This is a genomic window from Butyricimonas sp. Marseille-P2440 (assembly GCF_900091675.1).
Taxonomy (GTDB): Bacteria; Bacteroidota; Bacteroidia; order Bacteroidales; family Marinifilaceae; genus Butyricimonas; species Butyricimonas synergistica.
Genome location: NZ_LT594609.1, coordinates 115,344 through 230,686, shown reverse-complemented (window position 1 = coordinate 230,686; position 115,343 = coordinate 115,344). Strand labels below are relative to the sequence as shown.

Genomic DNA, 115,343 nt, shown 5'->3' with positions numbered 1-115,343 from the left:
TTACTTTTTGGTTGTTGTCGTTTTGTTTCTGACTTTTACTGTAATCAGGTTGACCGTGATACGTAAGAAAAAAAGTTGGTTCGTTAGTACTTCTTGGTATTTCTCGGCGATATTGATTGCTGTGTCGATTGGGTATTTGAGTTCTCGACCTACATTCATGTGTTATTATGATGCTACGCGGACTAAAGTAAATACCTTGACTCCGAATAGTCAGGAAATCGTGTCCAAGATGAAAGGGAATTTGACAATTACCACTTATGCCAACGTGTTGGATGAAGATCGATTTTTGTGGTATGGCTTCCCGAAAAGTGAGTTGAGCGATATCAAACGTTTCAAGCAATATACTCGTTTTAAGCCGGATATCAAGATGAAATATGTCCGTTATTATGCCAAAGGAAATAACGAGGAGGAGTTGAATAAGCGTTATCCTACTTTGAATGATCGCGAGAGGATGGTGAAAATCACCCAGAATTATGGTGTAGACTCTTCTATTTATCTTGATGTGAATGAAGTGAGCAAATTGGAAGATTTGTCGGGTGAAAATTATCGTTTCGTGCGAGTATTGGAAAGAGAGAATGGGCAGAAGGCATTTTTGCGTATTTATGATGATATGTATGTGTTCCCGTTCGAGACGGAAATTACCGCGGCTTTTAAACGATTGCTGATGGATTTGCCGCAAGTGGGATTCGTGGAAGGACACGGAGAACGTGATTGTATCAAACAAGGCGATAGAGATTATAATCGTTTTGCACAAGATAAGCCTTTCCGCTATTCTTTGATTAATCAAGGTTTTGATTTCAGACAAGTTACTTTAGACGAAGAAATTCCTGAAGATATCAATATTTTGGTTATCGCGGATGTGAGGGAGGTTTTGCCGGAAGCACATCGGAAGAATTTGGATGCTTATATTGCCCGGGGAGGGAATCTTTTGATAGCGGGAGAACCTAAGCGTCAGAAGTACATGAATCCTCTTGTGGAGCAATTCGGGGTTCGTTTTATGTCGGGACGTTTGGTGAGTCCAAGTGAGAATTTTCAGTCGGATTTTATCATGTCCAAGGTAACAAAAGAGGCAGCCGAGTTTTCTTACGAACTAAAAGACATGTATAGATATGGAAACGTGGCAACGATGCCTTCTACCGTGGGCTTGGATTTATCCGGAATACCGAATAGCGGTTTCAAGGTAACAGTATTGTTAGTTACTGATTCACTGAAAACCGTTTGGAATGAGGTTGAAAGTACGGACTTTGTAGATGAAATACCTGTGATGAATCCGGATAAGGGGGAGGTCGAATTGAATCAGGTTCCAACTATGGTTGCTCTTTCTCGCGCCGTGGGGAACAGGGAACAGAAAATTATTATCTTGGGAGATGCGGATTGCTTGAGTAACGGAGAGATCAGTATTTCTCGTAATGGGGTAGGAGCATCCAATTATTCTTTAATTACTTCCTCATTCTTTTGGATGTCAGATGGAGAAGTGCCTATTGATGTTCGTCGTCCGAAACTTCCAGATAATAAAGTCTATGTTACTAAGGGTGGAATGACTGTAACAAAAATTGTGTTGATAGGAGTAATTCCATTGATGTTGATTTTGTTTGCAAGCGTAATATGGATAAGAAGGAGAGGACGTTAATGTCTGGTTATAAAAAAAACCGCCTTGCTGAAAGGCGGTTTTTTTTTATAACTAAATCAATTTTTTAGCAATGTCCTTGAGCGCACATAGCTTCAGCAACTTTGATAAAACCACCGATGTTTGCACCCTTAACGTAGTTGATCTTGTTACCTTCTTTGCCGTATTTAACGCAAGTATCGTGGATGTCTTTCATGATCTGAAATAGTTTTGCGTCTACTTCTTCTGCGGTCCAGCTATATCTCATTGAATTTTGACTCATTTCAAGACCGGAAACAGCAACACCGCCAGCGTTAGCCGCTTTACCCGGGGCGAAAGTAATGTGCTCGTTCAAGTAGTTAACAGCTTCTGCGGTACAACCCATGTTAGAAGTTTCAACAACCATTTGGCAGCCGTTAGTGACCAATTGTTTTGCATCTTCTTCATTCAATTCGTTCTGGATAGCACACGGGAACGCGATGTCGCATTTTACTTCCCACGGTTTGCGTTTCGGAATGAACTTAGCACCGAATTTCTTGGCGTAAGGAGCTACCACGTCGTTGTTGCTGGCACGCAATTCCAACATGTAGTCAACACCTGCTTGTGTTAAGCCTTTCTCGTCATAGATGTATCCGTCAGGACCGGAGATGGTGACCAATTTGGCTCCCAATTGGACTAATTTTTGGGCGGTGCCCCAGGCAACGTTGCCGAAGCCGGAGATGGCAACCGTTTTACCGGCGATTTTCTCACCTTTTTCTGCCAACATATGTTGTGCAAAGTAAACGGTACCGTAACCGGTAGCTTCCGGACGTACTCTTGAACCACCGAATTCGCGGTTCTTTCCAGTCAACACGCCAACAAATTCGTTACGGATTCTCTTGTATTGTCCGAACAAATAACCGATTTCACGAGCTCCAACACCGATATCACCGGCAGGTACGTCAGTATCTGCACCGATATATTTGCAAAGTTCTGTCATGAAACTTTGACAGAAGCGCATAACTTCGTTATCGGATTTGCCTTTCGGGTTAAAGTCAGAACCTCCTTTGCCACCTCCCATCGGGAGTGTTGTCAAAGAGTTTTTGAAAGTTTGCTCGAAACCTAAAAATTTCAATCCGCCAAGAGTCACTGACGGGTGGAAGCGTAAACCTCCTTTGTATGGTCCGATGGCGCTGTTGAATTGTACTCTGTAACCGCGATTGATTTGTACTTCACCTTTATCATCGATCCAGGGCACTCTGAATATGATGACTCTTTCAGGCTCTACCATCTTCTCGAGGATTTTGTTAGCTTTATATTTCGGGTTTGCCTGATAGATATCCCATACGGTTTCGATTACTTCTTGAACAGCCTGGTGAAATTCTGTTTCGCCTACGGTTCTATCCTTCAAGGCATCCATGAATTCTTTAATCTCTGCTTTCATTTGAATATTGTTTAAGTAAGTTTATACGCAAGTGTTACAGGTTAAATGAGTGAATAACATTTACCGGGGAGTTGCGTGACAATTCCCTCCAATTCCAGTTTTAGGAGTAGAACTGACAGGTCGTGTACCGGTATCCGAGTGAGTTGATGAAGTTGGTCGATGTTCTGTTCTCCCGCCACTGTTAATGTTTGTTTGATAAGGTCTTCATCGTTTGATGCTGAAAAGAAATCTATGGTGGTCTGGCGTGGTCCCGTCGGGATAGGGTCCCAGTTTACGGCTTTCAGTATGTCCGAAACATTTTCCACGAGTGCTGCAATGTTTTGTTTTATCAGCATATTACACCCCGTGTAATTCGGGTCTTCCGGGCGACCGGGTATGGCAAGCACCTCCCGGCTGTAAGATAAAGCCTGGCGTGCGGTCGACATGGCACCGCCTTTCACGGGAGATTCTGCCACGAGTACTGCCTCGCTCATGCCTGCCACGATTCGATTGCGTTGAAGGAAGTTCGTGGGATGAATGGGGGCGCAAGTCGGGAATTCCGAGAGTAGCGTACCTCCTTGTGCCAGTATTTTCTCCGCTATATTTTTATGAGATGCCGGGTAGACCATATGCAACCCGTGCCCGAGTACGGCTTGCGCCCGCAGCCCGTGCCGAAGGCAGGCGGAGTGGGCGGCAATGTCGATCCCGTAGGCAAGCCCGCTGATGATATTCGGGCGGTATCCCATGTCTGCCAGTTGCTGAAGAATGTTGCCCACGCGGTTTTTACCCAGTTCCGTTGCCTTGCGGGTTCCCACGATGGCGATATTCTTGGTTTCGTCGGCTTCCAGCGTTCCCTTGTAGAATAGAACGAGGGGGGCATCCGCGCAATGCTTTAGCAGGCGGGGATAGTGAGGGTCTTCAATCCCGCAGGTTTGGATATGGTGTTTTTCCATGTTTTTCAATTCCTCTTCCGCTTGTTGCAGCCATAGCGACCGTTCCGGTTGTATATTCGTCAGGTGGTTTTCTTTGAAAAGGAGCTTGATATTCGCATCGCTCTCTTGAAAGAATCCGGTTATGCCCCCGCATTGTAGAAATAACGGGGAGTACAGAGCGTTGTTTAGCCTGGGTGCCATCGTGATGGCTACTCGTGTCAGTATGGTATAGTCATTATTCATGCTCCGGTTGTTTTAATGTATAGGTTCAAAGTTATCTTTTTATGGCGAGAAAACCAACGAATTTAGAGGGAATGATTTAAATTTTGTAAAATTGTTCTATAGGGATTCAAGAAGACGTGGCTAAATCAAATACTAATCTTGTATAAATTACTGAATAGTAACGTTTAAACTATTTTGGATATATGGTAGTTATTCTTTATGAACCTTATTTATAATAAAGTTCATATAGAGTTCATATAAGGTTCATATAAAGTTCATGACAAGAATAATATGTAATTAATACTTGTTTAAAAACAAATTTACACGTGTAATTATCGAGTCGTGGGGTGACTTGGTGGCAGGACTTTTTGATTAATGCGTAAAATAGTGTAATTTTGTGAAGAAATACGGGATAAATGGAGCATATTGTATTTACAACGGATTCGAGCATGGTTCTTGCCGACTTGTTACGAGGTGTCAGGCATGAACAATTGTTTATCGTGGCGGATAAGCACACGGTAGGTTTCTGCGATAAGTTGTTGGAAAAGGTGGACTGGATACCGTTGAACGTGGCGGTGGTTGATTGTGGGGAGGAAAACAAATCGCTGGATAGTGTAGCCCGTATTTGGTCTGTCCTGAGTAGACGAGGAGCCCGGCGTTCTTCCATTCTGTTGTGCGTGGGGGGAGGTATGGTGACGGACATGGGAGGATTTGCCGCTTCGACTTTCAAGCGGGGAATGCGTTGTATTTATGTGCCTACCACGTTGTTGGCGCAGGTGGATGCATCGTTAGGGGGAAAGACTGGAATAAATTTTAACGGGTTGAAGAATGAGGTCGGTACTTTCAAGGAGCCGGAACGGGTGATTATTGATGTCATGTTTTTGAAGACTTTGCCCGTGCGGGAGCGGATGGCTGGTTTTGCCGAGATGTTGAAGCATGGTTTGTTGTCCGACGTAGAGTATCTGGACCGTTTGTTGACCTGTGATACGAATGAGCCTGACCGGGAAGAATTTCTTGATTTACTCAAGCGATCGATTTCCGTCAAGAGTGAAATCGTGACTTTAGACCCGTTGGAAAAAGGGACGCGGAAAGCTTTGAATTTCGGGCATACGGTAGGGCACGCTATTGAAAGTTGTTCCGTCACGCGGCGGGAAAATTTGTCGCACGGGGAGTCGGTGGCGTTAGGGATGATCGCGGAATTGTATCTTTCCGTGCGGGAGAAAGGTTTCCCGGAAGAGATATACCGTCGGGTGCGTGATTTTATAAAAAGGTATTATCCCACTTACCCGGTCATGGAACATGCCGATATGTTGTGCGAATTGATGTCGCATGACAAGAAAAATGATCGTGAAGGGTTGAATTTTACACTTCTCGAGAACGTCGGACAGTTTTCTGTTGATAATTATTGTTCGAGGGAACTGGTAATGGAGGCTTTAAGGCAAATATAAGATTGTAAGGATGGATAAAGTTATCGTTTCGGAACAGAGGAAGATAGAGGGTACGGTTATTTTGCCGGCATCCAAAAGCGAGTCCAATCGGGCACTCGTCTTGAGCGCGTTGGCGGGTGGCGGGGTACCGGAGAATCTGTCTGATAGCGATGATACACAAGTGTTGGCGGAGGCGTTGAAGCAGGTGGGGGGGCTCGTGGATGTTGGGCATGCCGGTACTTCTATGCGTTTTCTGGCGGCTTATTTTGCCTTGCGGGAAGGGGTGTGGGAATTGACCGGGTCGGAACGGATGAAGCAACGCCCGATAAAAGTGCTGGTGGAGGCTTTACGGGAGTTGGGGGCGAAGATCGAATACCTGGGACGGGAGGGCTTTCCTCCCTTGTGGATTGGCAATTCCGTGTTGCAGGGAGGGCGGACGATCAGACTGGATGCTTCCGTGAGTAGCCAGTATATTTCGGCTCTGATGATGATTGCACCTTTGTTGAAGAGGGGGCTTGTGATCGATTTTAAGGGGAAGGTCGCTTCCGCGGATTATATTCGCATGACTGCAGAGATGATGCGTCGCTTCGGGGTGGACACCGACTTCGAGGGAAAACGGGTGACAATCCCGGAAGGCGTGTACATGCCTGTCTCTTTTCGGGTAAGTGCCGATTGGAGTGCCGCTTCTTTTTTTTACGAGTTGTTGACTATTGCCGGGGAGGGGGAGATTTTCCTTCCAGGTCTGTATATCGATAGTTTACAAGGTGATGCCCATCAAATTGATTTGTGGCGACAGTTGGGTGTAACCACGGAAAAAGTAATTGGAGGGGTTCGCCTGTCGGCTAATAGCGATCGTGTTGCCCGTTTTGAGGCTGATCTGTCGGGCATGCCGGATGTGGCTCTTCCCGTGATTGTGGCTTGTTGTTTGTTGGATATTCCCTTTCATTTGACGGGGTTGGATACGTTATATATAAAGGAGTGTGACCGGGTGATGGCTGTCATGCGGGAGGCTGGTAAATTAGGGTATGGTTTACAAGTTCCTGCGCGTGGCGAGTTGTGTTGGAACCGGGAGCGGAATGCATGTACGACGTTGGAGATTGATACTTACCAGGATCACCGGATGGCAATGGCATTTGCTCCTGCCGGGTTGAGGTATTGCGGGTTGACCGTGCGGGATGCCGATGTGGTTTCTAAGTCGTTTCCCGGTTTTTGGGAACAATTTTATCATTTAGTGATGTGATATTTATGGTGTTTTGTTACTGTCTATCTGTTTTTTATTTTGATAAAAACTTTTTTGCTAAAATATTTGTTTGAACCGGAAAAAAGCAGTAATGTTGCATCGTTGATTGCGGTTGAAAAATTCAGCCGTTGTGTAGATGTGTAATCTTACTTTAAAATATTTTATTATGAATGTAGCAAAAGTAATGGCTGACCTGGAAGCCAAACACCCAGGTGAAAAAGAATTCCTTCAAGCGGTACACGAAGTGTTGGAATCAATCGAAGAGGTTTACAACCAACACCCTGAATTCGAGAAAGCAAAAATCGTTGAACGTATGGTAGAGCCGGATCGTATCTTTACTTTCCGCGTGGCATGGGTAGACGACAAAGGTGAAGTTCAGACTAACTTGGGTTACCGCGTACAATTCAATAGCGCTATTGGACCGTACAAAGGCGGGCTTCGTTTCCACAAGGCAGTTAACCTTTCTATGTTGAAATTCCTCGGTTTCGAGCAGACTTTCAAAAACGCTTTGACTACTCTTCCGATGGGTGGTGGCAAAGGTGGTTCTGACTTCGATCCGGTTGGAAAATCAGATGCTGAAATCATGCGTTTCTGCCAAGCTTTCATGTATGAATTGTGGCAAAATATAGGTCCTGATACTGATGTTCCTGCTGGTGACGTTGGTGTTGGCGGTCGTGAAATCGGTTATATGTACGGAATGTACAAAAAACTGGCTCGCGAATACAATACTGGAGTATTGACCGGTAAGGGTGCAACTTGGGGTGGTTCTATCCTCCGTCCGGAAGCTACCGGTTTCGGTGCTCTTTACTTCACGCAACATGTTTTGCACACTGCAGGTAAAGATATCAAAGGCAAGACCGTAGCTCTTTCCGGTTTCGGTAACGTGGCTTGGGGTGCTGCAACCAAAGCTATCGAACTTGGCGCTAAAGTTATTGCTATCTCCGGTCCTGATGGGGTTTGCGAAATCGCTGACGGTATCACCAAAGAGATGATCGACTATATGCTCGTTATGCGTGCTTCTAACCAGAACCGCGTTGAGATGATGGCCGAGAAATTCCCGGGACAGGCTAAATTCACTGCCGGTAAGAAAGCATGGTCTGTAAAATGTGATATCGCATTGCCTTGCGCATTCCAGAACGAGTTGAACGGTGACGATGCTAAAGAATTGATCGCTAACGGAACATGGTGCTGCTGCGAGGTTTCCAACATGGGTTGTACTCCGGAAGCTATCCACGCATTCCAATCTAACGGTATCCTCTTCGCCCCGGGTAAGGCTGTTAACGCTGGTGGTGTTGCTACCTCTGGTCTTGAAATGACTCAAAACGCAGCTCACCTCGGTTGGTCTGGTGAAGAAGTGGATGCTAAACTTCACTTCATCATGACTTCTATCCACGAGGCTTGCGTTAAATACGGCAAGCAAGCTGACGGTCATATCGACTACGTGAAGGGAGCTAACATCGCAGGGTTCATGAAAGTGGCTACTGCTATGCTTGAACAAGGTATCATCTAATCCTATTTCTTGTAAATAGTTTTGATAGAGATATTAAATTGGCTGCAACAAATTTCGGTTTGTTGCAGCTTTTTTTTGAAGGAAAAAAAGCATAACTTGCTACCTCGATTATACAGGGAGACAAATGTTATTGAGTCAGTTAAACCGAGGTGACGAGAGGGCTTTCAAGAAGTTGTTTGATAACTTTTTTGCATCGTCGTGCGCTTTCGTGAACCGGTATATTCAAGAGCACGAAGCCGTGGAAGATGTTGTGCAGGAAACTTTTATCCAGATCTGGGAGAAGCGGGGTATTTACACGGATATGGTTTATTTCAAGGCGTATTTGTTCAAGGCTCTCCGTAATAACGCTTTGTATTATTTGCGGCAATACCGGGAAAATGAGGAGGTTGATCCTTTCATCGAGGACAATTCGGATAACATCTTGAATGCTATTATCGAGGAGGAGGTGCATCGGGAAATCATCCGGGCGATTGATAAATTGCCTACCGAAAGACGGCGGATCGTGGAAATGAGCATGGGAGGGTCTTCTCAAGAAGAGATTGCCGAGAAATTGCATGTATCTGTCAACACGATCAAGACTCAGAAAAGAAAAGCTTACGCTTTTTTGCGGGAAGAGTTGAAAAATCTGTTCGTGTTTTTTCTTGTTATCATGAATTTGTAAAAAAAAAATCGGGATTCCAGTCACCCCTAAATCGCGTTTCTGCATATTATATATGAAACGATGAGAAAATGACATGGAAAAATATAGAGAGTCGATAGAGTTAGCGGAACAAATCACGAAATATCTGAAAGGAAAGCTTTCACCGGAGGAGGAGGTTGAATTGAAAAAACGCCTGCGCGATCGTCCGGATGGAGAGGGACTTTTGCTTCGGGTTCGGGATGAACAGTTGATTGCGGCCAAGAAAAAGATGTATGATTCGTTCAACGCGGATAAAAGTTGGGAGAAGATCCGGAAGGTTACGGGTAGAAGATCTTCGAGGATGCTATACCGGGTGTTCCGGTACGCGGCAATTTTTGTCTTGCCTCTTGCCGTGGCTGCTTCAATCTTTTTCAGCAATAGAAGTAAGCAGGCAAATCATCCCCGGTATATCGTGGACGCCTATTTTGAGTCCCATAAGACGATGCTGGAATTACCCGGGGGAGTACGTATTGCCTTGGATACAACGAAGAACGTGACGAGTGAGTTGAATGATTTCGGTGTCACGATGGCTGAAGGGCAAGGGTTGGATTATTCCGGATTGGATTCCGTGATGGACGCGAAGGTGGAGTATCACAAGATCGTTGTGCCCCGGGGAGGGGAATATAATTTGAAGCTGGCAGACGGCACGAGAGTCTGGATGTTTGCCGAATCGGAAATTCGTTTCCCGACTCGTTTCAAGGGAAGCAAGCGGGAAGTGTATTTGTCCGGGGAGGCTTATTTCGAGGTGCGCCACGATCCCGCGCATCCTTTCTACGTGAAAACAAAGTCGCTTGACGTGAAGGTGCTGGGAACGAGTTTTAACGTGAAAGCCTATAATAATATGGATGTCGTGGAAACGTCGCTGGTGGAAGGTATGGTAAGTTTGAAAGATAACGTGTTGCGCCCGAATATGCAGGCTGTTTTCCACAAGAACACGGGGGATTTCTCTTACCGGGAAATAAACGGGGCGAGTTATCGCTTGCGGAAGGAACGGGTGTTCGTGTTTGACGAGGAGCGGCTGGATGATATTTTGCAGGAGATGGCGCGTTGGTATGATTTCGAGATTTTTTACCAGAATCCGGAGATGGCAGATAAACGGTTCGGTTTTAAACTGGAAAAATACGAGCAGGTGGAAACTCTTTTGGATATTCTGGAATTGACCGGGGAAGTGAGGTTTGTGATGAAGGGAAAAACATTGACCGTGATGAGTGGAACTTAGTATTAGCTGGTATAAATAAAAACGGGTAGCGGAAATTTTGTGGTGATTATTTCCTGCCACCCATTTGGTTAAATTCAAAATCAATTTAATTTTTCAAAGTTATGAAAAAAAACCTTTGGACGTGGCTCCTGCACGATAAAAAAAAGGAGAAAAGTGCTATCTGCATGAAAATTTGCCTATGTCTGACATTCATTTTGGGAGGCGGTATGCTCAACAATACCTTTGCCCAAACAGAGAAACTGACCTTGAAAAGGGAGAATGTCTCGATGCTGGACATCATTTTTGCCGTGGAGAAGCAGAGTAAAATGACGTTCGTGTATAGCATGGATGCGGTGAATAAAATCGGGAAGATCACGATTGACGTGAAGGATGTGTTGATCGACAGCGTGATGAATGTTTGTTTGAGGAAAACCGATTACACGTATGCATTGGAAAAGAATGTTGTCGTGATCAAGAAAAGAGAAGCCGACGCGAAGGATAAAACGGCTATCGCGAACAAGAAAAGGATTGTTTCCGGTAAAGTATTGGATAAGCGGGATGAAACTTTGCCGGGAGTCTCCGTTTATATTAAGGGGACGACGATAGGCGTGGTTACTGACGTGGACGGTGTCTATAAAATAGAAGTGCCGGCTTCAACCCAATCTTTGCAATTCTCTTTTGTCGGGATGAAAACTCAGGATGTGAAACTGGGGCAAAATAATGTGGTTAATGTGGTGATGGAAGAGGATGTTTCAGATTTGGACGAGGTGACTGTTGTCGCCTATGGTGAACGGAAAAAGAGGGAGTTGATCAGTTCCGTGTCATCCGTGAAAGCGGAAGATTTGGACGAGCTCCCATCGGCAAGTTTGGAAACATTGCTTCAGGGACACATGGCCGGAGTGGAAGTGAATAATATTTCCGGTTCTCCCGGTGGCGGGGGATCTCAGGTCGCTATTCGCGGTTACAACTCGTTGATGCAGGGAATGACGGATAACACGCCGCTATATGTCATTGATGGCGTTCCCGTGAATTCATTTACCTCTCCGGTAACGGGTACGAATACTTTGGCAGAAATTGATCCATCGACGATTGAGTCGGTTGAGGTATTGAAGGATGCGGCTTCCGCCGCTTTGTACGGGTCGCGTGCCAGCAATGGCGTAATTCTTATCACGACGAAGAAAGGACGTGCCGGACGGGGTAAATTTACGGCTAATGTGTCGCAGTCTTGGTCAATTCTTCCAGAGACTCCTTACCAGGTGATCGGTCACGGGGAGCGGATGGCGCATATTCAAGCTTTGCGTGCTCGCCGGAAAGCTTATCAGGATCGCCGGACAAGGGAATATATTATCCCTACATCTTATAATGATGTGTATGGTACGGCGGGGGTCTACGATTATTTCTGGAATAATGGTTACAAGATCAGCGAGTCTTATGTTGATGGGGATCGTATTTTGCACGATAGCTTGAACCCGTTCTATAATAACGCGACTAATTGGTGGAAGCATAGTTTCCGGACAGGAAAGATTTTGAATGCAAACTTGCAGGCATCAGGCGGGTCGGAAACTTTTCAATATATGGTCGGGCTGGGATGGTATGATGAGAAGGGAATCATGTTAGGCAGTGATTTCTCTCGTGTAAACATGATCAGTAATTTGCGGATCGTCCCTCGCGAGAGATTGACGGTGGATGCCCGTTTGTATTTGGCTTACACCGATCGTAGCAAAGGTGCGGCGAACACCTCTTTTAGTCAGGCTACGGCTTTTGAAGGTTTGACGGTGGACCCGAAAGTGAATTCATCCCTTTACCCGGGTAGCGGGGCCGTGTTGGACGAAACATTGAAACGTTTGAACGAAACTTCCGAGAAGAATTTTACTTATCGGGTGCGGGCGAATATGGGACTCTCGTATAACGTGTTACCCGGGTTGGATTTGTCGACTACTTTAGGAATTGACTTCACGCAATCCAAAAAGAATGGTTTCGAACCGAGCTATTTGAATCCGGATGATTTGAGTAAATCCACGGGAGAAACTGCAAGTTCCACGATGTTGACGAACGAGAATTTGCTCCATTATAGCAAATCTTTTAACGAGATTCATAATCTGGATGTGATGTTGGGAATGTCTTACACGAGAGAGGCTTCTGATGCATTGAAAGGTTGGGGCATGGGTTCCCCCAGTGATTATTTGAAATATGTTACTGCCGATTTTCAAGACATTATCAGTATTAACGGGCAACCCACGGCCATGAAGAATTACGAGTCGGATTTCGAGGAGTCCGTTATGTTGAGTTATTTCGGGCGTTTGGCATATAATTTTAACAAGAAGTATTTGACGGAGTTTACCGTGCGTCGGGATGGTTCTTCCGTGTTTGGGGAGAATGTGCGTTGGGCGACCTTCCCTTCGGTCGCATTGGGATGGGCTTTTTCTGAGGAGTCGTTTATGGAGCGTTTTTGGTGGTTGAGCTATGGAAAGATTCGCGCTTCCTGGGGAAAACAGGGAAAAGCTTTTCGGGATCCTTATTTGGCGCATGGGGTGATGGCTTCCGGGAATAGTTTTATGGGGACGTTAGGAATGGTCCCGACAATGATGTTGGCAAGTGATTTGACTTGGGAGGAATCCGACCAGTATGATATCGGTTTGGACGTGGATTTGTTTGACTATCGGTTGAAATTCAAGTTGGATTACTATTATAAATATTCGACTTCTTTGTTGCAGTTGGTGCAATTGCCGGGAAACGTTTATTATCATACCTCGGCAATGCAGAACGTGTTGGAAATTTCCAACGAGGGCTTGGAGTTGGAATTTTTGGCCGATATTTTGCGTGACGGTCCGGTGAAATGGCGTGCCCGTTTTAATATTTCCCGGAATTGGAACCGTTTTGAAAAGACAAACACGGGGATGGATTTGACGACTGCCGTTATCGGTCGCCCGGTGCAAGGTGTGTATGCTTACAATGATTTGGGTATTGTTGAACACGAGAACGAGATTCCCGTGTATGTCGATCGTTGGGGAAATAAGAACCCGTTAAATAGTGGGTCTGCAGAAAATCCAATTACACCCGGTATGCGTTTATTGGAAGATGTGGACGGTAATGGGAGAATAGGACAGGAAGATTTGGTATATGTGGCTTCAGCCTTGCCTGTGGCTCACGGTGGATTCGCGAATGAATTGAAATGGAAAGGTTTTGATTTGAACGTTTTGCTTACTTATAGTTTAGGACGGCATATTATGAATGCTTACGCGACCCCACCCTCTTACAGGTCAATTAGATACAAGGATTCCCCGTTGTTCACGAACGTGGAGAATGCTACTTTCTGGAACAAGCCTGGGGATAAGGCGGATTGGCCTACATTGACGGCTTCCACGAATGGTTACGTGGGGCAATTTGACGGACAATATCGTTCTAATATCGAGAAGGTGAATCACTTGCGTTTGAAACAATTGACCTTGGGGTACAATGTGCCCAAAGAGTGGTTGAAAAAGGTGAATATAGAGGGCGTGCGCTTGTTCCTCACGGGAGAGAATCTTTTTTTGTTGACGAATTATTCCGGTTTGGATCCGGAAACGGTGAATCCTGCCAGAGGGGGTATTGATGATTTTTCCAATTATCCGTTGGCTCGTAAATTTACTTTAGGTTTGACTTTAAACTTTTGATCATGAGAAAGATATTCTTATTAATTTTCGTGGCGTTGGGTATTTCTTCGTGTAGCGATTTGTTGGATGTAACGCCGGAGAATGCCGTTACCTTTACTAATTTTTACAAGTCCGAGTCGGATTTGAATTCCGTGTGCGCTCAAATGCACGCTTTCATGAAAAACGTGGGAGCGGCAGAGAACCTGCACGTGAAGATGGGGATGATTTTTGATTATACCTCGGTAGCTTCTAATGCCGATGCCAAAAAGTTATTGCCGAGTGCCGTTTTGAATAATATTCAAACGAGATGGAAGGGACATTATGACGTGATTCATTTTGCGAATTTGATATTGGATAATATCCATCGGGTGGAGAATTTGGCGGATGACCGGAAGAATTTCTATTTGGGACAGGCGTATTTTGCCAAAGGGTTCATGTATTTCCGTCTGGCTCAGGACTGGGGACATGCCGTGATCACGAAGGATAGTGAGTCGCAGGCGATTCTGGGAAATAGTACTGATCAAGAGGTGTTGGCGGAAGCGATCCGGAACGCGGAGTTGGCAGAAAAGGCGTTGGGTAAGTTCGAGGAGTTGGTCGATTTGAACGGGAATGCCTTGCCTTCCAAGCAATACGGGAGTAAGGGTGCTGCCGTCGCTTTGCTGGCACATGCTTACGCTTGGAAGGGGGCGATGATCGAGCTTTACGGTTGGAATGATGACGCGAAGGCTGCTTACGAGAAGTCGATTGAATGGGCTACCGTTTTGATCGAGGATAAAGCGGGGAATTATGATTTGGAAACCGTGGAGAATCTTTGTCGCAACAGTTTGAGTGGTTATGGTAGTGAAAATATATTTTCGTTGGCATTTGACGAGTATGCTTCATCTTACCCGACAACGGTGTCGCTTGCCCGATTCCTCACGACGTGGCCGGTGAATACGACAGCCTCGGAGGCTGCCGTGAAGACGCGAAGTTTTGCGGTGAAAGCTTCCCGTATCCAAAATATGTATGAACTTCAAGACGAACGGCGCCACAGCTTCTTTTATAAGTTGGATTCCATGGCAAACGAGGATGTGAACATAACGGGCGGTTACGCCTACGTGTACAAGTGGAGAGAAGGGTTTTACAAAACGTCTGTTACCGGTAGTGTTTCTATGACAAGCGTGGCTGCCGACTACGTGGTATGGCGTTTGGCAGACATTTATCTGTTGCGTGCGGAGTGTTACGCGAAATTGGGAGATGCCCGGGCGGAGGAAGATTTGAACATGATTCGTCGTCGGGCAAAAGCCACGGAGTATCCGGCTCCGGGCGATGGAGATATTCGTATGGCTATTTTCCGGGAACGGGAGAAGGAGTTGATTTACGAGGGACATCGCTATTACGATGCCGTGCGTAATAATTATCTGACGGAATTGGATCCGGTGTATGCCGAGTTGTCAAAACAGGATATTCAAGACGGTGTGCTTTATTTGCCGATTTATCAGGATGCTTTCGAGATGAATGATATTTTAAGACAGAATAGATATTGGTTTAAGTTTGAATAATTAGTGAGATATGAAAAAGATATTATGGGCGGTATTGATCGCGATAACAACGGTGGCTTGTCAGACTGATTATAACATGGACAACACGGGGTTGGCAAAAGGCAAGTTTGCTGGAACTATGTATGAGTATTTCCATTCCGATTCGTATAACTGGGATTCATTGCTTATCATGATAGATAAGGCCGGGTTGCAGAATTTGTTTAACGGGCGGGAAGCCGGTTACGAGGAGATCACGTTTTGGGGACCGACCAATCACTCGATTCGTCGTTGGATGCTGGAGGCACCGAAGCCGGGTGAAGCTGCCAGACCCCGGCGTTTGGAGGAACTGACTCCGGAAGAGTGTCGCAAATTTGTAATGGCTCACGTGGTAAAGGGAAAAACGATGTTGAACGATATTCCCCGCGGAACCGTCAGTATGGAAGGTACTTCCGGTGGAATGGTTATGACCGGAGGGGATGAGAACAATGAAATGTGGGTGTACACGGAGCAATTGCCTTATAACGGGGTGATCGGTGTAGGTGCCGTGGTCATAAAGATTCGCTCGTTGAGAACGAAAACGGATATTGACATCGCTTCTTGTAATATCGAGCCGACCACGGGCGTGGTACATTCCTTGCACCCGAATTACACGTTGGGAGAGTTGTGAAATGGTTGTGAAATGATGAAAATTAGAATGAAATGAAACAATTATATGCTATGATGTATTTGTGCATCCTTTTCTTGGTGGGATGCCATGACACGAAAATTGGTTATTTGAAAGCGGATAACGCGGCTTACGGTACCGACTCGTTGATTATTCGCAAGGAGTTGGATATCAAGAATGCGGATGATAAAAAGCGAATCGAGAAAGAGATCCCCTGGTTGACGGAGAACATACAAGGAGTGTTGGGCACCGCACCGTTGCGCTATCGTTTGGTGAGTGTAAAAGCTGCCTCTGCTGAAGCGGAAGCTATTTTCAAAAAAGAATTTAAAGTCCGCGGGGGAGGAATGATGGAGCTGCCTCTTTACACGGAGTTGCCTGTCGGGCGTTACGTGGTGACGTTACAAGTGTACAATGAGGATTATAGTGTGAACTTAGAGGATATTTATAAATTTATAGTGAGAGAGAAATAATGAAAGCGTTGATTATAATTGTGGTATGGCTCCTGATGGGAGGAAATATTTTCGGTCAGGGAATAGAGTTCTTTTCGGGTACTTTGGATGAGACGTTTGAACGAGCTAAGGAAGAGAAGAAGTTGGTTTTTGTTGATTTTTACGCGGATTGGTGTGGACCTTGCAAGCAATTGGCTCAGAATGTATTCACGAAACCCGAGGTTGGGACGTATTACAACGAGAAGTTTATTTGCGTGAAGGTAAATACGGAAGATGTTGACAACAAGGCTCATGTGAAGAAATATAAGATAACTTCCTTGCCGACGCTGGTATATTTACAACCGGACGGGAAATTGGTTTCTTCGGTTTCCGGAGCAATGAGCGTGGAGGATTTTATTATGGAAGGTCGGATTGTTGCTGGCGAGGAGTTGAGTTTTGAAGCGTTGTATGCCAAGTATAAGGCAAATTCCAAGGATATGAAGTTATTGCAGCAGGTGCTTGTACGGGCACCTGGTTTCGTGAGTGTGTTGGAAAAGCCCGTGGATAAGCAGAAATGGGTTACTCGCGTGGAAGATTTGTACAAGAAGTATATTACCACGAAACCGATCGAAGAGTTAATCAATAAAGATGACTTTAAAATTGTTCGCACTTTCCATAAAATGGATGGGAAAGAAGATCCGTTCCTGGAAAAAATGATAGCCCATTTGGACGAGTATATAGAGAATGTCGGGAAATACGCCGGTGCTTATTTATTGGAGTATAACAATAAAATGACTTCTCGTTTGGCTCGTTCCGGTAAGAAGGAGTACGAGAAATACGTGGAACGGGTGAGGGGGGATATGAAAGCTGCCTATGACTTGATGCCGGAACGTAACGTGAGTCCGTATGACCGTATTAAATATATGTACGACGGAGAGTATTTGATTTACTATAAAAAGGATGGAGAGGCGTATATGGAGTTGCAGGAAAAATACCTTAAAGAATTGGGGGATCAGGTAAATGATACGGATTATGGCAATGTCGTGCAAAATCTTTACGTGGGCACAAGTGGAAAAATTTCAACGGGATTGCATCAAAAAGCAGCCGATATGATTGTTAAAGCTTTGCAATATCCGAATATTGCCCTGATGAATAAGTTGAATATGATCGTTTTATTGGGAGATGCCAATCGGGAATTGGAGAAATACGATGAAGCTAAAAAATGCTACAATCAGGCATTCATGGAGTCCATGCAGTTGGAGCAGAAGAGGACTCAACAAGCCGTTCAGATGACAATCAAGAGAAAGTTGGCGGCATTGGATTTGCAGAAAAAATAGTTGTGTTTTGAGATTAGGATAATGTTTTAATTCATAAATTTGTTGTTACACAAAAAAACAAAACACACTATGAAAAGTACACTAATTATGGTAATGGGGCTAGCTCTTGCGTTCGTGGGATGCCAGCCTAAGGTTCAGGATCTGAACGTGAAACAGGAACACTCGGAAGTGACCTCGGAAGAGTACGAGATGCGGATTAATCGTTCGGTTTTCTCTGCTGCTGATGAGGCAATCAACAAGAGTTGTATGGTATTGAACGGCAAAATCGAAAAGTTAGTAAATGACTTGAGGGATAGCCTGCGGGCGGATGCCACGGAATTATTCCAAACATTTGCGGATAATCCGGCTGAACGTCCAAACTGGAAGTACGGCTTATGGATTGACGATAGCGTGTTTATGGCTACCGATCAATTTGTCAGCGTGCGTCTAAGGGTTTCTACTTTCACGGGTGGTGCGCATGGAATGACGGTGTATCATGCATTCAACTATGACGTGAAGAATCAAAAATTGCTGACGAACAAGGAAATTTTGAATTATGCCAATGCTGCGCAGATCAACACGTTGTTGAAGGCTAATTTCAAGAATCCGGAGGGATGTTTCACGGAAGAGCCGACATTGGAAGTGGTGAATGCTATTAATTTTGACGCCGAATCATTGTATTTTATGTACGAGCAATACGTCCTTGGGGCGTATGCTTGTGGTGCCGTGGAGGTGACAGTTCCCCGTATGGAATTGAAGGAGAATTTATTGGTGAAGTAATCGCGATCTGGAGAAATATGATTGCCTTTGTTCGGTTCTTGTGGTCGTGCAGAGGCAATTTTTTCGTTGAAGATGAGAAAATTTCAGGCAGATTTCAGGCAACAACTCCAGTACAACATTTATACTGCACTTATACAATAATCATGGGAATAAGTGTTGCTTAAATATCGTGTAAATGTCGGTACAAATAAGTATCTTGACTTCTTTCTTTCCTCGGCTTCAACTCGGCAAAATAATTGGAAAAGTTTTTCGGGTAAAATTTAATTACCCGTTTTGTCCCGCTTGTGAAATTATTTGTAATTTTGTAATGAAAGCGAGAGTTATTTATAACAATAAATTTGAAGAGAAGCATCTCGAATAGAAATATAATGTTTGAACGTGAGTCGGAAACAGGAATATAGAACGGATGAAGAACTTTTGCGAAAGTATTGTGCAAGGGGCGAATTGGTGTATCTCGTGGAGGTATACAAAAGGTATATGCCGCTTGTATACGGTGTTGCGTTGAAATACTTGAAACGACCGGAGGATGCTCAAGATGCTGTTATGCAGTTATTCGAGGAGTTGATCGTGAAGGTGAAGGGAAGCGACATCAAATCTTTTAAAGCATGGCTCTACACTTGTGTCCGGAATTACTGTTTGATGGAACTTCGGAAGCGAAATAGAAATTTATCTGTTTCTTTGGACGATTCTTTTATGGAATTTTGCGATGATATTCATCTTACTATTGCAGGAGAAGATGAGGAGCGGGAAAAAGCGCTGAGGGAATGTATCGAGGCTCTTCCCGAAAAGCAACGTATCAGCGTGAACCATTTTTTCTTGCAGGAACTGTCGTACAAGGAAGTGGAAGAACGGACTGGTTTTTCCATGAAGATGGTAAAAAGTTTTATCCAGAATGGGAAACGTAATTTGAAATTGTGTTTGGAACGTAAAGGAATAAATTCGTATGAAGCGGAATGATGACATAAAAGATTACCTGCGGGGCAACCGGAAAGGGAAGCCTGCCCATAAGCTGGAGCGGGAGGCTTTGTCTGATCCGTTTCTGTACGAGGCTCTGGAAGGGTTGACGACAACCCCAAGCGACCCGATTGACGGGTTGATCCGATTGGAGCGTCATCTGGAAGCACGGGTGCGTTCCTCCAGGAAAAAAAGCTGGGGGTGGTTGTATGTGGCTGCTTCTTTTTTAGTTTTAGCTATATGTGGGACAATTTGGCTTTTGCAGGTACAAGATGAGAAGGCGGGATTCCAAACGGATATGGCTCAGTTGTCCCCGGGGAATATGCGGTCGGCGGGAACGTTGGTTTTGAGCAATGGGGAACGTGTAGATTTGTTAGAAAAAGATACATTGAAAGATTGTCACCCCGAGGAAGAACAAGTTAAAATGCAAAGATCGACGGTGGAGAATAAACAGGAAAAAGCTGTTGTTATGTCTGCCGATGTTGCGGAAGTACAAGTGAATGATTCCTCTGCCGAGGCAAATATGCAAACGAATGTAGTGGAGGGAATCGTGACCGACGAAAAGAATGAACCGATTCCGGGAGTTACGATTATGATCTCCGGGACTTCTATTGGGGGATGTACAGATCGGGAGGGGCGTTTCCGAATGGATATATTGAAGGAAAAAGCCCACATGACTTTTTCTTTTATCGGGATGGAGACTCAAGGATTTGAGGTGACCGCTGGTAGTCATCTGAACGTTAAATTGAAGGCTCAGGCAGGAGTTGATGATGTCGTCGTTACCGGTTTGGGAAAGGAGAAGGGTTTGAAGATGAAGTCCGCAACAGCTTCCGGAGGTATCATCGTTGCAGACCGGGGAGAGGGGGAGGACTTGAAGGTGAGGTTGGCGACGGTTTCCGCGGATACCGGAATGGTTAAGATGCGGATTCAAGGGGCGAGTGCCGTGGTGTCTTCCATGCCTGATTCGTTGGATGATGTGGCACGGTTTAACTGGTACATGGGAAAAGCGTTGCGGTTCCCAAAAACAGATCTGGAAGCAAATCACACCGGTGTTATACAAGTGTCATTTGTCCTGAACAAGAAAAAAGTACCGAGTAGTATCCGCATAAAAGACGGATTCTCCAAGGAAAGCAATAAAGAAATGATCCGTTTATTGGCGGAAGGACCGAAATGGGAAAATACTCCTGCCGGAGAACGGATACACGTGAAGGTTTATTTCACCATCCAGGATAAAGATAAGCAGAAAGTCCGGGCTGTACTTGAAGTGGAAAAACCGAAAAAGTAATTAAAATAGTTTTCCGACATCTTCCTCTATTTTCAGAATGGCAGGGTAAGCTCCAAAGCGGATGTTTTTCTTTAGCTGGTCGTCGATACTGTTACGATAGCCGAATAGATTTACTCGGGGACGTCCGCCCATGGACGAATCTTTCGCTTCCCGCAGGACTTTTTTACATACCTCCCGGTTTAGGGCGTACACCATATCATACACGTTATGTCCCCGGATGAAAAGATAAGTCGTGTCGGGTGTTAATCCCATTTCTTTGTACTTCTCTTCCAGGATAGAAAGATCTGCTTTGGGATAGGCTCTGCGTAATTGTGCCAGCTTCCGGTCTACCTTATTTTTCAGAATGTTTAATTCCTTGCGCCCGTTTTGCCGGATGTCGGGTCGGCGTTGCCATTCGAATGAGGCTAACTCGTTGAATTCCGCTATCGAAAAACGTTTCGGGTCGGCAACGAGAAAATAGAGATGCCACAAGAATAATTCATACACGATGTTCGAGTAGTCCTTCAAGAATCGTTTGAAATCAAAGCAATGATTAGGTAGCGTCGTGATCCGGCGACATAAATCGTTTAATCCTTCCTCGTAACAATGATGATTCTCGAACGAGTAGGTATATGTTTGAAAAATGTAATGTTCAATATCTATTCCTCTTTCTTGCAACAGGTAGCGGTAGTCACTGTCTATGCAGATGAAAAACTTCGGGTTCAGGTATTTGACGTATTTCAAGCATTGCGTGACGCCTTTCGTTTCATGTCCTCTCTCGTTCCGGGAGCCGGCAATAAAATGGAATCGGTCGTTAGGGCGGAAGTGTTTTAGAACGGTACTCCAAAACACAATATCGTCTTTATCTTCCACGTGTATGGCAGCACGGCAACGCAACAATTGTGCATCCATCATAAATCGTTTGGCAGCGTGGTAGTAATATTTTTCTTTTGATACGGGAGGGCGAAGCATAACAATTGAAAATTGAGAATTGAAAATAAAAGATTCAGATCGGCTCTTTCCTCCAATACATGGAAGGAGGGGAGGTGATAATTTTCAATCTGAAATCTAAAATCATAAATCTAAAATTAGTTGGATCATGGAATTAATAAGTCTTCGATAAACACAAGTTTGTCACCCCATCCGTCACCGAAAAGGCTTGGAGAGTGCGTGGACGTGATGATCTGGCAATGTGGGTTCAGTTTTTGAATTTCTTCAAAAAGACGGTATTGCCACTCGATGTGCAACGATATTTCCGGTTCGTCCATGAGGAGGATGTACGGTTGTTCATCCATAAGGAAAACCCGGAGCAGGATAATCAGCAATTGTTTTTCCCCGGAAGAGAGTTTGTACAAGTGGATCATCTCGTTGCCATCCCGGAAGATCAGTTGATTCGTCATCGGGTCTATTTCTATCGTTTTCCCGGTGCCCGCGAACAGGTGGTTTACCGTGTCGTAGAAATTCCGGATACGGCGGTTGATCTTTTCTGCCTGGTCAGGGAAATTCGTGGCTCGGAGGCGATAGTCGGAGAAAGAATTGTTATTCTCACCCACGCTGTACACGATCTCTTTCAATTCGCTCAACAAGGGACTGTCTTCCTTGCCCATTTTCCGACGATCCCGGATAGGTACGTCGAATGTGCTTATCTTCAGGTAATTTACTCCCGATAGCTTTTGCCTGACAGAGGCAACGGAACTCTCTTTGCGGAAAATAGTATCATTCCCGTCAATCGTGACTTCCGCCTCGATATTATACAGTTTCAACCGTTTGACATCGGCAGACAACAAGGCGTCGATAATATTGAAGAACGTCGTTTTACCGCTACCGTTAATACCTGTCAGGATATTCACGTCTGGATTCAGATTCTCCCATCGGAAACTATACTTTCCCCATATATTGCGAATCTCTATTTTTTGGATTTTATTTGCTTTCATGATTCCGGTACTTAAAGTTTGTCCCAATCGTTATCAACAAAGGTAATAAATTTTATACTTTTGTGTCGGTTTTAGAAAATCATTTCATGGATTAATATTTGATCGTATGCAGGGAATTTACGCGATATTGTTATTGATTGTTTCCAACATCTTTATGACATTTGCCTGGTATGGGCACTTGAAATTGCAGGAAATGAAGTGGATAGACGGCTGGCCCCTTTTCGGTGTAATTCTTTTCTCGTGGAGTATCGCTCTCTTCGAGTACTGTGCGCAGGTGCCGGCTAATCGCTTGGGATTCATCGGTAACGGGGGACCTTTTTCTTTGATGCAATTGAAAGTTATTCAAGAAGTAATCACCTTGGTTATTTTTATCATTTTTTCGCTCCTTTTCTTCAAAGGGGTGACATTCCAATGGAATCACTTGGCTGCTTGTGTCTGTTTGGTACTTGCCGTGTACTTTGTTTTTATGAAATAAAGTTTTTACAGGTCAGGACTTTTTCTTAGGTGAAGGTGATGCTTCTCCGACACGGGAAACACGCATGGTTTGCCGGAGAGCGGGTTGCTTTGGGTTAGGACTAAAGTGTCATACACGCTTTCAATATTCTCGTAAGTAAGCACTTCTTCCGGGGTCCCGGCGGTGTGGATGCTTCCCTCTTTGAGCATGATTAACTGGTCGCTGAACTCGCTGGCGAGGTTGAGGTCATGGATAATCAGCAACACAGTAAGGTTCTTTTCCCGGTTTAGGAGTTGCACGAGGTTAAGAATCCTCATTTGGTGCGATATGTCAAGATGGGAAGTCGGTTCGTCAAGCAGGAGTATTTCCGTTTGTTGGGTAAGTGCCCGGGCGATGGCTGCCAGTTGTTGTTCGCCACCGCTAAGTTGGTTCATGAGTTTTTTCCGTTTCTCCCATATCCCTGTCAGTCGCATATTTTTCTCGGCAATGGCATAGTCCTCGCTGCTTTCGAAAAGTTGTAGCGGGGCATGGTATGGCAGGCGTCCCATGAGCACGTAATCTTCAATGGAAATGAAATCTGCTTCCACGGTTTGGTTGACAATGGCAATTTGCCTTGCCCTCGCCTTGTGCGTCATGCGGGTTGCGTCGTTGTCGTTTATGCGTATGGAGCCTTCTAGCACGGGCAACATCCCGGTGATGGCACGGAACAGGGTCGTTTTGCCCGCCCCGTTGGGACCGATAATAGACGTCAGCTTACCCCGTTGGACGTTGAACGAGATATCGTGTATTGTGAATTTGTGACCGTAGCCGCACCGGAGGTTTTTTATTTCTATCGCGTTTTCCATATCATGCTATCGTTTTTTCCGTTCGGGTATTACTCATGACAAGGATAAAAATGATGCCGCCGATGATGCCGGTAATAACCCCGATCGGAAGTTCATTGGGGGCAATAATCGTTCGGGCGAATATATCGGACAGGATCAGGAAAATGCCTCCCCCGATAAAGGAACTCGGTAGCAATATCCGGTAGTCGGAACCAATGATAAAGCGCATCAATTGTGGGATAATCAATCCCACGAAACCGATAACCCCGACGATGGAAACACAGATTCCTGTGAGCAGCGAACTGAGCAAAAATAGTATTTTGATAGCTCGGTTGGCATTAATCCCCAGTTGAATCGCCTTTTCCGACCCTAGGCGCATGGCGTTCAAGGTTGGTGTGTAGAAAAATGCCAGACATAGAACGACGAGGCTGGTCGTGGAAATCAGGGTGATGAGAGCCGGGGCGGTTTCGTTCAGGGAACCCATGATCCAGAATACGATGCCGTGCAGATTCTCGCTTTTCGTGATGGACATGATGAGCAACATGAGCGAGGAGGAGATAAAACTAATCATCACTCCTGTCAGCAAAAGATTGTGGATGCGTACTTTGCCCCGCCGTATCCCGAGCGTGTAGACAAGAACGATCGTCACGAGTGCCCCGATGAATCCGGCAATAGGAAGTATCAGACTGCCGTATAGGGTATGCAATGACATCACGATTGCCGCGGTGACCCCCACGGATGCCCCTCCCGATATTCCTAGGGTGTAGGGCTCTACGAGCGGGTTGCGGAATATTCCTTGCAAGATAACTCCCGACAGGCTTAATGCCCCGCCGACAATGAATCCGAGTATGATGCGGGGGATTCTTAATTGGCGCAGGATATTTAAACGAACATCATCCGGATCGCCGTTCCAAAGCTGAAAAAGATCTTGTATGGAAAAACGAATCTCCCCGAAGCAAAGTCCGGCAATGATACTTCCTGCGAGCAACAGTAGCAAAAAAGCCAGAAAGACAATCCATTTGTAATATTTTCCTTGCATGGGAAATTTATTTGTTAAGATATAGCGGTTTCCGGTACAAAGATGCGAAATATTCATTAAACTTGAAAGTTATTCTTGTATTCGTCCAGTGGAACGAGTTTTTGGTACTTTTCTGTAACTTCATGCGGGGATTGACGTTAAAAACTAAAAAAAGATGTTATGCTCTCGGTGGAATTTCAATATAGGGTAAGAAAGATTTACAAGTCGCTCAAGCACTTGGTGGAAGTGGTGAGCAACGTATTATTGTTTTTGGCTTCATTTCTGGCGATCATTCTGGTGATTTATCGCTTCGGGTTTAGGATGCCCGACACGTATTCCCACGAGATATACTATACTTTCCGGGAGATCATGCATCTTTTCCTGGCGCTGGGTTTGCTTCGTTTCCTGTTTAATTTTAAGCTGTTGCGAGCGGAGAAAGGTTTCTGGATAGAGGTATTGGCGTTGCTTTTCCTGTTTGCCTTGACCTTATTCTCGAGGCATTTTGACAAGCCGGATTCCGGGGCGATCAGTCCGCTACTCTTCAAGGTGGAGCGGATATTGACTTACGGGGTGGTGTTGCTGTTAAGCATCATCCAGCTCTCGAAGCAAATATTCGTCGTCTTGCGAAGCCGGGTGAAAACGGAAGTCCTTTTTGCCGGAAGTTTCTTGTTCATTATCTTGTTAGGATCGGTATTGTTGAGGTTGCCCAATGCCACTTACGAGGGCATTAGTTTCACGGATGCGCTTTTCACGTCGACGAGTGCCGTATGTGTGACGGGGTTGACGGTTGTGGACACGGGCACCACGTTTACTTTGATGGGGCAAGTCGTCCTGTTATTCTTGATTCAGGTCGGGGGGATCGGGGTGATGACCTTCACGAGTTTTTTCGCCATGTCCTTTTTAAGCGGTACTTCTTTTCATGACCAGTTGATGATGAAAAATCTTCTGAACGAGGCTTCCTTGAGAGATATTTTCCGGACAGTCGTGTACATCGTGTTGACAACCTTTATTATCGAGGGCATCGGTGTGTATTTGGTATATTTGCAGGTACAGAATGTGGCGGACATCGGGAATAAAACGTTTTTCGCTTTGTTCCATGGTATCTCGGCATTCTGTAATGCGGGCTTCTCCACGTTGCCCGGCAATCTTTACGACCCGTTGATACGCCATCTGTATGGATTGCAGGTGATCCTGGCTTTCCTGATTATTTTCGGGGGTATCGGTTTCCCAATCTTGTTCAATTACGGGAGATTGCTGCATTACGGTATCCGGAACAGGGTGAAATGTATGCTGGGAATGGGGTACAAGGTTGTCCATGAACCCCGTATCGTGAGTACGACGACCCGCATCGTGTTACCCACGACGTTGGTATTGCTGGTCGTGGGGACGGGTTTATTCTGGATATTCGAAGACCACAACGCCTTGGAAGGAATGTCCGTGACGGGAAAGTTCGTGACTTCGTTCATGGGGGCGGTGACTCCCCGTACTGCGGGATTCAACAACGTGGATATGTCTATTCTGCACCCGTCCACCATTTTCCTGACCATGGTGTTGATGTGGATTGGTGCGGCGCCTATGTCCACGGGTGGCGGTATCAAGGTCACGACCTTCGTGATCGCGTTGAAAAATATCTGGGCGAACCTCACGGGTAACGACCGGGTGGTGGTAGCCCATCGGCAATTGACCCGGGAGAACGTGAACCGGGCACATTCGGTGATCGTGCTTTCCGTGCTCTGGATCATTTTAGGCACATTCGCTATTATTTTGTTAGAACCGACGGCAACCATCACGCAGGCTGCTTTTGAGATTATATCCGCGTTAGGTACGGTTGGATTGACGCTGAATCTGACCCCGACCATGAGTGTCGCCGGGAAACTTGTTGTTGTTTTCACGATGTTCGTCGGTCGTGTCGGTCTGTTGACCCTCTTGGCTTGTTTCATCCGTCGTCAGGAAGCAAAATTGTATACTTACCCGGACGACACGGTAATACTCTAATTTTAATTCTCAATTTTCAATTCTTATGAAGTGCATTGTATTTGGATTAGGAAATTTCGGGGTTGCGTTATCGCAGCGGTTGACGAAAAGGGGCAACGAGGTATTAGGCGTTGACTCGGATATCAGTAAGATAAATTTGTACAAGGAGGCGATCACGAACACGGTGGCATTGGATGTGAAGAATGCGCAGGCATTGCAGACCTTGCCTTTATTGGACGTGGATGTCGTGTTCGTCGTGTTCGGGAAGGATTTCGGGACCTCGTTATTCGTGATAGCCTTGTTGAAACAATTTGGCGTGAAACGTATCGTTGCCCGTTCCATCTCGCCCGTGCACAAGGTGATCTTGCAATCCATGGGGATCACGGAAGTGATAAATCCCGAGTGGGAATATGCCGATTTCTTTGCCACGAAAGTAGAATTGGGAACTACAGTTGATTCCTACGTGGTGGATGACGACCATCTGGTTATCGAGTGGGAAGTACATTCTACTTTCTTGGGGAGAAAATTGGAAAATGCCAAATTTGAGGAAGAGTTCGGCTTGAAATTGATTGCCTTAAAACGCTATGATCCTAAAGCCGGTAAAGCTTTAGTCGTGGATAATCCCCCTGCCGACCTCGTGTTCACGGAAAAGGATGTCCTCGTATTTTTCGGACAGCCGAAGAATTTCCGTAAACTCGGGGTTCAGATAGTATAGGGGGTAGGCGTTATTTCCTGCTTCATCAATTGAATCAACTCTTCCACCGTCTCCACGAACGTGACAGGCGTGGGGCTGCAAATATATTGATCCAACGGAAATATTTTATTATTCTTCACGGCATTGAGGCTTTTGATCTCTTTCCATTTGGTGATCTCGTTTTCGCCCACGATGCCCATGCCCACGACAAAAATGATGTCTGGGTTTTGGAGAAGAACGAATTCTTTGGATACCATGGCATTGTCAAGGTCTTGTGCGATGTTTACCCCTCCGGTTTGTTGGATATAGTCGTGCATGAACGAGCCGGGTAATGCCGAGAATAGCGGGTCACAACCGATCTCCATGAATACTTTGGGAGGATTGTTGAAATTGATTCCTTTTTTCAGGTTTTCGAGTCGTGCTTTGCATTCCTTCACGGTAGCTTCCGCCTTGTCAGCTTTGCCCGATATCTCACCCAGGGTGATAAATTGCTGGCATATCTCCTCGAAGTTTTTGGGTTGGTTCAGGCGTTTGGTTTTTATACCCATGCGCTCGAATCCCTCGAGTACTTTCGGGGGAGTCAATCCGCTGGCGAGCACGATGTCCGGTTGCAGTGCCACGATCTTTTCCATGTTCACGCTCACCGCGTCAGCCACGACCGGGATAGAATCCGTCGGTTCCGTGATGCAAAAGCGGGTACAGCCCACGATGTCTTCGTTTGCTCCCAAAAGGTACAGGTTTTGCGTGATGGAGGCGGCAAGCGATACGATACGTTTATGCTTTTGCGAGTATCCGGTGATTGCCGTGATAAGTAATATGAATAATAAAATGAACTTCTGCATGATCTTGATATATAAAATGAGGGTGTAAAAGTAATATTATTTAGTTTATTCGTGTATGTGTTTATCCAGAATATCCCCGTCCCGGAACTCTTGAATGACGTAGTGTGAACCCGAGAATTCTTTTTGTAAGCTTTGTATTTCTTCGGGGCTTTGCACTCGTGGGATAACCGTCGTCCGGAATTGGTATTCCAGTCCGGAGGTTTTGATAATCCGGATAGATTCTTGTATCTTTTCCAGCAACGAGGCAGTCATCGTGTAATTTACCTTTCGGTAACCGGGAAGCGAGAGTGAGGATTTGATATCCATAGCCACGGCATCTATCCACTGTCCGGCGATCAATTGTTGCAAAACCTCCGAGTTCGACCCGTTCGTGTCGAGTTTCACGGGTAACCCGAGGGCTTTTATTTTTTGGATAAACGGGAGCAGGTCTTCGTGCAACGTCGGTTCTCCCCCGGATATGACCACCCCGTCGAGCCAATCCCGCCGTTTGTTGAGGAAGCCGAATACGTCCTCTTCCTTCATGTCCTGTGTCTGCCGGAGTAATTCCGGCAGTACAAGAGATGGGTTGTGGCAGTACCCGCAACGGAAATTGCATCCTTTCGTGAATATCACTGCGGTAACTTTCCCTTCCCAGTCAATCAGGCTTTGTTTGACGAATCCTCCTATTCGCATAATACGCTTTCTTTTTTCTGGACGCTCTTGTCAAACAGTTTCCGATCATTGAACTCGGCTCGTTTCCCGTTGTTCCATTGGCTTACGGGACGCATGTAACCTACAATCCGGCTGTACACCTCGGAGGATGCCCCGCAATGCGGACATTTGAAATGTTCTCCCGCGATATAGCCATGCGAGGGGCATATGCTGAATGACGGCGAGAGCGTGATATAAGGCAATCGGAAAGTAGACGTCACCTTGCGAACCATGTTTTTCGCCGCTTGCGCGGAGGTCTGCTGCTCCCCGGTAAACACGTGGAAAACGGTTCCACCCGTGTACAGCGTTTGCAACTTGTCTTGTTGGTCAAGAGCCTCGTACAGGTCATCCGTGAAGTTCACGGGCAGATGCGTGGAATTGGTATAGTAAGGTTGTGCGCCTTGCTTGTATTGCTCGTGGTTCGCAACGATAATATCGGGATATTCGGCAGTGTCGAGCAGGGCGAAACGATAAGAAGTACTCTCTGCCGGGGTTGCTTCAAGATTGTATATATTTCCCGTTTCATCTTGGAATTGCGTCAATATATCCCGCATGAAGTGCATCACCTTTTGGGCGAACTCCATCCCGTCCGGGTGTGAAATGGGTACCCCGAGAAAATTCATGCAACACTCGTTCATGCCGTTGATGCCAATCGTGGAGAAGTGGTTTTTCCAGAAACAACCGTAGCGTTCCCTGATATAGCGTAAATAATATTTGGAATAAGGGTACAGTCCTTTCTCGGTATAACGTTCAATCACTTTGCGTTTGATTTCCAGGCTTTCCTTGCTGATCTCCATCAAATGGCGCAAGCGTTGGAAAAAATTCTCTTCCGACGCGGCTTCATATCCCAGCCGGGGCAGGTTGATGGTTACCACTCCCACGGAACCCGTCAGCGGGTTGGCGGCAAACAATCCTCCGCCTCGTTTCATTAACTCCCGTTTGTCCAGCCGGAGGCGGCAGCACATACTGCGCACGTCGTCCGGCTTCATGTCGGAATTCACGAAATTGGAGAAATAGGGAATGCCGTATTTTGCTGTCATCTCCCAGATGCCCTCGTAATCCGGGTTGTTCCATTCAAAGTCCGGGGTAATATTGTACGTCGGGATGGGGAACGAGAACAGGCTGCCGGAAGCATCGCCTTCGCTCATCACCTCGGCGAATGCTTTGTTGAGCATCGTCATTTCGGCTTGGAAATCCCCGTACACTTCTTCTTTCACTTCACCGCCGTGCACGATATGTTCGTCTTTCAGAAAATCGGGTACAGTCAAATCCATCGTGATATTGGTAAAAGGTGTTTGGAACCCGACCCGGGTCGGCACGTTCAGGTTGAATAGAAATTCCTGCAAGCATTGTTTCACTTGCTTGTAATTCAAATTGTCGTAGCGGATATAAGGAGCGAGGAACGTGTCGAAGTTCGAGAACGCTTGAGCCCCGGCGGCTTCGCCCTGCATGGTGTAGAAAAAGTTCACGATCTGCCCGAGAGCCGTGCGAAGGTGTTTTGCCGGGCTACTCTGTGCTTTTCCCTCTACCCCCCGGAATCCGACCGTCAGCAAGTCTTTCAGATCCCAGCCTACGCAATAAACACTCAGGAATCCCAAGTCGTGGATATGCAAAGCCCCGCTTTTATGCGCTTCCGAGATACGTTCCGGGTAGAGTTGGCTCAACCAGTAATTGGACGTGATTTGCGTCGCTATATGTTGATTCAGTCCTTGCAGCGAGTACGAGGAATTGGCGCTCTCTTTCACTCTCCAATCGCTCAATGACAGGTAATTATCCATGACTTCTATATTTGTCAGCAGCGTCTTCGAGTTGCGTATCTGCTCGTGTTGCTTGCGGTAGAGCAGGTATGTTTTCATCAATTGCAGGTCGCCGTGTTGGAACAGAACGAGTTCCACCGTGTCCTGGACTTGTTCCACGTGCGGAAGCTCCCGCTCTGGGGTGTTCGCTTCAAGGATTTGCACGACTTTATGACACAATTCCCGTGCTGTTTTACGATCGGGCTGTCCGATAGCTCTCGTTGCCTTGAAAATGGCTTGTTCAATCTTTTCCGGTTTGAAATCGCAAATTTCCCCGTTGCGTTTCACGATTCTTGAGAACGTGGTTGATGTTTCCATGATTAAAATTTTAATAATTAAAAAATACTTCGGGGAAAACACGAGAAAGGATCGTGTATGGCAGAGAATTGTCTTTTTCGCTTTTCACCCGAAAGCTCCAATTTATTTGCAATCGGCAGGTCTTCTGACTTACTCTCGCTTTTGAATCTCCTTCCCATCGACAGCGTGACAGTGGATTATTGATTCAAGCGTTGAATAGAGCTTACAGCTACGGGTATAGTGCGGGATTTTCACCTGCTTCCCTGTTCGTCACCGGAGTGAACCGAATGCATGGCAAATGTATGATAAAATAATTGTATTTCAATAGCAGTTTTCAAATAAAATAATTTCCTTGAAATGTATGTATTGTTAATGTGATGAATTATAATTTGTTGTAACAAAAATTGGATAACTTTTTGGATGGATGTGTTTTGTTGTCTTTTTGAATTCGGAAAATTTATGGCCAAATGTGAATGAATGAATTTTTGAATAGAGTTGATTATTTCGTCCGGTCTTTGGCTATGAATACTTTATAGGGTTACGAGATACTTGACAACATAGTACGCTCCTTTTAAAAAGTAAAACCCGATTGCTTGGATTTGATTAGCAATCGGATTTTTTCAGAATGATAGTCTATGACTATTTTTTGTTGGGTTCTGCCGCTTGCAATAGACGGGGAATGGGTAGAGTGTTCCTCATCTCCTCATAGTCAATGGGGGACAGAGTCCATGCATCCCAAGAAAGGTCTTCCAAAGAACGATAGATCACGAAAAAGTTGGAATAGTCGAATTCTTCGGACTCCGGAACTACGTTGCCCTGTCCTAGCCAATAAGTGGGATAAGCTTGGTATAGCCCTCCTAACCAATAATCTTCCGGATCAACGGGTTTCAAATTATCAAAGTCTTGAGATGAAAGTTCATAGAAGCCGTCAACAAAGTTGTCTTGAGAGATTGTCAAGTTCCCGTTACTTACTTCAATTTTTCCGTCATTGTTTCCATCATAGCCAAAACCGATAATATAACTGCCCGATTGAGCAATATAGAGGCGGGGATCTGCTTTCGCGATCGCCCGCAACATATCGATACCTAGAGGTTCTGTCCCTTTTTCCCAGCGATATCCCCATGCGAGAAAGAAAACTTCGTCATCTGTAGGTTCCAGCATATTGGTACCGGTGATCCATTGAATTGCGAGAGCAGAGCGGTTTTCACCTTCTCCTGTCCAGTTTTTTATGTTGGCGAAACGGAATTGACCGTCAGATACGTTGATTGTCAATGTGTCGGCATCGGAACCCACGGAATTGGTTGCCGTGAGGATGATCCGGTATTCTCCGAAATCTTCGGGAGTGAATTTATAAACAGTGTCGGTGGAAACTTGTTCTCCTTCGAGTGTCCAAAGAAGGGCAACGTCCGTGGGATCAAGCAGCCTTGCTTTCAATTCGACGGTTTCTTTCGGAAGGCAAGTAGTGATTCCGCTCACGTTAATGATGGAAACTTCCGGTAGGGTAGGAATGTGAGGGGGCTCTTGCTCCTTGTCATCACTACATGCGCTAAATAACGAGATCATCAATCCCCACACGATAAAAAAGAAATACAACTTCTTCATAATTGTTTAATTTTGAATTAATTTTATATATTAAAAAACGCAATAATTAATTCATATCCATGTATCCCACGTGGACACAAACATTTCTGTTTGCCGGAAAAGATGATCGTCAAATATCGATATGTAAACGGTACTGGCGTTTATGTTCTCCTTCCCCTTGAACATGAAACATATTAGCATATGGCAGGTCTTCTGACTTGTTTCCTTCTCCGGGCTTCCTTCCCGTCCCTCGTGCGAGGGACAGTGGATAAAGTATGTCCGGGAAGTATCGTGAAACTTACAGCAGGGGATTCTGTTCAGGACTTACACCTGATTCCCTTTTCATCCCGATACGCGATTCGCGAAGCGGGACACCACTTGCTTCCATTATTCTTGGCAAAAGTAAAGAAATGATGTTAAATAATCAAATATTTTTTTATATTTAATTGCGAAGTCTAAGGCAGTTTTTACCGGTACAAAAAAATCCCCGAAAGTCGGGAAATGACTTTCGGGGAATGCAGTATTTTTATTCACGATCAATCAAGATATCTGGAATAAGATTCTGCGGTCTTCTCGTACATTTCTTTTGCTTTCGGGTCTTTCTCGTATTTCAAGCATTGTTTCATCATCTTGATGATATACGGGGCTACTTTCTTGGGTTGGTTGAAATCGAAATTCGAGATTCCTACTTGCGATATGATGCCACGGGTTTCCGTGTCTGCTTTTTTTATCCAGAGTAATGTATTCTCGAATAATTTTTCTCCGTCTTTACTCTCCGCCACATCGATATTTTCTTTGAAGAAACGGCTCAGCGGGGTGGCAAATTGGGGGTGGGCATCAATGAATTGCACGATCTGCCGGACTTCCCCGTATTTTTTATGGGAACCGGTGGTGCGATTGCTTATCATTTTATTGATACGGTTGTACATGAACTCATCGTATTTCTTTTTTCCAATGACGGCAATCACCTCCTTCGGGTGATCGACCATATACCGGAACACCCCGCAGTCAATGAACGTGACATAGTCGTAATAGGATTTCCACCAGCGTTCGGTGAAATAGTCCTCGAGCGGACCTTGTTCCAAGAGTTTATACATGGTTTCTTCCAGTTCTTTTCTCAGGAAAGCTTCCCGTAAAAATTGGATATACTCGAAAGCGCAGGAGGGATCCTCTTGCAATTGCTTCTTGCGTGCCTCGAACGTGTTTTCCGGTTGGAGGATACCGTTCATTTTGTCGCAGAATGTCTTCAAACTTGAAGCACAGCCGGCAATCCGCACCATTTCATTCCCATCCGTGTCCAGCACGATAAAGCAGGGATAGGCGGCAATCTTGAATCTCGGATGGATACCGTCCGGGTCATTTTTATCCAGGTCATGATAATAAATCATGATCAGGTTGTTCTTGTCCCGCAGTTCCCGGAACTCCGGGGTGGGGTACACGTCCCGTTCCAATTGCTTGCAGGGACCGCAAAAAGTGGCGGAACACATCACCATTACCCGCTTGTTTTCGGCTTTTCCTTTTGCGATTGCCTCGTTAAGCGAGCCTTTGAAGAAAAGGTCATCCGGGATAGCTCCATTTTGAGCCCGCAGGGCGACACAACTCATAAACAACAATGTACATACCAATAAGAAACTTCTCATATTATCATTTTTTTAGTTCGTTTAATATTATCGTTTTTAATTGAGGATCCGAGGGCCTTGGGGCATTGGTCGATACGATGTTCCCGCGTTTGTCGAAAACCATGAATCGGGGAATTGCCGTGATCTGGTAACTTTCGGCGATGGCGGAGAAGCCGTTGGCGAAAAGATGAATTCCCCCCATTTGTTCGGATTTAATCATCTCTTTCCATGCGTTTTTATCTTTTGCCTTATCAACGGAAACGGCAAGGAACACGATGTCATCCCGTCCTTCCATCTCTTTTTCCAGTTTTTTCAAGTGAGGGATCTCTTTCTTGCACGGTCCGCACCACGTTGCCCAAACGTCCACCACGACCACCTTGCCCTTGAAATCACTCAAGGATACCATCTTCCCGTCAATGTCGGGATAGGTGAAGTCGATTGCCGGTTGACCAGCACCCATGTAGCCGTTCTTTTCCTTGTAAGCATCAATCTTTGCCAGTTGTGATTTTTCCGTGACAAACTTGCCGTATTGTTCGTAATCTTTCAGGAAATCGTCATACGTCCGGTAAGCATCCATTTTCATCTGTGACAAGAAATAGGTGGCTTTCACCGCATCGGCAGCTTGGTCGAGATTAAATTGGTTGCCATTCACAACCGTTTGATTCACTTTTAAAATCGTGAGGAAAAGGCTGCAAAACGGCATCCGGGCATACAAGGGTGAATCGAATTTCAGTTCGTCCCCGATGGTCTTAAGCAGGGGAAGCCGTTCTTCCTTGCTGGGGGCTGCCAAACTCGGCAGGAAATGGAAGTAGCAAATTCCATATAAAGCTTGTGTTTCAATGAACAATTTCAAGAAAGCATCAAACTCCGTATCCTTGCTCTTGACCTTTGCGGCATACGCTTTCGAGGTTTTCAGGAAATCATCCACCTGGGGATACAATTCCCGGAACGTGTTGTTGACATCGTTGTCGGGGAGTACACGTTGATACTCCCGTTCCCAAGCTTCCAGAATGCGGTTGTTCGGGGATACGTTCCCTTCTAACGTGTAATTTCCCACTTGTTTCGTTATATTTAATCGGATACGCTCTCCGTTTTTCCCGCAGAATATCGCCTTATCCTTGGTGGCGGTATTTTGCGTTACCCCGATGGCAAACAATTCCGTCTGGGGCGCATCCACGGCAAAGCAGAATTTTCCGTCATCCAGTTTGGTAGTGGCGACCAGTTCCCAGAATCCGTCTATCGAACGGTACAACCCGGCTTCGTTCACGTACTTCACTTCCATCTTCCCTTCGATCAGGAGCGGGATATCGTTCTTGGCGTGTACAGCCCCGATACCAAAAATTAAAAATGTCAATGCAAAAATAAATGTTCTCATGAATAGTGATTTATTTAAAAATTATACAACTTCTATTTGTACGGGGCGTCCCTCTCCCTCGATCACGATCGGTTCCTTGGACAAATCCGGTCTCCCGGCAAGCATTTCGTGGAAATAGAGTTTATAATGTCCTCCTTCTTCCGTGGCAATTACCAGATATTCCCTGGCACTGCCGAAAGGCAAGGTATTGGTGAAATGTTTGATCATCGTGATCCTACCTTCCAGACCGGGCAGGATGTCCTCCGATTCGTCAAGAGAATTGTAGTCGAGCAGGTTCAACCTATTTCCGATGGCGTAATAGATATACGGGAAAGCCATATTGTTCCCGTATATCTCTGCCGAGGTGATTTTCTTGTCGGACGCAATCTCCTTGGCTTCCAAAAGCGGGGAGAAAAATCTTCCGTCCCATTTGTCGTATTCTGCTATTTCCATCTTGTAGAGGAGCAACTTGCCCGTGGTCCGGTCCTTCATCAGAGCGTACCCGTTGGTCCCGCTTTTTCCCATATAAATCAAATTGCTGCTCATGTTGTTGGGTGTCAGTAATTCCGAGGTCGGTGCGTTGGTCTTGTCTTTATTATCGAAGCATTTCAAGACCCCGTTCGAGTTGATGAGAAAGCGGGAGTTCGCCTCATCGTAAAACATGTAATAGCCAGAACCACATATCACGTGTTTATTACAACTGCAACTGATCGGTTCGTCTGCGGGAGCATTGGAAACCCGCATAGGCAAACCGAATTTATGCGCGGCGGTTGGTATCAGTAAATAATTCCAATAAAACCCGTTGTTGGACAGATAAGACAGACTTGTGTTGTTTTTTACAAAACAGCGGGGTTGTTCGTCGGTTTTTTCTTCGTAGAACATCGTGTTGAGGTCGTACACGGGAGCCATGTGTTCGAGCGTCAGCATGCGGGTATCTTTGTCCGAACAGATCCAGACGGTTCTGACCCGTTCTTGAGGTTTTCCGTTTTCATCGATATAGTTGATGTCGGGACAGATCAGGAGCGATTGCGGTGCGCCTGTAATCCGGCTGCTCGTGTTTTTCAAGATATCCGCGAGCAATTCCTTTTCCGGGTTCACCAAATCGATTTCCGTTTCTCCGTCTATCTCTTTTAGGATATAGCACCCGGTAGTATATTGCGTACGGACAATCACTTTCGTGCTGAAAAATTGTTTGTCGCCGTTCTGTTTGTGCTCCACGCATAGGGTCAACGTGTAGGTGTCCGCCCCTTCGGTAACCTTGTAATCCAAATCCGGGTCGAATGAGATGGTGTCAACCGGTGCCTGTGCGAGGGTAGTGGAAAACAGGGTCCACATGAAATTGTAATTCTCCTTGTTCGGGAATTGCGGGCTGATTTGCAATTGGTCGAGCATACTGTAAACCGGGTATTCCGGCTCGATTCCTTCCATCTCGATTGGGGGGATCGGGTTGTAGTCGTAATTTCCCTTGTCTTCATAGCAGGCTTCCAATGAGAAGACAAGCAGGAATAATATATAAAAATACTTTTTCATAGTCTTTCAAATGTTTGTTTGATTTATGGGAAACGTACTAATATACCCTCGAGGGCTCCGTCTTTCGGGGCTTCCCGCAGGGGACCCTCACCGTTGGCTTCTCGGCGGGCGTTCTCTTCGTCCAACAGGTTGTTCAACCGGGTTTGCCAGAATTGTAAATATGGATAGTCATTCATCAATGTTTCGATGAAAGCATCATCCCATAACTCTGTGCTGTTGTCCAGCATAAAACGGTATTTGACCTCTCCCCATTGTCCGAAAAAATTTACAAAACCTAAACCATCCCACGTTTCGGGTTTCTCCAGCATATCGGAAAAGTAGATGGTCTTCACGCTGGCTTCCGGGTTTATCGCCACGAACTCTTCGGTATCGACGAGACGGACCCGCAAGGCAACCCGCCCGTGGGCGAGCGAGGGATCGCGCAGGAGAATAACCGGAATGTTCGCTATCGCGCTACCGGCAGGTACCACGGAAAACAGTTCGTATTCCGGCGAATCGAAAGGAACGTAATGCACCCCGGGCACGGCATTGGCGATGCCGCTGCCCGCTTCGGGAAGGGCATCCGCCTGTTCAAACAGTACCCGGCGGTCATACGAGGTCACGAATCCCATCGTGCGCATCTCGAGGTAAATGGTGTCGCGGTCGACAGAAGAATGGTCGTAGATAAAGGTTTTGGTAATATCTTTATTCACATTTTCCTTTAGCAGAAAGCCGATTTTGTTGGTCGGGTAATTATAGAGTTCCGACGAATCGTGGCATCCTGCCAAAAATAGGATTCCCAATAATAAAATGATTTGATGTTTCATAGCTCTGAATCTTTTTTTTCCAATTAAAATTCTCCGTCAGGAAGCGGTACCACGTAATTTTTTTCTTGAGCAGGTACGACGCCCCATAGCATCTTCTCTGTCATTTTACGTTTGTAGGTAAAGAACATCTGCCCTTCGCCCCAGAACTCGCGGTGGTATTGGTTCATGATATCACTTTCACGTTCGGCGAGCGAGGTGTAATCCGTATGGTTCAGGTTGCGGCTTCCCTTGTATTCCCGCATGAGCCGGTTGCTCTCCTGCAAGTTGGTGGCAGTCTCTGCCGCGATGAGGTACATCTCTGCCAACCGCACCGCGGGCACCATCTGCATGGTGACATAATTGTCCGAGGCAGTTACGGAGCGATTGCCTTCCAAGCCCAGCCCCGAGTCATCCTGCCAGTACTTTTTCAATATCACTTTCCGGGTGGAACTGCCGACCACGCTCTGTTCCTCGAAGAGTTGCAGGCGGTTGTCGAAGGTTTCATTAAAGAATACATCTGTAATCATCTTTTGTCTCGACTCCGCTGCTGAAATGGCATTGATTCCCTCAAACGTACTTTCGACTTTTTTATCCAAATTGTAGACATGGAAAGCCAACAGGGTTTCCGAAGGCAACGTGTATGCCTTGTTGGTGAAATCGTCGGCAAGCGAGAGGGCAATCACCGGCTCGCCGTGCACCGTGGCGTTGATGACTTCGGAGGCATACAGGTAAGCCAGCTGCTTGTCCCCGATATAGAGGTAGAACCGTGCCTGCAATGCCTTTACCGCCCAATAGTTGAATTTCAACCGGCGGAACCCTTTGTCGTCGCGGTTGTTCTCCCACAGTTTGATGGGGTCGTCCAATTCGGCGTAGGTGTACTCCGTCAGCGGGTCCGATATGCTCAATAGCGCTTCGGCATTCGTGAAATCCTGCGCCAGCTTTTCAATGTATGTGGTGTAATCGTAGGCGGGCACCTGTTCTTCCGAGGCGATTTCAGCGTAGGGCAGTGCCACCCGTATCGTTGCGTTCTCCAGGGGTACCTGGCCGAACAGGCGTAACAGTTCGAAATGGCAGAATGCCCGCGTGGCAAGTGCTTCACCCTTCAAGCGGTTGAAGGTCTCTTGGGTGGCGATGACATCTCCGCCCTGTTCGTCGAGATAGCGCAACAGGTCATTTGCCTGGGCAATCGTGTTGTACATTTTGTTATAGACGTTCTTGAAAATGGACTTGACATGTTCATCTTCGTAATTGAATTTACGGAATGCACTCATCGCTCCTTCGGGTGCCTCCCAATGTTGCGCCATGTATTCCAGCGCATCGTATGTCAGGGTCTTGCCATACAAGTCATCGTGTTTCAGATTGGCATAGCAACCGGCAAGGGCATCTTTGAACCCGTTTTCCGTGCTGTAGATTTCTTCCCGGTCGATCTCCAGTTTGGGCTTGATGTCTAACCACGAATTGCAGGAGGCGAACAGGAAACCCGCGAGTATAGGGATAATGATTTTTCTTTTCATAAAACCGTTTCTTTAAGAATTAAAACATGAATTTCAGGCTGAAAGCACACCGGCGGGAGAAGGGGTAATTTAGACCGCGTTCCCGCTTGATCGTGGAGACATAGAAGAGGTCCGACACGTTCACGGAGAGCTCCATCATCTGCATGTGCAGGTGTTTTTCGATCCAGTTGCCCGTGAACTGGTACGAGGCGCTTGCTCCCTGCAACGAGAACATGTTGTCGTCCTGCACGAAACGAGAGGAGGCTTTGGTAGTTCCGGCAAGGTCTCCCTCCAGGTCGTAGAAGCTCTTGTAGAAGGTCCGTTGCCCGGGGGTGAACCAACGGTCTTTCAGCACGCGCCGGTCTACGTTCTTGTTCAATGCGCTGCGGGGCACTTCCACCCGGTTGATTAAAGTGGAGTTGTATTGCTGTCCGCCGAAATGGAATCCGAAGGAGAGGTTCAACGAAAAACCTTTGTACCGGAAGTTGGAACTGAGGTTCCCCCTGAATTTGGGCTCGCTGTTTCCGGCCAACCGCTTGGCGTTGGCATTCCATTCGTAGGTGATGTTGCCGTCTTTGTCATAGAAAAGTTCCTGTCCCGTACTCGGGTCGATGCCCAGTGACTTGACCGCATAAATGTCTGTGGTGGAGCCGCCTTCGAACATCACGGAAGGCAGTTCGACATTGTTCTGCATGTACTCTTCTGCCTGCCGTTTGATTTCGGGCGAGAGTTTCAGTATCTTGTTCTTGTTGTGCGACATTTTTCCCGACAACATCCACGAGAATCCGCTGCTCGTGCGGACGGGATAACCGCTCAGCATCAGTTCCAAGCCCGTGTTCTGCACTTTTCCGATATTGTCCGTGAAGGTTGTGAATCCCGTTGAGGCAAGGATGGTCCGGGGGGAAAGCAGGTTATTCGTGACATTTTTGTAATAATCCAGAGAACCGGTAATGCTCCGTTTGAACAGGGCAAAATTCAATCCCGTGTTGATCATGCTGGTCTGTTGCCATTTCAAGTTCTCGTTCCCGTATCCCTTCAGAAAAGCGGGGGTAAAGTTGAGGTAACGGTCGTTGACGTCATACTCGTAAGTGGTTGCCGCCTGGTAAGAGGAGAACTGTTGCGAACCGGTCATCCCGTAAGAGAACCGGAATTGCAACTGGTCGACGATTCCTGTGTTTTTCAAGAATTTCTCGTTGTGCATGTTCCACCCGATACCGGCACTCCAGAAGGGGGCGAAACGTTTGTTCGAACCGAATTGCGAGGAACCGTCCATACGGAAGGAGAAGTCCGCGTAATAGCAGTTTTTGAACGTGTAGTTGAAGTTCATGGTGTACCCCACGCGGCGGCTTGTGCTTTCGCTTCCGCTGGGTTTCCCGTTCTCTTCGAACCCGACGGCGTTGGGTAAGAAGTCGAAGCGCTCGTTGTACCCCCGCATGGTAAAGGAGTAGGAGTATTGTTTGGATTGGGCGGCAGATATATCCAAGTCGAAAAACAGTTGATGGTTTTCGGCAAGCGTTTTGGCATAGCTGACCGTGATGTTCCCGTCCACGTTGGAAGATTGGCCCGTGGTATAGGCATAGGAACCGCGTTCGGAAAGGGTGGTCGATCTGAACTCGAAGCTGTTGGGCGATTTGAACACGTCGTGCGTGTTGAAGTTTTTGGATATCCCGATTTTCCCGCGCACGATGAAACCGGCAAACGGCCGCCACTCTATCGAGAAGTTGTCGGAGAATATCTCCGTCATGCTTTGGTCCTTGTTGTCGAATTGCGCCTCGTAGAGCGGATTCCGAACGTAAGTGTCGGTGGGAGCAAAATAGTACCTCTCGTAATAGTCGCCGTTCTCATCGCATAGCCTCCAGTAGGGGTTCATTGCCGTGTATTCCGAGAAGGTCCCGTAATTACTTTCGTCACCCCGGCTGCGCGAGTAGTTCGCCTGGTTCATGAAGGTGAAGTTGTTTCTTTGGTATATGAGGTTGATGACCCCGCTGAAATTCGTCCGCTTGGAGTTCTTCATGACCCCGATGGTCTCGTTGTAATTTCCTTCAACGCTCCACCGGAACTCGTCGCTTCCCCCGTCGAGTTTCAGGTTATAGTTTTGTCCCACCCCGGTGCGCAGCGGTTGGCTCAGCCAATAGGTGTCCACGCCTCCCAATACGTCGCGGCGGATGTCGTAGTACGTTTTTCTGCCTTCGGCATCCCGGTCGGGATGGATGGAGTTATACAATCCCATCTGGTATTCAAAATCAATTTTTTCAAGGGCATCCAGCAAATCGTAGGAACTCAAATCGGGGATCTCCACGTTCACCCCCGCGGAGGCGGAAAGGCGGAGTTTCCCGGCTTGCGGTTGTTTCGTGGTGATGACAATCACCCCGTTGGCTCCCCGGGAGCCGTAGATCGCCGTGGCGGAAGCATCCTTCATGATGTTGATGGATTGCACCTCGTTGTCGTTCAAGTCAATCAACTGTTGGAGGGAGATTTCAAAACCGTCCTTGATGATCAACGGGGTATTCAATTGGGCACTGGCTCCTTCGTTCAAGTCTTTCATCGACATCGGGAGAGCCGAGTTGCCCCGGATGTTGATGTTCGGTACGCGGTTCGGGTTGCTACCGGACAGGTTGTCCTGCACGAGATTGATGGCGGGATCGATGTTCCGGAGGGTTTGCAGCAGGTTCTGTCCCTGGTACATTTTCAACTCTTTTGCCGTGATGGTGGAAACGGCTCCGGTATAGCTCTCTCTCGGTTTCTCGAAGATACCGGTTACGACGACCTCTTCCAAGGTTTCGGCGTCCTCTTCCAACACGACATTCAACTCTTTTTCCCCGCGGTAGATATGCTCTTGGGTTTTCATCCCGACGAAGGTGAATTTCAAGCGGATGTCGTTGCTTTTCGCAACTTCGAGCGTGTATTTCCCGTTGGCGTCCGTGGCTGTCCCGACGGAAGTGCCGCTCAGGATGACGGTTACACCCGGAAGCGGGGCTCCGTCCGTGTCGGTCACTTTACCGGTGATTTTGATGCTGGTAACCTGTTGGCCGGAAGCGTTCGTCTTTTTCGTCACCGGCGTGATGATGATTTTTTCACCCTCAATTTTAAAGGTGTATTTCTCGCCCAGCCCGATTTTCAGGGCTTCGCCCACTTTCAATTGCAGTTGTGGCAATTTCACCAGTTGTTGTACATCAACCTCATCGTCGCTGTAGAAGAAACGGCATTTCGCTTGAGTCCCGATTTCCGAGAACAATTGTTTCAGTTGAAGTACCTGCTTGGAAAACTTTATTGTTTTGTCCCCGATCGGTTCGGCTGACGCGTGAAAACCGACCGTTAGTAGGAACAAGGTGATCCATACGAAATGGATATTGATTTTTCCCCGATGTACTTTTCCCGGGAAAAGTACATTCCTTTCTTTTTCTTTCATAAATTTTCGTACATTTGAAAAGTTCATATTGGTTGTTTACTCTACAGGTTGTTTACTCTTCGTGTATAAAAGCAAGCTTTCGAATGAACCGAGTGTAAGAGATAATAGTTGCGAGCTATTATCTCTTTTTTGGCTTACTCTATTTAGTTATATTTTTTTTGTCGTATTCAAGGAAAACATCCAGGCTATACTCGTCTTCCATCCCCGCGAGTTTGTATATCCTGCGCAGGATGATTTCGCGGTTGACCGCTCCGAAAAAGCGTGCGTTATTTTGATTCCTCATGATGTTGTCGTCAATGCTGCGCCAAACACCATATTGGCAATATCTTCCTCCTTGGATAATCCCCGCTCCGGGATAATTCTTTTCCAAAAGGGCTTTCCAGTATTTATTGTCGAATTCGGCAGGATTGTTTGTAAACTCGACGTTTTGCCAATGCCCGAATTGCTCCCGTTCTCGTTTAGCCGTGGTAACTTCGATATCTGTAATAGATACCCTATCAGCATAATATTCGTCTGCCAATTTCCCGAAAGCATGTCCAAGGAATTCATGGGAAATCATGGTAGCGAACGTGTTGATGCCGGGGAAACGTCCTTCACCGGTCCATACTCCGCCCAATCCGAGAGACGGACCGCTTCCCGATACTTGTGCCACACCGCAATAACGGTCTATGTTGATTACCAACAACACGGTTAGGTCCTTGCCCTCGACATCGGCTGGGATCGGGGAATGTTCCCAGGCAAAATTACAAGCACCGACGCCTCCTGGTTTTTCGTGTACTGTCTGATTTTCGAAATAACATTCGAAAAAGGTGTTCGAGTATCCACCCGTCAGGTCGAACGTGTTCGTTGCTGAAACGGCGGTTACGGCATAAAGATTGAAGTACTCGCGGTAGGAGGCGAAAGGTTCGTAACTGAAAATGGCCTCTTCGCATTGCCTTAATATGTCTTGCCAACGCCCGTTTTTCTTCATCTCGCTTTTGGTGAATCCGTCCCCGGTAATCAGCAAATTGATTCCCTTCCCTTTCGTCGCCTTGTTCAGCGTGATGCAACTTCCGTGCTTGAACTCTTCCACTTTCTTGATTTCGACCGTGGTTTTCAGGTTCGGGTTTTCTGTTGATGTGAGGGTCAATACCGTGCTCTTCTCGCCGGCATCTTCCGGTCCGAAGGTGGACGTGATTTTGATTTGCCCGTTCCCGTTTCCTGAGGCTTGTTCAAGGCGGCACCACGATTCGTCCTCGAGCGTTGCCGTCCAAGCGCCGTCGTAAACCACGTCTACCGCATAAGTGGCGGGGTCACCCAAACCGAACTCCACGACAATCGGGTCGGCATAAAATTCGGTCCCGTTAAAGAGGAGGTTGATGATTTGCATCTCGGAGAATCGGTCCGTCGCCTGCACGATAAGTTTGGCACTCTTCATCTCCATGTCGTTGCGGGGCTTGGGGGTGATGATAATCATCCCTTTCCCCTTGCCGCTCGTGTTGTCGAGCGTGCACCACGAGTCGTCGCTCAATTTGGCGTTCCAGCTCCCGGCATAATCGACGAATACGGTATCCGCCTTGTTCGAGTTGAACCGGAGGGCTGAGGCGGATACGTTCAATTTCGCCTTAGAACCCAGCACCTCGTCGTCATTATCGTCGTTGCAGGCTGCAAATCCCAACAACAGCAACAATATAAACCAATAGTTGATTTGTGATAATTTTATCATATGATGCGATTTAAATGTTTTTTTATAAAGGCTTTACAATTCTGAACCCGGTCTTGTCGTTTCCTTGCTCCGGTTTGATGGAGAGCATGGGATTCGTCATATTACGGAATGCGCAACGGCAGAAAATGTACATATCTCCCCAAGAACCGCCGCGGAATACCCGGTAGGTTCCCGAATCCGCACCCGTGGGATCCGTTACCCCTTCTGCCGTATAGTTGGCGGCATACCAGTCGCTGCACCACTCGCGCACGTTCCCCTGCATATTGTACAAGCCGAAGGCGTTGGGGGTGTAAGAATCCACGGCTACCGTGGAGGTACTTGGCGTGTTGCCGTTCATCGCCATGTTGCCGTTCTCGCACTCCATCATCCAGTTGAAATTGGCAAGATTTTTTGTCAAACTCATCCCGTTGCCCAATCCGAACGGTTTGTCCTCCATACCGCCGCGGCACGCGTATTCCCATTGCGCCTCGGTAGGTAACGAACCTCCCGCGAATGCGGCAAATTCGGAAGCCCCGTACCAGGTCACGTAAATCACGGGGAAGTTCTCGTAACCGGTAGCCGGTTGCCACTCCGTCCCGTTGTAATGTACCCCCCAGTCGGATGCCTGTCCCTCGGAGGAGATAACCATGGTCTTCCCGTTGTAGATGCCGTCAGCACCGATGCCTTTCGCGTTCAGGAAGAAGCAGAATTGTTCGTTCGTGATTTCGTACTTGCTCATCTTGAAGCCTTGGGATAGCGTTACCTGATGAGCCGGACGTTCGTCAGGTTGTGTTCCGGCTCCGGCTTCCATCATACCACTTGCTCCCATCTGGAAGGTCCCGGCGGGAATCTCCACGGTTTCCACCCGAAGGCTTCCTTTGTTGTCGACCGTTACGGCACACGTGGCGGTTTTTCCGCCGTCTTCGGTGGTCACGGTGAGGGTGGCGTTCCCGAATTCAAGAGCAGAAACATTTCCATTCTCATCCACGGAAAGCACCGACGGGTTACTGGATGTCCACGTCACCGTCTGGTTGGTGGCATTCTCGGGTATGATGATGGGGGTCAAAGTCAGGCTTTCACCTTTTTTCAATACCAAAGTCGATTCGCTGAGCCGGATTTCCTGCACAAGAATGGGGGCGGGAGTCAGCGTCACGAGGCAAAAGTCCACCTTTTCCCCGTCTTCGGTCTTCACCATAATGGTGGCAGAGCCCACTTCCTTTGCCCACAACATCCCGGTGGAGTCCACGTCGGCGATTTCCGGTTTGTTGGAACTCCAGGTGACATTTTGGTTCTCGGCGTTCTCCGGAAAAATCGTGGCAACGAGCTGTTCGCTCATGCCTACCACCATGGATAGGGTATTTTGTGCCAATTTGACTTTTTGTACTTTTGATCCCATTGCTTCTTCCAACGAATCGTCGTCGGAACAGGCTGTAGCGAGCAGTAGTGTGCTTGCCACAAGAAGCACACTTGAAAAGAATAAATGGATTTTTTTCATAATTTTAGCTTCGTATTAATTTTGGATATGATTGTTATCGGTTTGATTATCTGATTTTTTCTCGGTAATTGTTATTTGTTTTCCGTCAAGGATAAATCTGATATTGGTGGTCCTTTCTATCAGGCGTAGGAATACCTCTAAAGACTCCTTTTTATTTATGGTCGCCGTGAAACGTTTATTCTTGATGGCCTCGTTTTCGTAATTCCAGGTGATGTCGTACCATCTTTGCAATTTCCGCGTGATCTCTTCAAACGTGGTAGCCTCGAACACGAGCATCCCCGTCCCCCACGGGATGAGTATCGCCTCCTCGTCGGGAATATCCCTCACGTGGCCGGTCCCCTCTTCCTTGCTCCAAAAATATTGTTGGTGAGGTTTCAGGGGCACAGCCTTTTCTCCTTGGGTCACCTCGATGGCTCCCTCGATGAGCGTGGCTTGCCAAAACGGGTCATCGGTATACGCGCTGACATGAAATTCCGTGCCGGTTACCGTGATCGTCCCTTGGTCGGTATGCACGTGAAACGGTGCCGTTTTATCTTTTTTCACCGAAAAGGCTGCCTCGCCCGATAAGTATACCTCTCGGCAATCTGCTTGAAAGTGTTCCGGGAACCGCAGGGAGGTACACGCGTTCAAGTAGACGATGGTACCGTCCGGTAGTTCGATTTTATAATCTTCTTTCTTGGGCACGTTCAGTGTGATGAAAGAGGCTGGAGCCTTGCTCGCGGTATCAGGGTGAGTGTAAGCCAGTTTATTTTTATCAGCCTCATCTCGGATGAGTTTGAACCCCTCGGGAAGCGGTTCATGGGCGGATTGTTTGTCGCCCAACAAGAAACGCTTGCCATCGGGAAAAATCAACTCGATGTTATCGGAAGCCATGGCAACGGTTTGAGGTTGCGACGGTTTGCCGGGTATCCAAAAAATGGCTGCCAGCACCCCGCACGCTAGAATGGCGGCAGCGGAAGCGGTCCCGAGTATCCAACGGCGGATACGAGAACGTTTCATTTTTTGGACCATTGTTTTGTACTCTTTGTTTATGTCGGTCTGTTCTTCTAAAACTTTTCTCTTCGTGAAAGAATTGCCGGTAGAAATTTGCTCGAACAACTTCCTGTTCTCCTCGGAAGCGGACAACCATTCTTGTAGCTGTTTTTCTTCCGCGGGAGTCAGTATTTCCAAGCGTTGGCGGGAAATCAACCTTGCTATATCAAATTTGTTCATACGCGCTGTTATTAAAAGTTCATATAAATAACTCCTTGCGAAGGAAAAAGTATAGGTCGAAATCGAAAAAAATAAATATTTTTACGGCATCTTTTTCAGATACGTGGTCTTTTATGGAAGATAAAGAGATTTTAAAGAGGATAAACCAAGGGTGGGAACCGGCATTCAAGGAATTGTTCGGTCGTTATTACACGACCCTGTGCGCCTTTGCATCCCGTATCGTGAAAAATGAAGAGAGTGCGAAAGATATCGTGCAAGAGGTTTTTATAAAGTTATGGTCGAATAGGGGACAATTGAAAGATATTTCACTCAAATCTTATCTCTTTGTCTGTGTACGCAACACTTCGCTCACGTTTTTGCGCGACCAAAAACGGAAGGAAGATCAGCTGGTTCAAATTCCTTGGGAAGAGGAGGAAACCGCATCTTACCTGATCGAAGAAGAAAACAATCGTTTGCTGTTTGAAGCAATCGCTAAACTTCCCCCGCGCAGTGCGGAAGTGATATCTCTCGGCTTGGAGGGATTGAAACAGGATGAAATTGCCAAACAGATGGATATCAGTATCAACACAGTGAAGTTCCTGAAATACGAAGCAATTGGGAAGTTGAAAGAATTACTGAAACCGTTAATTTTCTGGTTCTTTTTAATGAAAATGAACTCTGAAAGTTAGAAAAATCTTTTAGAGTTCATTTTATTTTGAGATATTTCCTTGTTATTGTACTTTAAGTATTTCTGCTTTTTGCTTGGAAGTTTGTTAAACTATTCCGCCGCTTCTAACAAATGGGGTAGGGGCAGGATATTCTGCTCTGCATCATTGATCGGGGAGAACGTCCAGGCGTCCCAGCTCTCGTCTTCCAGTTCACGGTTGTTGGCGTAAAAATTGGAGTACTCGTATTCTTCCGATTCCAGTACCGCTTCCCCGTATCCCTGCCAGTAGGAAGCGTATGTCACGTACCAGCCGCCAATCCAGTAATCATTCTCGGTGAGCAGCTTGAAGTCGTCGATGTTATCGTCTACTCCTTGTACGTATATGCCCTCCTTGAAATCTTTTTCCGTCAACGTGATTCCCTTGTATGTCTTGCCCCCGTATTCAAAGTCCTCGCTTTTAATTTTGATTTTCCCGTCACCGTTGCCGTCATAGCCGAATCCTTTGATGGTAAACCCGAGGGCATCGCTGGAAACAATAACGAATAGGCGGGGATCTATTTTGGCGATAGCCTTGATCAGGTCAAATCCCGTGGGGGTATCCTCTCTTTTCTCCGGTTTCTTCCATTTATACCCCCATGCCCGGAAGAATATCTCTCCGTCCTCGGGGTGTAACAAATCCTTCACGTCTTGGGACACCCATTGTATCGCCAGCACCGAGCGGCACTCGCCCTCTCCCGTCCAGTTTGTGACGTCCGAAATTTTGAAGCCGTCCATCACCGTGATATTCACGCTGTCCGATGCTTCCCCGAGTACGTTGGAAGCCGTCACTTTGACCTTGAACGTACCTTCCTTGGCAGACGAGAACTCGTATATCGTGTCCTTTGACATTTCTTTCCCGTCCACGAACCATTGGAGTGCGGCTTCCGTCGTGTTGATAATGTTCGCTCTTAACCTCACCTTCCTTTCCGGGAGAATAGCACTTTTCAGGTTTAAATTCTGCACGGAAACTTCCGGGGGAGTCAGAGGTTTTTCGTCACCTCCGCCTCCGCCATTGTCATCGCTACAAGAACTCCACATTCCCGTGAAGATCAATATAGCTAGTGCATAAAGTAAATTCTTTTTCATTACCGTTTTATTCAAAATTGTACGTGAAGAATATTCCGGCGGGGAAACGGGTATAGTCGTTATATGCAGCACTGATTTCGGGTTCTTCTCCACTAAAATCAAATGCCGTGATTTGATTTATCAAATAATTATTTCCCCAACCTTTTAATGTGTTCATGAAAACTTTTCCTGTTTTAGGGTTAACGGCAACGGTGTTGTAGACCTGTCCGACGTTCTCAACCATTGTTTTGGCATCTACCATGAAATCAGTTTGATTTTCACCGAAAATGTGACGATAGATTTTTGATGAGGTGCTATTTATATACAAGGTATCTCCTTTGGCTGTAATATTAGGAGTAGCTGGGCGAGCGAAAGTATTGGGTTTTAATTCATTTGCCGCATCTCCTGTTAATGTGTTAGCTTTTAGAATTTCACAGGTATTGGCATCCACTTTTGAGATTTTACCGGATGCGTCTGAAACCCAAAGATTATTATCTGAAGATTTAATTACTCCGGAAACATTACCCTCAAACGTGATTGTTTTGGCAATTTGGTCTTTTCCTTCTTCGAAGACAAGGACAGTATTGTTTCGGGTGGCAAATACTTTGTTGTTTACAACAGGCATTGTGTTGTTACGTGCTCCTGAGGTGCCTTCAACGAGTAATACTTCTCCTGTTGAAGGATGAAATATTTTGATACCTTGACCATCACGAATATATATATTATCCTCGTCTAATACCGCAATATGAGTAGGGGAACTTACTTTACCCTCTAATTCTTCTTGGAATTTACGTTCTCTTTTTAAGGTTTCTGCATTGAGAATAGTTACAAAACCACCATCATACCCTCCGGATTGAGAAACAATATACATTTTATTGTCTTTGATAAATAAGTCTTGGGTTAAGGCTCCTAATTCTCCTCCATTTTCAAATTGATAAACATTATTGGTTATTTCTCCTTTTGAATCAATGAAAATTAAACTTCCGGGCGATCTACTTCCTTCGTTAAGAATGAAAGTCCCATACTTGTATGTCCCGTGAACCTCAATCATGGTTGTGGTAAATGCCTTCCCGTCTGCATTGGATACGGCAAGCATCACGTTATATTTTCCAAGTTCTTCTGCCTTGAACGTGTAGATAGAATCTGTCGATACTTTTTCCCCATTTACCAACCAAGCCAAACTCGTTTCTATCGGGCTTTCGATCTTGGCTTTCAAAACAATAGATTCTGTCGGGAGCATCGAAAAACTACCATTTGCGCTTTCGATAGTTACTGTCGGCGGCGTTGGAATATATTTATCATCATCACTACAAGAACTCACTAATCCTGTCAACACTCCTAAAAACAATAATACTAAATAAAACTTCTTCATAATTCTAACCTTCTCTGTTTACTGTAAAATAATATATTAATAGATACTCTAAAATTCCCACATCAGCGACACGAGGCAATTCCGCAACGGCATCGGGTAATACTGTGTCGATTCGTAATACGTGTCCAGCAGGTTGTCCACCCGAACTTGCGGGGTCAGGCTCATCCCGTTGCGGAACTCGTGCCGGTAACCCGCGAGGATATTGTGCACCGAGTAAGGGTCGGTAGCGTATTCCTGGTCGGTGGTGATAAAGCGGCGTCCGATATAGGTCACCTGCCACGAGAAAAAAGCTCCCCGGTAATCGGCGGCAACCCTCACGTTCCATTTGAAGCGGGGCACGTAAGGAATCTGCTTCATGTACGAGCCGTCGTCCTCGTGTTGTTTCTTGCGGGTACGGGATTGCGACCAGCTGTAATTGCCCGATGCGTTTACCCTCAAATCCCCGATCTCGTAGGTCAGCTTCCCGTACAATTCCACCCCTTCCGAACGCACGTTGCGGAGGTTCTGCGGTGTCCATATCCATTGGTTCCCGTCCTTGGGCAACCATAGTATCCAATTGTCGATATACATCAGGTAGCCCGACACCTCCGCGTCCAGCGAGAGTCCCTGGCACAGGTGCTTCCGGTAAGCCACGGAAGCGTCGTACGAGTACCCGTCTTCCGGCTTCACGTCCGGGTTGCCTCCCGGTCGCCAGTAGAGGTCGTTCATGCTCGGGAAACGGTAGTTGTAAGCCATGCTTCCCTTTACCTGCAATTCCCGTTTCAACAGGTTGAACACCACGCCAGCCGACCACGTGGATACGCCCCGGCTGTCGTTCTGTTCGAACATGTACTGCCCGTTCAGCATCATCCACTCTACCGGGGTCCACAATGCCGACGCCTGCCACGAGAGCACGTTACGGTGGTGGCGGAAGGGCGGTTCCACCTCCGGGATGTCATAATCCACGTCGCCCAGCGTGTACTTCGACGAGTCGATGTCGATGTAGCTGCTCACCCGTATCAAGTCGTGCGAGTAAGTCAGGCTTGTGCCCAGCACGAGGTTTTCCCGCGGGGTAAACGTGTAATCGGCGATACCTTGCCACGTCTGCGACTGGTTCTTGTTACCCTCCGGGTCGAACATTCCCCCGGCGTACCATTTGTCGTACTTCTGCCGGTAATAGAGCCACGCCGCCTTCACGTGCAGGGCGTGTATGCTGCGGGTGAAATCCACGCCCGCGTATGCCCGGAAATTGGTTTCCCGTTGCTTCTCGTGCGATTGGTTGACAATCCCGAGAGCGGGAGGCAACATCCGTTCGCCTTCCTGAAACCACGCCACTGCCGTCAGCCGGGTGTAAGGGGATAACCGGAAGTAGCCTTCCTGCATTGCCGCCCATTGCGTGTAGTCAGCGTCTTGCCGTTTCTCGCGGAAAGGCTCGTTGGTCAATATCTTGTTCAGGTAAGTGTAATTATTGTCTGAGTGCTGGTAGTACAGGCGGGTTTTAAAAGTCGATTTTTCTCCGCCCGAGTTCACTTGCGCTCCCGCCGTGTACGTGCCGTACGAGCCGTACTCGCCCAGGGCTTTCCCGCTCACACCCTTGCGTCCGTCCGGGTCGGTGAAAAGGTTGACGCTCCCCCCGATAGCTCCCGTCCCGTTCTTCACGTGGCTGCTCCCGTAATACAGGTTCACGTTGTCCGTGAAGAACACCGGGATTTGCGAGAAATCGAAAGTCCCCGACATCGGCGGCGTGATATTGATGCCGTTCCAATTCACCCGTGTCTGCGAGGGACTGGCTCCCCGGAAGGAGGCAGTCGACAGGGCGCCCATTCCCAGGCTTTTGATGTAAATCGCCGTGTAGTCCGTCAGTAACTCCGCCAGCGAGCGGGTTTTATTTGCTTGCATGATTTCCGGGTCTATCCGGCTCACTTTTGCCCCGGCGTTCGCTTCATTGGCGTGCCGGATACGTTGGCTGACCACCTGCACCGTGTCGAGCATCCCGTGCATCGCCACCGAATCCCTTCGCTGTGCCTCTACCTGCATCCCGCTTCCCAGCGTGAAATAGATACATAATCCTATCGTTATTCTTTTAAGCATAATTCGTTTTTTAGCGTTGATTTCCGGGGAAATAGACTTGACCGGGATACACTCCCACTTTGTGGCTGACCTTCGAGCCGTCCTTCAGGTAGTGGCGAATGTAGCCTCTTTGCGCGGTGTAATCCAGGCAGTCGCACAAGTAGACGTCCCCCTCCGGGCTAACCGCGAAACCGTACATCATGCCCACCTCCGGCAGGTCGTAATAATGCTCGAACTCGCCGCTATCCACGTTCATACGGTACACGCTTTGTTGTTCTTTCTCGCCCTTGGCGTTCGCTTCAGCCGAACGGGTTTTCACGTTGAAATATATCCATGTCCCCGTGGGATCGATGTCCGTGCGGTTGTAATTGATATAGCCGATGATCTCGCCCGGTGTTTGTGAATTGGGGTCGCCGATGGGCAAGGTGTGTGATTCGACCACTTTCTCCCGCTTGGGGTCTACGCGTTTCAGCGTGATGCCCGTGACCACCCCGCTTCTTTTCTGGTACATCAGCCCCCAGATCATCCCTTCCTTGTCGATCAACATTTGGCACGTTTTCGTGTATTCTTCGTTATATACCTCTTTGATGATCCGGGCGTAATCCTTCTTGATGTTGTCGGCGTCGAACACGTACAGACCTCCCTGCGTCATGCCGAACACTTTATTTTCCGCCACGACCAAGTATTCCACCCACCGGGGGATGGAAATGTATTCCAGCGGCTTCCCGTAAGGCGGCACGGTTCGGACGCGTACCAGTTGGCGGTTCAAGTCCGATACGACTGCTTCCGTGGGGGAGATGGGCACGATCTGCCGCGGGTAGCCCGCCTGCGTGTAGAGTATTGTCCCCTCGGACTTGAAGGTCACGGGGTTGATGATCTCGATCTTTTTCGAGTTGTTCATCGCCACGAAATACTTCCCGTTAATCATCGTGATGGATTGTGCCACGTCACCCATCGGACGATGGTTCACGTCTTGGAAGGCATCCACCACCACCTTGCCGTCCTTATATATCACCGAGATAGCTCCGGCATTCGTGTTAATCAACCCCTCGTTCAGCACGAGAGCCTCTATATCCCCGTTGCCCAACACCCCGTCGGGGTAAGGCATCCCCGGTTTGTCGCATGACGACAATACCGTACCTATGCATAAAATAATCAGAAAACAAAACCACTTTTTCGCGAACATAATCTCCCTTTTAGTCTGGAAAAGGCTTGGCGTATCCGGTCGACAATGGTTAAGCTATCGGCGTTCACGTTCTTCCTTCCCCTTGAACGTTAAACAATGTGATCGTATGGCAGGTCTTCTGACTTGTTTCTTTCCCGGCGTCCTTCCCATCCCCGATATGCGGGACAGTGGATCACGAGTGCCGGAGAAATTGTTATGAAACTTACAGCAGTGGATCTGTTCAGGATTTTCACCTGATTCCCTATTAATCCCTGGTAAGGTTGTAGAAATATCTTACCCGGGAACCATAGCACCGCGAAAGTAATACCTATTTTTTTATATTACTAATGAATGGTGGAAAAGATTTTCCCGTGGAAAAGACATTTTTTGTCTTTATTTGTATATATCAGATAATTCATTATGTTTGTATTCTTATTATTCTACTATGCAACTTTGTGTCGATTGTCTGCTATAGAGATTGTAAGGCGGTTAAATACTGATGTTTGTATTTTTTTAGTATGATCTTGAATTGAAACATGATGAAGCGGGAGATTGCGATCGGTAAAACTAAAACGGAACAAGCGTTGTGGTTGGTGCTTGCTAATGCGTTGTCGTTATGTATGACATTGATAATATCCGCTATTCTTAGCCGGTACATGACAACTGTCGAGTACGGAACTTATCGACAGGTGATTTATATTTACTCGACCTTGTTGATCATTTTTTCCTTTGGACTTCCTAACGCGTACTCTTATTTTCTTGCACGAGTTCCTATCGAAGAAGGGCAGGCGGTGATTCGCAAATTGAACCTATTGTTCTGGGGACTTTCTGTTGTTTTCTCGCTTTTGTTGTTCACGGGGGCGGCTCGAATAGCCGAATTGCTGGCAAACCCGTTATTAACTGTCAATTTGAAATATTTTGCCGTAACTCCCATGCTATTGATGCCGGTATTGGGTGTCGAGCGTGTTTTGACCGTGTACGGGATGACACGTGTCGTGCTGGTGTACGTCTTGCTAGGTCGTGTGTTCTGTATACTTTTTTCCGTGTTGCCGGAGATTATTTTCGATGCCGGAGTTACTGGGGTCGTCACTGGGCTAGTGGTTGCTTCTTTGGGTTCGAGTCTTGTCGGTTTTCGACTTTTGTCGTTGCCGTTTAAGAATGTTACACCCGGGAAAACGGAGATAACAATTCGGGATATATTGCGATTTTCGATGCCGGTATTTACTTCAAGCTTGTACGGATTTATTATCGGGTCCGTGAGTCAATTTTTCGTGAGCCGTTACCTGGGAGTTGAAAATTTTGCCATGTTTGCGAACGGCTACAAGGAACTTCCTGTTGCCGGAATGGTGATTGGCGCCATATCCGGTATTTTATTGCCCGAGTTTTCCCGGATGACCCAAAACGGGGCTGGTAACAAGGAATATATAACTCTCTGGAAAAGCGTGATATTCAAGTCCGCGTCAATAATATACCCCTTTGCCGTGTTTTGTTGCGTTTTTGCCCCGGAAATAATGGGAACCTTATACGGGATCGCTTATCGTGAAGCGGCAGATTTGTTCAGGGTTGTCACGATAATAAATTTGGCGCGGATTGTGCCGTACGGACCGTTGATGTTCGCTTTAGGCGAAGGCAAGATATTCGCGAACGCCCATTTGGTCACGGCAATCACCTTGCTTGCACTTGATTTATCGTGTGTTTATTATTTCCCGTCTTTGTTGGCAATCGCTGTAATCACCACGGCAACCACCTTTTTTTGTCTCATGGCTCTAATGATAAGTACAGCGCGTATTTTGAACACGAGCCTGTTGGGGCTGCTACCCTGGAAATCGATGCTCAAAATCCTGTTGGCATCCGCCTTCTCGTGCTTTTGGGGAAGCTTGGCGATAAGTCGTGTCGGAATCACTCGCGACTTCTCCGTTCTTGTCATGGGATTTTTAATATCAGTTGGCATCTATTTGCCTGTTTCCCGGTGCCTGGGAATTAATTGCATGGCATTGTTGAAGTCGTTGGTAGTTTCGGGAAGTGTATCCAGGGGATAATTCCGTTTTCATGCTTTATCTTTTAAATCGATATCGTAATGCTTTAGCAATCTGCTTAATTGTATATCATTCTGGAAATTCCCGATATTTAAATTCTGTAATCTGTCTTTAAATATAATTTGTCGGAATAAATCCAAATGATAAAAACCTGAATTGTTGAAAAACGTGTTTACTTTGGAAGTGCCTTTTATTACTCCCATCATGTAGAACCAGATGTCATCGGCATAAGGGCATATTTCCGTGAATAATGATTGGTTTGTAACATCTGGATAAAGGCTATCAGGCGGATACCATATACCCCCATATCCAAGAGGAAATATTAGTTTGGAGGAAATTTTGTTTTGTTTGGCAGTATTAGTGGTATTAATATTTGCCCAATCCTTGTAACTCGATAGTTTCCCGTTTACGAAGGTGGGATACCGGCAATGTGTTGATATAATGTAACAAGGATTTTTTTTGTGGCATTCATAAAGACGTTCAAGGAAAGATGGCGGATAGTATGTATCGTCATCTATCGTTACGATATGATCCGATGGATATTCTTTGATTGCCGGTACCAGCTTTTGGTATGATTTAACGTCTTCTGTAAATTTAATTTGCAAATTCGCAAAAGACAGGGACTTGATTTTTTCAGGAATATTGTCTGTTGTCCAATTTTTAGAATCTAGCCAAAGGATGATTTGTCCGGGTAAAACCCGTCCGTTCAATATTGATAGTATTGCATAAGGCGTACATGCCGTGACTCTTCGACCGTAGCTTGTTAGAGATACTATGACGGGAATTCGTTTTTTCTTGTCACATATCTTTTTTAGGTTATTTATATAAAAATCCCAGATAATGTTGTATTTAAATTTTAGTAATTCACCTTTTAAGGCTTTATTTAGAATATTTAATTTAAACATTATTTGTAACTTGATTTTCGTGACACCTGACTCTTCTGCACTCATGACAAAAATAAATACAAAATCCGATAAACTCGCACTTTCGTGGGGGATATTTTCAATGCGTATAATGAAAAATAATTTTTTCTAAAAAATCACAAGAAAAGGATGTGACTACGGTAGATTAGCGTATATTTGCAATATTGAAGGAAAATCATAGTTGAAATAGCTGTATATTTAGTATGGATTTAGAACTTGTATCCATCGTAACCCCGGCGTTTAATTGTGGCATGTATATTTCTGATGCGATTGAGAGTGTTCTTGCGCAGACTTATTGCGAGTGGGAAATGATAATTGTCGATGATGGTTCCAGTGATGGTACTTTTGATGTCGTATCTCGATATACAATTTCGGATTCAAGAATACGTTATATAAAAATTTCAAGCAATACCGGAACGGCGAACGCCAGGAATATAGGGATCGGTTTTGCCAACGGTCGGTACATAGCGTTTCTTGACAGTGATGATTTGTGGATGCCTGAAAAGCTTGAGCGCCAGATCGCTTATATGCATTTGCACAACGTGGCGATGTGTTGTACTGCGTACAAGCTTATATTTGATGGAGGCGGAGAACTGGGCAGGACGGTTTTCCCGAAGAATACCACGAATTTCGATGAGGCAATGTGGGGAAAAGGGACAATCGGGAATTCTACTGTCATGTTGGATACTAAAATGTTACGCTCGATAGAAGTGCCTGATATAAGGAAACGTAATGATTTGGCTCTATGGCTTAGGCTGTTAAAGGAACAACCGTGCTTTTATGGAATGGCCGAGGTTTTAACCGCTTATCGTAAAAGAAAAGGTTCGCTCTCTAGCAATAAACTAAGTCTTGTAAAATATCATTGGTTGCTTTTTCGTAAAATCGAGAATATGAGTGTTATTGATGCTTTAAGAGTGACTTTTTGCTGGTGTGTTAAGAAGTTGCGAGAGTGCTTTTTTTCCTGGGGATTAAACGGGCAATGTAGTCATGAATATTGAATTGATCTAAGCGTGAAGAAATAATTATGGATAAAGAATATGTTGATACTATTTGTATCGGATTAGAACGTTTTTGCGATAAAATAGGCTATCAGTCAAATGTGTATGCCAAAAATGGGGAAACCATAAAATATCTGGTCCACGATGTATATGGGAATAGCCAAAAATTCATAGATAAGTATAATGCGGACGCGCGAATAGTCCCCATGGGAATCATGACACGTGTAAAAACGCTTATTTGTACCTTGTGTAAGGTAAAATCGAAGAACGTAGAATTGTATAGCAGTGGTAGTAAAATGGTTATATTTTATGCCGTTGTTGCGAAATTGTTCAGGCGCAATCTTATCGTGATCTTGAGGGGACTTGAATTCTCGAAGGGGAAATTGCAAGTTTATTTGACAAAGCGGGCGTTAAAATTGGCAGATCTGGTGATAGCCAAGGAATACAATCTGCTGGAAGATGCAAGGAAATGCAATTTGGGCAATAAGCTTTGTTTCGTTCACAACGCAATCCCGTATCATAGCCGCCCCCTTTTGACTTATGATGAGAGAGATGTCGACATTATATTCATGAACAGCCCGAGGAAGAAGCGCCACGTGGTGTTTTTGTTGGAGGTATTCAAGCGATTGTTAGATGAAATGCCCGCATTGAAGATTATACTTGCGGGATTCAGCGTTTTGAATGAGAAAAAACCTTCGGTCGAAATAGAGTATCAAGAAGAAGTTCTAGACAGAATAAGGGAACTCGGGCTTGAAGACAAAATCACGATATTAGGCTTTGTTTCTTATGGGGGCAAGTTGCTCCGGAGAAGTAAAATATTCGTTTTCCCTGCTGAGATCGTTTTTTGCAACTACGCTTTGCTTGAATCCATGTCGTATGGATGCGTCCCAGTTGTGGCGGACGGGGAAGGTGCTGACATGATCGTTGCCCCGAATATCAATGGGATGATATGTCACCGGGATGTTGAATTTTTCAAAGAGTCGATATCGCAATGTCTGGGCAGGCAATGGTGGGATCGTTTATCGCCTAAAGCCGTGGAAACGATACGGGAAAGATTCTCAATAGATGAATGGTACGATAAAATAAGAAAGGCTAAAGAAGGCGTGTGTTGACACATCTCTAGTCCATAAGGTCATTTGTTACACGAAACATTGATTGACACACAATACAGGTTTATTGCGGTGTCCTGTCGCAAAAGTAGTTAGATAACTGCGTATTCGCTCGGGGAGAACCGGTCCGGGTTCCCGTTGCCGAAGAACAAGTATAGATGCAGAGGTGTTCCGTCCGGTTGACCTGCCGCGGGGATTTCCACGGTTACCTCGCCGTCACCGCGGCGCGTGCCGGGGCAGGCGATCATTCGCGGGGAACGGGGTTGCGTGTCGTAGAAGTACCCGAGGTACACTTGGTCCGAGGCGCTCGCTTTCGGGCGGTCTGAGTCATTTTCCCAGCGGAGGGTGACGCTCCAGCCATCTCTTGCCACGTCCATGATAACCGGTGCTTCCAAGGTCCCCATGGAGAAACGGAATGTAGGGAATGCCCACACACCCTCGCCCGGGCGGAGGCATCCGCCGTTCACGGAGTGGAATGCCGAGTCGCTTTTAGCGATCCCCGTGGCCCTTGCCCACGTGCGCCATATGGGCAGTTCCCCGGTAGCACGGCGGTATATTCGCCACATCTTTCGAACCTCGGTGAATTGGCTGGAAGATTTCTCTTCTCCCTCTGTCCTGGATTTCTTGGGTCCTCGTTTGGATTTGCATTTCCGTACTGTTCCCCCGTACAGGTAAAACGTGACGCCGTCCATTTTCAAGGGACCGTTAGTAAGTAAAGCGGCGAGTAATGATGAGTTCCTATCCATAACCAATATGATTTAAGTATTAATTCCGAATTAATTCCGGTGCAATAGTACTTAAAATATTTTAATTATGCAATAGCTACTCTTTATGAACGCTATTTACTATAGGGTTCATATAGGGTTCATATAGGGTTCATATAGGGTTCGTATAGCGTTTATGGCGGAATTCATACCGGATTGATACGGAATTATAATTGAATTAATGTATGTAATTGTCTTATCTTATTATGGTTTTGGTAGAAAAATTGTATATTTGGCAAGTGAAACATTAAAATAGATAGGGTATGGCAGAATTTGTGAACCCGATAGGAAAAATACGGGGAAAATACGGGAACGTGATCGGTTACGTGAGGGAAAACGGGAAGAATTGTTGCAAAAGTGCCGGGTTGAAGCGTAAGCCGAACGGGGAGGTACAGAAACGGCAGTCTATCGCTTTCGGCGCGACGGCAGAAAGAAAACGATGGCTGATGGTCGCTATCCGGTTGGGATTTCCCGGGGGGAACGGTTACCCGAAAGGATTTAACGGGTTCGTGAGCGCGAACGTGATGAATGCCGTGAGCGTGGAAAAGATAGACCCGGAAGCACCGGTTAACCCGCGCAAAAAAGCCGGGCGAGAATTCAGGGGAAACATTGATTACCGGAAATTGCGGGTAGCTGCCGGGCAGTTGGTGCCGCCGTCGGTTAGTACCGAGGTGGACGCGGAGAGCCGGAAGGTGCGTTTTGCTTCCCCGGGTGTGCAACTCGAGTCGATCGATTGTTTTTTGGATGATAAAATTTATGGTGTGGTGGCTGGCACGCGGGGTAAGCGTTGCCGCGTGGTGGAATTAGGTACGCGGGGCGAGGCGATTGATACGAGCGTGGATTTCCCGAGAAATGTCGAGGCGGACGAGATTGTCGTTTACGTGTTCGCCGCGAGTGCTGACGGGAAGGATGTTTCAGATTCGGCGTGCGTGTGGTGTTGGGAGTAATAATTTTATTAGTAATAATGTTATTACTAATAAAGTTATTACCTATCTTTGCATGAAAATAATGCTTGAAGATTATGGAGAATAAGCCTTTTATATTTGGAGTTGCAACATCGGGTGATAATTTTACCGATCGGGAGAAAGAAACGGAGCGTCTGTTGCTAAATTTCCGGTATGGTGTAAATACTGTGCTGATTTCGCCTCGTCGTTGGGGTAAGACCTCATTGGTGCAGAAAGTATGTCGTTTGGCACAATCCGATGAATTGAAAGTCGTGTATCTCGATATTTTCTCGTGTCGTAGCGATCGCGATTTTTATGACGCATTTGCAGCAGCAGTTCTCAAGCAAACATCTTCCAAGTTAGACGAATGGTTGGAAAATGCCAGGCTGTTCCTTTCACGGGTCACTCCTAAAATATCCGTGGGGACAGATCCGGTGACGGATTTCTCGATATCGTTTGAAATGAATCCCAAAAGCAACGATATTGATGAAATCCTGCAGCTCCCGGAAAAAATAGCACGGAAGAAAGGCTATAATATCGTGATATGTATCGATGAATTTCAACAGATAGCGGAGTTTAAGGATTCAAAAACATTCCAGAAGCGATTGCGTGCTGTATGGCAGCTGCAAAAATCGGTATCTTATTGTTTGTTCGGTAGCAAGAAGCATTTAATGAATGAGATTTTCGAGAAAAAGAGCCTTCCGTTCTATAAATTCGGGGATTCCATTTATTTGCCTAAAATTGGAACAGCGGATTGGATAGATTATATACGCGGTCGTTTTGAAGCCACGGGTAAGCGAATTTCAAAAGAGTTGGCCGAAAAGATATGTCAAAGAGTGGATAACCATTCGTCTTACGTGCAGCAGTTGGCATGGTTGGTATGGGTTCACACGAATGGAATTGCTACCGAACGGGATTTTGATGCGGCATTCCAAGATATTGTCGACCAAAATACACCCTTGTTTGAAAAGCAGACCGAGAGCCTTACGACTTATCAGATGAATTTTCTGCGGGCGATTATTGATGGTGTTCATAGTGAATTCACTACACAAGAAATTATACGTAAATACCAGCTTGGCTCATCGGCGAATGTCAGTATCGTCAAACGTGCGTTGGTTAAAAAAGAGATTATAGAAATCGAAAAACGCCGGGTTGTCATTCCTGATCCGGTGATGGAAGTGTGGCTAAAAAAGGAGTTGGGTTAAAATGAATATTGAAGAATTTAGAGAATATTGCCTTTCGCTGAAAGGGGTGCACGAGAAAATGCCTTTCCCGAATGTTGCAGACAGGTATAGCCAGGATGTTTTGTGTTTTTACGTGGCGGACAAATGGTTTTGCTTCGTGAATATCGAGGTATTCGATTTTTGTTGCATCAAGTGCGATCCCGATGAGTCGGGTGAGTTACGGGCGCAATACGCTGGGATCACTCCCGGTTGGCACATGAACAAGAAATATTGGATTAGTGTCTATTTCAACCAAGATGTTTCGGACGATAAGATACGGGAACTCGTGAGGAAATCTTACGATATTGTTGTAAAGGGGCTTACGAAGAAGGAGAGGGAGTTGTTAGGGTAAATATTTCTTTTGGAGGTTAATTGTTTTTCTTTATTTTGGACATTCCCGCGGTGTTTAGTTTTATAATTTGTGGGGCGCCGAAATAGGTGATGGAGGATACTCCGGTTGCTTCGGCGCTAAGTTCTTGCACCACGTGGATGTTGATATGTGAGGTTCCTGTGGCTTCGAGGGTAGCTTTGTCTACCGTGAAGTTTGCCAGGTTGGCGCTGGAGGCTCCGCTGACTTCGACATTTGCCGTTGTGCTTTTCCCCTTGAGGGTAAGTTTGCTGGTACCCGAGATTTCAAAGGCGACTGCCGGTGCGGTGAGTTCCCCGCTCATTTTTGAAGCTCCTGTCAGGGCTATTGAAGCTTTCTGGGTTATGCAGAGGGGGGCGGTGGATGTCATGGATGAGGCTCCGCGGATTTCCGCCACAAGGTGGTTCGTGGTGATTTCTCCCTTGAGGCGAAGAGAACAGGCTCCGCTGATTTCCACGTTTTCTAGGGTGGAAAAGGTGACTTCGGCGGCGAAAGTTTCTTTGTTTTTTCCTTTAAATTTTTCATCGAAACCGATGGTTAATATCCCGTTTTTCAGGGTAAACACGAGTTCCTGTTCTAGACGGGCGGGGATGTTTACGGATGCCCCGGTGGATTCGCCTTGTTTGGCGATGACTTTGAATGCCCCGTGGATTTCGATCCCGGTGATTTTTTCTCCCTGAAAACGGGAGAGCGTGATGTTTTCTTGAGCGATGGCTCCGGTGATGGCGAAGCAGATCATGAAGACGAGTAGTGTGATTCTTTTCATAGCTGTTATTTTTGTGATAGGACGTTCAAAGGTAGCGAAAAGTTACAGCATCTTTTTTGGGGAAGCACGGTAATTCCATGTATATTTTTCCGAGGGAAAGTGAAGCCGTGTCGCGGGTGAAGGCTGAAACGGGGGAATTACTTTAATGATTCCAATAAGATGTTCAGGTTGGAGGTAAAAATCTTCACGGACATGGCGAGTAGTATGATGCCGAAAAATTTCCGCAAGATGTAGACACCGCCTTTCCCGAGTAGCCGCTCGACGAGGTAGACGTTGCGAAGGACAACGTAGACGACGAGCATATTCAGGAGGATGGCGACGATGATGCTGAGCACGCTGCACTCGGCTTTGAGGGTGAGTGTGGTGGCTAATGCCCCGGCTCCCGCGATAAGGGGGAAGATGACAGGAACAATGGTGGCGGAGCCCGCCGGGCCGTCATTCCGGAATATTTCGATATTGAACGTCATTTCAATAGCGAGGACAAAGAGCACCAAAGCCCCGGCAAGGGCAAAAGAGTATATATCTATGTTGAACAATCTTAGTAATCCGTCGCCGGCGAACAGGAAAGCAATAAATATGACAAGAGATATTCCTGCCGCTTTTCCGGCGTAGACTTTTTTCCCGGCGTTGTTAAGACCGATGATGATGGGGGTGGAGCCCGTGATGTCGATCACGGCGAAAAGAACCATGAAGGCGGTGAATATTTCTTTAATGTTGAAGCTAAAATAATCCATTTTGAGTTGCGTTATAATGAAATCTGTTGTAGTCCCGCAAATTTACGATTAATTTTTATAATATCCATGTTTCGACGTCGGACGGCATAGGTCTTAGTGCTGTTCCGAGATCCCGGGCAAAGAATGTATTCGGGACATTGGAATAAAAAAGTTTTTGTCAGACAAGTGGAAGTTATGGGAAAAGGTTGGATGTTTAAGAAGCTTGATGATTGATTGTTAAAATTAACGCATGTATTTTTTAATGGAAAAATATCAATAAACGTTCGTTTATTGAGTGCAAATGTACGATTATTTATTAAATATGGAAATATCAGAAGAGAAAATTTCATATTTTGACAAAATATATTTGCTTTTGTGCTAAAAGTAGACACAATCGCCTTGCTTCTATGCGATAGAAGATGTTCTTAAGATTGTGATGGATCTTTTATGTCTGTTTTTACGGGTACACGTTATCTCGGTTTATGAAATTCCCACGGGAAAAAGTTACGGGCGTTATTTGTTTAAATTGGGTTGAGTTTTTTATTTATGATTATTAATGGCGGGTAATCATGATCTTGTTTTTATTAATATTCTTGTTATCAAGGTGTTGGTAAGTTTGAGTGTTATTTCTTTTGTAAGTGTAATATGTTGATAGTTATTTGTTTATGCTTGTTAATAAACGAATGATTATTGATATGATCGGATTGTTTAAAAATGAAATGATTTGATAATAACAGTTAGATGATTTGGATGATAGAAAAATGAAATTTTTAAATTACCAATTTTAATTTTATACGTATGAATAGAAAATGGAATTATGCAAAAAAGGCATTTTTCGGAATGTTAGTTCTAGGATTAGTAAGTCCTTCATTCGTCGGTTGTAAAGATTATGACGACGATATTGATGATTTGCAACAACAAATTACTGAAAACAAAGAAGCTATTGAGGCGAATAAGAAAGCTATTGCGGATATTCAAAGCGCCGTGGCAGCTGGTGCCGTATTGGTTGACGTGCAAGAAACGAGCAATGGTATTGTCGTGAAATTGTCTGATGGCAAGTCTTATACCATAACGAACGGGAAAAACGGAGAAAAAGGAGAAGATGGCGAAAAAGGAACGGATGCTCCGATTCCGACGTTCGCGATTGAGGATGGCAAGCTGGTAGCAAATTATACCGATGGAACGAAGACGGTTCTTTTGGATAAAGTGTTTACCGCTGACGATTTTGAATTTACTGTCAATGACGAGGGACATTTGATTTTAAATGGCACGGAAGACCTTGGAAAGGTTACCGGTGAAAACGGGATAAAAGGTGACGACGGTTTGACCCCTGAAATTAAATTCGAGGGTTCAAAGTTAGTGATCACGATTGGTGAAGGAGAGAATAAAAAGGTTATCGAAAAGGATTTGATGGAACTTCTGAATGGTAGCGAAACAAATCCGGCACTTGCTTTCTCTGTAGGCACGGATGGATACTTGTACGTGAACGATACAAAGACCGATGCTCTGATTTATAATGTTTACATGGTGAGAGAGAAGAATTCGGTGAAGATTTATATGCCGGAGTATGAAGGTGACGCATTTAAATTGGACGATGCCGGGAAGATCGCTTACGGTTTTGTTGAAATTCCAACAAATGCAGGGGGCCAAGTGACTTCAGTGACTTTGGTCCCGATGCGCCAAGGTGGTGATTTAAAAGTTTATAAGCTTTGGAATATAGCTGAAACTCCTAAATCTTTGGATATAACTGCAACGTCCAGTCAATTACGTTTCCAGGTGAACCCGACTAAGGCTCAATTGGGTGAGGATAAGGATTTCGTGTTGTTGCCAGAGATGAAACACTTTAAACTTTTGTCAAGGGCCACTCCCCCGAAATTCTTGCTGAGTAACCCGGTACAAGTTAAGGAGGGTGAAGAGACTGGATTGGTGTATGCCGATTTCAAATTCGAGAATGTGGCTCCCGATGCACAGGATATTTACACGTTGGCAGCCGGGATCAAGAATAATCACACGGGAGAGGTGATCTATTCTGATTATATTGAATTTAATCCCCAGGGGCATAAAGTACAACCGTTGTTCGTACAATTGATTGACAAAAAGGATGTGGAAATTGCTGCTATTCCGGAATTGGAATTGATTCGTGAAATGGGCAAGAGCTTGGATGTCGTTGAACATATTTTCGTGAAGGCAAAAGAAGGAGATAAATACAATACTCTGGAGTCTTATGGTTTTGCTGCCCCGACCTTCGAGGTGAAAGAGGTAAAAGCCGAGAGTACTGCCGAGGATGTTTTGGCCGTGAACGGTACCACGATTTCCGTGAAGGATGTTACTTTCAAGGCACAAGGCGCTACAATCACTTTTGAAATTACGGCTAAAGTGAAAGATAATGCCGGCAAGGATGTCGTGCTCGGAAAACAAAAGATCCAGGTAAAGATCGTGGAAGATGTTGAAGAGTTGAATTTGATTGAGGATATTGTTGTTAATGACTTTAACGGTTCTGCAAAGACAATTGCCGAGAATGTGCTTAAAGCAGGTGCAATCAATCAGTTTAATACTTATTTCAACGTTGACGTGACAACGGACGAAAAAGTTAAGGTGGCTTTCGAAATCAAGAAAAACGGTAAGGTGGTAACGGAAGACATCACGATGTTCGAGAAGTTGTCTGCAAAACCGGAAATTAAAGTGAACCCGAGTGCCCAAGGTGTTTACGAGGTGAAGATGACGGTGACAAGAGAGGTGTCTGAAACAGTAGTCGTAACGAGTGTGACTAACTTCACGATTACCGTGAATCCGATCAAGTTCTTGGAAGGCTGGAAAGAGGCTACCTATTGGAATGCCGGGGATGCTATCACGGTTAAAGTTGATAAGAGTTCGGAAAATTTCAAATCAGATTTGCAGAAATTGTTTAATATTGACAACAAACTTGGTGTGAAAGTAAAATACACGAACAAAGTGGGTGAAAAGAACGTGAGTGTAAATGGTGACGAAGCCATATTAACGGAAAATGCGGCTAAAAATCTTGCTATGGCAGGGACCGTGAGTGGTAAGATCGTTGCTCAGCTGGTGAACGCTACGGATGAAACAGTTGTTCTTGACACGAAAGAGATCACGGTGACTTTTGAAAACCCCTTCAAATCCTTTACGGTAAGCGGGGAAGATAAGTTAAGTTTGTTGGATGCTACGTTTTCTTCTGCAGATGAAAAGGGTGTGGATTTAAATATTAATAAGTTATTGACACTCTCTTTGAAGGCGGATAACCGCGAGGGAAGTATCGTGGATCTTATCACGAAGAGTGAGAAGGAGGAAACTTTGGACTTGAATCAGTTGACAAAGAAATATGGAACAGAAAAGATTGAGTATAGCTTGAAGGATAATAAGGATTCAAGAATCTCAATCACTGAAAGTGGTGTGTTGACTTGGAAGAATACAGGTGTCGCTTTGGCTCAAGATGTGAAAGTTGTTGTTGTAATCACGATCAAAAACAACTGGAAGCCTATCACGGAGGAGGTGACGGTAACGATTAAAAAGAATTAAGTAATTTGCAACCAGAACGTAGGTCCTGATTTTGGACCATTCCACTCCCCGCGAATTGTTTCGCGGGGAGTTTCTGTTTAAAAAAAATACTCGCTTTTGCGAGTATTTTTTTATATTTTTAGGTGCGGGAGAGGAATTATTTCCCCCGTATTGCCGTGATTCCCGGTAATTCTTTTCCCTCGATGTATTCGAGCAAGGCTCCGCCCCCGGTGGACACGTAGCTGACTTTGTCGGCGAGCCCGAATTGGTTGATGGCAGCCACGGAGTCGCCTCCGCCGATGAGCGAGAAGGCGCCTTTGGCGGTTGCTTTCACGATGGCATCGGCAATCGCTTTTGTGCCCACTGCAAATTTAGGCATCTCGAAAACTCCCACGGGACCATTCCAAAGGATGGTCTTGGATTCCTCGATGATTTTCGAGAATGCGGCGATGCTTTCCGGACCTACATCCAAACCTTCCCATCCGTCGGGTATTTCCATGGAGGGTACGATGCGGGTGTTTGCGTCGTTGCTGAAAGCGTCGGCAGCCACGGTGTCAGTTGCGAACACGAGGTTCACGCCTTTTTCTTTGGCAATTTTTATGATGTCAAGAGCCAAGTCGAGTTTGTCGTCTTCGCAAATGGAGTTGCCGACGTGTCCGCCTTGGGCTTTTTTGAATGTATAAGTCATTCCTCCGCCGAGGATAAGATTGTCCACCTTGTCCATCAAGTTCATGATAATCTCGATCTTGGAAGAAACTTTGGAACCTCCCATGATGGCAGTGAACGGGCGGACGGGGTTGTGCATCACTTTGTCTACGCTTTCTAGTTCGCCCTGCATCACGTAACCGAATATTTTGTCATTCGGGAAGAATTTAGCGATAACGGCAGTAGAAGCGTGGGCACGGTGTGCGGTACCAAACGCATCATTGATCCACACGTCACCGAGGGAAGCTAATTTTTGGGCGAAACCCTCGTCGCCTTTCTCTTCTTCTTTGTAGAAACGGAGGTTCTCGAGTAGAAGTACTTCGCCGGGTTTCAAGGCGGCGGCTTGTTCCTTGGCACTTTCGCCGATACAGTCATCTGCGAATTTCACGGGAGTGCCTAACAGTTCTTCCAGGTGCTTCCGGATATGATTTAGTGAAAATTTATCTTCGGGTCCATTTTTCGGGCGTCCGAGGTGTGACATCAAGATGACGGAACCTCCGTCTGCCAGCACTTTCTTGATCGTGGGGATGGCTGCCCGCATACGGGTGTCGTCGGTGATCTCGAATTTGTCATTTAACGGCACGTTGAAGTCTACGCGGATAAGAGCCCGCTTGTTTTTAAAGTTGTAATTATCAATTGTCTGCATAGCAATTGTTTTTTAATGAATAAAATGACTTAATTGACAGATAAAGGTAAGTATAAATTCATATTAAAATAAAAAAACAGTGGCGAAAATTTGCATCGCTCACGGAAAATACGGATTTTTACTCCCTGTATATAGTGGTACGGATTTGCAATTGAAAAAGTTAGCATGGCAAATGATAGATAAGCACGAGATATTTATGCGTAAGGCTTTAGAGGAGGCTCGCCTAGCAGAAGAGGAAGGAGAAATCCCCGTGGGGGCGGTGGTGGTATGCAAAGATCGTGTGATCGCACGAGCGCATAACCAAACAGAGCGATTGAATGACGTGACTGCGCATGCCGAGATGCTGGCGATTACCTCGGCGACTTCCACGCTGGGAGGGAAATACTTGAATGACTGCACGCTCTACGTGACGTTGGAGCCTTGCGTGATGTGTGGCGGGGCGTTGGCATGGGCGCAGTTGGGGGAATTGGTTTACGGGGCTGCCGACCCGCACCGGGGATATGACCGGCTTACCCCTGCCGTGTTGCACCCGAAAACGAAAGTGACGGGGGGCGTGCTGGAAGCAGAATGTGGCGAATTGGTGAAGGCATTTTTCGCTAAGAAAAGGGAACGGTAAGGCTGATTTTTAATTGTTTTATTGTACATTTACCAATTGAATTTGCGATAGACAGATGGATTAAAAAATAGATTTAGTACATGGGAAGTTTTGATATAAGAAATGGGAATGTGCCTGATAGCGAGAAGGAGGTGGAAAAAGCCTTGCGACCTTTGAGTTTTGGCGATTTTCAAGGACAAAAGAAGATCGTGGAGAATTTGGAGATTTTCGTGCAGGCGGCAAAGATGCGGGGGGAGTCTCTGGACCACGTCTTGTTGCATGGACCTCCCGGATTGGGGAAGACAACGTTGTCGGCGATCATCGCCAACGAGTTGGGCGTGGGAATAAAAATCACTTCCGGTCCGGTGTTGGATAAGCCGGGAGATTTGGCGGGGTTACTGACCAATTTGGAACCGAATGATGTGTTGTTTATTGATGAAATCCATCGGTTAAGCCCGATCGTGGAAGAGTACTTGTACTCGGCAATGGAAGATTTCAAGATAGACATCATGATTGACAAGGGACCTGCCGCACGTTCCGTGCAAATTCAATTGAGTCCGTTCACGCTGATCGGGGCGACTACCCGCAGCGGATTGTTGACGGCACCGTTGCGGGCACGATTCGGAATCAATAGCCATTTGGAGTATTATGACCTGGATGTGTTGACGGGAATCGTGGAACGTTCTGCCGCGATATTGAAAACGAAAATAACCAGCCAAGCATCCAAGGAGATCGCTTCCCGTAGCCGCGGAACGCCTCGTATCGCGAATGCCCTGTTGCGGAGGGTGCGTGATTTTGCCATGGTGAAGGGGAACGGGGTGGTGGACCACGAGATCACGACTTACGCGTTGGAGGCGTTGAATATCGATAAATTCGGATTGGATGATATGGATAACAAGATATTGTTGACGATTATCGATAAGTTCAAGGGTGGTCCCGTGGGATTGACCACGATCGCCACGGCGGTGAGTGAAGACCCGGGGACTCTGGAGGAAGTGTACGAACCTTTTCTGATTAAAGAGGGATTTTTGAAGCGAACCCCGAGGGGACGGGAAGTGACAGATTTGGCTTATAAGCATTTGAGAAAAGACAGGAGAAAGGACGACTGGCAACCCTCGCTTTTTTAAAGCGGGAAATATATAAGTTATTGAACTATTGAATGGTTTAGAGCTTTTACGAACGTTAAATATTAATCCGGGGAGAGAGGATGGCGTTTTAGTCCGGTTTTCGTGGAAAAATATTAGAACGTCAGATAGTTATAGTTTAGTTAAATTTTGCTAAGCATGCCAATTGTTAAAATTGAATTGTTAAATTTGCGTGTATGAGAAAACAACAGATCATCATATTAGGGATTGTGTTTGGCATTTCTTTGCTGGGATTAGTTATCTTGCAGGCGAGTTATTTCCAGACGGCTTACGATGTGAAAAGGGAGCAATTCTTTTTCACCGTGAATCGGGCTATGGATAAGATCGTCGATTATATCCGCCAGAAAGAAGAGTCGGGGAGAATTGTGCAAGACCAGAATCTGTTGGAAGCGAAAAAACGGGGAATAGCGATAAACGCACCTATGTATATAGACCCGAAACGCCCGATCCCGTCGAAGAATGACCGAGCCTTGATGCTAGGGGCGACGCTGGCGTCGGTAGATGACAATTCGGACGTGCAGGACGTGAGCGAGTTCATGGGGAGTAAGTTCAAGGAAGATAATCTGGCGACCTCTATTTCTAAATTGCAGCAGGCGATCAAAGAACGCACGGGAGAGAATTATAAGTTCGTGCCCGAGGGAAGGGAAGACAGGCACCTGATTGAGGGACGGGTGGATTTGGATAACTTGTATGGTTTTATCGGCAACACGTTAAAGGACGCGGGTGTTAGTTCCCGTTTCGAGTTCGGTATCAAGGAAGAAGGGAAATTTATTTTGAGTTCCAGAGATTTCTTGAACCAAACGTCTAATGATCTCACTTTTAATCGGCAAATATTCCCGGGCGAGGGTAATTCTGCCATATTATATTTGAAGTTCCCTGATGCATCTTCCGATACTTCCGGTTCGATTTGGATGGTATTGCCGGGATTGATTATCACGGTGATGATTGTTTTCTGTGCCGTTTTCTGCCTAATTGTCATTGTGCGACAGAAGAAATTGTCCGTGATCAAGAATGATTTCATCAATAATATGACACACGAGTTCAAAACGCCTATTGCAACGATTTCTTTGGCAGCCCAAATGTTGAAAGATGGTGCGGTGACGAATACGCCGGAATCGGTAGACCGGGTGGCAACGATCATTCGGGACGAGAGTAAACGCTTGACTTTCCAGGTGGAACGTGTGTTGCAAACCGCTTTGTTTACGGAAACCCGGATGAAGTTGAAACTGAAGAATATTAATATGAATCAGTTGATCGAGGATTTGTTGCCTAAATTTAGTTTGCGCGTGGAAGACAAAGGCGGGAAGTTCTCGGCTTACCTTGAGGCAGAGCAAGATGAAGTGCTTGCTGATGAGGTACATATAACTAACGTAATCTCTAATTTGGTGGATAATGCTATAAAATATTGCGTAAAATCACCAGAAATAACCATTTATACTCGTAATAAAGATAAAGAAATTGTAATAAGTGTGATCGATAATGGCATAGGAATTGCTAAGAAAGATCAGAAGCTAATCTTCGAACGATTTTATCGGGTGTCCACGGGAAATTTGCATGATGTGAAAGGTTTCGGCTTGGGACTGTCATACGTGAAAAAAATCGTTGAGGCTCACGGTGGAAGGATTGACGTGGAAAGCTCCTTGGATAAAGGTAGCTGTTTTGACATTATTTTACCATTAACTGTGAAAAAGCAAAAGATAAAGAGAACTTTATTTTTCTAATTTCGTATATTTTTTCAGACAAATTAGAAAAGAGAATGATTAAAATCAACACGAATTATTAAAAACAACATAGCTATGGATGAGAAAATTAAAATTTTATTAGCAGAAGACGATACCAATTTGGGTATGCTTCTTAAGGAATATTTGAGAGCTAAAGGGTTTGAAACCGTTTTATGTGAAGATGGAGAAATTGCGTATGAAACGTTCTTGAATGCACCGTTTGATATTTGCATTTTTGACGTGATGATGCCGAAAAAAGATGGGTTTACTCTCGCGAAGGAAGTAAGACAAATCAATAGCGAAATTCCAATTATTTTCTTGACGGCTAAATCAATGAAAGAGGACGTGTTGGAAGGCTTCAAACTGGGTGCCGACGATTATATGAGCAAACCTTTCAGTATGGAAGAATTGTTGCTTCGTATCGAGGCTGTGTTGAGAAGATCAACCGGATTGAAACCCGAAGACGAGCAGGAAATTTTCAAGATTGGTAAATTGACATTCAATTCCAAGAAACAAACTTTGTTTGATGGCGAGGAAGAACAAAAGCTGACCACGAAAGAATCAGAGTTACTTCGTTTGTTGTGCTTGAATGTAAACAAAGTGCTGGAAAGAAATTACGCTTTGAAGAACATCTGGGCTGATGACAATTACTTTAATGCCAGAAGCATGGATGTTTATATCACGAAGTTGCGTAAACATTTGAAGAAAGATCCGTCAGTGGAAATCATCAATGTTCACGGAAAAGGATATAAGTTGATTCTTTGATAAGGTCATTAGATAAAATAAGCGCTTTCGGTAACGGGAGCGCTTTTTTTTTGTGGAAATTTGTTTTGTTCGCTGGTTACGACTTTTCTCGATTTTTTGTACCTTTGCACCCGCAAAAATGAAAAAGTATAGTTAATGAAACATATGAGGTATTCTGATAATCATGTATTTATCCCTTCTCGATTAACCTTTGCCAACTTGTGGGGTGGTGAATGGAGAATACCTAGTTGCTGCATCTAATCTTTTCGATTTTCTTTCATTATATTTCATAATTCATAAATAAAAACGTATGGACAAGTTATTTGTGTTCATAACGATGTTCTGTGTGTCGTTATGGACAGGGGGTGTGTATGCCCAAAATGCAAGTGGGCGGGTGATCACTATCGAGGAAATGTTTTCTCTCGCGGATCGAAATGCCAAGGTATTATATCCATTTGCCACTCTGATAGAGGAGTCAAGTCAAAATGTAAAAACGGCTAAAAGTGCCCGTTTTCCCGATGTGGAGGCGTCTATTTCCGCAAGTTTCTTGGGTGACGGAGTTTTGCTGGATCGTGATTTTTCAAATTCAACAAAGGCTCCCATGCCGCATTTCGGGAATAATTTTGCCTTGGAAGTATCCCAGGTGATATACGCGGGGGGAGTGGTAAACCGTGGAATCGAGATTAGTAAGCTGCAGGAAAAGATGGTTGGCCTTTCCCTGGAAAATGAGCGGGATAAGCTGCGGTTTATGCTGGTGGGGTATTATCTTGACCTATTTAAACAAAGAAATCTTCTTCGGGTTTACGAGCAGAATATCGAGTTGACCCGTCAAGTTCTTGTCGATATTAAGGCAAAACATACAGAAGGTGTAGCTTTGAGAAATGATGTGACAAGGTACGAACTTCAACTTTCAAATCTGGAATTGACTTGTACTCAAATCCGTAATTTTATTGCTATTTTGAATAATAATTTGGTAACGATCCTGGGATTGCCCCGTGAAACAAACGTGGAGCCGGACACTACTCTCGTGTCCCGTTTTATGCCGCTCGATGAGGCTGGACATTGGACGGGACAGGCTTTACGGCATTCACTTTCGTTGCGGCAGAGTCTTTTGACTGTGGAGATGAACAAGCAGCAGGAACGAGTGGCTCAATCGGAGATGCTTCCCAAGATTGCTTTTTTCGCGAGTAATCATTTTGACGGTCCGATCACGATAGAGGTGCCGCCTATTGACAAGAATTTTAATTATTGGTACGTGGGAGTAGGGGTAAAATATAATATCGCATCGCTTTACAAATCGAATAAATCGCTTAAACGTAGCCGGCTTACGACTCGCCGGGCTCTACAGCAATATGATGATGCGAAAGAACAAACGGAACTTGCCGTGAAGGCGGATTATATCAGGTACATGGAAGCGCACGAGCAATTGAATACACAAATTAAGAATGTTGAGTTGGCTAACCAGAATTACGCGATCGTAAATAACCGGTACAAGAATGATATGGCGCTTATAACCGATATGCTTGACGCAAGTGCTGCCAAGTTGTCGGCGGAACAGCAATTGGTGAATGCCCGCATCAATATTATTTACCATTATTATAAACTTCTCTATGTATCAGGAACACTTTAAAATATACTATTATGAATAGAAAAACTAGAAAAATCGTTTCAAATACTATTGTTGTTATTGTTATATTGATCGTGTTTGCCGGGGTATGTACCCGTTTCTTTCATTTCGGGACGGTCGAATACACGGATAATGCACAAGTACGTCAACATATTGTACCTGTTAATAGTCGTATTCAGGGATTTGTTAAGAATGTTTATTTTGATGAATACCAGCAGGTGCACAAAGGAGATACGCTGGTATTGATTGAAGAGGCGGAGTTCGTGCTTCGGTTGGCTCAAGCGGAAGCCGATTATCAGAATGCGATTTCGGGGAAGCATATCGTTTCTACCGGGGTGAGTACGACTCAAAATAATGTTGCCGTTTCGGATGCAAGTCTTCAGGAGGCGAAGATATTGTTGGATAACGCGGAGCGTGATTACAAGAGATTTAAGAATCTTTTGGAACAGGATGCGGTAACCCGCCAGCAATATGATAAAATGGAAACGGCTTATTTGGCAGCTAAAGCAAGGTATGAATTGCTTTCCCGGCAAAAGAAGTCGGCTTCGCTAGTTACTCTGGAACAAACCCGGCGTTTGGAACAGACTGAGGCGGGAATAAAACTTGCCGAAGCGGCTCTTTCTCTTGCCCGGTTGAATCTTTCGTACACGGTGATTATAGCCCCGTGTGATGGTATTACCGGACGGAAAAATATTCAGGAGGGACAACTTGTGCAACCCGGACAGACGTTGCTGAACGTGATTGACGAGAACGATAAGTGGATTGTGGCTAATTACAAGGAGACGCAGACACTTCATATTGCTCCGGATTATGTTGTCGATATACAGGTTGATGCTTTACCTGATATTACATTCAAAGGGATTGTGCGTTCTGTTTCTCAAGCCACGGGAGCTTCACTCTCGCTTTTGCCGCAAGATAATTCGGCAGGGAATTTTGTAAAGGTGGAACAACGTATTCCCGTGAAAATTGAATTCACGAAAGATAATGACCCGCGGGATCTTCGTCGCCTTCGTGCCGGGATGAATGTTCAATGTTTCGTAAATTATTGATGATATGCATGACCATAGTAAGTTTTCGTTAGCTTTCATGCGTGATTTTGTCCCGGAAAAACTTCGCCCTTGGATCATGGTTCTCATTGCCGTTGTTTTCCAATTTTCGGGCGGCGTGTATCTGGCGGCTGTAAGCGAGATGGGGGGAGCGCTTGCCTTGAAGCAGGAGGATATTATGATGGCGGGGTATGCCTCTATGGTAAGCATGGCTCTTTCCTTTGCTATTCTGTTCCGGCTTAAATTCCGGTTCCCGCCACGAACATCATTATCGGTTTGTGCTGTCGTTATAATCCTTGCTAATTTAATTTGTCTGAATACCGGAAACGTGGTGGTGCTGGTGCTCGTGAGTTTTATCGCGGGATTTTTTCGTATGTGGGGGACATTTGAATGTAATTCGTCGTTGCAGCTTTGGATTACTCCCAAGAGGGACTTGTCGATATTTTTTTGTTATATTTTCCTTATGGTGAATGCTTGCATTCAGCTTTCGGGCCTGACAACTGTGCATATTGCCACGTGGATTAACTGGCAGTATATGCATTGGTTTGTTATTGCGCTGTTACTTGGTGTGATTATTTTTGTGCTTGTCGGTTTTCGTGATGATCGTTTGATGAAATATTTGCCTCTCTACGGGATTGATTGGCTTGGTGGGGTTCTTTGGGGGATCACCGTGTTGGCTATCGTGTTCGTGGGCGTGTATGGAGAACATTACGACTGGTTTGCCTCTCCTCATATCCGGACGGCTTCGTTTATAGCGGTGGTTTCTCTTTTGTTCAATATATCGAGAGCGTTGGTTATCCGTCATCCTTATATCGATTTGTCGATTTGGACGTATCGACCCATGTGGTTGACGTTTGTGCTTTATATTGTCATTGACTTTTTGTTGGCTCCCCAGCACGTGTTGGAACATATCTTTATGGAAGGAATTTTGGGATACGATGCCCTGCATTTGATTTCGCTGAATTGGATGGTTTTGCTGGGAATCGTAGCCGGAGGGGTTTTCACGTATTATACTTTTGCTCTCCGGAAATGGGGATACAAGCGGATGTTGGTTTTTGCCATGTCGTGTATTACCGCTTATCTGCTGGTGTTTTATTTTTATCTAGATTATAATCTCCCCAAAGAAGCGTTGTATTTGCCTGTTTTTCTGCGAGGGGTGGGATATGTCGTCGTGGCGATCTGTTTCCTGACAGCCCTATCGGGAAGCGTGCCTTTTCGTGTATTCTTTCACGCGGTTACCACTCAAACGCTTGTTAGTGCCACTTTGGGTGGAGTGATCGGCAACGCCCTCCTGGGACGGATATTGAATGTTGTGGTGACAAAAAATACGATGTTGTTGAGTGGGGAGCTTGACAGCGTGCATACGACGGCAACAGGAATCCCTTTGCCTCAGTTGTATGGTATTGTGCGGCAGCAGGCTATGATGGTTTCCATGAAAGAGATTTTTGGTTGGTTGGTATTGTTGTCTTTAGCTTGTTTGGGTGTGTTTATATTCAGTACCATCCGCAAATTGATAAAACATGAGCTTCGGTTAGACCGGATATTTGTCACGAGGCGTTTGTTTTCGGTCGGTCGTAAATTGTGGTTGTTGGTGATAATTTCTGTTGGAATGACCCTTGTAATAGACAATTGTATTACCTTTGTATGTAGAAATGTATAACTAATGCTGTTTTGGCAGCTATAATTTTAATAAAGATGAAAATAGCGATAGCATGTGACCATGCCGGTTACGAGTACAAGGAACGATTAGTGAAATACCTTCGAGAAAGAGGTCATGAGGTAAAAGATTTCGGTGCTTTTTCTGCCGAGAGTATGGATTATCCGGATACGGCTCATCCGATGGCTTCTGCTGTTGAGTCGGGAGAATACGAGAAAGGGATTGCTATTTGCGGAAGTGGTAACGGTATCTCGATGACAGCCAACAAGCACCAGGGAATTCGTTGCGCTTTGTGTTGGAATATGGAGATTGCCGCTTTGGCTCGTCAACACAACAATGCTAACGTGGTTGGTCTGCCCGCCCGTTTTATTGCTTACGAGGAAGCTCAAAATATAGTAGATACTTTCCTCGCAACGGATTTCGAGGGAGGACGTCACCAGAGAAGGATTGACAAGATACCGGTGAAGTAATTCTGTGATTAAATGATTTCCGATTCAGTGATTATAGGTTCATTAAAAACAATCACTCGATCGGAAATCATTTAATTGTCAAGTCATCAGATTCTGCACATATCTACCGGCATTTCTTTCTGTGCATCTGTCACGGCGAGGGTGGTCATGTAAACAATATCTCTTACACTACATCCCATTTGTAATATATGTACGGGTTTGTTCAAGCCTAGCAGGACGGGACCGATGATTTCGTTGTTCCCGAGTTCTTGCAGCACGCCCAAGGCAATACTTCCGGAGCTGAGGTTCGGGAAAATGATCGTGTTCACATCCTTGTTTGCCAACGGGGAGAAAGGGAAACGGGCTTGTCTGAGTTCCGTGTTGAAGGCAATGGATGCGGACATTTCACCGTCGACCAGTATTTCGGGATATTTGCGATGCAACGTATCCACGGCTTCCTGTATCTGTGCCGGACTTCCCAGATGATATTCTCCGAAATTGGAGTATGATGTCAGTGCAATAACAGGCTCAACGTTGAATTGTTTCACGGCTTCGTAAGTTAAGATGGTCACACATTCAAGCGTGTCAGCTGACGGGTGGCTGTTGACGGTCGTGTCGGCGAGGAAATAAGTTCCTTTTTTGTTCGTCACGATGTGCATCCCCACGGCATATTTGCAACAAGCTCTTAATCCGATAATGTCTTTGGCGGCACGCAGTACATCGTGGTAATCGGAATGTACGCCGGAGATAAAACCGTCGGCATCGCCGGATTCCACCATCATCAACCCGATGAAGTTTGAGTCTTTCATCAATTCTTTGGCTTGTTCCAGAATAATCCCTTTACGTTGTCTTTTCTCGTAATAAGCCCGGGTGTATTGATCGATTTTCTTTGTTTCTTTAGCCGGGTCGAAAATGGTCAGCTCGGGGAGTTCCAGCTTGTATTGTTTCTGAAGGGCTTCGATCTCTTTTTTCGTACCGATAAGCACGGGATGGGCTATTTGTTCCGAAAGGATTTCTTGTACAGCCATCAACGTTTTGATGTTGGCTCCTTCCGAGAAAACGATGCGTTTGGGATTGGTCTTCGCTTTGCGGGTCATGCGGCGCATAAGTCTTTCATCCTGTCCCATTCTTTTTTCCAGTTGGTCGCGATAGGCATCCCAATCCTCGATGTTTTTGCGGGCAACACCCGATTCCATGGCAGCCTTGGCTACGGCGGGAGCGATGTGACTAATCAGACGGGTATCCAACGGTTTGGGAATAATGTAATCCCGTCCGAACGCGAGTGACGGATCGTTGTATGCCATTTTCACGTTTTCGGGTACGGGTTCTTTCGTGAGTTCTGCCAGCGCGTAAGTGGCTGCCAATTTCATCTCCTCGTTAATTCCCCGTGCTTGGACATCGAGGGCTCCCCGGAAAATGTAAGGAAAGCCTAGCACGTTGTTGATTTGGTTCGGGTAATCGGAACGTCCGGTGGCGAAAATGATGTCCGGGCGGCTATGAATGGCTTTGTCATAACTGATTTCCGGGTTCGGATTTGCCAATGCGAACACGATCGGGTCTTTTGCCATACTCCGGATCATATCTTCCGTTAATATGTCCGCGACGGAAAGTCCCAGGAACATATCGGCTCCCACGAGTGCTTCGGGTAAAGTGCGTGCGGACGTTTCGACAGCGAATTCCTCTTTCTCGATATTGAGTCCGGCTCTTCCCGTGTAGATTACGCCTTTGCTGTCGCACATAATTATGTTTTCTTTCTTCACGCCTAGTGCTTTGTATAGGCGGGCGCAGGAAATAGCAGCCGCACCGGCTCCATTGACAACAACACGAATCGAGTCGATCTTTTTCCCGTTAAACTCGAGGGCATTCAATAGCCCGGCAGCCGAAATAATGGCAGTCCCGTGTTGATCGTCGTGCATCACGGGAATATCCAGTTCTTCTTTCAGGCGGCGTTCGATCTCGAAACATTCGGGGGATTTGATGTCCTCCAGGTTGATTCCCCCGAAAGTAGGGGCGATCATTTTGACGGTTTCGATGAATTTATCGATGTTTTTTGTATCCACTTCAATGTCGAATACATCGATGTCTGCGAATATTTTGAAAAGAAGTCCTTTGCCTTCCATGACAGGTTTGCCGGATAAGGCTCCGATGTCACCCAACCCGAGGACGGCTGTCCCGTTGGAGATGACTGCCACGAGGTTGCTCTTGGCGGTATATTTGTAGGCGTCGATCGGGTTTTGCTGAATTTCCAGACAGGGCTCGGCTACTCCCGGGGAATAGGCTAACGAGAGATCATATTGTGTGCTATGTGGCTTTGTCGGAATGACTTCTATCTTGCCGGGACGTCCCATGGCATGATAATGTAAAGCTTGTTTTTTATCCATTTTACTGATGTTCTTACTTGTTTTAATCGGGTGTAAAACTATTTAGACTTAATCGAATAACAAGATGTTAAATGTTAATAAAAAGTTAAAGTTTAAATATTAATCGAGGTTAAAAGAAGTTATTATTAATTTAGCAAATTGTAAAATAGGCAAGCTAGATGATGGGTAAGTTTGGTGGTATATTGTTGATATTAATAGGTTTGATGTGGTGTTGTAATACCCGCAAAACTGTCGTGGAGTTGAATTTGATTGGTTCTTCCGGGATAAAACCGGAAATTTTGGTGAACGGGAGCGAACGTCCGGTGGATGTGAATGAGTCGGGATACGCCAAATTGGTGATGGGGGACAAGGAAAATGGTTACGCTTTGTTAAAATACGGGAAAGATCGTATTCCGTTATTCATAGAGAAAGACAAATCTTTGGTTATATACGTGTATGGCGACCAAGCGAGAGGAAATACTCGTTTCGAGGGAAATGGAGCACCGAAGAATATATACTTGAGTAGTTTGGAGTCGAAGAACAAGTCCTTTGATTACGAACTGGATGGGATGGAGTTTTTGCAGCAATTGAAGGAGCAGGTGGAGGAGCAAATGTATTATTTGGATACCATGGAGTTTGACGAGGAGTTCAAGGGGATGGAGCGCCACCGGATCAAGTTCTCGGCTTACACGGCATTGGAGAATTATCCGTTGTATCATGCCTGGAGCACGGGAAATAAGGATTACCAGCTCGATACGACTTTTTTAGCGACTCTCAAAACGTTTATCAAGGAGGATGAAAAGTTGCTGGTATTGAAGGAATACCAGGAGGGAATGGCTTCATTGGTTTCGGTAATCAGTTCCTCTCGTTTAAAAGAATACGATGCTTACAAGCAAGTGATAGCTCAGTTCGAATACGTGATTCATAACCTGTCGAACAGCACGCTAGTCGAATTTCTGATAGACCATTATGCTTATAATTATTTGTTAGGTGCAGGAGCGGACGAACACATGGATGAGATTCTGAAAACCTATGATAAGTACGTGAAGGATGCGAGAATGAGACAGCGTTTTTACGACGGGTACGAGCGATGCATGAAAATTGTGGCGGGACAACCGGCATCGAATTTCGTGTTCACGGACGTGGCGGGACAGGCTTTCCGGCTGGAAGACTTCCGGGGCAAGTTCCTTTTTATCAATGTATGGGCAACCTGGGGAGTACCTTGTCGTAGCGAGAATATTTATTGGGAGAAGTTGGAGAAGGAGTTCGAGGAGGAGAATATCGTGTTCGTGGCGGTAGCCTGTGATAACGACCGGGCGATTTGGGAGAAACGGGTGCGGGAGAATCCCAAAGGCGAGGTGCAGTTGTACATGGGAAGTGACCGTTCGTTTATGGATTTCTACATGATACGGGGAATACCTCGGTTTATACTGATAAGTCCCGACGGGCGGATTATCAATTCGGATATGCCCCGTCCTTCCAATCCCGAAACGGCAAAGATTCTGCGGTCTTACCTGAAGGATAAGAATTAAACATCTTTTCTATTTGAACCATTGGGTTACATCTTCGTTTTTCAGGATGTGGATGATCGTTTTCCCGTCAGCCGTGTAATTCGGGTGTTGGCAGGTGAAAAGATTGTCGAAGAGGTCGCTCATTTCTTGCCGATCCAATACCGTGTTGTAATCCATTGCGGCGGCTTTTGCCAGCGACAGGGCGATCCGTTCCCGCATCTTGTCCCGGATGGAGCCTTCCGTGTTTTTGTAGTGCTCGATCAGGTTCAGCAGAACTTCCTTTCCCCGGGAGGTCGAGAGGTCGGGAGGGGTAGAATATATAGCATAACAGTTTTTCCCGAATTCGCCCAATTCAAAACCTAAAAGCATGAGGTCGTCGAGAATGTCTTTCACCAGCATGAAATCCTCTGCCGATAATTCCAGTGTTTCGGGGAATAGGCTCTTTTGCCCTCCGGCGGGTTGATGGGATAACGTCTCCTTGTAGCGTTCGAACAGGATGCGCTCGTGTGCCCGTTTCTGGTCTATAAACATCAGTCCGGAATGAACGGGGGTCACGATATAGCGACCTTTCATCTGCACGAATGAGATCATGCCCTGGTGGTCTTCTTGTTTTTCAGCCATCTCCGGTATCACGGTTTGCACTTCTTCCGGCTTGTCTTCCAATCCGGCAAAGAGTGCATCCCAATTCGCGGGCACTTGTTCTTTGCGATGATAGTCGTGATTTCGTTGGCTACTATTGCCTCCGCTGTTCCCGTGTGATCGTTCCCCTTGCTCGAAATCCGAGTCTTCTTTGGAAATAGACGTCGAATAATTGAACGGGTTGTAATTTGGGTTGTAACTTACCTTCGGCACCTTCGGAATGACAGGTACGTCGGGAGCCACGAAATCTACTTTATCTTCCGTGTCGAAGTCGATGGTCGGGATGACGTTGAATTTTCCCAAAGCTTCTTTTACGCAGGCAAGGATGATCTGGAAAATAGCACTTTCGTCTTGGAACTTAATTTCGGTTTTGGTCGGGTGTATGTTCACGTCGATGATAGACGGGTCTACCGTGAAATACAGGAAATAGGATGGGATCATATCTGCGCTGATTAATCCCGAGTAAGCTTCCGTGAGCGCTTTGTGGAAAAAATTATGTTTCATGAAGCGGTCGTTCACGAAAAAATATTGTTCCCCATAAGTTTTGCGGGCGTGTTGAGGAACGCAAATGAAACCGTTGATGGTTATAATACCGGTTTCGCAATTCACGGAAAGTAACTTCGAGTTGATGTTTTTGCCAAAGGCATTCACGATGCGTTGTCGCAACCCGGATGCCGGAAGGTTGAATATTTCATTTCCGTTGTTCGCCAGGGTAAAGGTCACTTCCGGGGTGGCAAGGGCTACTCGCAGGAATTCCGTGGTGATATTCCGCAACTCCGTGTTGTCGGATTTCAAGAACTTGCGTCGGGCAGGGATCGTGTAGAACAAATTTTTCACGAGCATATTCGTTCCCCGTGAACAACTGATGCTCTCTTGGTTTTTCAACTCTGAGTCGGCAACGAAGAGGTAAGTCCCCAATTCGTCTTCTTCCCGGCGGGTACGTAATTCCACTTCTGCCACGGAGGCGATGGAAGCAAGGGCTTCGCCTCGGAAACCCATGGTGCGTATATTGAATAAATCTTGCGCGGAGGAGATTTTGGAGGTTGCGTGTCGTTCAAAAGCCATACGGGAATCTCTCGGCGACATTCCTTTCCCGTCGTCGATCACCTGGATGAATCCTTTTCCCGCATTTTTTAATATTACCTGTACTTTGGTTGCCCCCGCATCGATAGCGTTCTCCATTAATTCCTTCACCACGGAAGCCGGACGTTGCACGACTTCTCCCGCGGCAATCTGGTTTGCCACCGAATCGGGTAATAGTTGAATAACATCTGCCATACCTGAACTCCTAGAAAAATTTCATTATGAGGTCTAACTTATAAGTAACCAAATAAAAAGCGACCATAAGTATAACGATCAATATAAGAAATAAGCGCGTGGCATATCCTAATCCCGTTTTTGGGCGATTGCTTCTTTGTTTGTTATATTCCCGTTGTAAACTGGCTCGCACGTCGGGGATGTATTCATTCCCGTTTTCATCGAGACCCAATTCGGCACGGATACGTTTCTCCCGTTCCTTGCGGGCTTCCGCTTCCGGGTCCCAGTAACGGGGTTTTAGGTTGAAACGCCTGTATTCCGGTTGTTTAAATAGTCCCATGATTCAATTGTAACTTTAAATATTTACTTTTTCTCTTTCTTGGTGGATTTCCCGAAACTTCGGGCAATCCACTTGGGTACGATGAACGCTCCTATGAACAGGTAAGGATAGTAGCTGATGAGTCTCCAGAGAATAGCCATCGCAATGGCGACTCCTGCGCTCGGAAGAAACTCCCCGAGGTATTTGGAGAAGACAAATTCAGCGAAACCACTACCTCCCGGTGTAGGGCTTACCAACATCATGATCCACATGACAAGTTGTCGTGCAAAGATAAGAAAATGTTGCGCCCAATCATAGCGTCCGAACCAAAAAGCTACAAGAATGGCATTCACAACCCAGTAACGTGCGGTCCACGAGAAGAATGTAGCCCCGAAAGTTTTTAACCAGAAGACGAAGGGCATCTTTCGTAATTCATGGGAGTTACGGATGATGTCGGTGCCCGCCTCGTTGGCATCGTGGCGCCATTTGCGAAGGATGCGCCACTTGAATAATTTCATAATTAGCCATTTGAGTCCCCTGGGATTTTTAAATAACCCGTAACTCAATATCAGGAGATAGGCTAGTTTCACGCTGTAACCGATGGCGGCGAAGGCGATCAGGCTGTCGACAACCGCTTTGGTTGTGTCGGGCATATACCACAAGGCTTGGTGATTCACGCATAGAAGTATGATCGGGAACATGATGATAAAGTACAACTCGTCGAGAAAAGAGGTTGCCATGACCATTGCCGAACTTTTGCCCACGCCGATGCCTTCCTTGTGCACGAAGAGGATCGCAAGGCTGGTGCCTCCAATGGCGGAGGGGGTGACTGCCGACGTGAATTCCCAAAGAAAGATGATGCGTAAGGATTGGAGCCACGTGAGTTTGTCTCCGGAAAGTACCCGGATTCGTGTTACGTACCCGAAATCCCGGATCGCCATACACAACAGCGCCACGAATAACCAGAATACCGTGTTCCACGTGAAGGTGATCATATCAAATGCCTTCGGGTCGAATTCTTTGTATAGCATATAAGATACCACTGCCAAGCCGATGACAATGGGGTATATGATTTTGTAAGGACGAATTTTCTTTGTCAGCTTCTGGTTTCCCTCCGTGCTCTCCTGTGCCATAATTTCGTTAATTTATTCGCTACTAAATTACGAAATTGTATGGAAAAGCAATGAAAACAAGTAGTAAAATAAAAAAAGCAATTAACGGATTTAATATCAATTAATTGCTTTTCGTGGAGAATAACGGAATCGAACCGTCGACCTTTTGAATGCCATTCAAACGCTCTAGCCAACTGAGCTAATTCCCCGTTTGCGGATGCAAATATAGATAAATTATTGAAAATAGAAAATATCAGAGGAAAATTTGAACAATTTTTGTCGGGAACAGTATGTGGTAAACGGAAGATTTTTCCGTAAATTTGCACACTGATAAAAGATGTCTACTAATGAATGCTCAAGGTTTAGAAAATGAGCAAGTATTACTTGCCTTGTTAAGAGAGGGGGATGAAAGAGCTTACTCTTATCTATTCAAAGCATTTTATCAGGCTTTATTTAATTATGCAGGGCGGGTTGTTCATGATGAGGATTATGCACACAATATAGTACAAGGTGTGTTTTGTCGTTTTTACGAGAATCGAAAAAAGATAGTCATTGAAGGAACGTTAAAATCGTATCTGTATCGATCCGTTTATAATAGTTGCTTGGATACGCTAAAGCATGAAAAAATAAAAAATATTTATAATGATCAGGTTTTACTTGATTTTTATTCTAAAGAAATTGCTTTGGCTCCCGAGGTGGAGTTGAATCTTCGTCGAGAAGAGATTCGTAAAGCAATAGATGTTTCCATAAATAAATTACCGGAACGTTGCCGACAAATTTTTGTGATGAGTAAGATTGAAGAAAAATCGAATCAAGAAATTGCAAACGAATTAGGAATTTCTATAAAAACAGTTGAAACTCAGATGAGAATAGCTCTTGCTAAATTGCGTAAAGATTTAGGTTGGCTATATTATATGATTTTTCTTGATTTTTTTTCAAAAATGTTTTAAGGGTAAATCTCGTGTGAGTCGTCTTGAAGATATATAAAAGACGATTATGCAGATTACGGATGACATTATCATACGGGTTTTAGAGGGAAAAGCCACGAAAGAAGAATTTGTGGAACTGAAAGCCTGGTTGCAGGATGAGGATAACCGACAACATTTTGAATATCTGAGAGAAATTTGGAATGTGATCGGGGGACCTATGCTTTCCGTGAAGCAAGAAGCTAAAGTATGGACAGATTTCAAGGCATATATGCATAGGTCACGGGTAAAGCAAGTTATTTATAAATGTTCGAGATATGCGGCAATCGTTATTGTCTTATTCGCAATTCCTCTGTTTTTTTTATGGATTCGAGGTGATGAGAAGGAGGTTGCTATCCGGCAAGAAATTTCTATTAACCCGGGACGTTTTCAGGCTATTTTAACCGTTCCCGGGGGAGAGTCTATTGAATTGCGACCGGCAGAAACAAAATGTATCGATGTCAGTAAGAACGGGAAAGCAACAAATGGAGAGGGGGGATTGGTTTACGAGAGGCGAACGGGGGCATCTCCGGCGGAATACAATCAAGTACATACCCCGTGCGGGGGAGAATATTCTGTGATGTTGGCGGATGGGACCAAAGTGTACATGAATTCCGGTTCAACGCTGAAGTTTCCGGTTGTATTCAATGATTCTACCCGAGAGGTCTATTTATCAGGGGAAGCGTATTTTGAAGTACAAAAAGATTCAACAAGACCTTTCCGGGTAAAAACGGATGCCATGGTATTGAGTGTTTATGGTACAGAATTCAATATCAATACATTTGAATCGATTAAGACGGTTCTGTTTTCCGGACGTGTAGGTATTAAAGGAAATGATAACAAGGAATATATCTTGGAACCGTCGCAATTGATCGAATATGACAAGAGTGGCAATTTCGTGCAATTGCGAGAGGTCGATACAAGGGTTTATCTTGCCTGGAAAGAGGGATATTTCTTTTTCGATAACGAAAATTTAGCACATGTCCTTGCCGCTTTAGGCAGATGGTATAATGTCGAATTTGAATATAACGAAGTTGATGTGAAGGATATGCATTTTACGGGGCATATAAAAAAGTATGAAAATATGAATGTTATTTTAGATGCGATTCGAAGAATTGTTCACGTGCGTTTTGATATAAACGGGAGAAAAATTGAAGTAACTAAATAAGAGAGACTCGATAGAGCCTCTCTCGTTAAAATAATGTGATTCTGTGTCCTGGAAAAACAAGAGAATCACGAGTATTAATTAAAAATACAAAACTATGAAAAAAGATGGATTATACTTCTCTTTCGGGAAGTATAGTAGACAAAAAATTTTTTTACCTATGAAATTGTGTGTGTTATTTATGTTGTGTTTCGTTGTAGGTGTATCAGCCAAAGTTGCGGCACAACAAGAAAAAGTGAATTTGGATCTTCAAAATGTTTCCGTTAAACAATTGTTCCTTGAAATTCAGAAACAAACAAATTTATCTTTCATCTTTAGTATGGAACAAGTTGCGGCTATCGGGAATGTTTCGGTCAAAGCCGAGCAGGAAGTCGTGGAGAATGTTTTGAGGCGAGTGTTCAAGGATACGAAGCTTGCTTTTGAGTTTTCCGGTAATCTCATCATTGTTCGCACGGATGATGACAAGAAGGAAAAAAGCAAAGAGATAAAAATTGTCGGTAAAGTCGTCGATGAAAAACAACAACCGTTACCGGGAGTCACTATTCATGCCAAAGGATATTCGGTAGGGACTTCCACTGATAAAGACGGGAAGTACACTTTTCGGTTTGTGGAGACAGACAAGGAAACGATACTGATATTCTCGTTTATCGGAATGGAGAAACAGGAGATAAAATACACCGGGCAAGACACGATTAATGTTACTTTAAAAGAAACCGTGGCACAGTTAGAGGAGGTAGTTGTCAGTACTGGATACCAGCGTATCGATGCGCGTAAGAGTACAAGTGCTATTACCACTGTCCGGGCGGAGGATATTGTAACTCCTGGGCTGCAAACAATAGACCAGATGCTGGAAGGACGGGTCCCCGGTCTAATGGTGTTACAGAATACGGGGCAGATTGGGGCAACTCCCCGTTTACGTATTCGCGGTTCGTCAACTGTTTTGAGTTCTCGAGAACCGGTATGGGTTCTTGATGGCGTGATTTTAGAAGATCCCGTGGATGTCGACCCCTCGCAAATCAATGATCTGGACTTCGTGAATCTATTAGGGAATGCCATTTCAGGGTTAAATCCGGAAGATATTGAACAGCTTGACGTGTTGAAGGATGCTTCCGCTACAGCTATTTATGGTGATAAAGCAGCGAATGGGGTTATCGTGATTACAACTAAAAAAGGACGTCCGGGACCTCCTTCCGTTACTTATTCGTTATCCGGTAGTTTCACGCAACGCCCGAGTTACAAAGATCGCAGTGTAAACGTGATGAATTCTAGAGAGAGGGTAGCCTATTCGCGCGAGTTAATCGAGAAACGAATGGCTTACCCGAATGCAGAAACCTGGGTTGGGTACGAGGGGGCATACCGTGATTACATGAATGGATTCATTAACTATTCCCAGTTCCAACGGAAAGTGGATAAATATGAAACTATGAATACAGATTGGTTCGACATTTTGATGCAAAATGCTTATTCCCATAAACACACGTTGAGTTTTTCCGGCGGTTCTTCCGAACTGCGTTATTATGCTTCCATGGGGGTAAACAATGTCATCGGAACCGTGAAAGGCGAATTGAATCGGCAATATACTACTACGTTAAACGTTAATGGTAATTTCAATAAATTTTCCGTGCGATTCGGTTTAACGGGTAATTCTGCTAAAAAAGAGTATACTCCCAGTAATGTGGGCGTAACCGAATTTGCTTACAATACTAGCCGGGCTATTCCCGCGTATGACGAGAACGGAGGATATTATTACTACAAGAAAGAGATGCAGGGTGCGGATGGGGAAACCTTTTATTTCCCGGTAAATATTCTGGAAGATATGGATAACTCCTCGCAAACGATCAATCAAAACGGTTTAAATCTTCAGGCTACCGTGGGATACCAGATTATAAAAGATTTGAAAGCTGAAATTTTGTTAGGGTATAGTTTCTCAAACTCTAAATCTCAAACTTGGTATGGAGAGAGTAGTTCTTATTGTAAGAACTTGAATAAATCTTTGCAATATGCAGACGAGGCTGAATGGATGGAAAACACGGAATTGCCGGACGGAGGTGTGCTGGGGGACTCCCGTACAGACCGTAACAGTTATACCATACGAGCAACCTTAAATTATGCGTTTAGTGCAGATAAGGAAGAGAACCATAATTTAAGTGCTTTCGCGGGCTGGGAGTTAAGTTCTAATAGATATAAAACGACAGACAGAACTATTCGGGGGTATCAGAAGGATCGGGGAGAAACAATTGCCACATTTGATCTGGATGATTATCCGAAGTATAAAGAATGGATTGAACGTGGAGATGCCTTCGGAAGATTCTCCAATTCGTTAAGCAATAAAGTATCGGCGTTTATGGTGTTGGGCTATGGATACAAGGATATATATCAATTCAATGTTAATGCCCGTGTCGATTATTCCAACAAGTTTGGAGATCGTGCTAATGATAAATTCTTCCCCATTTGGTCTGTAAGTGGTCGTTGGAATATGAAAAACAATATATTATGGTCTGCTGATTGGATTAATGAACTGGCTCTGCGAGCTTCGTTCGGTTACCAGGGAAATGCCCCAAGCGTGGCTCCGAATATGGTGATTCAGAAACAAGCAACCAGCAGTTGGTTCAACGAGAAATATTCAACAGTAAAATCTTTCCCGAACCCGAATTTGAAATGGGAGAAGACGTCGAATCTCAATTTTACTTTGGATTTTGCTTTCTTCCAAAGAAAAATAAACGGATCCGTCAGTTATTATTACCGAAAAACGACAGATGCTTTCCTGGATTCTAAAGTCACGGATATTAATGGAATCACCTCCTATAAGGTAAATACGGGAACAGTTACAAATCAGGGATACGAATTGGCGTTGAACTTTATCCCGGTAAACACAATTGGAGCTAACGGTAAAGGATTTCGTTGGCGTTTTGATCCGCAATTGGGATCCGTGATCAACAAGTTAATTAGCCGTGCTATTGATAATAAAGACAAAACTATGCGAGATGATGAGGAGTTAACTTATCAGGATTATTTGAATGGAACCGTACAAACGGTAAATCGCTCTATTGATGGATTTTATTCTTACAAATTTATGGGATTAGATCCCACGGACGGGCGACCTATTTTTCCGATTACGGCAACAACAGAAGAGGAATTCGGGGAGAAATTCTCATCGATGACCAACGAAGAACGTTACATGAGCCAGATGGTGTATTCCGGAGAGCGTACGCCTTTTCTATCTGGTGGGATTTCCAATACGTTCACGTGGAACCGTTTTTCGATGTCTTTGTTTTTATCTTACAGTATAGGATCTAAAATTCGTTTGTTAAGATTGTACTCCTCGATCAATTCTTCCAATTTGACGATGGCTCCGGACCCCATGGAGAACGTGCGTAGTGAAATAAAAAGACGTTGGAAAAATCCAGGCGATGAAACAAAAACAAGCATCCCGGGTATTCTATCGAATAATGCGTTTAAAGAAACGGTATCCTACAACACTGAATGGTGGCGTAGCAGGAGTTACAATGCTGCTATCGGGCGTAAGGATGTTGCTGATCACATTTGGCAGATGTATGACTATTCGGATATTCGGGTAGTAAGCGGGGATTATTTGAAGATATCTTCGTTGTCGGTTCGGTACAATATTCCGGAGAATATCCTAAAGAAAGTTGGAATTCGATCTGCCTATGTTGGCTTCTCGGGCACAAACCTCTATACGTTTTGCAGTAAAAAGTTGAATGGACAGGATCCCACGCAATCAGGAAGTTCTTCTACGATTACGCAATCAGTACGTCCCACTTATTCGTTGACTTTAAATGTAAGTTTCTAAATAGATGATATTATGAATAAGATATATTTATTTTTAGTTTTGTTATTTCTGGGAACCACGTCTTGTAGTGACTTCCTGGAGGAATATTCGCAAAACTTATCCTACGTGAACACGATAGACGATTTGGATGAATTGTTGATGGGGGGAGCTTATTGGATGCAAACAAAAAGTAGTATCGATTTTTACTTGTATTATTTGAATACAATGGATGACGATATTGCTTCAATAAACATTTCTCATAATGTAAAATCTCCGGGTTATTACATGAGGCATTTTTATACTTGGCAGGAATACTCGTATATATCTAGTGACGAGGGCGATAAAACTTGGGGCGTTGATGCTGCATGGGCTAAATTCTATGAGAAGATTGCTGTTTGCAATTCCATTCTAGTGGATATTGAGCGTTTTACCGGGGAAGAAAAATATAATCGGGTAAAAGGGGAAGCTCTTTTTTTACGAGCCTTTTATTACCTCTACATGGTAAATATGTGGGGAGAGCCATACGATAAGGATATTGCCACAACCCAGTCGGGAGTGCCAATAAAAACTTTTTCTGAGGTGGAGGACAAGGATTATTCTCGGAATACCGTGGCTGAATGTTACGAGCAAATAGTAAAAGATGCAAAAGCAGCTTTAAATTACTTGAAAGGGGTTACGCCTTCCTCCGCCAAACGAGTGGGAGAGCAGGCGGCACGAGCCCTGTTGGCTCGAACTTACTTGTACATGGGGGAGTATGCTTCAGTTATACAACAATGCGATTCTATATTGAATTCTCCTAAAATGTTAGCATTGATGGATATGAATACGATGTCTGTGAGTGACTACGAGGATGCGACAACCCATGTCGGAAGTTCGGAACTTATATTCACGGGGTCCATGGGGCAAAGTTGGAGAAGTACCTCCGGATATCGATTTACCGTATCGGAAGATTTGGTAAGTTGTTACGAAGAAGGTGGCGACTGGAGGTTTAGACTAAACAAGCAATCTCATTTCTTTAGTTACAAAACAGCGAAGGGAAAAACTTTCTACACACGATGGTTGATGGATGGTAATCAAGAATGGATTGGTTTTGGTTTCGGTTATCCGGAAATTTATTTGAACAAGGCAGAGGCTGCCGCCATGTTGGGCAGGAACGAAGAAGCTATCTCCACGCTGGAAAAATTGAGAGAAACTCGAATCGAGAATCCCGCTTCTATTCGAGGATTATCGGGAGAATCTCTGGTCAAGTTTACTCGTAAGGAACGTCGTCGGGAACTTTGTTTCTCTTATCATCGTTGGTTCGATTTGCGGCGATATGCCGTTGCGCCTCAATATCCGGAGGCGATCACGATTAAGCACAAGTGGGATGCTGATGACAGCGACTTGGAGAATGGTACATACGTGTTGAAGCCTTATCCGGAGGACGGGGGATGGGTATTGCCTTTCCCGACGTATGTTTTGGAAGATAATCATGGCGTGTTGGTCGATAATGTGCGCCCGGCGAGAAGAATAGAAAGTAGTACAGGAGAATAATGAATGTTATGAAAATGAAGAATATTATTATCGGTTGTGCATATGGAATGCTATTGAGTTTATTCGGATGCTTCCATGAGGCGGAATTATCTGAATCCAAACAGGATCGGGATTGGTATATCCTGGAGGATTCCGATGATAAACTGGATCATTTGCGATACTTGGTTTTTGAACAATACGGGGTTCCTATTTTTTATAACGACACGATCGGGAGCCGGACGGACGGAACAGATGTGTATGGTAATCCGGTTATTTATTACGAGATTTTAGACCCGAGTTATGATTTGGTAAGCGTTAATGATGAAATTGAAATTAAACTTGCCACAAATCGAGAACAAATCATGGCTGCGGTTTGCTTCATGAGAGATGAAGTTTTGCCGATGTTGAATTCTACGGGATTGCTTCCCCGTTGTTTCTTGCTTGTCGACAGTGTCCATGCAGCTTGTTTCAGTTCCAGTGGGGCGTACCGGCATGAGGTTAATGTTTGCCGAAGTTTAATGGCTTCTCTTGTTGGTAGAGTGGATCGACTGGAAGAAATGTCCGATGAGGCGAAGAAACGATTTGCCGTAGAAATTGCTGCAGAAGAATGGGCATCTTACTTGACTCAGTTCAAGAAAGAAGAGTTGTCGCCATTCTACTCGATTAGCGAAACCGAGGTGTATTCAAAATCGACGACCTATTCAAAGTATTCGAGTAATACAGGACCGGCTACGCTGAGTGTTCCGTATAAAGATTATCGTGAATATGGCTTTTTAGACTATAGCCATTGGGAGGCATACCAAGAGGGTTCCTCTTATAAAACGGTAAATAAACAATATGATGTCGCAGACTACGTGGCAGAAGTATTACTTGACGACGATGAGGCTTTTGAAGAAAAGTATAAAAATTATAAATGGGTATTGCAAAAATACGAACTCATGAAGGGTATCGTAAAAACAGTAAAAGCAGAGTTGAAGGTAAATAATTGAAATTTTAACGCTAGTAATGTCCACTTTAGGAAGGAGAAAAATAATTCTCCCTCCTAAAGGATGGAATCAACTGCTCTTTCCCCAAAGATATTTTTCTAATAATTAAAATTGTATGTATGAGAAAATGGATTGTATGGTATGTAATTTTACTGTTAATTCTGTCTTGCGCCTTGCCTGTTGAGGCTATAGCCCGCAAAAAAAAGAAGGTACAGGTAGAAAAAAAGGAATTAAGCAAATATGATAAATTATTTCAAGGGAAACATGTCACTTCTTCTGCCGGAGAATTCGTAACCTTGCACCGAGTGAACGGAAAAGTGTACATGGAGTATCCCTTGAAATACATGGGGCGGGAAATATTGTTGGCATCCACCATAACGACTTCTACGAATGGTTTGGTATGTACAAACGGGTATAAAGAAAACAAGCCCATGCACTTACGAGTGACTGCAGATTCAAGTGCACTCTTTTTTCACCAGGTGAATGCTTTGATGAATGTGGATATCACGAAAGAAAAATTGCTAGAGGTAAAGCAACAGAACTTTGAGGATCCAAAGTGGATGAGGTATGATATTTTGACCTATTCTCCGGATAGTTCTTCTGTGGTAATAGACATGACAAATTTATTCATGGATTCAGAAAAAGCTCTATCTCCTCTTCCGACCAAACACCGTGGTCTGGAAATTCAAGCGACAATGAACGAAGAACTTTCTTCTATTCTAGAAGTAAAAGCTTTCAAGGATAATGCTTCTGTAAAATCTCAGCTAGTCTATCGATATAGCTTGCTAAACCAGAATAGCTATAAAGTTATAGATAATCAACCTTTAACGCTAGTTGCCACCCGGACGTTATTGTTATTGCCGGAAAATAAAATGAAACCTCGCCGTTCGGATCTACGTTTGGGGACATTCCTAACATCAAAGAGGGAATTCACGGAAAAGGGGGAAATGTTACGCTACACGTATGCCAACCGCTGGGATTTACAGCCGAGGGATATAGAAGCTTATCGGCGGGGAGAATTGGTGGAACCGATAAAGCCGATTGTATTTTATTTGGATACGTTATTTCCCGCTTCATGGATGCAACCGATTCGAGATGGAATCTCCCGTTGGAATCAGGCTTTCGAGAAAATCGGATTTAAAAATGTGGTGTTGGTACGTGATTTCCCTTCCGATGATCCTGATTTTGACCCCGACAATTTGAAATATTCTTGTATACGATATATTCCCCAAGCTACGGAAAATGCCATGGGACCTTCATGGGTAGATCCGGAAACTGGAGAAATATTAAATGCAAGTGTCTTCGTGTATAATAACGTGATAGACATGCTGCGGGATTGGCGTTTCGTCCAAACCGCTCAGGTAGATGAATCCGTCCGGGGAAAAGAGTTGCCGGAGTCTGTTTTCAATGAATCGTTAGCTTACGTGATAGCCCACGAGATCGGTCATTGCCTGGGATTAATGCATAATATGGCAGCCTCTCACGCCTATCCGGTCGATTCCTTGCGTTCTGTGTCATTTACTCGAACATACGGAACAACACCCTCTATTATGGATTACGCTCGGTTCAATTATGTGGCACAAACCGGGGACAAAGGAGTGCGGCTTACCCCTCCGAACTTGGGCGTGTATGACGAATTTGCAATACGTTGGCTATATACGCCGATTTATAATGCTTCCCCCGAGGAAGAGGACCGTATCCTGGAACAATGGATAGACGAGAAAGCGGGTGATCCCCGTTATCGTTTTGGGCGTCAGCAAATATTAAGTCGTTACGATCCGTCGGCAATTGAAGAGGATTTAGGTGATGATGCTGTGAAATCCAGCGAATATGGAATTCAAAATTTGAAATATATTTTGTCAAATCTCGAATCCTGGATTAAAGATGATGAAGATTTCACTTGCAGGCAGAAACTATACCAACAGATATTGGTGCAATATTATCGTTACATACGGAATGTGATATATAATATCGGTGGTATTTATTTGTCTGATGCCAAGGAAGAGAGTGGAATCAAACGAGTTGCTCCTGTGGAAAAAGCATTACAGAAAGCCTCCATGCGGTGGATAATGACCCAGTTGCATGACATGGCTTGGTTAAACGAAAGAAATTTGTTGAAGAAAATTACTTTATCTTCTTTACCCTCGTTGGATTTGACGAAAGCTATCGGGGACGTTTTAGCCAATTCTTATTGGAAAGTGGCACTCGCTTCCATGTGGAGTGACGATCCTTACACGTTATCGGATTATTTTGATGACTTATATTGGGGCGTGTGGGACAGCGCCATAACGGGCAGGAGGTTGACTCGGGAAGATCAAGTGCTACATCAAGTGTTTTTGAAACAGATGGAAGAAAATGTTCGTGCTATCGGGGGAAATCCTTTATGGCTCTTCGGTAATGATCAGAAAATAGATATGCAAAAAGTTTATGCGCCATTGGAGTATGACCTTTGTGCGTATGGATTGGAAAGCGGAAGTGAGAATGTATTCACACGAAATTTCGGATTCGGGTATGGGTGGCAACCCATGGTGAATACTAAAATGATCCATGACACACCCGTTTATTACCTGGAGCACTTGAGAAGGGTGCGGGAATTGCTGGAGACAAAGATGGATAGTTTTCCGTCAGCAGAAAAGGACTATTACGAGATGATACTTTATGCCGTGAAACAAATATTGGGTAAACAATCGCGAACTAAATAAATTATCGATATGAGTAAACAGATTATAGTAAATCTAATTTTTGTATTCCTGTTTCAAGTGGCGTTCTCCTTTTCTTCCGTTGCCGAAAAAAAGAAGAACAATGTTAAACCACAGGGCAAGTACGAAAAATTATTTAAAGATAAATCTTGCATAACTGTTTCCAGCGACTTTATGACCTTGCATAAGGTGAATGGCAAGTTATACGCGGAAATACCTTTACGCCTGCTGGGAAAAGAAATGTTGCTATCTTCCACGGCGGCAAAGACGAGTGAAGTGATGGCAGGCATTCCGGGGTACACGCCTAGTTCCTTGTACTTGTGTTTCACGCTACAAGATAGTACCGTGCAGATACGCCTTCTGTCGGATCTGGTGACGACAAACGCCGAATCCTCGAAGTCGGCTCGTTTAATGGCGGAGAATTACGGCAGACCGATATGGATGGGCTTCAATGTGTTGGCATACAACGCAGATAGTACGGCTGTTGTGTGCGATATAACTAAACTCTTTCAATCCAATATCCCGGAATTGACCCCCGTAATAAAAAGGTTCGGGAAATACGACATCTCCGGAACATTTGTCGAGTCGTTAGCTCGATTAGGAGAGATTCGTGCTTTTGAAAACAACATAATGGTTACCTCTAATTTATCTTACCAAGTAGACGCAATTTTTGTCTTATTTCCGTTTTTCCAACAGAAGCCTGTTGACATGGAGGTTGTACGTACCTTGATTTTGTTACCGGAGCAAACGATGGAAACCCGTCTGGCAGATCCGAGAATCGGGGTATTTTCCTCGGAAAAGATAAACATCCCGGAAGAAGGAGGAACGATGAATTCTTATTCTTTAGCTCATCGTTGGCGTTTGGAGCCGAAAGATGAAGCAGCTTTTCGGCAGGGGAAGGAGACGGAGCCGATTAAACCCATTGTGATGTACGTGGATAATAACTTTCCTGATGGTTGGAAAGAAGCTGTGCAGCGGGGTATTTTAAAATGGAATCGACTTTTTGAACGAATAGGATTTAAAAACGCTATACAAGTCATGGATTTTCCCTCGAATGATCCGACCTTTAATCCTGACAATATAGCTTATTCGTGTGTGCGATACGTGGCTCATGAGAATGAAACGGCGAAAACGATTTCTTGGACAGATCCCCGAAGTGGAGAAATATTGCATTCAACGATATGTTTATTCCACGGGCTCCGGAATCGTATTCTGATTGATCGTTTTTTACAGACTGCAACAATTGACCCGCAAATCCGGACAGGAGAATTGACCGATGAAATATGGACTGAGTCTTTGGAACAATATGTCACCCATGAGATGGGGCATGCGCTCGGTCTGCAAGATAACATGTGTGCATCCCGAGCCTATTCGGTCGATTCTTTGCGTTCTGCTTCTTTCACCGGGGTGCATGGCATTTCGGCTTCTATCATGGACGAATTGGGTTTCAACTATGTTGCACAGCCGAATGACCATGGCGTAAAATTGACGGCAGACTTAGGACCCTACGATGAGTTTGCTATCCAGTGGCTGTATTCTCCCTTGTTGGAAGTTCCTTCTGCCAAGGGGAAAAAGGATATATTATCCTCTTGGCTCGATCAAAAGAGTGAGAATCCGATTTATCGTTATGGGCGAGTATCCTGCGAATATGATCCGTCGTGTTTATCCGGCGATTTGGGCGATGATGCGATAAAAGCCGGTAATTATGCGTTGAGCAACTTGAAAGAAATCATGTTGCACATGAATGAGTGGATTCAAAACGATCCGGACGGCAGATTACGGAGTTTATTATACCAGGAACTAGTTTTTTATCATGAAAAATTGTTGGATTACGCCGTCAAAAACATTGGAGGTGCTTACATTAACGTGTCCAAAGAGAATACGGGCATGAATACTTATGACATTATTCCTCGGGAGATACAGGAAGCATCCATGCACTGGGTATTATCTCAGTTCAGGGATAGTGAGTGGCTGGAGAATCCTCAATTGATGACGTTGGGGACTTTCGGGACGCCGCCCCTTTGGCGGGTTCGCAAAAGATTTTTATCTGCTCCCATGTTGCGGGAAGATTATGTGTGTCTGTTTTCCGATCTTTCGGATAATCCGTACTCGCTAAAGGATTTTGCCGAAGACATGTACGAGGAGGTCTGGAAAAGAACTATCGAGAACAAACCTTTAACAGCAATAGATCGCTATATCCAGAAAGAGTGGTTAGGAGCATCGGAATACAGAATCCGGGTGATGGGTGGAAATGGTTTGTCCAAATCACTTGCTCTTTCTGCTTTAGCGGGAGAAGTTCCTGAAAAAATGATTTATGAAAGAGAAAATTTCAATAGTCTTGTTTTCCCTAGACAAATATCCGGAGAATTGGCTAAAATAAATGTCAAATACATGAACAACAGTCATATGTATTTTTTTAAAGTCATGAAAGAATGCGAACAAATGTTGGAAAAAAGAATATATGATAGCGTTGAAGCCGATAGAGCTCACTACAGGGCTATGTTGTATTGTGTGCGTGCATTATTGAAAGAAAAGAAATAATATAAAGATAAAAGTAAATTGAATATGAAAAATAACATTCTATTGTATATCGTTTTGTGTGTATTTTGTTTGTCTAGTATTTCGATGTATGCTGCGACAGACAAGAAAAAAAAGAAGAATGTCAAGACAGAACAAACGGAAGAGCAGAAACAGCCTGTAAAGAAAATAAGTAAATACGCCAAATTATTCAAGGGTAAATCCCACGAAATAGCTAAAAGTGCTTTTCTGACACTGCACAAAGTCGATGGGAAAATTTACTTGGAAATGCCGTTGGCTACCATGGGGCGGGAAATGTTGATTGCGGCAACGACAACTGAAACCAGTGATAATCTTGTGGCAACGAACGGTTACAAGTGCAATGACCCGATACATACCTATTTTACCTTGAAAGACAGTACCGTGCAAATGCACCAGATTAATGCGCAAATAAATTATAATTCAACAGACAAGCGAATAGCACGAGTGGTGGAACAAAATTATCTCAATCCGGTGATTGAAGGATTCAAGGTTTTAGCTTACAGTGAGGATAGTACTGCTGTTGTGTTTGATATGACTTCTATGTTTACCGGGGGAAATGCAAAAGTATCTCCCGTTTCAAAAGGATCATTCCCATTGATAATCAAGGCATCTGTAAACAAATCATTATCTTCTGTGGAAACAATCAAAGCTTTTGAAGATAATGTTTCTGTAAAATCGTCATTATCCTATAAAGTATCCGCGAAATATCTGAAAAACTCTCTATTTGAGGATAAACCATTGACAATTAAGGCAACTTGGAGCATCTTGTTATTACCGGAAGAACGTATGCATCCCCGGGTGTCAGATTCCCGCTTGGGAGTATTCTTGACGATGAAACAGCAATTGCCGACCGACAAGGATGGTTTCAAAAATTACTCTTTAGCAAATCGTTGGCGGTTAGAACCCAAGGATATGGAAGCTTACAAACGTGGAGAGTTGGTAGAGCCGGTAAAACCGATTGTATTCTACTTGGATAATTTATTCCCGGAAACTTGGCAGGTTGCTATCCGCAAAGGTATATTGCGCTGGAATAAAGCTTACGAGAAAATCGGATTTAAAAATGCCGTGCAAGTATTGGATTTTCCGACAAATGACCCGAATTTTGACCCGGACAACTTGAAATATTCTTGTATCCGCTACGTGCCTTCCATGACACAAAATGCGATGGGACCGTCTTGGGTAGACCCTGTCACGGGAGAAATTTTAAACGCATCAATTCTAATATATAGTGATGTCGCTAAGATGTTACAAATATGGAATTTTGTTCAAACCTCTCAGCTAGATGCTTCCGTGCGGAGTAAGGAGATGCCGATTGACGTGTTCCAAGATGCATTGGCATACGTGACTGCCCACGAGATGGGACACTGCTTGGGCTTGATGCATAATATGGGTGCTTCTAGTGCTTTTCCCGTGGATTCCTTGCGATCTGTAACGTTTACTCAAAAATACGGGACAACCCCGTCTATTATGGATTATGCGCGGTTCAATTACGTGGCTCAGCCTCAGGATAAAGGAGTCAAATTGACACCCCCGGAATTAGGCGTTTATGATGAATACGCGATCAAATGGCTATATACACCAATTCCCGATGCCGCTTCCCTGGAAGAAGAGAATAGAATACTGGAGTCTTGGATTGACGAAAAGGTCGGTGATCCTCTTTATCGTTATGGTAAACAACAAGTGGCAAGCCGTTATGATCCGAGGGCATTGGAAGAGGACTTGGGCGACAATCCGATGAAAGCAGGCGATTACGGGATCAAAAACTTAAAGTACATCCTTTCTCATTTAAACGAGTGGATTCAAAATGATCCTGATGCGGGATTTCGTCAACAAGTGTACGATCAGATTGTGACTCAATATGCTCGTTATATTCAGAATGTGGTATATTGCATCGGGGGTATTTATTTGAACGAAACGAAGGAAGGTACTCTGGAAAAAAGATTCCAACCTGTGCCGAAAGAACGCCAGAAAGCAGCCATGCAGTGGGTGATGAAACAGTTGAGAGATATGGATTGGTTGGATAACGAGAAAGTATGTTCTAAATTCAAACTGCAAATGAAGCAATCTGCTGTTCTAAAACAAGCAATTGCTTCGATAATGACAAAGCTTTATAATAATGTCACACTTTCGGCTTATTTAGCCGGGAAAAACTCTTATTCTCTGCACGAATTTTTTGACGATTATTTTAAGGGGACATGGGATGCGGCTATTAATAGCCGTCGGCTCACGATGAGTGATAAATTACTGCAAAAGGAAATGTTAGGTATTATGTCAAAATCCATCGCTTTCATTGGCGGGCAAAAACTGGAAACGGGTTTTACTTCTTCTCTCGCTTACCTCCCCTCGATTGATGAGATTTGTTGGTATGGATTGGATGAAACCGGTATTGTATCCCAGTACGCGGAAGTTTTGAAGCAGCAGGAAAAAGAATCGGGATTAAATTATGGGGTTGAGGTTATGATGGAAGAGGTTTGCCTTGGTTATGGTTACGGATGGCAAAACACAATTCGTACTCAAGTAATTGATGAGTCTTCCACTTATTACTACGATATGGCAAGGAAGATTAAGTCATTGTTGGAGAAGAAAATTCCTTCTGTCCATGCCACGGACAGACAACATTATCAAGCGATGTTATTTGCCGTAAAACAAATATTGGCTGAATAATTATTCATATGCGATCTCCTTCACCATAAACAGAGAAGGTGATCGTCCCCAATATATCAGGGTGAATGAAATAATTGTGTGCTTTTATTTGAATTTCAGTTTGCTCAAGACAGGATAGTGGTCTGAATACTTGATGGTATCCCGTGTGTAGGATACCGTGTAGAATGAAGGCGTATGCAGGATGTGGTCGATGCGGAACGAGGGGAATTCCCCAATGTAGGTGTTCCCTAGACCACGTCCTTTTTCTGTGAAACTATCTGTCATGCCTGTGGATAACGTGTGGTAGGCATAGGAGAGGGGGGTGTCGTTGAAGTCGCCGCATATAATCACAGGATAAGGCGATTGTTGCACGTGGGACTTGACTTTTATGGCTTGGTTGGCACGGTTGCGATTGGCATGCACCAGGCGGGAGGATATTTTTTTTACTCCTTGCGTGGCATTCTCCGTGTTGCCGCTGGTTAGATTCTTGTAAATTTTCTTCTCGTTGTTCCCCAAACGGTAAGATTCCAGATGAAGGGCATATACCCGAATGGTATCTCCTTTTACGTCGATGTCGGCATAGATGCCGGCGGCGGCGTTACCGGGTTCAAATTCAATCTTTCCCTTTTTAACGATTGGGTAGCGGGAAATCAATGCAACATCCTTGTTGCGATAACGATATTTATATCCCGGGAATTTCTGGAATGAAGCGTCCCGGGCTGGAAATTCCTGTATACACACGATGTCTGCATCGCTATTGTTAATGTAGTCCATGATCTTCTTGGGGGTGTCTTTCTCTTGCATCCAGTTGTTGGCGTTCATCTGACAAATATTGTAGGTCAAGATGGAAAGATCGTGGGGAGTATCCGTGGTCGTCTTGGGATTCAAGGCGTAATAAGTGGTGATGAACGGGTAGCCGGAGGCAATGGCTAAAAAAGAGAAGATGGCAATCTTTTTCCAACGGATGAGCCAATATAGGAACAATATAATATTTGCGATCAATAGATAGTGGTAGGCAAGCCCGAGGAGTGAGGACGGGTGGAACACGTTCGGATTCACGTACGGGGAAGTATAGCTTCCCAGCAAGCCGATCATTGCCGCTATCGTGATGATCCTCATAACCGTGTTGAATAGAAGAACCAATTAATTTTAGATTTTAGATTCCGACCGCACAAGGCTGTCGCTTATTCTGTGATTTCTAATTCATTTTCAATTTTCAATTGTTTGATTTGAACAGAATCTCTTTTTCCTCTTTTGTCAAACTCTCGTAGCCGTGTTTAGAGATTTTGTCCAATATATCGTTGATACGATTGTCTTTTTGTTTCTTGTACTCGTTGTATTCCGTGTCGTTCATGTCGGATACTTTCTTTTTGTATTTGACGTGCATCTTTTTTTTCGGTTTACCGAAGAGTTTGTCTAGTTTGCCGAGGAATGCCATAAAGCCTCCCGTGAGGTCTAGATTGCGACGAATGGACAATGTGAACAGGTAGCCGAACACGGCTCCACCCAAATGGGCGATATGTCCTCCGGCATTTCCCGAGGGGATGCTGATAACGTCGATCACGGCGGTGAAAATAGCTAGATGAATCAATTTCACGGGACCGATCAGAAAGACGTATATTTTGTGATTCGGGAGATAGGTACAAACAGCAAACACTATAGCCATCACGGAAGCGGATGCCCCGATCGCCCACGAGTAATATCGCTCAAGCTCGAACGCCGGGAATATAGCGTAGGCGGCAATGTACATGACAGCGCCGCTAATTCCCCCCAGAAGATATACTCCCGTGAGTTTCGGACCGGAGAAGTAACTCAAGAAGATCGACCCGAACCAATATAGCCATAGCATATTGAACAGCAAGTGGATAAATCCGAACTGGGTGAACATATACGTGATGATTGTCCACGGGGTATGGAGAAGATTTTCCGGTAAGGCTGCCACTCCCAGGTAAGGCAGGAGCAGGCTGTCGATATTCTTCTCGCCCATCAAGGTTAACACGACGGCAATCAATTTTATAACGATAAAAATACCGATATTGATGTAGATGAGCCGAGTGAGTGCAGACCCCTGTTTGAACGAGCTTTTTATCCCGCCCCAGATTCCATTTGAAAAGTTCGATCCATACGAGTTGCTATACATATCTCTTTCTAATAAAATCGTTTACTACTTTTTCGCCAGTAAAGAATCAGGAAGAAACCGAAAAGCATACCGCCGAGGTGTGCAAAGTGAGCCACGTTGTCGCCGACCGAATTCTGGAGTCCGAAGAACAACTCGGCTGCACCGTAAAGGAGTACAAAATACTTTGCCTTTATCGGGATCGGGATGAACATCAAGAACAATTCCGTGTTCGGGAACAACATACCGAATGCCAACAAGATACCGAATACGGCACCGGAGGCACCGATTGTCGGGATGTTGGTATATGCTTGAATGATACCTTGCATATAATATTCTGCCTGCCCCACGAGTTGCGCATTGCCGGGAGCCTGATTCCAAGTATCAACGAATTGCATCAATTGGGAGATCAGCCTGGGATTGCTTACATGGGAACGAACGAATTCGGCAAATATACCGGGATCCGGGGTGCTTTGAAAAGCGTAAAATTGTTCCTGCATATTATGCAAGCCGTACCAGCTCACGAGCGAGTGGAGCACTGCCGCTCCCAGTCCGGTCACGAAATAATAGATTATAAAGCGTTTCGTTCCCCACACCGATTCGAGAATTCTACCGAACATGAACACGGCAAACATATTGAAGAACATATGGGTAAGTCCTTCTTGCGTGAACATATGCGTGATGTACTGGTAGATATGAAAATATTGGGATTGAGGTAAATGCAGACCGAGTATGTTGACCAGGTCTATGCCTGACCTCTGTCCCATGATGTTAATCACCAGAAATATGATGACATTAATTATAATGATAACCTTTACCGCGGGGGTAATACCTGCGAATGGTCTATAATTATTCATTGTTCAGCGGGTTTATTGTTTTCTTTATTTTCCGGTTTATTATTGTTGTTTTTGTTTTCCGGTTTGTTATTCGGGTTATTCCCTTGCCGGCGAGGATTCCGATTCCCATTCTCTTGCCTGTTATTGTTAGGACGGTTCCCTTGACGGTTATCCGGTCTGTTACCGGGTTTATTTTCCGGTTTATTGGCAGGCTTGTTTATGGTTTTCTCCCCCGGAGCGTTTACGTTTTTCTCCCTCGGTTTGTTTTCCCCGCCGTTATTTTCCCGTTGAGGTCTTCGGTTCCGGTTGCGGTTGCGACGTCTGCCACCTTGTTCTTTTTTCTCGTCAAAGCGGTTCAGGCTCTCTTCGCCAACACCGTCCGTGTATTTGATACTTGCTGCCTCTTCCTTGTTTGCTTCGAGTGCTTTTGCCGGGATGGTGCCCTTCTTGTTCATGGCGATGATTTCTTTCACTCGTTCCACGGGTAATTTGATTAGAGCCCCGCGTCCTTCTTTATCGAACGAGTAGGACATATTCCGTCCGAAAATGTCTGTCTTTTGGTGGTAGAGCATACCCTCACCCGTGTTTAGCCATACGTTGGATGACGGGAAATCCTTTTGTTCGTCGATATAGGCATCTACCTCATAGTTAAGGCAGCATTTCAACTTACCACACTGACCTGCCAGTTTCTGCGGGTTTAATGAAATATCCTGGTATCTTGCGGCGGAAGTCGATACGGAGATAAAATTCGTGATAAAGGTGGAGCAGCACAGTTTGCGACCACACGACCCGATTCCCCCGATACGTCCGGCTTCCTGACGGGCTCCGATCTGTTTCATCTCGATGCGTATATGGAATGTCTCTGCCAGAATCTTGATTAATTTACGGAAATCCACCCGGTCGCTGGCGATATAATAAAATATAGCTTTAGTTTTATCTCCCTGGTACTCCACGTCGCCGATTTTCATGTCAAGCCCAAGGTCGGCGGCGATGATGCGTGACCGGATCATGGTATCGTGTTCCAGCGCTATTGCCTGCTGCCATTTCTCAATGTCGTGCGGTTTAGCTTTCCGGTATACCTTTTTCAGTGGATTGCGTTCGAGATCAACTCTTTTGAGTAACATCTGTTCTTTCACGAGTTCTCCTGTGAGGGATACGATCCCAATATCGTGCCCGAGTGCCGCCTCGACAGCCACGATGTCCCCGACGTTCAAACTCAAGTTACTGTTATTGATAAAGAATCCCTTCCGCGTATTTTTGAATCGTACTTCCACGATGTTTGATGAGGTACAACTTTCCGGAGTGTCCTGCATCCAGTCGTAAACGGTAAGTTTTCCTGCCAACAAGCGATGGTCTATCACCGGAACTACCGGGGGACGTTGTTTTATATCTTTATTTTCCGTGTTTTCTTGTTTATCTTCTGTTATTTCGCTCATAGTGTATCAATTGAAAATTGAAAATTGAAAGTTGAAAATGAGAGGACTTCTGTCTCTTGGGCAAATATTTCCGTTTTTCAATGCTTCAATTTTTAGTTTTTATCTTTTATCTTTTTGTTCTCTTGTCACGGTCTGATATTTTGCATCACCTTGATGCAAAGATCCGTGAAGATGATCTTGCCATTCCCGTTTCGAATGATGTCGCTATATGCCCGCTCGAATTCTTCGAAAAGGGGAATGATATTGCCTTCATGAACAAAGGGAGAGAACTTCGTGGAGAACGTTTTCTCTCTTTCTGTCATGTATACTATTTGTTCTATGCCAAAGTTCCTGACAAAATTCTCCCGTAGCATCCGGATACAATGCAATAGGAAGCTTTTTTGTTTCTCTCTCCCGAGGGAAGCCAATTCGTTGACAAATTCGTTGACCGGTAACATTTTTCGTTCCCAGCACAAGCGCATCATTTGCATGAATTTTTCTTGATTGTAGACCGACTCGTCGGTCTCGTTCAGCATACGAAGGGCTTTCAGCCAACTACCGGATGCCACGTGTGCTACTTCCTCGGCGGATTCCCGAACCAGTCGTTTTTGTTGCATCAGTTGTTCCGTGATGTCCTTTTGTGTCAAGGGCGGAATATTGATGCGTTGCGTGCGGGAAAGAATGGTGTTGATGATCTCTTCCGCGTGTTCTGCTACCAGAAGAAAGAGTGTGTTCGGGTACGGTTCTTCCAGTATCTTGAGTAGTTTGTTGGAGCATTCTGTTTTCATTTTTTCGGGCAACCAGATAATCATCACCTTGTATTCCGATTCAAATGATTTTAAATTCAGCTTCCGGAGAATATTGCCGCTTTCCTCCGTGTATATCAGGGCTTGAGCGTTCTCGTCCGCTCCCATGGCACCGAGCCATTCTTCCAGGTCGATGTACGGGTTCTCGAGTAAGAGGTTACGCCATTCGTTGATATACTCGTCGCTGATCGGTGTTTTCATCTTGGCTGATTTTACCACGGGAAACACGAAGTGTAAATCCGGATGGATCAATTTCTGCATTTTCCTGCACTCGGGGCATACACCGCAGGCGTCCTCGTGCTTGTCACCCGTGCAAAACAAGTATTGCGTGAAAGCAAGGGCAAGCGCCAACGACCCCGCTCCCGTGTCGCCAGCAAAGAGTTGCGCATGGCTGATTCTTCCCGATTGCAGGGAAGACACCAGCCGTTGCTTTATCTCTTCATGTCCTATGACGTCTTTAAAAAACACCTTGTCAATTTTAGATTTAATGATTTTGTGATTCAGTGATTTCGGATTCAGTGATTAATCACTAAATCTGCAATCGCGGAATCACTTAATTTTTCAATTGAATACCCAGTTCGTCCAATTGTTCTTTCGCGATTTCGGCGGGAGCGTCGAGCATGACATCACGACCCGAGTTGTTTTTCGGGAAGGCGATCACGTCGCGTATAGAATCCAGTCCGGCGAACATAGAAGCCAGACGGTCGAAACCGAAGGCGATACCTCCGTGAGGGGGTGCCCCGTACTTGAATGCGCCCATCAGGAAGCCGAATTGTTCTTGGGCGGTCTCGTGGGAGATTCCCAGGCAATCGAACATCTTGGATTGCAATTCCGAGTTATGGATACGAATGGAGCCTCCTCCAACTTCAACACCATTGATGACCATATCATAAGCGTTTGCCCGAACTTTTCCGGGATCGCTCGTCATCAAAGAGATGTCTTCCGGTTTGGGGGACGTGAACGGGTGGTGCATCGCGTAGAAACGTTGGGTTTCTTCGTCCCATTCCAATAGCGGGAAGTCAACAACCCACAACGGTTTGAACACGTTCTTGTCTCTCAATCCAAGGCGGGTACCCATTTCCAGACGAAGGTCACAAAGCTGAGCCAATGTCTTGAATTTAGGACCTACCAGAATCAGAATTAAATCGCCCGGTTGTGCTTTGCAGGCATCAGCCCACGTTTTCAAATCTTCCGGTGTGTAGAACTTGTCGATGGAAGATTTGAACGTCCCGTCCTCGTTGTAGCGCACGTACACCAAGCCTTTGGCTCCTGTTTGCGGGCGTTTCACGAATTCGGTCAGTTCGTCCAGTTGCTTCCGGGTGTAAACGGCACATTTCGGTGCGCAAATTGCCCCGATATATTCTGCTTCGTTAAACACGGCGAAGTCTTTTCCTTTTGCCACGTTGGTCAGGTCAACGAATTTCATGTCAAACCGGATATCCGGTTTGTCACAACCGTATTGTTCCATGGCATCCATCCACGTCATTCTCGGCAGTGCGGGAATATCCACGTTGCGGATTTCTTTGAACAGATGTTTGATTAATCCCTCGAATATTTCCAGAATATCTTCTTGCTCTACGAATGACATCTCGCAGTCGATCTGCGTGAACTCGGGTTGACGGTCAGCCCGGAGGTCTTCGTCACGGAAACATTTCACGATTTGGAAATAACGGTCGAAACCGGAAACCATCAGAAGCTGTTTCAGCGTCTGCGGGCTTTGCGGCAGCGCATAGAATTGCCCTTGGTTCATCCGGGAAGGCACCACGAAGTCGCGTGCCCCCTCCGGCGTGCTTTTTACCAGCACGGGAGTTTCCACTTCAATAAAATTCTGGTCGCTCAGGTAATTTCTCACGAGTTGAGCCATCCGGTGGCGCAATTCGATGTTCTTGCGCACGATGGGGCGGCGTAAATCAAGGTAACGGTATTTCATCCGGAGCTCGTCACCCCCGTCGGTTTGGTCTTCAATCGTGAAAGGCGGAATTTCCGATTCACTCAGCACGGTGAGCCCGTTCAGTGAGATTTCGATGTCACCTGTCGGGATCTTATTATTTTTACTGGCTCTTTCGATCACGGTGCCTTTTACTTGAATCACGTATTCCCGTCCGAGTTTTGCCACGTCGTTTTTAATTTCTTCGGGTGCCGATTCTTCGACCACCAGCTGGGTAATGCCGTAACGGTCACGTAGATCCACGAAAGTCATGGCTCCCAGTTTCCTTACTTTTTGTACCCATCCGCTAAGACAAACGCTCTCTCCAGCGTTCTCTATCCTTAATTGCCCACAAGTATGTGTTCTATACATAATTATCAAATTTAGATTCTGGCATAAATATCCTGCGAAAATAGTAAGAATTTGTCAGTTTAAAGACATAAACCATCGAAAATTGAATGACGGAATTAATTTCTCCGGGCTTTCGGGGATGACGAATAATTTTGTTGAATATTTTTAGTTTGAATACTCGTGTAAAACGTGGACAATTCCTTATCTTTGAAATCTGAAATAAGGTGATTAAATATTTAGCGGTGAATTACATTGATGTGATAATATTGCTCCCGTTAGTATATGGGGCTTATAAGGGGTTTAGTCAAGGATTGATAGTTGAGATGTCAACGTTGTTTGCGTTGATACTGGGGGTTTTTATCTCGTTGAGATATGCCGTGAACGTGGAGGATTTTTTGAAAGACTTCGTGGCGATGCCCGAATCGTATGCCTATTACATTGCTTTTGCGGTTACTTTCCTGTTAGTTATTATCGTGATTCACTTGCTTGGAAAACTGCTCACGAAATTGATTGACATGGTGTCGCTTGGCTTGTTTAACAAGTTGTTCGGGATTCTGCTGGGGGTATTGAAGTCTGCCATTGTGGTATGCGTGATTCTTTTTGTCGTGAATGCGATAGACAACCGCTACGAATTTATCTCTGTAAAAACGAAAAGTGATAGCCTATTGTATCAACCTTTTGTTAACTTCGCGAATGGCGTCTACGAGAGCGCCTTTAAGTGAATGTAAAAGTTAGAGTTTAAAGTGAAAAACATGGGTTCGTGTGTCAGGAATCACAGAATCATGAAATCTAAAATGAATACGAACTATATAAATTTGAGAATCGATGAACTTTGTTGAAGAACTAAGATGGAGAGGGATGATCCATAATATCATGCCGGGTACAGAAGAGCAACTTGCAAAAGAATTGACGACGGCTTATGTCGGGATTGACCCTACTGCTGATTCGTTACATATCGGGCATTTGGTTTCGGTGATGATGATGAAACACTTGCAGATGGCAGGTCACAAGCCCATCTTTGTTATCGGGGGAGCCACGGGAATGATCGGGGATCCCAGTGGTAAATCGTTGGAGCGTAACTTGCTCGACGAGGAAACGATCGAAAAAAACATGGCTGGGATCAAAGGACAATTGTCCCGGTTTATTGATTTCAACTCGGATGCGCCGAATGCTGCGATTATGGTGAACAATTACGATTGGATGAAAAAATTCACCTTCCTCGACTTCATTCGGGATGTGGGGAAACATATCACAGTGAATTACATGATGGCAAAAGACTCCGTGAAGAAAAGGTTGAGTGCCGATTCCGCACAAGGATTATCTTTTACCGAATTCACATATCAACTGGTGCAAGGTTATGATTTCTTGTATTTGCGTCGCAATTACAATTGCCTGTTGCAGATGGGTGGTTCTGACCAGTGGGGAAATATCACTACCGGGGGCGAATTGATCCGTCGTAAGGATGGTGGTGAGGCTTATGGTTTGACCTGGCCTTTAATGACCAAGAGCGACGGGAAGAAGTTCGGTAAAACAGAATCAGGCAACGTGTGGTTAGACCCGAAACGTACTTCTCCTTACAAGTTCTACCAGTTCTGGCTGAACAGCACGGACGATGATGCGGCCAAGTATATCAAGATATTTACCGTATTGCCCCCGGCGGAAATCGATGCCTTGATCGCCGAACACCAGGAAGCCCCGCATTTGCGTAAATTGCAGAAGGTGTTGGCTAAGGAAGTGACTTGCCTGATACACGGGGAAGAGGCTTATGATGCCGCATTGGAAGCATCGCAAATTCTTTTCGGTAACGCGACTTCGGATGCTTTGAAGAGATTGGACGAGGAAACCTTGTTGTCTGTTTTCGAAGGCGTGCCTCAATTTGACGTTGCCAGAGCCGATTTGGAAGCAGGTGTTCATATCGTAGACCTGATGGCGGAAAAGACATCTATGGTGACTTCCAAGGGAGAGGCAAGACGTTCCCTGAAGGGGAATGCCATCAGCATTAATAAAGAGAAAGTACAGGATCAGGAATTGATCGTTACTCCCGATTATTTGATAGATGATAAATTTATTTTATTGCAGAGCGGGAAAAAGAACTATTTCTTGATTATAGTAAAATAGTATTAAGAAGAGGGACTCCGAAAGTCCCTCTTCTTATTTTATTGTAATTTGAAATTGATTGGAACCGTGTAGGATACTCTTACCGGTTTGCCTCGTTGTTTCCCCGGAATCCATTTGGGCATGGATTTAATCACGCGTATTGCTTCTTTATCCAGTGACGGATCGACAGACCGGATGACTTTTACATCGGTGATACTACCGTCTTTTTCGATAACGAATTGTACGGAAACTCTGCCTTGGATATTATTCTCCTGGGCAATTACCGGGTATTTGACGTGTTTGGACAACCATTGGTTGAGGTCGCCTGCCGGGAAGCGTGGCATATCCTCGACAACGACGAAAATGTCTGATTCTCCGTAATCACCCTCTCCGTTACCCTCACCGTACTCGCTGTACCCGTTGCTCGAATGGTTGTTGCCGTACGAGTTGCTGTTGGCGGCGTTGGATTCTGCATCTTGGATGTCTAATGCCTCGTCGAAATCAAGTTCCTCTTCAACAATTTGAATAAGATCAGTCAGCCTGGGAGCGGGAGGAGGTGGAGGAGGTGGTTGCATCCGTGCTTGTTGCGTGATGGGGATGATGTCCTCCTCTATTGGCTCTTCTGCTACTGTTATGAAGACTTCTTCAACCTTCACGTTAGTTTTCCACTCGAAAGCACCGAGTAGACAGGCTAATGCTATGATTAGTCCTATCTCGAAGAAGATACCCTTCTTGTTTTCGAGGTTTGCTTTAGATGATTTCTTTGTTTCCATAACTTAATTGTTTAGGTTAAGCTTTTACCTCTAATATACAAAAAGTTAGCCGAAAAACCAAATTTCGACATTCTCTTTTATGTAAAAAAGGTGAAAGTTGTTTAACGCACGGATTCTGTGAGCGTGCCTTCCCGAGGAAAGCCCCTAGTGAATTCTCTTCTGTTTATAGAGGAGGTGGCGGCATAGCCGACGGAGGAGTTTTAGAAGGAAGTGGTAAAAGCCCACTCCCTCCATTCGTTTTATACTGTCGATTCAAACAGATTCTTGTGCTATTCTGTTTCGTCGTAGTCTTGATACAAGAAATCGTTAAAAGGAAAACGTGCGGAATGAATATCCTTGACAATGTCGTATAATTTTTCTTTTAATTCTTCGATGTTCTCTTTGCCTTTTGCCGAGATATAGACCGTTTCTCCGCCCTGTTTGGACATCCACATTTGTTTCAGGTCGTCCAAGCTATAATTCTTGCGTTCTATGGGTGTAAGGTCGTCTTCGTCTTTTTTCGTGTAAGTAAAGGCATCTATTTTATTGAATACCGTGATCGTGGGCTTCGGGTTTTCTATAAGCTCGCTGAGTGTTTCATTTACAACCCGTAGCTGATCTTCAAATTGCGGGTGTGAAATATCTACCACGTGAAGGATCACGTCGGCTTCTCTCACCTCATCGAGGGTAGATTTGAAGGATTCTACCAGGTGATGGGGTAATTTGCGAATAAATCCCACCGTGTCGGCTAGCAATAGCGGTACATTCTTGATAGCAATCTTGCGTACCGTCGTGTCGAGCGTGGCGAAAAGTTTATTTTCGGCAAACACTTCTGATTTACTCAAGAGGTTCATTAGCGTGGATTTACCGACATTGGTGTATCCCACGAGTGCCACCCGAACCAGTTTTCCCCGGTTCTTGCGTTGCGTGACCATTTGTTTGTCGATTTTTTCCAGCTGTTCTTTCAAGCGAGTGATCTTGTCCCGGATGATACGCCGGTCGGTTTCTATTTCTGTTTCACCAGGACCGCGTAGACCAATACCTCCCTTTTGCCTTTCCAAGTGTGTCCACATTCCCGTTAACCGGGGAAGTAAATACTGGTATTGGGCAAGCTCCACTTGTGCTCTTGCTTCTGCGGTGCGGGCTCTTTTGGCGAAAATATCGAGAATCAGGTTTGTTCGGTCGAGTACTTTTCTACCTTGTAGTTCCCGTTCGATGTTCCGGAGTTGGGTAGGGCTGAGTTCATCGTCAAAGATGACGAGGTCTATGTCATTCTCCTCGACGTAGTTTTTGATTTCTTCCAATTTACCTTTTCCCACGAAAGTTGCCGTTACCGGTTTGTCCAAATTCTGTGTGAATATTTTCACGGTTTCCGCTCCTGCAGTCTCTGCCAAAAAGGCTAGTTCGTCCAGGTATTCGCACATGGTGTCGTAGCTGATATTTTCTGATTGTAGTGCTACGCCTACAAGAATTGCTTTTTCTGCTTCTTTTTTCGTGTAAAAATAATCGCTCATATATAAGGAAAAGAAAGGGCTGACAAATATTTGACAGCCCCTTTATTAATTTTAAAGTGTTTTTTACTGTAATCTGAAGTTGATAGGTACAGTGTAAGAAACTCGTACTGGTTTGCCTCTTTGTTTTCCAGGTTTCCATTTCGGCATGGATTTTACCACGCGAACGGCTTCTTTGTCCAAAGAAGGGTCAACACCTCTCAGCACTTTCACGTCAGTGATACTACCGTCTTTTTCAATCACGAATTGTACGGTAACTCTACCTTGGATATTGTTTTCTTGTGCAATAACCGGGTATTTCACGTTTTTCCCCAACCACTTGTTGATATCTCCCGGGAACGTGGGCATATCCTCTACTACTTGGAATACGTCTTCTTCACCATAATCTCCTTCATCGTATCCAGCTCCGTCGTAATCATAACTATAATCGGTACGGTTCTCAACGTCTGCTTCAGCGTCTTGGATTTCCAATTCTTCATCGATATCCAACTCTTGGTCCACGATCTCGATCAAGTCTGTCAACTTGGGAGCTGGTGGAGGTGGTGGAGGCGGTTTCATCATCTGTTGAGTAATTGGAATGATTTCCTCATCGACTGGCTCATCAGCAACGGTAACGAAACCTTCTTCCACTTTAGAGTTTGTCTTCCAGTTGAAGGCACAAAGCAGAACAGCTAGAGCAAGTACCAGACCGATCTCGAAGAAAATAGCTTTCTTTCCTTCTAGGTCTGCCTTCGGTGTTTTTTTGATTTCCATGTTATTAGTTTAATATTATAAGCTCTATATATTTCTTGTCTAATTGCGTCGGTAAAAATAAACAAATTCGGATAAAACTGCAATAGTTGCTCTCTTTTTTTTGAAGAAAATGTTAAGATATAGCCTCTGTTCTATTAAAATCTTCTTAAATAAATAAAATAAAAAAGGACAACCATTTGGATTGTCCTTTTTCGGGATGTTCGTATTGTATGTAAATCACTGTATGTTTCAATAGTTTAAACGGAACGAGATCGGAATCGTGAATTTCACTCTCACGGCTTTATCTCTTTGCATTCCGGGTTTCCATTTCGGCATGGAGTTTACCACTCGCAGAGCTTCTTTGTCCAAGTCGGGATGAACGGAACGAATCACTTTCGCATCGGTGATGCTACCATCTCTTTCAATGATGAATTCGATGTACACTCTTCCTTGCACTCCCGCTTCTTGTGCTCTTACTGGGTATTTTAAGTTTTTACCAAGCCATTTTCCTAAATCTCCGTTAAATTGAGGCATAAATTCGGCTCTTACAAATATAGTTTCTTCACCAAAATTCTCTTCTCCATCTCCCGTGTAATCACTATAAGGATCTCCTGTACCATTTACCGAGCCTTTTTGATTTTCGTTGAAATCTATGATTTCTAAATCCTCAAATTCCGGAACTTCGTCCACGATCGTGATAACATCAATGGGTTTTACCATGATCTTCGGTAACGGTCTTGATGCTGTTTGAGGCATCGTGATCGGAAGAACTTCTATATCGTCACCACCTTGAACGGGAATAACAATTTCTTTCGTTTCTTCCTGGTAGAATTTTGTCTCAAAGGCAAAAAACACAGCTGCTAAGGCAACAATAAGCCCTATCTCGCGGAAAATGAACCGCTTGTTTTCCAAATTGGAACGGGATGTTTTTTTTGCTTCCATGACCCTTGTTTTTGAAATGTTATCTAAACGTTAATTTGATGTTTCAAAATTAGGATATAAAAATGATATAAGCAAGTTTTTTGACCAGAAATGTGAATATTTTCTTAAATTTTTATTTGTTGTGTTTTAAAATAACGTTAAGAGCCCCGTGTTTATTAGATTTTCTAAAATATTTGTCCTATTGAAAAGATTGTTATTTATATCTTTTCTAACTTTGTGCCATGATTAAAATATTATTTATTCGGGTTCCGTCAGATGAAATGTATGATGAGGTGTTCACTTCTCTGCAAAAAAAGGTGTCGGCGGAGTGTTTCGATGAAGCTCGGGGATTCAGGCATAAGGGGGTGGCAATTCGTCGTATGCTTGGCGAAACGTTAGTGGGGTTGGCACTGGAAAGATATTGGGGTTTGCTTTGGGGAAATTATCGGATAGCCCGGGGGGAGAAAGGGAAACCTTTTATCGCAGATAAGGAGAATATCTTTTTTAATATATCCCATTCGGGCGATTACGTGGTCTGCGCCGTTTCAGATCGTGAAATAGGGGTAGATATAGAGAAGCGGGCAAAGGCGAGAATGGAGGTCGCCGGGCGTTTCTTCCATAAGCAGGAGGTGCAGGCATTGAAAGCGGTGTCCGGTGACGAGCTGAATAAATTATTCTACGATTACTGGTCTGTTAAGGAAAGTTTCTTGAAATATATTGGCACGGGGCTTACCCGTCCCTTGAATAGTTTTCTGGTACAATTTTCAACGGGAGGTATTAATTTGTATGAGGGAGAAAAGAAATTATCCCTGTATGTACATCCTTGCCCGGTGGACTCCGGTTATGCGTGTTATGTATGTAGTGAATGTGATGAGG

General features: G+C 45.0%; 87 protein-coding genes, 1 tRNA gene and 3 riboswitches (2 of these 91 cut by a window edge). Of the genes, 45 read left to right on the top strand and 43 right to left on the bottom strand.

Features of this window, described 5'->3' with window-relative positions:
- Positions 1 to 1,630: the 3' portion of a Gldg family protein gene (locus BN8899_RS06990; RefSeq protein WP_065219423.1), read on the top strand. Its footprint begins 692 nt before the window's first position; the window shows 1,630 of its 2,322 coding nt (coding positions 693-2,322); the start codon falls outside the window, past its left edge; it ends in the stop codon at positions 1,628 to 1,630.
- Between the two features lie 64 nt (positions 1,631 to 1,694).
- On the opposite strand, the gene gdhA (BN8899_RS06985) is transcribed toward BN8899_RS06990, so the two are convergent.
- Both gdhA (BN8899_RS06985) and dprA read right to left on the bottom strand, forming a co-directional pair.
- Complete coding sequence (gene gdhA, locus BN8899_RS06985; protein ID WP_065218879.1) at positions 1,695 to 3,029, bottom strand: NADP-specific glutamate dehydrogenase; 1,335 nt, start codon at positions 3,027 to 3,029, stop codon at positions 1,695 to 1,697.
- 41 nt (positions 3,030 to 3,070) lie between these two features.
- Entirely contained in the window at positions 3,071 to 4,183 is a 1,113-nt protein-coding gene (gene dprA / locus BN8899_RS06980) for a DNA-processing protein DprA (protein WP_065218878.1), read from the bottom strand.
- 395 nt (positions 4,184 to 4,578) lie between these two features.
- Here dprA and aroB point away from each other — a divergent pair, with 395 nt between their 5' ends.
- From aroB to BN8899_RS06910, 13 genes are all read left to right on the top strand, one after another.
- Complete coding sequence (gene aroB / locus BN8899_RS06975) at positions 4,579 to 5,610, top strand: 3-dehydroquinate synthase (protein ID WP_065218877.1); 1,032 nt, start codon at positions 4,579 to 4,581, stop codon at positions 5,608 to 5,610.
- A 10-nt stretch (positions 5,611 to 5,620) separates the two neighbouring features.
- Complete coding sequence (locus BN8899_RS06970) at positions 5,621 to 6,829, top strand: 3-phosphoshikimate 1-carboxyvinyltransferase (protein WP_065218876.1); 1,209 nt, start codon at positions 5,621 to 5,623, stop codon at positions 6,827 to 6,829.
- A 166-nt stretch (positions 6,830 to 6,995) separates the two neighbouring features.
- A complete protein-coding gene (gene gdhA / locus BN8899_RS06965) occupies positions 6,996 to 8,339 on the top strand; it encodes an NADP-specific glutamate dehydrogenase (RefSeq protein WP_065218875.1) in 1,344 nt (447 codons plus the stop codon).
- A gap of 124 nt (positions 8,340 to 8,463) precedes the next feature.
- Positions 8,464 to 9,000, top strand: coding sequence for an RNA polymerase sigma factor (locus tag BN8899_RS06960; RefSeq protein WP_065218874.1), 537 nt, complete (start codon positions 8,464 to 8,466; stop codon positions 8,998 to 9,000).
- 73 nt (positions 9,001 to 9,073) lie between these two features.
- Positions 9,074 to 10,237 (top strand): FecR family protein, encoded by a 1,164-nt coding sequence (locus BN8899_RS06955; protein WP_065218873.1) that lies wholly within the window; start codon positions 9,074 to 9,076, stop codon positions 10,235 to 10,237.
- 101 nt (positions 10,238 to 10,338) lie between these two features.
- Positions 10,339 to 13,869 (top strand): SusC/RagA family TonB-linked outer membrane protein, encoded by a 3,531-nt coding sequence (locus BN8899_RS06950; protein ID WP_082986945.1) that lies wholly within the window; start codon positions 10,339 to 10,341, stop codon positions 13,867 to 13,869.
- A 2-nt stretch (positions 13,870 to 13,871) separates the two neighbouring features.
- Positions 13,872 to 15,389: a RagB/SusD family nutrient uptake outer membrane protein gene (locus BN8899_RS06945; protein ID WP_065218872.1), complete on the top strand. Its 1,518-nt coding sequence runs from the start codon at positions 13,872 to 13,874 to the stop codon at positions 15,387 to 15,389.
- Positions 15,390 to 15,399: 10 nt separating this feature from the next.
- The gene (locus BN8899_RS06940; RefSeq protein ID WP_018338996.1) at positions 15,400 to 16,035 is read left to right on the top strand and encodes a fasciclin domain-containing protein; all 636 of its coding nucleotides are present in this window, start codon (positions 15,400 to 15,402) and stop codon (positions 16,033 to 16,035) included.
- A gap of 32 nt (positions 16,036 to 16,067) precedes the next feature.
- Complete coding sequence (locus tag BN8899_RS06935; RefSeq protein WP_065218871.1) at positions 16,068 to 16,502, top strand: hypothetical protein; 435 nt, start codon at positions 16,068 to 16,070, stop codon at positions 16,500 to 16,502.
- On the top strand, positions 16,502 to 17,797 hold the full coding sequence (locus BN8899_RS06930; protein WP_065218870.1) for a thioredoxin family protein: 1,296 nt from the start codon (positions 16,502 to 16,504) through the stop codon (positions 17,795 to 17,797). Before BN8899_RS06935 ends, BN8899_RS06930 begins: the two co-directional genes overlap by 1 nt.
- 69 nt (positions 17,798 to 17,866) lie before the next feature.
- Positions 17,867 to 18,556, top strand: coding sequence for a DUF3298 and DUF4163 domain-containing protein (locus tag BN8899_RS06925; protein WP_082986944.1), 690 nt, complete (start codon positions 17,867 to 17,869; stop codon positions 18,554 to 18,556).
- Positions 18,557 to 18,934: 378 nt separating this feature from the next.
- On the top strand, positions 18,935 to 19,513 hold the full coding sequence (locus BN8899_RS06915) for an RNA polymerase sigma factor (RefSeq protein ID WP_082986999.1): 579 nt from the start codon (positions 18,935 to 18,937) through the stop codon (positions 19,511 to 19,513).
- Positions 19,500 to 20,795, top strand: coding sequence for a carboxypeptidase-like regulatory domain-containing protein (locus tag BN8899_RS06910; RefSeq protein WP_065218866.1), 1,296 nt, complete (start codon positions 19,500 to 19,502; stop codon positions 20,793 to 20,795). The genes BN8899_RS06915 and BN8899_RS06910 overlap by 14 nt, the downstream gene beginning before the upstream one ends.
- Here BN8899_RS06910 and BN8899_RS06905 read toward each other — a convergent pair whose 3' ends face one another.
- A complete protein-coding gene (locus BN8899_RS06905) occupies positions 20,796 to 21,689 on the bottom strand; it encodes a DUF4435 domain-containing protein (RefSeq protein ID WP_065218865.1) in 894 nt (297 codons plus the stop codon). It lies immediately after the preceding gene.
- A gap of 182 nt (positions 21,690 to 21,871) precedes the next feature.
- The gene (locus tag BN8899_RS06900) at positions 21,872 to 22,708 is read right to left on the bottom strand and encodes an AAA family ATPase (protein WP_065219421.1); all 837 of its coding nucleotides are present in this window, start codon (positions 22,706 to 22,708) and stop codon (positions 21,872 to 21,874) included.
- A 106-nt stretch (positions 22,709 to 22,814) separates the two neighbouring features.
- Here BN8899_RS06900 and BN8899_RS06895 point away from each other — a divergent pair, with 106 nt between their 5' ends.
- Entirely contained in the window at positions 22,815 to 23,183 is a 369-nt protein-coding gene (locus tag BN8899_RS06895) for a DMT family protein (protein WP_065218864.1), read from the top strand.
- Between the two features lie 5 nt (positions 23,184 to 23,188).
- On the opposite strand, the gene BN8899_RS06890 is transcribed toward BN8899_RS06895, so the two are convergent.
- Both BN8899_RS06890 and BN8899_RS06885 read right to left on the bottom strand, forming a co-directional pair.
- A complete protein-coding gene (locus tag BN8899_RS06890; protein ID WP_018339182.1) occupies positions 23,189 to 24,007 on the bottom strand; it encodes an ABC transporter ATP-binding protein in 819 nt (272 codons plus the stop codon).
- A 1-nt stretch (position 24,008) separates the two neighbouring features.
- Entirely contained in the window at positions 24,009 to 25,025 is a 1,017-nt protein-coding gene (locus BN8899_RS06885) for a FecCD family ABC transporter permease (protein WP_065218863.1), read from the bottom strand.
- Positions 25,026 to 25,184: 159 nt separating this feature from the next.
- Between BN8899_RS06885 and BN8899_RS06880 the strand changes: the two genes are divergently transcribed.
- Positions 25,185 to 26,999, top strand: coding sequence for a TrkH family potassium uptake protein (locus BN8899_RS06880; RefSeq protein ID WP_065218862.1), 1,815 nt, complete (start codon positions 25,185 to 25,187; stop codon positions 26,997 to 26,999).
- A gap of 25 nt (positions 27,000 to 27,024) precedes the next feature.
- Positions 27,025 to 27,693, top strand: coding sequence for a potassium channel family protein (locus tag BN8899_RS06875; protein ID WP_065218861.1), 669 nt, complete (start codon positions 27,025 to 27,027; stop codon positions 27,691 to 27,693).
- On the opposite strand, the gene BN8899_RS06870 is transcribed toward BN8899_RS06875, so the two are convergent.
- The 13 genes from BN8899_RS06870 to BN8899_RS06810 all read right to left on the bottom strand — a co-directional run bounded on the left by BN8899_RS06870 (position 27,681) and on the right by BN8899_RS06810 (position 47,459).
- Positions 27,681 to 28,514, bottom strand: coding sequence for an ABC transporter substrate-binding protein (locus BN8899_RS06870; protein WP_018339186.1), 834 nt, complete (start codon positions 28,512 to 28,514; stop codon positions 27,681 to 27,683). The genes BN8899_RS06875 and BN8899_RS06870 overlap by 13 nt on opposite strands.
- 45 nt (positions 28,515 to 28,559) lie before the next feature.
- Positions 28,560 to 29,186 (bottom strand): anaerobic ribonucleoside-triphosphate reductase activating protein, encoded by a 627-nt coding sequence (locus tag BN8899_RS06865; RefSeq protein WP_065218860.1) that lies wholly within the window; start codon positions 29,184 to 29,186, stop codon positions 28,560 to 28,562.
- On the bottom strand, positions 29,177 to 31,318 hold the full coding sequence (locus BN8899_RS06860; RefSeq protein ID WP_018339188.1) for a ribonucleoside triphosphate reductase: 2,142 nt from the start codon (positions 31,316 to 31,318) through the stop codon (positions 29,177 to 29,179). The genes BN8899_RS06865 and BN8899_RS06860 overlap by 10 nt, the downstream gene beginning before the upstream one ends.
- Before the next feature lie 96 nt (positions 31,319 to 31,414).
- Positions 31,415 to 31,600: riboswitch (cobalamin riboswitch) on the bottom strand.
- 336 nt (positions 31,601 to 31,936) lie between these two features.
- Positions 31,937 to 32,899, bottom strand: a complete 963-nt coding sequence (locus tag BN8899_RS06855) for a PKD domain-containing protein (RefSeq protein WP_065218859.1) — start codon at positions 32,897 to 32,899, stop codon at positions 31,937 to 31,939.
- A gap of 164 nt (positions 32,900 to 33,063) precedes the next feature.
- A riboswitch (cobalamin riboswitch) is annotated at positions 33,064 to 33,272 on the bottom strand.
- Between the two features lie 142 nt (positions 33,273 to 33,414).
- Entirely contained in the window at positions 33,415 to 34,518 is a 1,104-nt protein-coding gene (locus BN8899_RS06850) for a thioredoxin family protein (RefSeq protein WP_065218858.1), read from the bottom strand.
- A gap of 4 nt (positions 34,519 to 34,522) precedes the next feature.
- Positions 34,523 to 35,872, bottom strand: coding sequence for a TlpA family protein disulfide reductase (locus tag BN8899_RS21120; protein ID WP_065218857.1), 1,350 nt, complete (start codon positions 35,870 to 35,872; stop codon positions 34,523 to 34,525).
- Positions 35,873 to 35,893: 21 nt separating this feature from the next.
- Complete coding sequence (locus BN8899_RS06840) at positions 35,894 to 37,381, bottom strand: PKD-like family lipoprotein (protein ID WP_065218856.1); 1,488 nt, start codon at positions 37,379 to 37,381, stop codon at positions 35,894 to 35,896.
- A 23-nt stretch (positions 37,382 to 37,404) separates the two neighbouring features.
- Positions 37,405 to 38,187 (bottom strand): DUF4843 domain-containing protein, encoded by a 783-nt coding sequence (locus tag BN8899_RS06835; protein WP_065218855.1) that lies wholly within the window; start codon positions 38,185 to 38,187, stop codon positions 37,405 to 37,407.
- 23 nt (positions 38,188 to 38,210) lie between these two features.
- Positions 38,211 to 39,680, bottom strand: a complete 1,470-nt coding sequence (locus BN8899_RS06830; RefSeq protein ID WP_065218854.1) for a RagB/SusD family nutrient uptake outer membrane protein — start codon at positions 39,678 to 39,680, stop codon at positions 38,211 to 38,213.
- 19 nt (positions 39,681 to 39,699) lie between these two features.
- Positions 39,700 to 43,068: a SusC/RagA family TonB-linked outer membrane protein gene (locus tag BN8899_RS06825; RefSeq protein WP_065218853.1), complete on the bottom strand. Its 3,369-nt coding sequence runs from the start codon at positions 43,066 to 43,068 to the stop codon at positions 39,700 to 39,702.
- Positions 43,069 to 43,207: 139 nt separating this feature from the next.
- A complete protein-coding gene (locus BN8899_RS06820; protein WP_065218852.1) occupies positions 43,208 to 44,773 on the bottom strand; it encodes a M64 family metallopeptidase in 1,566 nt (521 codons plus the stop codon).
- A 22-nt stretch (positions 44,774 to 44,795) separates the two neighbouring features.
- Positions 44,796 to 46,247, bottom strand: coding sequence for an SUMF1/EgtB/PvdO family nonheme iron enzyme (locus tag BN8899_RS06815; protein ID WP_065218851.1), 1,452 nt, complete (start codon positions 46,245 to 46,247; stop codon positions 44,796 to 44,798).
- Between the two features lie 15 nt (positions 46,248 to 46,262).
- Entirely contained in the window at positions 46,263 to 47,459 is a 1,197-nt protein-coding gene (locus BN8899_RS06810; protein WP_065218850.1) for a FecR family protein, read from the bottom strand.
- Between the two features lie 113 nt (positions 47,460 to 47,572).
- On the opposite strand from BN8899_RS06810, the gene BN8899_RS06805 reads away from it, so the two are divergent.
- On the top strand, positions 47,573 to 48,127 hold the full coding sequence (locus BN8899_RS06805; protein WP_065219420.1) for an RNA polymerase sigma factor: 555 nt from the start codon (positions 47,573 to 47,575) through the stop codon (positions 48,125 to 48,127).
- 89 nt (positions 48,128 to 48,216) lie between these two features.
- Here BN8899_RS06805 and BN8899_RS06800 read toward each other — a convergent pair whose 3' ends face one another.
- The 4 genes from BN8899_RS06800 to BN8899_RS06785 are packed head-to-tail and all read right to left on the bottom strand — an operon-like array spanning position 48,217 to position 53,816.
- Positions 48,217 to 49,230: a PKD domain-containing protein gene (locus BN8899_RS06800; protein ID WP_065218849.1), complete on the bottom strand. Its 1,014-nt coding sequence runs from the start codon at positions 49,228 to 49,230 to the stop codon at positions 48,217 to 48,219.
- Between the two features lie 7 nt (positions 49,231 to 49,237).
- Positions 49,238 to 50,581, bottom strand: coding sequence for a DUF5074 domain-containing protein (locus BN8899_RS06795; protein WP_065218848.1), 1,344 nt, complete (start codon positions 50,579 to 50,581; stop codon positions 49,238 to 49,240).
- A gap of 48 nt (positions 50,582 to 50,629) precedes the next feature.
- Entirely contained in the window at positions 50,630 to 52,651 is a 2,022-nt protein-coding gene (locus BN8899_RS06790; RefSeq protein ID WP_065218847.1) for a TonB-dependent receptor plug domain-containing protein, read from the bottom strand.
- 10 nt (positions 52,652 to 52,661) lie between these two features.
- A complete protein-coding gene (locus BN8899_RS06785; protein ID WP_065218846.1) occupies positions 52,662 to 53,816 on the bottom strand; it encodes a DUF5074 domain-containing protein in 1,155 nt (384 codons plus the stop codon).
- Between the two features lie 90 nt (positions 53,817 to 53,906).
- A riboswitch (cobalamin riboswitch) is annotated at positions 53,907 to 54,120 on the bottom strand.
- 214 nt (positions 54,121 to 54,334) lie between these two features.
- On the opposite strand from BN8899_RS06785, the gene BN8899_RS06780 reads away from it, so the two are divergent.
- Positions 54,335 to 55,834: a lipopolysaccharide biosynthesis protein gene (locus tag BN8899_RS06780; RefSeq protein ID WP_231932287.1), complete on the top strand. Its 1,500-nt coding sequence runs from the start codon at positions 54,335 to 54,337 to the stop codon at positions 55,832 to 55,834.
- 8 nt (positions 55,835 to 55,842) lie between these two features.
- On the opposite strand, the gene BN8899_RS06775 is transcribed toward BN8899_RS06780, so the two are convergent.
- The gene (locus BN8899_RS06775; RefSeq protein WP_065218844.1) at positions 55,843 to 56,781 is read right to left on the bottom strand and encodes a glycosyltransferase family 2 protein; all 939 of its coding nucleotides are present in this window, start codon (positions 56,779 to 56,781) and stop codon (positions 55,843 to 55,845) included.
- Between the two features lie 176 nt (positions 56,782 to 56,957).
- On the opposite strand from BN8899_RS06775, the gene BN8899_RS06770 reads away from it, so the two are divergent.
- The gene (locus BN8899_RS06770; protein WP_065218843.1) at positions 56,958 to 57,752 is read left to right on the top strand and encodes a glycosyltransferase family 2 protein; all 795 of its coding nucleotides are present in this window, start codon (positions 56,958 to 56,960) and stop codon (positions 57,750 to 57,752) included.
- Between the two features lie 26 nt (positions 57,753 to 57,778).
- Positions 57,779 to 58,864, top strand: a complete 1,086-nt coding sequence (locus tag BN8899_RS06765; protein WP_065218842.1) for a glycosyltransferase family 4 protein — start codon at positions 57,779 to 57,781, stop codon at positions 58,862 to 58,864.
- Between the two features lie 89 nt (positions 58,865 to 58,953).
- On the opposite strand, the gene BN8899_RS06760 is transcribed toward BN8899_RS06765, so the two are convergent.
- On the bottom strand, positions 58,954 to 59,607 hold the full coding sequence (locus BN8899_RS06760; RefSeq protein WP_231932286.1) for a hypothetical protein: 654 nt from the start codon (positions 59,605 to 59,607) through the stop codon (positions 58,954 to 58,956).
- Between the two features lie 281 nt (positions 59,608 to 59,888).
- On the opposite strand from BN8899_RS06760, the gene BN8899_RS06755 reads away from it, so the two are divergent.
- From BN8899_RS06755 to BN8899_RS06745, 3 genes are all read left to right on the top strand, one after another.
- On the top strand, positions 59,889 to 60,572 hold the full coding sequence (locus tag BN8899_RS06755; RefSeq protein ID WP_065218840.1) for a hypothetical protein: 684 nt from the start codon (positions 59,889 to 59,891) through the stop codon (positions 60,570 to 60,572).
- A gap of 74 nt (positions 60,573 to 60,646) precedes the next feature.
- Positions 60,647 to 61,774 (top strand): AAA family ATPase, encoded by a 1,128-nt coding sequence (locus BN8899_RS06750; protein ID WP_065218839.1) that lies wholly within the window; start codon positions 60,647 to 60,649, stop codon positions 61,772 to 61,774.
- Position 61,775: 1 nt separating this feature from the next.
- A complete protein-coding gene (locus tag BN8899_RS06745) occupies positions 61,776 to 62,144 on the top strand; it encodes an MmcQ/YjbR family DNA-binding protein (protein ID WP_065218838.1) in 369 nt (122 codons plus the stop codon).
- A gap of 16 nt (positions 62,145 to 62,160) precedes the next feature.
- On the opposite strand, the gene BN8899_RS06740 is transcribed toward BN8899_RS06745, so the two are convergent.
- Positions 62,161 to 62,925 (bottom strand): GIN domain-containing protein, encoded by a 765-nt coding sequence (locus BN8899_RS06740; RefSeq protein ID WP_082986940.1) that lies wholly within the window; start codon positions 62,923 to 62,925, stop codon positions 62,161 to 62,163.
- A gap of 137 nt (positions 62,926 to 63,062) precedes the next feature.
- Entirely contained in the window at positions 63,063 to 63,659 is a 597-nt protein-coding gene (locus BN8899_RS06735) for a MarC family protein (protein ID WP_065218836.1), read from the bottom strand.
- Positions 63,660 to 64,436: 777 nt separating this feature from the next.
- Here BN8899_RS06735 and BN8899_RS06730 point away from each other — a divergent pair.
- Positions 64,437 to 67,172: a PL29 family lyase N-terminal domain-containing protein gene (locus BN8899_RS06730; protein ID WP_065218835.1), complete on the top strand. Its 2,736-nt coding sequence runs from the start codon at positions 64,437 to 64,439 to the stop codon at positions 67,170 to 67,172.
- Positions 67,173 to 67,308: 136 nt separating this feature from the next.
- Here the strand turns inward: BN8899_RS06730 and pgk are convergent, their stop codons facing one another.
- Complete coding sequence (gene pgk / locus BN8899_RS06725; protein ID WP_018339203.1) at positions 67,309 to 68,502, bottom strand: phosphoglycerate kinase; 1,194 nt, start codon at positions 68,500 to 68,502, stop codon at positions 67,309 to 67,311.
- 172 nt (positions 68,503 to 68,674) lie between these two features.
- Between pgk and BN8899_RS06720 the strand changes: the two genes are divergently transcribed.
- From BN8899_RS06720 to rpiB, 8 genes are all read left to right on the top strand, one after another.
- On the top strand, positions 68,675 to 69,118 hold the full coding sequence (locus tag BN8899_RS06720) for a nucleoside deaminase (protein ID WP_026207811.1): 444 nt from the start codon (positions 68,675 to 68,677) through the stop codon (positions 69,116 to 69,118).
- Positions 69,119 to 69,198: 80 nt separating this feature from the next.
- Complete coding sequence (ruvB, locus tag BN8899_RS06715) at positions 69,199 to 70,224, top strand: Holliday junction branch migration DNA helicase RuvB (RefSeq protein WP_018339205.1); 1,026 nt, start codon at positions 69,199 to 69,201, stop codon at positions 70,222 to 70,224.
- A 194-nt stretch (positions 70,225 to 70,418) separates the two neighbouring features.
- Entirely contained in the window at positions 70,419 to 71,963 is a 1,545-nt protein-coding gene (locus BN8899_RS06710; RefSeq protein ID WP_018339206.1) for a sensor histidine kinase, read from the top strand.
- Positions 71,964 to 72,038: 75 nt separating this feature from the next.
- Complete coding sequence (locus BN8899_RS06705) at positions 72,039 to 72,728, top strand: response regulator transcription factor RprY (protein ID WP_018339207.1); 690 nt, start codon at positions 72,039 to 72,041, stop codon at positions 72,726 to 72,728.
- A 289-nt stretch (positions 72,729 to 73,017) separates the two neighbouring features.
- Entirely contained in the window at positions 73,018 to 74,337 is a 1,320-nt protein-coding gene (locus BN8899_RS06700; protein ID WP_065218834.1) for a TolC family protein, read from the top strand.
- Between the two features lie 11 nt (positions 74,338 to 74,348).
- Positions 74,349 to 75,383: an HlyD family secretion protein gene (locus tag BN8899_RS06695; RefSeq protein ID WP_065218833.1), complete on the top strand. Its 1,035-nt coding sequence runs from the start codon at positions 74,349 to 74,351 to the stop codon at positions 75,381 to 75,383.
- A 4-nt stretch (positions 75,384 to 75,387) separates the two neighbouring features.
- Positions 75,388 to 77,040 (top strand): efflux MFS transporter permease, encoded by a 1,653-nt coding sequence (locus BN8899_RS06690; protein ID WP_065218832.1) that lies wholly within the window; start codon positions 75,388 to 75,390, stop codon positions 77,038 to 77,040.
- Between the two features lie 35 nt (positions 77,041 to 77,075).
- On the top strand, positions 77,076 to 77,507 hold the full coding sequence (gene rpiB, locus BN8899_RS06685; protein ID WP_065218831.1) for a ribose 5-phosphate isomerase B: 432 nt from the start codon (positions 77,076 to 77,078) through the stop codon (positions 77,505 to 77,507).
- A gap of 86 nt (positions 77,508 to 77,593) precedes the next feature.
- Here rpiB and BN8899_RS06680 read toward each other — a convergent pair whose 3' ends face one another.
- A complete protein-coding gene (locus BN8899_RS06680) occupies positions 77,594 to 79,876 on the bottom strand; it encodes an NADP-dependent malic enzyme (protein WP_065218830.1) in 2,283 nt (760 codons plus the stop codon).
- Between the two features lie 149 nt (positions 79,877 to 80,025).
- On the opposite strand from BN8899_RS06680, the gene BN8899_RS06675 reads away from it, so the two are divergent.
- Positions 80,026 to 81,378, top strand: coding sequence for a TlpA family protein disulfide reductase (locus BN8899_RS06675; RefSeq protein WP_065218829.1), 1,353 nt, complete (start codon positions 80,026 to 80,028; stop codon positions 81,376 to 81,378).
- Positions 81,379 to 81,387: 9 nt separating this feature from the next.
- On the opposite strand, the gene mutL is transcribed toward BN8899_RS06675, so the two are convergent.
- The 4 genes from mutL to BN8899_RS06655 form a co-directional block, all read right to left on the bottom strand.
- The gene (mutL, locus tag BN8899_RS06670; protein ID WP_065218828.1) at positions 81,388 to 83,274 is read right to left on the bottom strand and encodes a DNA mismatch repair endonuclease MutL; all 1,887 of its coding nucleotides are present in this window, start codon (positions 83,272 to 83,274) and stop codon (positions 81,388 to 81,390) included.
- Positions 83,275 to 83,284: 10 nt separating this feature from the next.
- Positions 83,285 to 83,593 carry a hypothetical protein gene (locus BN8899_RS06665; protein ID WP_065218827.1) on the bottom strand — a complete coding sequence of 103 codons (309 nt, stop codon included), beginning with the start codon at positions 83,591 to 83,593 and terminating at the stop codon, positions 83,285 to 83,287.
- 23 nt (positions 83,594 to 83,616) lie between these two features.
- Positions 83,617 to 84,705: a lysylphosphatidylglycerol synthase transmembrane domain-containing protein gene (locus BN8899_RS06660; RefSeq protein ID WP_065218826.1), complete on the bottom strand. Its 1,089-nt coding sequence runs from the start codon at positions 84,703 to 84,705 to the stop codon at positions 83,617 to 83,619.
- 114 nt (positions 84,706 to 84,819) lie between these two features.
- Positions 84,820 to 84,893, bottom strand: a tRNA-Ala gene (locus tag BN8899_RS06655).
- Positions 84,894 to 85,031: 138 nt separating this feature from the next.
- Between BN8899_RS06655 and BN8899_RS06650 the strand changes: the two genes are divergently transcribed.
- The 8 genes from BN8899_RS06650 to BN8899_RS06615 all read left to right on the top strand — a co-directional run bounded on the left by BN8899_RS06650 (position 85,032) and on the right by BN8899_RS06615 (position 101,024).
- Positions 85,032 to 85,634 carry an RNA polymerase sigma-70 factor gene (locus BN8899_RS06650; RefSeq protein ID WP_018339217.1) on the top strand — a complete coding sequence of 201 codons (603 nt, stop codon included), beginning with the start codon at positions 85,032 to 85,034 and terminating at the stop codon, positions 85,632 to 85,634.
- Between the two features lie 46 nt (positions 85,635 to 85,680).
- Complete coding sequence (locus BN8899_RS06645) at positions 85,681 to 86,817, top strand: FecR family protein (protein WP_065218825.1); 1,137 nt, start codon at positions 85,681 to 85,683, stop codon at positions 86,815 to 86,817.
- 157 nt (positions 86,818 to 86,974) lie between these two features.
- The gene (locus tag BN8899_RS06640; RefSeq protein WP_231932285.1) at positions 86,975 to 90,625 is read left to right on the top strand and encodes a SusC/RagA family TonB-linked outer membrane protein; all 3,651 of its coding nucleotides are present in this window, start codon (positions 86,975 to 86,977) and stop codon (positions 90,623 to 90,625) included.
- A gap of 12 nt (positions 90,626 to 90,637) precedes the next feature.
- On the top strand, positions 90,638 to 92,137 hold the full coding sequence (locus tag BN8899_RS06635) for a RagB/SusD family nutrient uptake outer membrane protein (RefSeq protein WP_065218823.1): 1,500 nt from the start codon (positions 90,638 to 90,640) through the stop codon (positions 92,135 to 92,137).
- 8 nt (positions 92,138 to 92,145) lie between these two features.
- Positions 92,146 to 93,105 (top strand): hypothetical protein, encoded by a 960-nt coding sequence (locus tag BN8899_RS06630; protein ID WP_148375311.1) that lies wholly within the window; start codon positions 92,146 to 92,148, stop codon positions 93,103 to 93,105.
- A gap of 116 nt (positions 93,106 to 93,221) precedes the next feature.
- Positions 93,222 to 95,804, top strand: coding sequence for a zinc-dependent metalloprotease (locus BN8899_RS06625; protein WP_065218822.1), 2,583 nt, complete (start codon positions 93,222 to 93,224; stop codon positions 95,802 to 95,804).
- A 9-nt stretch (positions 95,805 to 95,813) separates the two neighbouring features.
- The gene (locus BN8899_RS06620; RefSeq protein WP_065218821.1) at positions 95,814 to 98,342 is read left to right on the top strand and encodes a zinc-dependent metalloprotease; all 2,529 of its coding nucleotides are present in this window, start codon (positions 95,814 to 95,816) and stop codon (positions 98,340 to 98,342) included.
- 24 nt (positions 98,343 to 98,366) lie between these two features.
- A complete protein-coding gene (locus tag BN8899_RS06615) occupies positions 98,367 to 101,024 on the top strand; it encodes a zinc-dependent metalloprotease (protein WP_065218820.1) in 2,658 nt (885 codons plus the stop codon).
- 84 nt (positions 101,025 to 101,108) lie between these two features.
- On the opposite strand, the gene BN8899_RS06610 is transcribed toward BN8899_RS06615, so the two are convergent.
- From BN8899_RS06610 to aspS, 6 genes are all read right to left on the bottom strand, one after another.
- Complete coding sequence (locus BN8899_RS06610; RefSeq protein WP_065218819.1) at positions 101,109 to 102,122, bottom strand: endonuclease/exonuclease/phosphatase family protein; 1,014 nt, start codon at positions 102,120 to 102,122, stop codon at positions 101,109 to 101,111.
- Between the two features lie 97 nt (positions 102,123 to 102,219).
- Positions 102,220 to 103,143: a rhomboid family protein gene (locus tag BN8899_RS06605; protein WP_065218818.1), complete on the bottom strand. Its 924-nt coding sequence runs from the start codon at positions 103,141 to 103,143 to the stop codon at positions 102,220 to 102,222.
- 8 nt (positions 103,144 to 103,151) lie between these two features.
- Positions 103,152 to 103,976: a rhomboid family intramembrane serine protease gene (locus tag BN8899_RS06600; protein WP_018339227.1), complete on the bottom strand. Its 825-nt coding sequence runs from the start codon at positions 103,974 to 103,976 to the stop codon at positions 103,152 to 103,154.
- Positions 103,973 to 105,391 (bottom strand): PSP1 domain-containing protein, encoded by a 1,419-nt coding sequence (ricT, locus tag BN8899_RS06595; RefSeq protein ID WP_065218817.1) that lies wholly within the window; start codon positions 105,389 to 105,391, stop codon positions 103,973 to 103,975. The genes BN8899_RS06600 and ricT overlap by 4 nt, the downstream gene beginning before the upstream one ends.
- A gap of 125 nt (positions 105,392 to 105,516) precedes the next feature.
- Positions 105,517 to 106,644, bottom strand: a complete 1,128-nt coding sequence (locus BN8899_RS06590; protein ID WP_065218816.1) for a DNA polymerase III subunit — start codon at positions 106,642 to 106,644, stop codon at positions 105,517 to 105,519.
- Between the two features lie 85 nt (positions 106,645 to 106,729).
- Positions 106,730 to 108,475, bottom strand: a complete 1,746-nt coding sequence (gene aspS, locus BN8899_RS06585) for an aspartate--tRNA ligase (protein ID WP_065218815.1) — start codon at positions 108,473 to 108,475, stop codon at positions 106,730 to 106,732.
- Between the two features lie 203 nt (positions 108,476 to 108,678).
- Here aspS and BN8899_RS06580 point away from each other — a divergent pair, with 203 nt between their 5' ends.
- Both BN8899_RS06580 and tyrS read left to right on the top strand, forming a co-directional pair.
- Positions 108,679 to 109,176: a CvpA family protein gene (locus tag BN8899_RS06580; protein WP_065218814.1), complete on the top strand. Its 498-nt coding sequence runs from the start codon at positions 108,679 to 108,681 to the stop codon at positions 109,174 to 109,176.
- Between the two features lie 103 nt (positions 109,177 to 109,279).
- Positions 109,280 to 110,572 (top strand): tyrosine--tRNA ligase, encoded by a 1,293-nt coding sequence (tyrS, locus tag BN8899_RS06575; protein ID WP_065218813.1) that lies wholly within the window; start codon positions 109,280 to 109,282, stop codon positions 110,570 to 110,572.
- A gap of 38 nt (positions 110,573 to 110,610) precedes the next feature.
- Here the strand turns inward: tyrS and BN8899_RS06570 are convergent, their stop codons facing one another.
- From BN8899_RS06570 to BN8899_RS06555, 4 genes are all read right to left on the bottom strand, one after another.
- Positions 110,611 to 111,324: an energy transducer TonB gene (locus tag BN8899_RS06570; RefSeq protein ID WP_065218812.1), complete on the bottom strand. Its 714-nt coding sequence runs from the start codon at positions 111,322 to 111,324 to the stop codon at positions 110,611 to 110,613.
- A gap of 269 nt (positions 111,325 to 111,593) precedes the next feature.
- Positions 111,594 to 112,817: a GTPase HflX gene (hflX, locus tag BN8899_RS06565; RefSeq protein ID WP_065218811.1), complete on the bottom strand. Its 1,224-nt coding sequence runs from the start codon at positions 112,815 to 112,817 to the stop codon at positions 111,594 to 111,596.
- Between the two features lie 63 nt (positions 112,818 to 112,880).
- Positions 112,881 to 113,567, bottom strand: a complete 687-nt coding sequence (locus BN8899_RS06560) for an energy transducer TonB (protein WP_018339235.1) — start codon at positions 113,565 to 113,567, stop codon at positions 112,881 to 112,883.
- Positions 113,568 to 113,795: 228 nt separating this feature from the next.
- Positions 113,796 to 114,488, bottom strand: coding sequence for an energy transducer TonB (locus tag BN8899_RS06555; protein WP_018339236.1), 693 nt, complete (start codon positions 114,486 to 114,488; stop codon positions 113,796 to 113,798).
- Between the two features lie 221 nt (positions 114,489 to 114,709).
- On the opposite strand from BN8899_RS06555, the gene BN8899_RS06550 reads away from it, so the two are divergent.
- Positions 114,710 to 115,343 carry the 5' portion of a 4'-phosphopantetheinyl transferase family protein gene (locus tag BN8899_RS06550; protein ID WP_065218810.1) on the top strand. It continues 44 nt past the right edge of the window, so the window shows 634 of its 678 coding nt (coding positions 1-634); its start codon is at positions 114,710 to 114,712; the stop codon falls past the right edge of the window.

Excerpts from the sequence above, each read along its gene's own strand:
- BN8899_RS06930 (WP_065218870.1), top strand. The coding sequence starts at position 16,502 with ATGAAAGCGTTGATTATAATTGTGGTATGGCTCCTGATGGGAGGAAAT.
- BN8899_RS06860 (WP_018339188.1), bottom strand. The coding sequence starts at position 31,318 with ATGGAAACATCAACCACGTTCTCAAGAATCGTGAAACGCAACGGGGAA.
- BN8899_RS06775 (WP_065218844.1), bottom strand. The coding sequence starts at position 56,781 with ATGAGTGCAGAAGAGTCAGGTGTCACGAAAATCAAGTTACAAATAATG.
- BN8899_RS06950 (WP_082986945.1), top strand. The coding sequence starts at position 10,339 with ATGAAAAAAAACCTTTGGACGTGGCTCCTGCACGATAAAAAAAAGGAG.
- hflX (WP_065218811.1), bottom strand. The coding sequence starts at position 112,817 with ATGAGCGATTATTTTTACACGAAAAAAGAAGCAGAAAAAGCAATTCTT.
- BN8899_RS06555 (WP_018339236.1), bottom strand. The coding sequence starts at position 114,488 with ATGGAAGCAAAAAAAACATCCCGTTCCAATTTGGAAAACAAGCGGTTC.
- BN8899_RS06855 (WP_065218859.1), bottom strand. The coding sequence starts at position 32,899 with ATGAAGAAGTTGTATTTCTTTTTTATCGTGTGGGGATTGATGATCTCG.
- BN8899_RS06830 (WP_065218854.1), bottom strand. The coding sequence starts at position 39,680 with ATGAAAAGAAAAATCATTATCCCTATACTCGCGGGTTTCCTGTTCGCC.
- BN8899_RS06620 (WP_065218821.1), top strand. The coding sequence starts at position 95,814 with ATGAGTAAACAGATTATAGTAAATCTAATTTTTGTATTCCTGTTTCAA.
- BN8899_RS06710 (WP_018339206.1), top strand. The coding sequence starts at position 70,419 with ATGAGAAAACAACAGATCATCATATTAGGGATTGTGTTTGGCATTTCT.
- BN8899_RS06865 (WP_065218860.1), bottom strand. The coding sequence starts at position 29,186 with ATGCGAATAGGAGGATTCGTCAAACAAAGCCTGATTGACTGGGAAGGG.
- tyrS (WP_065218813.1), top strand. The coding sequence starts at position 109,280 with ATGAACTTTGTTGAAGAACTAAGATGGAGAGGGATGATCCATAATATC.
- BN8899_RS06955 (WP_065218873.1), top strand. The coding sequence starts at position 9,074 with ATGGAAAAATATAGAGAGTCGATAGAGTTAGCGGAACAAATCACGAAA.
- ruvB (WP_018339205.1), top strand. The coding sequence starts at position 69,199 with ATGGGAAGTTTTGATATAAGAAATGGGAATGTGCCTGATAGCGAGAAG.
- BN8899_RS06880 (WP_065218862.1), top strand. The coding sequence starts at position 25,185 with ATGCTCTCGGTGGAATTTCAATATAGGGTAAGAAAGATTTACAAGTCG.
- BN8899_RS06780 (WP_231932287.1), top strand. The coding sequence starts at position 54,335 with ATGAAGCGGGAGATTGCGATCGGTAAAACTAAAACGGAACAAGCGTTG.
- BN8899_RS06750 (WP_065218839.1), top strand. The coding sequence starts at position 60,647 with ATGGAGAATAAGCCTTTTATATTTGGAGTTGCAACATCGGGTGATAAT.
- BN8899_RS06770 (WP_065218843.1), top strand. The coding sequence starts at position 56,958 with ATGGATTTAGAACTTGTATCCATCGTAACCCCGGCGTTTAATTGTGGC.
- BN8899_RS06605 (WP_065218818.1), bottom strand. The coding sequence starts at position 103,143 with ATGTATAGCAACTCGTATGGATCGAACTTTTCAAATGGAATCTGGGGC.
- BN8899_RS06850 (WP_065218858.1), bottom strand. The coding sequence starts at position 34,518 with ATGAGAAGTTTCTTATTGGTATGTACATTGTTGTTTATGAGTTGTGTC.
- BN8899_RS06610 (WP_065218819.1), bottom strand. The coding sequence starts at position 102,122 with ATGAGGATCATCACGATAGCGGCAATGATCGGCTTGCTGGGAAGCTAT.
- BN8899_RS06825 (WP_065218853.1), bottom strand. The coding sequence starts at position 43,068 with ATGAAAGAAAAAGAAAGGAATGTACTTTTCCCGGGAAAAGTACATCGG.
- BN8899_RS06755 (WP_065218840.1), top strand. The coding sequence starts at position 59,889 with ATGGCAGAATTTGTGAACCCGATAGGAAAAATACGGGGAAAATACGGG.
- aroB (WP_065218877.1), top strand. The coding sequence starts at position 4,579 with ATGGAGCATATTGTATTTACAACGGATTCGAGCATGGTTCTTGCCGAC.
- BN8899_RS06900 (WP_065219421.1), bottom strand. The coding sequence starts at position 22,708 with ATGAAAGCAAATAAAATCCAAAAAATAGAGATTCGCAATATATGGGGA.
- BN8899_RS06570 (WP_065218812.1), bottom strand. The coding sequence starts at position 111,324 with ATGGAAACAAAGAAATCATCTAAAGCAAACCTCGAAAACAAGAAGGGT.
- BN8899_RS06760 (WP_231932286.1), bottom strand. The coding sequence starts at position 59,607 with ATGGATAGGAACTCATCATTACTCGCCGCTTTACTTACTAACGGTCCC.
- BN8899_RS06720 (WP_026207811.1), top strand. The coding sequence starts at position 68,675 with ATGATAGATAAGCACGAGATATTTATGCGTAAGGCTTTAGAGGAGGCT.
- BN8899_RS06730 (WP_065218835.1), top strand. The coding sequence starts at position 64,437 with ATGAATAGAAAATGGAATTATGCAAAAAAGGCATTTTTCGGAATGTTA.
- BN8899_RS06815 (WP_065218851.1), bottom strand. The coding sequence starts at position 46,247 with ATGAAAAAAATCCATTTATTCTTTTCAAGTGTGCTTCTTGTGGCAAGC.
- BN8899_RS06805 (WP_065219420.1), top strand. The coding sequence starts at position 47,573 with ATGGAAGATAAAGAGATTTTAAAGAGGATAAACCAAGGGTGGGAACCG.
- BN8899_RS06675 (WP_065218829.1), top strand. The coding sequence starts at position 80,026 with ATGATGGGTAAGTTTGGTGGTATATTGTTGATATTAATAGGTTTGATG.
- BN8899_RS06790 (WP_065218847.1), bottom strand. The coding sequence starts at position 52,651 with ATGCTTAAAAGAATAACGATAGGATTATGTATCTATTTCACGCTGGGA.
- BN8899_RS06795 (WP_065218848.1), bottom strand. The coding sequence starts at position 50,581 with ATGAAGAAGTTTTATTTAGTATTATTGTTTTTAGGAGTGTTGACAGGA.
- BN8899_RS06945 (WP_065218872.1), top strand. The coding sequence starts at position 13,872 with ATGAGAAAGATATTCTTATTAATTTTCGTGGCGTTGGGTATTTCTTCG.
- rpiB (WP_065218831.1), top strand. The coding sequence starts at position 77,076 with ATGAAAATAGCGATAGCATGTGACCATGCCGGTTACGAGTACAAGGAA.
- BN8899_RS06560 (WP_018339235.1), bottom strand. The coding sequence starts at position 113,567 with ATGGAAATCAAAAAAACACCGAAGGCAGACCTAGAAGGAAAGAAAGCT.
- BN8899_RS06785 (WP_065218846.1), bottom strand. The coding sequence starts at position 53,816 with ATGTTCGCGAAAAAGTGGTTTTGTTTTCTGATTATTTTATGCATAGGT.
- BN8899_RS06835 (WP_065218855.1), bottom strand. The coding sequence starts at position 38,187 with ATGAAACATCAAATCATTTTATTATTGGGAATCCTATTTTTGGCAGGA.
- aspS (WP_065218815.1), bottom strand. The coding sequence starts at position 108,475 with ATGTATAGAACACATACTTGTGGGCAATTAAGGATAGAGAACGCTGGA.
- BN8899_RS06905 (WP_065218865.1), bottom strand. The coding sequence starts at position 21,689 with ATGATGGATGCACAATTGTTGCGTTGCCGTGCTGCCATACACGTGGAA.
- BN8899_RS06700 (WP_065218834.1), top strand. The coding sequence starts at position 73,018 with ATGGACAAGTTATTTGTGTTCATAACGATGTTCTGTGTGTCGTTATGG.
- BN8899_RS06895 (WP_065218864.1), top strand. The coding sequence starts at position 22,815 with ATGCAGGGAATTTACGCGATATTGTTATTGATTGTTTCCAACATCTTT.
- BN8899_RS06885 (WP_065218863.1), bottom strand. The coding sequence starts at position 25,025 with ATGCAAGGAAAATATTACAAATGGATTGTCTTTCTGGCTTTTTTGCTA.
- gdhA (WP_065218879.1), bottom strand. The coding sequence starts at position 3,029 with ATGAAAGCAGAGATTAAAGAATTCATGGATGCCTTGAAGGATAGAACC.
- dprA (WP_065218878.1), bottom strand. The coding sequence starts at position 4,183 with ATGAATAATGACTATACCATACTGACACGAGTAGCCATCACGATGGCA.
- ricT (WP_065218817.1), bottom strand. The coding sequence starts at position 105,391 with ATGAGCGAAATAACAGAAGATAAACAAGAAAACACGGAAAATAAAGAT.
- BN8899_RS06970 (WP_065218876.1), top strand. The coding sequence starts at position 5,621 with ATGGATAAAGTTATCGTTTCGGAACAGAGGAAGATAGAGGGTACGGTT.
- BN8899_RS06665 (WP_065218827.1), bottom strand. The coding sequence starts at position 83,593 with ATGGGACTATTTAAACAACCGGAATACAGGCGTTTCAACCTAAAACCC.
- BN8899_RS06635 (WP_065218823.1), top strand. The coding sequence starts at position 90,638 with ATGAATAAGATATATTTATTTTTAGTTTTGTTATTTCTGGGAACCACG.
- BN8899_RS06745 (WP_065218838.1), top strand. The coding sequence starts at position 61,776 with ATGAATATTGAAGAATTTAGAGAATATTGCCTTTCGCTGAAAGGGGTG.
- BN8899_RS06615 (WP_065218820.1), top strand. The coding sequence starts at position 98,367 with ATGAAAAATAACATTCTATTGTATATCGTTTTGTGTGTATTTTGTTTG.
- gdhA (WP_065218875.1), top strand. The coding sequence starts at position 6,996 with ATGAATGTAGCAAAAGTAATGGCTGACCTGGAAGCCAAACACCCAGGT.
- BN8899_RS21120 (WP_065218857.1), bottom strand. The coding sequence starts at position 35,872 with ATGAGAACATTTATTTTTGCATTGACATTTTTAATTTTTGGTATCGGG.
- BN8899_RS06940 (WP_018338996.1), top strand. The coding sequence starts at position 15,400 with ATGAAAAAGATATTATGGGCGGTATTGATCGCGATAACAACGGTGGCT.
- BN8899_RS06810 (WP_065218850.1), bottom strand. The coding sequence starts at position 47,459 with ATGAACAAATTTGATATAGCAAGGTTGATTTCCCGCCAACGCTTGGAA.
- BN8899_RS06910 (WP_065218866.1), top strand. The coding sequence starts at position 19,500 with ATGAAGCGGAATGATGACATAAAAGATTACCTGCGGGGCAACCGGAAA.
- BN8899_RS06695 (WP_065218833.1), top strand. The coding sequence starts at position 74,349 with ATGAATAGAAAAACTAGAAAAATCGTTTCAAATACTATTGTTGTTATT.
- BN8899_RS06690 (WP_065218832.1), top strand. The coding sequence starts at position 75,388 with ATGCATGACCATAGTAAGTTTTCGTTAGCTTTCATGCGTGATTTTGTC.
- BN8899_RS06705 (WP_018339207.1), top strand. The coding sequence starts at position 72,039 with ATGGATGAGAAAATTAAAATTTTATTAGCAGAAGACGATACCAATTTG.
- BN8899_RS06890 (WP_018339182.1), bottom strand. The coding sequence starts at position 24,007 with ATGGAAAACGCGATAGAAATAAAAAACCTCCGGTGCGGCTACGGTCAC.
- BN8899_RS06630 (WP_148375311.1), top strand. The coding sequence starts at position 92,146 with ATGAAAATGAAGAATATTATTATCGGTTGTGCATATGGAATGCTATTG.
- BN8899_RS06935 (WP_065218871.1), top strand. The coding sequence starts at position 16,068 with ATGAAACAATTATATGCTATGATGTATTTGTGCATCCTTTTCTTGGTG.
- BN8899_RS06735 (WP_065218836.1), bottom strand. The coding sequence starts at position 63,659 with ATGGATTATTTTAGCTTCAACATTAAAGAAATATTCACCGCCTTCATG.
- pgk (WP_018339203.1), bottom strand. The coding sequence starts at position 68,502 with ATGCAGACAATTGATAATTACAACTTTAAAAACAAGCGGGCTCTTATC.
- BN8899_RS06660 (WP_065218826.1), bottom strand. The coding sequence starts at position 84,705 with ATGGCACAGGAGAGCACGGAGGGAAACCAGAAGCTGACAAAGAAAATT.
- mutL (WP_065218828.1), bottom strand. The coding sequence starts at position 83,274 with ATGGCAGATGTTATTCAACTATTACCCGATTCGGTGGCAAACCAGATT.
- BN8899_RS06870 (WP_018339186.1), bottom strand. The coding sequence starts at position 28,514 with ATGCAGAAGTTCATTTTATTATTCATATTACTTATCACGGCAATCACC.
- BN8899_RS06640 (WP_231932285.1), top strand. The coding sequence starts at position 86,975 with ATGAAATTGTGTGTGTTATTTATGTTGTGTTTCGTTGTAGGTGTATCA.
- BN8899_RS06820 (WP_065218852.1), bottom strand. The coding sequence starts at position 44,773 with ATGATAAAATTATCACAAATCAACTATTGGTTTATATTGTTGCTGTTG.
- BN8899_RS06875 (WP_065218861.1), top strand. The coding sequence starts at position 27,025 with ATGAAGTGCATTGTATTTGGATTAGGAAATTTCGGGGTTGCGTTATCG.
- BN8899_RS06740 (WP_082986940.1), bottom strand. The coding sequence starts at position 62,925 with ATGAAAAGAATCACACTACTCGTCTTCATGATCTGCTTCGCCATCACC.
- BN8899_RS06765 (WP_065218842.1), top strand. The coding sequence starts at position 57,779 with ATGGATAAAGAATATGTTGATACTATTTGTATCGGATTAGAACGTTTT.
- BN8899_RS06600 (WP_018339227.1), bottom strand. The coding sequence starts at position 103,976 with ATGAATAATTATAGACCATTCGCAGGTATTACCCCCGCGGTAAAGGTT.
- BN8899_RS06800 (WP_065218849.1), bottom strand. The coding sequence starts at position 49,230 with ATGAAAAAGAATTTACTTTATGCACTAGCTATATTGATCTTCACGGGA.
- BN8899_RS06925 (WP_082986944.1), top strand. The coding sequence starts at position 17,867 with ATGAAAAGTACACTAATTATGGTAATGGGGCTAGCTCTTGCGTTCGTG.
- BN8899_RS06960 (WP_065218874.1), top strand. The coding sequence starts at position 8,464 with ATGTTATTGAGTCAGTTAAACCGAGGTGACGAGAGGGCTTTCAAGAAG.
- BN8899_RS06645 (WP_065218825.1), top strand. The coding sequence starts at position 85,681 with ATGCAGATTACGGATGACATTATCATACGGGTTTTAGAGGGAAAAGCC.
- BN8899_RS06625 (WP_065218822.1), top strand. The coding sequence starts at position 93,222 with ATGAGAAAATGGATTGTATGGTATGTAATTTTACTGTTAATTCTGTCT.
- BN8899_RS06650 (WP_018339217.1), top strand. The coding sequence starts at position 85,032 with ATGAATGCTCAAGGTTTAGAAAATGAGCAAGTATTACTTGCCTTGTTA.
- BN8899_RS06840 (WP_065218856.1), bottom strand. The coding sequence starts at position 37,381 with ATGAAAAAGTATTTTTATATATTATTCCTGCTTGTCTTCTCATTGGAA.